88 protein-coding genes and 1 pseudogene are annotated in these 85140 nt (G+C 54.8%); 49 read left to right on the top strand and 40 right to left on the bottom strand.

The annotated features are described in order from the left end of the window. Positions 1–259, bottom strand: a pseudogene (locus LEPIL_RS20895) (IS256-like element ISLil1 family transposase); the annotation flags it as partial. Between the two features lie 100 nt (positions 260–359). Here LEPIL_RS20895 and LEPIL_RS22695 point away from each other — a divergent pair. The 5 genes from LEPIL_RS22695 (at position 360) to LEPIL_RS20870 (ending at position 3465) form a co-directional block, all read left to right on the top strand. Next, positions 360–1451, top strand: coding sequence for a M23 family metallopeptidase (locus tag LEPIL_RS22695; protein WP_002775835.1), 1092 nt, complete (start codon positions 360–362; stop codon positions 1449–1451). A 7-nt stretch (positions 1452–1458) separates the two neighbouring features. Next, on the top strand, positions 1459–1908 hold the full coding sequence (locus LEPIL_RS20885; RefSeq protein ID WP_040920846.1) for a hypothetical protein: 450 nt from the start codon (positions 1459–1461) through the stop codon (positions 1906–1908). Positions 1909–2360: 452 nt separating this feature from the next. Next, on the top strand, positions 2361–2609 hold the full coding sequence (locus tag LEPIL_RS20880; RefSeq protein WP_246811975.1) for an addiction module protein: 249 nt from the start codon (positions 2361–2363) through the stop codon (positions 2607–2609). 28 nt (positions 2610–2637) lie between these two features. Next, positions 2638–2892, top strand: a complete 255-nt coding sequence (locus tag LEPIL_RS23155; protein ID WP_245826797.1) for a type II toxin-antitoxin system RelE/ParE family toxin — start codon at positions 2638–2640, stop codon at positions 2890–2892. 90 nt (positions 2893–2982) lie between these two features. Beyond that, a complete protein-coding gene (locus LEPIL_RS20870) occupies positions 2983–3465 on the top strand; it encodes a hypothetical protein (RefSeq protein WP_002775828.1) in 483 nt (160 codons plus the stop codon). Between the two features lie 53 nt (positions 3466–3518). Here LEPIL_RS20870 and LEPIL_RS20865 read toward each other — a convergent pair whose 3' ends face one another. The 3 genes from LEPIL_RS20865 to ubiE all read right to left on the bottom strand — a co-directional run bounded on the left by LEPIL_RS20865 (position 3519) and on the right by ubiE (position 6348). Then, positions 3519–4535, bottom strand: coding sequence for a zinc dependent phospholipase C family protein (locus LEPIL_RS20865; protein WP_002775827.1), 1017 nt, complete (start codon positions 4533–4535; stop codon positions 3519–3521). A gap of 152 nt (positions 4536–4687) precedes the next feature. Beyond that, positions 4688–5593 carry an NAD(+)/NADH kinase gene (locus tag LEPIL_RS20860; RefSeq protein WP_143464609.1) on the bottom strand — a complete coding sequence of 302 codons (906 nt, stop codon included), beginning with the start codon at positions 5591–5593 and terminating at the stop codon, positions 4688–4690. Positions 5594–5610: 17 nt separating this feature from the next. Continuing rightward, on the bottom strand, positions 5611–6348 hold the full coding sequence (gene ubiE, locus LEPIL_RS20855) for a bifunctional demethylmenaquinone methyltransferase/2-methoxy-6-polyprenyl-1,4-benzoquinol methylase UbiE (protein ID WP_002775825.1): 738 nt from the start codon (positions 6346–6348) through the stop codon (positions 5611–5613). A 90-nt stretch (positions 6349–6438) separates the two neighbouring features. Here ubiE and LEPIL_RS20850 point away from each other — a divergent pair, with 90 nt between their 5' ends. Next, positions 6439–8334 (top strand): hypothetical protein, encoded by a 1896-nt coding sequence (locus LEPIL_RS20850; RefSeq protein WP_002775824.1) that lies wholly within the window; start codon positions 6439–6441, stop codon positions 8332–8334. Between the two features lie 52 nt (positions 8335–8386). After that, on the top strand, positions 8387–9850 hold the full coding sequence (pyk, locus tag LEPIL_RS20845; RefSeq protein ID WP_002775822.1) for a pyruvate kinase: 1464 nt from the start codon (positions 8387–8389) through the stop codon (positions 9848–9850). 95 nt (positions 9851–9945) lie between these two features. Here the strand turns inward: pyk and LEPIL_RS20840 are convergent, their stop codons facing one another. Genes LEPIL_RS20840 through LEPIL_RS20830 form a run of 3 tightly spaced genes read right to left on the bottom strand, consistent with a single transcriptional unit; the run spans position 9946 to position 13683 of the window. Beyond that, positions 9946–11052 carry a DUF1574 family protein gene (locus tag LEPIL_RS20840; RefSeq protein WP_002775821.1) on the bottom strand — a complete coding sequence of 369 codons (1107 nt, stop codon included), beginning with the start codon at positions 11050–11052 and terminating at the stop codon, positions 9946–9948. A 25-nt stretch (positions 11053–11077) separates the two neighbouring features. Beyond that, complete coding sequence (locus LEPIL_RS20835; RefSeq protein ID WP_002775819.1) at positions 11078–12514, bottom strand: MBOAT family O-acyltransferase; 1437 nt, start codon at positions 12512–12514, stop codon at positions 11078–11080. After that, positions 12511–13683, bottom strand: a complete 1173-nt coding sequence (locus tag LEPIL_RS20830; protein WP_002775813.1) for an SGNH/GDSL hydrolase family protein — start codon at positions 13681–13683, stop codon at positions 12511–12513. The genes LEPIL_RS20835 and LEPIL_RS20830 overlap by 4 nt, the downstream gene beginning before the upstream one ends. 104 nt (positions 13684–13787) lie before the next feature. Here LEPIL_RS20830 and LEPIL_RS20825 point away from each other — a divergent pair, with 104 nt between their 5' ends. The 3 genes from LEPIL_RS20825 (at position 13788) to LEPIL_RS20815 (ending at position 17639) form a co-directional block, all read left to right on the top strand. Next, a complete protein-coding gene (locus tag LEPIL_RS20825) occupies positions 13788–15800 on the top strand; it encodes a M3 family metallopeptidase (RefSeq protein ID WP_052608562.1) in 2013 nt (670 codons plus the stop codon). Next, positions 15800–16282 carry a MarR family winged helix-turn-helix transcriptional regulator gene (locus LEPIL_RS22690; RefSeq protein ID WP_002775809.1) on the top strand — a complete coding sequence of 161 codons (483 nt, stop codon included), beginning with the start codon at positions 15800–15802 and terminating at the stop codon, positions 16280–16282. The genes LEPIL_RS20825 and LEPIL_RS22690 overlap by 1 nt, the downstream gene beginning before the upstream one ends. A 223-nt stretch (positions 16283–16505) precedes the next feature. Continuing rightward, entirely contained in the window at positions 16506–17639 is a 1134-nt protein-coding gene (locus LEPIL_RS20815) for an alkene reductase (protein ID WP_002775807.1), read from the top strand. Positions 17640–17929: 290 nt separating this feature from the next. Here the strand turns inward: LEPIL_RS20815 and LEPIL_RS20810 are convergent, their stop codons facing one another. Together LEPIL_RS20810 and queA are read right to left on the bottom strand one after the other, a co-directional pair. Beyond that, complete coding sequence (locus LEPIL_RS20810; RefSeq protein ID WP_002775805.1) at positions 17930–18835, bottom strand: hypothetical protein; 906 nt, start codon at positions 18833–18835, stop codon at positions 17930–17932. A 67-nt stretch (positions 18836–18902) separates the two neighbouring features. Beyond that, positions 18903–19991: a tRNA preQ1(34) S-adenosylmethionine ribosyltransferase-isomerase QueA gene (gene queA / locus LEPIL_RS20805; RefSeq protein ID WP_002775803.1), complete on the bottom strand. Its 1089-nt coding sequence runs from the start codon at positions 19989–19991 to the stop codon at positions 18903–18905. A 79-nt stretch (positions 19992–20070) separates the two neighbouring features. Between queA and LEPIL_RS20800 the strand changes: the two genes are divergently transcribed. Further along, entirely contained in the window at positions 20071–21447 is a 1377-nt protein-coding gene (locus LEPIL_RS20800; protein WP_002775802.1) for a glycosyltransferase family 87 protein, read from the top strand. 15 nt (positions 21448–21462) lie between these two features. After that, entirely contained in the window at positions 21463–22593 is a 1131-nt protein-coding gene (locus LEPIL_RS20795) for a DUF1574 family protein (RefSeq protein WP_002775801.1), read from the top strand. A gap of 106 nt (positions 22594–22699) precedes the next feature. Here the strand turns inward: LEPIL_RS20795 and LEPIL_RS20790 are convergent, their stop codons facing one another. The 6 genes from LEPIL_RS20790 to LEPIL_RS20765 form a co-directional block, all read right to left on the bottom strand. After that, entirely contained in the window at positions 22700–25231 is a 2532-nt protein-coding gene (locus tag LEPIL_RS20790; protein WP_002775800.1) for a TonB-dependent receptor plug domain-containing protein, read from the bottom strand. Between the two features lie 12 nt (positions 25232–25243). After that, positions 25244–25549: a hypothetical protein gene (locus LEPIL_RS20785; RefSeq protein WP_002775799.1), complete on the bottom strand. Its 306-nt coding sequence runs from the start codon at positions 25547–25549 to the stop codon at positions 25244–25246. Continuing rightward, positions 25546–26046 (bottom strand): hypothetical protein, encoded by a 501-nt coding sequence (locus LEPIL_RS22685; RefSeq protein ID WP_002775798.1) that lies wholly within the window; start codon positions 26044–26046, stop codon positions 25546–25548. The genes LEPIL_RS20785 and LEPIL_RS22685 overlap by 4 nt, the downstream gene beginning before the upstream one ends. A gap of 7 nt (positions 26047–26053) precedes the next feature. Continuing rightward, positions 26054–26425, bottom strand: coding sequence for an LIC20211 family lipoprotein (locus tag LEPIL_RS20775; protein ID WP_040920893.1), 372 nt, complete (start codon positions 26423–26425; stop codon positions 26054–26056). Between the two features lie 112 nt (positions 26426–26537). Then, positions 26538–27206, bottom strand: a complete 669-nt coding sequence (gene radC / locus LEPIL_RS20770) for a RadC family protein (protein ID WP_002775791.1) — start codon at positions 27204–27206, stop codon at positions 26538–26540. Positions 27207–27238: 32 nt separating this feature from the next. Continuing rightward, positions 27239–28075, bottom strand: a complete 837-nt coding sequence (locus tag LEPIL_RS20765; RefSeq protein WP_143464608.1) for a hypothetical protein — start codon at positions 28073–28075, stop codon at positions 27239–27241. 143 nt (positions 28076–28218) lie between these two features. Here LEPIL_RS20765 and LEPIL_RS20760 point away from each other — a divergent pair, with 143 nt between their 5' ends. Then, positions 28219–28410, top strand: coding sequence for a DUF6132 family protein (locus LEPIL_RS20760; RefSeq protein WP_002775788.1), 192 nt, complete (start codon positions 28219–28221; stop codon positions 28408–28410). A 30-nt stretch (positions 28411–28440) separates the two neighbouring features. Here the strand turns inward: LEPIL_RS20760 and LEPIL_RS20755 are convergent, their stop codons facing one another. After that, positions 28441–28647 (bottom strand): hypothetical protein, encoded by a 207-nt coding sequence (locus LEPIL_RS20755; RefSeq protein WP_002775786.1) that lies wholly within the window; start codon positions 28645–28647, stop codon positions 28441–28443. Position 28648: 1 nt separating this feature from the next. Continuing rightward, positions 28649–29731, bottom strand: coding sequence for a 3-phosphoserine/phosphohydroxythreonine transaminase (serC, locus tag LEPIL_RS20750; protein WP_040920889.1), 1083 nt, complete (start codon positions 29729–29731; stop codon positions 28649–28651). Between the two features lie 54 nt (positions 29732–29785). On the opposite strand from serC, the gene LEPIL_RS20745 reads away from it, so the two are divergent. From LEPIL_RS20745 to LEPIL_RS20735, 3 genes are all read left to right on the top strand, one after another. After that, a complete protein-coding gene (locus tag LEPIL_RS20745; RefSeq protein ID WP_002775783.1) occupies positions 29786–30520 on the top strand; it encodes an arginyltransferase in 735 nt (244 codons plus the stop codon). A 168-nt stretch (positions 30521–30688) separates the two neighbouring features. Then, the gene (locus LEPIL_RS20740) at positions 30689–31318 is read left to right on the top strand and encodes a hypothetical protein (RefSeq protein ID WP_157135129.1); all 630 of its coding nucleotides are present in this window, start codon (positions 30689–30691) and stop codon (positions 31316–31318) included. 56 nt (positions 31319–31374) lie between these two features. Beyond that, positions 31375–32685, top strand: coding sequence for a pyridoxal phosphate-dependent aminotransferase (locus LEPIL_RS20735; protein WP_002775773.1), 1311 nt, complete (start codon positions 31375–31377; stop codon positions 32683–32685). A gap of 153 nt (positions 32686–32838) precedes the next feature. Here LEPIL_RS20735 and bfr read toward each other — a convergent pair whose 3' ends face one another. Together bfr and LEPIL_RS23150 are read right to left on the bottom strand one after the other, a co-directional pair. After that, a complete protein-coding gene (gene bfr / locus LEPIL_RS20730; protein WP_002775772.1) occupies positions 32839–33312 on the bottom strand; it encodes a bacterioferritin in 474 nt (157 codons plus the stop codon). A gap of 94 nt (positions 33313–33406) precedes the next feature. Then, positions 33407–33610, bottom strand: a complete 204-nt coding sequence (locus LEPIL_RS23150) for a (2Fe-2S)-binding protein (protein ID WP_002775771.1) — start codon at positions 33608–33610, stop codon at positions 33407–33409. A gap of 352 nt (positions 33611–33962) precedes the next feature. Here LEPIL_RS23150 and LEPIL_RS20720 point away from each other — a divergent pair, with 352 nt between their 5' ends. Next, a complete protein-coding gene (locus tag LEPIL_RS20720; RefSeq protein WP_040920836.1) occupies positions 33963–34628 on the top strand; it encodes a hypothetical protein in 666 nt (221 codons plus the stop codon). A gap of 66 nt (positions 34629–34694) precedes the next feature. Here the strand turns inward: LEPIL_RS20720 and LEPIL_RS20715 are convergent, their stop codons facing one another. After that, entirely contained in the window at positions 34695–35213 is a 519-nt protein-coding gene (locus tag LEPIL_RS20715) for a DUF2938 domain-containing protein (RefSeq protein WP_002775769.1), read from the bottom strand. A gap of 141 nt (positions 35214–35354) precedes the next feature. Between LEPIL_RS20715 and LEPIL_RS20710 the strand changes: the two genes are divergently transcribed. Next, the gene (locus tag LEPIL_RS20710) at positions 35355–35990 is read left to right on the top strand and encodes an ArsR/SmtB family transcription factor (RefSeq protein WP_002775767.1); all 636 of its coding nucleotides are present in this window, start codon (positions 35355–35357) and stop codon (positions 35988–35990) included. Positions 35991–36281: 291 nt separating this feature from the next. Here the strand turns inward: LEPIL_RS20710 and LEPIL_RS20705 are convergent, their stop codons facing one another. Genes LEPIL_RS20705 through LEPIL_RS20690 form a run of 4 tightly spaced genes read right to left on the bottom strand, consistent with a single transcriptional unit; the run spans position 36282 to position 40332 of the window. Then, positions 36282–36626: an Mpo1-like protein gene (locus LEPIL_RS20705; RefSeq protein ID WP_002775765.1), complete on the bottom strand. Its 345-nt coding sequence runs from the start codon at positions 36624–36626 to the stop codon at positions 36282–36284. Then, the gene (locus LEPIL_RS20700; RefSeq protein WP_002775763.1) at positions 36607–37566 is read right to left on the bottom strand and encodes an ATP-binding protein; all 960 of its coding nucleotides are present in this window, start codon (positions 37564–37566) and stop codon (positions 36607–36609) included. The genes LEPIL_RS20705 and LEPIL_RS20700 overlap by 20 nt, the downstream gene beginning before the upstream one ends. A gap of 20 nt (positions 37567–37586) precedes the next feature. After that, entirely contained in the window at positions 37587–39572 is a 1986-nt protein-coding gene (locus tag LEPIL_RS20695; RefSeq protein WP_002775760.1) for a hypothetical protein, read from the bottom strand. A gap of 7 nt (positions 39573–39579) precedes the next feature. Next, a complete protein-coding gene (locus LEPIL_RS20690) occupies positions 39580–40332 on the bottom strand; it encodes an LOG family protein (RefSeq protein ID WP_040920834.1) in 753 nt (250 codons plus the stop codon). Positions 40333–40462: 130 nt separating this feature from the next. Here LEPIL_RS20690 and LEPIL_RS20685 point away from each other — a divergent pair, with 130 nt between their 5' ends. Next, complete coding sequence (locus tag LEPIL_RS20685) at positions 40463–41575, top strand: glycosyltransferase family 4 protein (RefSeq protein WP_002775754.1); 1113 nt, start codon at positions 40463–40465, stop codon at positions 41573–41575. 80 nt (positions 41576–41655) lie between these two features. Here the strand turns inward: LEPIL_RS20685 and LEPIL_RS20680 are convergent, their stop codons facing one another. After that, positions 41656–41988, bottom strand: a complete 333-nt coding sequence (locus LEPIL_RS20680) for a hypothetical protein (RefSeq protein WP_143464606.1) — start codon at positions 41986–41988, stop codon at positions 41656–41658. Positions 41989–42067: 79 nt separating this feature from the next. Here LEPIL_RS20680 and LEPIL_RS20675 point away from each other — a divergent pair, with 79 nt between their 5' ends. The 4 genes from LEPIL_RS20675 (at position 42068) to LEPIL_RS20660 (ending at position 45675) form a co-directional block, all read left to right on the top strand. Then, positions 42068–43573 carry an MBOAT family O-acyltransferase gene (locus LEPIL_RS20675; protein WP_002775752.1) on the top strand — a complete coding sequence of 502 codons (1506 nt, stop codon included), beginning with the start codon at positions 42068–42070 and terminating at the stop codon, positions 43571–43573. A 162-nt stretch (positions 43574–43735) separates the two neighbouring features. Continuing rightward, positions 43736–44242, top strand: a complete 507-nt coding sequence (locus LEPIL_RS20670) for a DUF2505 family protein (RefSeq protein WP_002775750.1) — start codon at positions 43736–43738, stop codon at positions 44240–44242. After that, positions 44235–45128 carry an acetylglutamate kinase gene (gene argB / locus LEPIL_RS20665; RefSeq protein ID WP_002775748.1) on the top strand — a complete coding sequence of 298 codons (894 nt, stop codon included), beginning with the start codon at positions 44235–44237 and terminating at the stop codon, positions 45126–45128. The genes LEPIL_RS20670 and argB overlap by 8 nt, the downstream gene beginning before the upstream one ends. A gap of 1 nt (position 45129) precedes the next feature. Beyond that, the gene (locus LEPIL_RS20660; protein ID WP_002775746.1) at positions 45130–45675 is read left to right on the top strand and encodes an adenine phosphoribosyltransferase; all 546 of its coding nucleotides are present in this window, start codon (positions 45130–45132) and stop codon (positions 45673–45675) included. A 37-nt stretch (positions 45676–45712) separates the two neighbouring features. Here LEPIL_RS20660 and LEPIL_RS20655 read toward each other — a convergent pair whose 3' ends face one another. Further along, positions 45713–47287: a methyl-accepting chemotaxis protein gene (locus tag LEPIL_RS20655; protein ID WP_002775744.1), complete on the bottom strand. Its 1575-nt coding sequence runs from the start codon at positions 47285–47287 to the stop codon at positions 45713–45715. Positions 47288–47385: 98 nt separating this feature from the next. Here LEPIL_RS20655 and LEPIL_RS20650 point away from each other — a divergent pair, with 98 nt between their 5' ends. The 3 genes from LEPIL_RS20650 (at position 47386) to LEPIL_RS20640 (ending at position 49829) form a co-directional block, all read left to right on the top strand. After that, positions 47386–47778 (top strand): hypothetical protein, encoded by a 393-nt coding sequence (locus tag LEPIL_RS20650; protein ID WP_002775742.1) that lies wholly within the window; start codon positions 47386–47388, stop codon positions 47776–47778. 208 nt (positions 47779–47986) lie between these two features. After that, positions 47987–49459: an ammonium transporter gene (locus tag LEPIL_RS20645; RefSeq protein ID WP_002775741.1), complete on the top strand. Its 1473-nt coding sequence runs from the start codon at positions 47987–47989 to the stop codon at positions 49457–49459. 31 nt (positions 49460–49490) lie between these two features. Further along, positions 49491–49829: a P-II family nitrogen regulator gene (locus tag LEPIL_RS20640; RefSeq protein WP_002775740.1), complete on the top strand. Its 339-nt coding sequence runs from the start codon at positions 49491–49493 to the stop codon at positions 49827–49829. A gap of 124 nt (positions 49830–49953) precedes the next feature. Here the strand turns inward: LEPIL_RS20640 and LEPIL_RS20635 are convergent, their stop codons facing one another. Both LEPIL_RS20635 and LEPIL_RS20630 read right to left on the bottom strand, forming a co-directional pair. Continuing rightward, positions 49954–50472, bottom strand: coding sequence for a hypothetical protein (locus LEPIL_RS20635; RefSeq protein WP_002775739.1), 519 nt, complete (start codon positions 50470–50472; stop codon positions 49954–49956). Beyond that, complete coding sequence (locus tag LEPIL_RS20630) at positions 50472–51590, bottom strand: AAA family ATPase (RefSeq protein ID WP_002775738.1); 1119 nt, start codon at positions 51588–51590, stop codon at positions 50472–50474. Before LEPIL_RS20630 ends, LEPIL_RS20635 begins: the two co-directional genes overlap by 1 nt. Before the next feature lie 193 nt (positions 51591–51783). Between LEPIL_RS20630 and LEPIL_RS20625 the strand changes: the two genes are divergently transcribed. Both LEPIL_RS20625 and LEPIL_RS20620 read left to right on the top strand, forming a co-directional pair. Next, on the top strand, positions 51784–53016 hold the full coding sequence (locus LEPIL_RS20625) for a glutamyl-tRNA reductase (RefSeq protein WP_002775736.1): 1233 nt from the start codon (positions 51784–51786) through the stop codon (positions 53014–53016). Positions 53017–53079: 63 nt separating this feature from the next. Then, positions 53080–54474 (top strand): UTP--glucose-1-phosphate uridylyltransferase, encoded by a 1395-nt coding sequence (locus tag LEPIL_RS20620; protein ID WP_002775727.1) that lies wholly within the window; start codon positions 53080–53082, stop codon positions 54472–54474. An 80-nt stretch (positions 54475–54554) separates the two neighbouring features. Here LEPIL_RS20620 and LEPIL_RS20615 read toward each other — a convergent pair whose 3' ends face one another. Continuing rightward, the gene (locus LEPIL_RS20615) at positions 54555–55883 is read right to left on the bottom strand and encodes a TraB/GumN family protein (protein WP_002775725.1); all 1329 of its coding nucleotides are present in this window, start codon (positions 55881–55883) and stop codon (positions 54555–54557) included. Positions 55884–56068: 185 nt separating this feature from the next. Between LEPIL_RS20615 and LEPIL_RS20610 the strand changes: the two genes are divergently transcribed. From LEPIL_RS20610 to LEPIL_RS20600, 3 genes are read left to right on the top strand one after another with little or no spacing between them, the layout of a single operon-like run. After that, positions 56069–56530, top strand: a complete 462-nt coding sequence (locus LEPIL_RS20610) for a chemotaxis protein CheD (protein ID WP_143464605.1) — start codon at positions 56069–56071, stop codon at positions 56528–56530. A 15-nt stretch (positions 56531–56545) separates the two neighbouring features. Then, positions 56546–57409: an HDOD domain-containing protein gene (locus LEPIL_RS20605; RefSeq protein ID WP_002775714.1), complete on the top strand. Its 864-nt coding sequence runs from the start codon at positions 56546–56548 to the stop codon at positions 57407–57409. 60 nt (positions 57410–57469) lie between these two features. Further along, entirely contained in the window at positions 57470–58006 is a 537-nt protein-coding gene (locus LEPIL_RS20600; RefSeq protein ID WP_002775706.1) for a shikimate kinase, read from the top strand. Positions 58007–58047: 41 nt separating this feature from the next. Here LEPIL_RS20600 and LEPIL_RS20595 read toward each other — a convergent pair whose 3' ends face one another. Further along, complete coding sequence (locus LEPIL_RS20595; RefSeq protein ID WP_002775704.1) at positions 58048–58422, bottom strand: DUF4279 domain-containing protein; 375 nt, start codon at positions 58420–58422, stop codon at positions 58048–58050. Positions 58423–58659: 237 nt separating this feature from the next. Here LEPIL_RS20595 and LEPIL_RS20590 point away from each other — a divergent pair, with 237 nt between their 5' ends. Genes LEPIL_RS20590 through LEPIL_RS20580 form a run of 3 tightly spaced genes read left to right on the top strand, consistent with a single transcriptional unit; the run spans position 58660 to position 61863 of the window. Further along, entirely contained in the window at positions 58660–59934 is a 1275-nt protein-coding gene (locus LEPIL_RS20590) for an NAD(P)/FAD-dependent oxidoreductase (RefSeq protein WP_002775702.1), read from the top strand. Next, entirely contained in the window at positions 59895–61061 is a 1167-nt protein-coding gene (locus tag LEPIL_RS20585; RefSeq protein ID WP_143464604.1) for a 4Fe-4S binding protein, read from the top strand. The genes LEPIL_RS20590 and LEPIL_RS20585 overlap by 40 nt, the downstream gene beginning before the upstream one ends. 58 nt (positions 61062–61119) lie before the next feature. Continuing rightward, positions 61120–61863: a lysophospholipid acyltransferase family protein gene (locus LEPIL_RS20580; protein ID WP_002775697.1), complete on the top strand. Its 744-nt coding sequence runs from the start codon at positions 61120–61122 to the stop codon at positions 61861–61863. A 12-nt stretch (positions 61864–61875) separates the two neighbouring features. On the opposite strand, the gene alr is transcribed toward LEPIL_RS20580, so the two are convergent. Continuing rightward, positions 61876–63015, bottom strand: coding sequence for an alanine racemase (gene alr / locus LEPIL_RS20575; protein WP_002775695.1), 1140 nt, complete (start codon positions 63013–63015; stop codon positions 61876–61878). A gap of 69 nt (positions 63016–63084) precedes the next feature. Here alr and LEPIL_RS24080 point away from each other — a divergent pair, with 69 nt between their 5' ends. The 7 genes from LEPIL_RS24080 (at position 63085) to LEPIL_RS20545 (ending at position 68878) form a co-directional block, all read left to right on the top strand. Then, positions 63085–63219, top strand: a complete 135-nt coding sequence (locus LEPIL_RS24080; RefSeq protein WP_281251476.1) for a hypothetical protein — start codon at positions 63085–63087, stop codon at positions 63217–63219. Next, the gene (locus tag LEPIL_RS20570; protein ID WP_002775694.1) at positions 63219–63863 is read left to right on the top strand and encodes an alpha/beta hydrolase; all 645 of its coding nucleotides are present in this window, start codon (positions 63219–63221) and stop codon (positions 63861–63863) included. Before LEPIL_RS24080 ends, LEPIL_RS20570 begins: the two co-directional genes overlap by 1 nt. An 88-nt stretch (positions 63864–63951) precedes the next feature. Continuing rightward, positions 63952–64437 (top strand): MarR family winged helix-turn-helix transcriptional regulator, encoded by a 486-nt coding sequence (locus tag LEPIL_RS20565; RefSeq protein WP_002775693.1) that lies wholly within the window; start codon positions 63952–63954, stop codon positions 64435–64437. Positions 64438–64485: 48 nt separating this feature from the next. Then, positions 64486–65478: an aldo/keto reductase gene (locus LEPIL_RS20560; RefSeq protein WP_002775692.1), complete on the top strand. Its 993-nt coding sequence runs from the start codon at positions 64486–64488 to the stop codon at positions 65476–65478. 39 nt (positions 65479–65517) lie between these two features. Next, a complete protein-coding gene (locus LEPIL_RS20555; protein WP_002775690.1) occupies positions 65518–66768 on the top strand; it encodes a hypothetical protein in 1251 nt (416 codons plus the stop codon). 185 nt (positions 66769–66953) lie between these two features. After that, positions 66954–68102: a hypothetical protein gene (locus LEPIL_RS20550; protein WP_002775688.1), complete on the top strand. Its 1149-nt coding sequence runs from the start codon at positions 66954–66956 to the stop codon at positions 68100–68102. Further along, positions 68075–68878, top strand: a complete 804-nt coding sequence (locus LEPIL_RS20545) for an RMD1 family protein (RefSeq protein WP_002775686.1) — start codon at positions 68075–68077, stop codon at positions 68876–68878. Before LEPIL_RS20550 ends, LEPIL_RS20545 begins: the two co-directional genes overlap by 28 nt. 60 nt (positions 68879–68938) lie before the next feature. Here the strand turns inward: LEPIL_RS20545 and LEPIL_RS20540 are convergent, their stop codons facing one another. Next, the gene (locus tag LEPIL_RS20540) at positions 68939–69865 is read right to left on the bottom strand and encodes a patatin-like phospholipase family protein (protein ID WP_002775684.1); all 927 of its coding nucleotides are present in this window, start codon (positions 69863–69865) and stop codon (positions 68939–68941) included. Positions 69866–69867: 2 nt separating this feature from the next. Then, the gene (locus tag LEPIL_RS20535; protein ID WP_002775682.1) at positions 69868–70440 is read right to left on the bottom strand and encodes a hypothetical protein; all 573 of its coding nucleotides are present in this window, start codon (positions 70438–70440) and stop codon (positions 69868–69870) included. Positions 70441–70540: 100 nt separating this feature from the next. Here LEPIL_RS20535 and LEPIL_RS20530 point away from each other — a divergent pair, with 100 nt between their 5' ends. After that, positions 70541–71980 carry a flagellar assembly protein A gene (locus tag LEPIL_RS20530; protein WP_002775680.1) on the top strand — a complete coding sequence of 480 codons (1440 nt, stop codon included), beginning with the start codon at positions 70541–70543 and terminating at the stop codon, positions 71978–71980. Positions 71981–72057: 77 nt separating this feature from the next. On the opposite strand, the gene LEPIL_RS20525 is transcribed toward LEPIL_RS20530, so the two are convergent. Next, the gene (locus tag LEPIL_RS20525; RefSeq protein WP_002775678.1) at positions 72058–73413 is read right to left on the bottom strand and encodes an MORN variant repeat-containing protein; all 1356 of its coding nucleotides are present in this window, start codon (positions 73411–73413) and stop codon (positions 72058–72060) included. 57 nt (positions 73414–73470) lie between these two features. Further along, complete coding sequence (locus LEPIL_RS20520; protein WP_002775676.1) at positions 73471–73797, bottom strand: hypothetical protein; 327 nt, start codon at positions 73795–73797, stop codon at positions 73471–73473. A 143-nt stretch (positions 73798–73940) separates the two neighbouring features. On the opposite strand from LEPIL_RS20520, the gene LEPIL_RS20510 reads away from it, so the two are divergent. Further along, entirely contained in the window at positions 73941–74882 is a 942-nt protein-coding gene (locus LEPIL_RS20510) for a hypothetical protein (protein ID WP_143464602.1), read from the top strand. A 388-nt stretch (positions 74883–75270) separates the two neighbouring features. Here LEPIL_RS20510 and LEPIL_RS20505 read toward each other — a convergent pair whose 3' ends face one another. Beyond that, on the bottom strand, positions 75271–75831 hold the full coding sequence (locus LEPIL_RS20505; protein ID WP_002775674.1) for a PepSY-associated TM helix domain-containing protein: 561 nt from the start codon (positions 75829–75831) through the stop codon (positions 75271–75273). Beyond that, positions 75828–76814, bottom strand: a complete 987-nt coding sequence (locus LEPIL_RS20500) for a sirohydrochlorin chelatase (protein ID WP_002775673.1) — start codon at positions 76812–76814, stop codon at positions 75828–75830. Before LEPIL_RS20500 ends, LEPIL_RS20505 begins: the two co-directional genes overlap by 4 nt. A gap of 235 nt (positions 76815–77049) precedes the next feature. On the opposite strand from LEPIL_RS20500, the gene LEPIL_RS20495 reads away from it, so the two are divergent. Continuing rightward, entirely contained in the window at positions 77050–77898 is an 849-nt protein-coding gene (locus LEPIL_RS20495) for an HDOD domain-containing protein (RefSeq protein WP_002775672.1), read from the top strand. Between the two features lie 26 nt (positions 77899–77924). Here the strand turns inward: LEPIL_RS20495 and LEPIL_RS20490 are convergent, their stop codons facing one another. After that, positions 77925–79247 (bottom strand): adenylate/guanylate cyclase domain-containing response regulator, encoded by a 1323-nt coding sequence (locus LEPIL_RS20490; protein WP_002775671.1) that lies wholly within the window; start codon positions 79245–79247, stop codon positions 77925–77927. A gap of 164 nt (positions 79248–79411) precedes the next feature. Here LEPIL_RS20490 and LEPIL_RS20485 point away from each other — a divergent pair, with 164 nt between their 5' ends. Next, positions 79412–79903, top strand: a complete 492-nt coding sequence (locus LEPIL_RS20485) for a GbsR/MarR family transcriptional regulator (protein ID WP_040920872.1) — start codon at positions 79412–79414, stop codon at positions 79901–79903. Positions 79904–80007: 104 nt separating this feature from the next. On the opposite strand, the gene LEPIL_RS20480 is transcribed toward LEPIL_RS20485, so the two are convergent. Together LEPIL_RS20480 and htpG are read right to left on the bottom strand one after the other, a co-directional pair. Further along, positions 80008–80811: a M48 family metallopeptidase gene (locus LEPIL_RS20480; RefSeq protein WP_002775667.1), complete on the bottom strand. Its 804-nt coding sequence runs from the start codon at positions 80809–80811 to the stop codon at positions 80008–80010. 193 nt (positions 80812–81004) lie between these two features. Continuing rightward, positions 81005–82858, bottom strand: coding sequence for a molecular chaperone HtpG (htpG, locus tag LEPIL_RS20475; RefSeq protein WP_002775666.1), 1854 nt, complete (start codon positions 82856–82858; stop codon positions 81005–81007). A 332-nt stretch (positions 82859–83190) separates the two neighbouring features. Here htpG and LEPIL_RS23835 point away from each other — a divergent pair, with 332 nt between their 5' ends. The 4 genes from LEPIL_RS23835 to LEPIL_RS20460 all read left to right on the top strand — a co-directional run bounded on the left by LEPIL_RS23835 (position 83191) and on the right by LEPIL_RS20460 (position 84952). Beyond that, positions 83191–83331 (top strand): hypothetical protein, encoded by a 141-nt coding sequence (locus LEPIL_RS23835; RefSeq protein WP_211208707.1) that lies wholly within the window; start codon positions 83191–83193, stop codon positions 83329–83331. Between the two features lie 81 nt (positions 83332–83412). After that, the gene (locus LEPIL_RS20470; protein ID WP_343287602.1) at positions 83413–83889 is read left to right on the top strand and encodes an SRPBCC family protein; all 477 of its coding nucleotides are present in this window, start codon (positions 83413–83415) and stop codon (positions 83887–83889) included. Between the two features lie 12 nt (positions 83890–83901). Next, positions 83902–84357: an acyl-CoA thioesterase gene (locus LEPIL_RS20465; protein WP_211208706.1), complete on the top strand. Its 456-nt coding sequence runs from the start codon at positions 83902–83904 to the stop codon at positions 84355–84357. Positions 84358–84451: 94 nt separating this feature from the next. Further along, complete coding sequence (locus LEPIL_RS20460) at positions 84452–84952, top strand: DinB family protein (RefSeq protein WP_002775662.1); 501 nt, start codon at positions 84452–84454, stop codon at positions 84950–84952. Positions 84953–85140: the final 188 nt, after the last annotated feature.

Genomic DNA, 85140 nt, shown 5'->3' with positions numbered 1-85140 from the left:
GCTTCTGGATGGCCACCCTTTCTCCATCGAGCACAATGGAACCTCGCTGGCTGCCGCCTCGATGAGCAAATCCACGGCCTCTCTTATGCTCCCCTGTCTTGCCGCATAACGTTTCGATTTCTTCGAGAATCAAAGCTCCTACGTAGCCGAGTGCAAATTCGCGCACACGGGAATCGAGGCTGGTTCGAATATAATCCCGAAATTCATCGGCCGCCAGGCTTTGTGTTTGACTGCTTTCTGCCTGTTCGTTCTTCTTCATCTGGAACCCTCCGTAAGGGAATGTGGTGTTCGGCCCATTTTGGGCCAGGGTTCCGCCTTTTCAAACTCTAACTAAATTCGGGACATAATCGCGACCCGGCATGAAAAGCCCGACAGCAAAGGCAATCGCAGAACATAACGAGCGCATGGCCATGAGTGGCGGGTATAGACTGCCCGTGAAAATGGTATCGTTTACGAATGACAATACGGGCAACCGTGAGGCGAGTGTCTTGTTAGCTGAGGATCTTCCGGGTGCGATGACCATCGAAACGGTTGAGGTCTTGCCCGGCAAAGAGACGGTATATAACCTATCCGTAGAGGATGCACATAGTTATTTCGTCGGGGAAGACGGAGTGTTGGTGCATAATGAGCCATACGCTCTGAATTTCCATAAAGGAACAGCTGTGATGAGTAGCGTAGAGATACAAAAGGCAAGGAAGAGCGATACACTTGTATTTCAGGGGAGGACATATAAAAGATATGTCGATAAATCCGGTAATGTGTTTTTTGTTTACCAGAATGCTACCACGGGCGCATATTCCTTGGTGAAAATAACAGATTATGGGACTATCGTGGCGACAAATCCCTACGATGCCACCAAGGTTCAGGAGTATTGCGCTAATGGGGAACTCGTAGGGGTTAATAAGCTCAAGGAGGGGCAAGTAATGTTGGATTGGAGCGGTTCGCCGAAAACAGATTCAACGGGGAACGTGCAGGTTGCGGGACCGGGTGCCCGGCTACCGACTATGACCGCTGTAAATAGTCTTTTTGATCCGAACAGACCCAATGTCATTAAAGGCGTAACGTATCCGCCTGGACATGGGGGTATAGATCAATTCACTAAGGGTGGTGGTGATCTCGAAGGGAAGTATCCATCAGTTGCAGTTTCTCCCGGTGTCGTGAAGCAAGTAGGCAGTGATGGTCGCGGGAATTATGTTATTATAAGTCATGGCGACGGTGTTGAGACTACATATATGCACAATACGAATGTGCTCGTGAAGCCGGGGCAACCTGTAGCAGCAGGGCAGGTTGTCGCTATTTCCGGTAACACCGGTCTCTCTACCGGACCACATCTCCATTTTGAGCTTAATATTGGCTATGGAGCACGAGATAAGAAGATCAATCCGATTAAATTTAACTGGGATGAACATGAGAGACGTCAAAATGCGAAACCACAGATCAAGGCTAAGTAAGCAATCAATGATTGCTGCTTTATTCTTTTTAACGCCGATTATTTGCGCTTGTAAGGGAGAGCTGCCAGAGGAGGCGGTTTCGGTATCAAAGCAGCATAAGCAAAATCGAAATAGCGTATCATCAAGTGCAGAATTGCATGAATATCTTGGCGAATGGGGTTTCGTTAAAGATGGCCATAGAATGGATGACCAAGTTTTAGGCATCTATCATAGTGATGGTCAAGAAAAAGTTGCCTTCGACATTGCAGGTATGGGATTTACCGCTCCGATTAGAAGCTTCTCTTGTGAGGGGCGACTTTGCACGCTCGTCTTTGAATACGAGAATCCCGATTATCAAGAAACGATTTACAAGATTGTTTTTCGTAGTATCAGCAATACGGAAGTTGAAATCGTTGACGCACCAGAACTGCTTCACAGCATGATGCTGACGGGATACCGGTTTCGCCGTGGGCCATAGGTAAGCCCCAGATCGTAGCCAGTCCATGTGCGGATGAGCTGTGATCGTCTCTCCCGTTAACCTGCGTCGAGTAGGGTCGCCCCTTTCGCCTAACGATCAATTTCCCGAAGTGCCCGCCCGGCGGGCATTTGGCGAAGCCCAAGGGCCGTTCTCTAACAGGAGCGGCTTTTTTTATGCAAGGGCAAAGCGGCCCGCCGCGGGAAATTCGGTGTTAGGCGAAGGGGAAAACGCGTGGAGCCGGGCTCACCAGCTCTCACCTGCACGGGAGTAGCAACCTTGCGCCGGGAAAAGATTCGCGGTGAGAGCTGGACGCGAGCCCGGCGTGGTCTGCATACGTGGTCAGAAGGTGGCCAGCGCTTGCACAGCCGGCACTGTTCGGCTTCCAGAAAAGGAGTGGACGAAAAGCCGTGATGCGAAGAGCTTAGGAAGCGAGGTAGATGGCGATGGCTAAGATGACGCTGGACGAAGTGAGAGAGGCGGTAAAGGCGCTGACGCCAGAAGAGCAGGCAATTCTGGCGCATGACCTCCTGAAGCCAGGAACAGGTATGACTCTCGATATAGAAAAGGCGTGGGTTGCCGAATCGGCTCGACGTTATCAGGAAATCCTGAACGGTGAAGTTGAAACAATCCCAGCGGAGCAAGTCTTTGAAAGGATCGAGAGAGCCCGTGCAGAGGGTCGTCCGGTTTCATCCCTCATCTGAGAGAGAGCTTGCCGAAGCGGTAGACTTTTTGAATGATGAAGCTCCGGGTCTTGGTTTCAGGCTGTCAGGGGAAGTGAAAGAGACAATCAGCAAGATACTGCGATTCCCTGAAACCTATGCTATCATCGAGGAATCTGTCAGAGGAGCATCGCTGGATGTTTTCCGCTACACGATCTTTTACGAATTCGATAAAGAATCAGATCAGATTTTCGTTGTAGCAATCGCCCACCAGAGCCGCCATCCCAATTACTGGAAAGAGCGCCTCAGGGACATTCCTGAATGACGCCCCCAGGCCCGTCTCGCATGGCGAGCTTCCTCTTCCGATCTTGCAGCAGCGGAAAGCCAGTAGATTCACAGAACGGAAGGCACTGAGATGAAACACCGTCTGGCCTTGCTTGCCCTTCTTATTCTTTCTGGCCATACCCTTGAGGCTCACTCAATCACGGGCTCATGGTACGATGCAAGAACCTTGCAGAAAATCCAGGATAGCGATGATCCAGCGGGCAAATCACATCACGGCATTATTGAAGGTTTCAGTATATGGTACGACAGCAATCGTCGGCTCTGTTATGAAGCAAATCTCGGTATGTACGGGTTTATGTATGCAGAGAATGTTTACATTGTTCCCGTGAGTAATTCTATTGTTGAGATTCGCTTTAAGAGTAGCAAGAGGAAAAAGACAATCACACTGCTTCGCTTCGTCTTTTTATCAAAGGATACAGGCTACATCGCCAGCGTGGGTGGCCCGCCCTTGCCCGAACTGCGCAACTGGGTCTTCAAGAAGGCAACCCCTGACCCGTTTTCGTATCTCTGGCAATCTGCTGGAAAAGGCACAGGCTTGCCGCCTCTGGAGTAAGAGGTGCTTGCCGATGCAATCGCACCACCGGCCGATCTTCCCGTCCTCTTCGCCTAACGCAGAAGCAGTGCCGGCAGAACGCGAGAGTACTGCATCGCATCGGTGCGAACCTGTTCGAGGCCGTTGTTAAGAGAAAGCGGTCGTAGGACGCTTCGCAGATCGGCCAGCTCGATTCTGCCCTCTCTGTAATCGTAAGAGACGTCGACGAAGTGCATGGCGCGGGCGACGGCCTTTTCAATCAGATCACGCACGTCGCCGCCCGTCATCTGTTCGCCGGTGACGGGATGCGGCGTCGCCGGTAGCTTTTCAAAATCCAGATGGGCCCGCGCACGATGCGGTCCGTAGCCGGCGTTGGCGATCGTATCGAAGGCGCCGTTAAGGCGTCGGTTCAGCCAGACGACGAAGCGACTCAGCGGACGGTTCTGGAATAGCCCGATAATACGGTTCGCTTTTCTGTAGGCGCGCTGCACGATGCGCCGCACATGATCGGCATCGACATCAATGCGATGACCGGTGCGCAGGGCGTCGGCATAGGCGGGCAGGATGGCCTTCTTCTCTTCGCTGCTGAGGGCGATGCGCGCGCTGAGCCGGAATTCCTGAAGACTCTGGTTCCTGAGTCCGAGAATATGATAGTCCATGCAGGTTTCAAACAGACGATGGCGGCTCTCTGCATGCTTGCGTTCCAGCGGATCGGGCGCATAATAGTTACCCGTCGACGAGTACACATACGGATGAAAGATCGTGTCGGCGGCTATATGCGTGAGGAAGCCGCAGGCGAAGGCAAGCAGCTGCGACGATCGCACGGGGTCGCTCTCTCGTAGCGTGCGGCTCTGATCGAGCAGGGCCACGACATGCAGCATCGTATCTTCGGCGTCCCGACCGTGGATGATCTCACCCCAGGCGACCTTTGATTTCTCGCCGAAGACGGTTGAATCATAATAAAAAAGATCGGGCGCTACGGAGCCGAAGTTATACACCCTTTCATTCTTGAAAAGGTGCGGCCTCAGCTCGGGATGACATCGTTCTGCAACGATGCCGGCAATGTGAATATGTGAGATTTCTTTAGGCATGGTTTCGTCGGTTCTATGGTTCTATCGGTCGGTTTTAACAGGCTGCTGAAAAAGCAGCCTGATAAGGCAAAATCTTCTGTAAGTCAAAAGGACGGCCGTTACGGGAGGATGACGGCTGTATGACCGTGACGGACTTTCGCGACACGCCCGCTTTACGGCAGGGCAACAAGCAGATGGTCGTCGCTGAGACGGAACTCCGCCCTGGCTCCAGGGCCAAAGGCGAAGCTTGTTTCAGGCTGTGCATCGACGATAATCTCGCCGTCCATCTCAGAGATGATCTCAAGCGTATCTCCACGATTCAGGGTGCGGTACAGATATCTGTAGTAATGCTGTTTGTGAAAGCCCGGCTCCCTTGCCACAAAGCGAAAGATCTGCTCGTCTCGCGCAAACGTCGGATCTTCATAGATCTGCATCGTATGGGGCAGACAGTTGTGAAACCATCCCGTCGACCCCGCTCCCGTCGATAAAAGCAGGCCGGAGCTTTTCTGCTCCTCCCACGGTTCGTCGTTGATTCGAATATAATACCGGCTCATCGCATCGGCAAACGCGTTTCGAATACCCGTCTCTGAGATGCAGGGGCCGGTAGCGATCGTCTTTCCATCCGGATGGTGGATCTGACCCTCGATCATCGTCCATGTTTCAAAGTGATCGGGGAAGCGGGGATTTTGCGTGCATTCGAGAAACGATTGTGTCGTGAAATGCACAAGCGCCCCCGATGACGTGCGCGGATCGGAGTTGATGCCGATCAACGGTCGAATTCCCGCGAAACGAGCGACGTAGATGAAGTGATTGTCGCCGCCCAGGCTGACAAGGGCTCCGTACTTCATCACAAGATCGGGAGAAAGATCCTCTCTATAGATAAAATCGGCGCGGTCGCCGAGGCCTTTCTGTAAAAGCTCGATCGATTCGAGCTGTCGCAGATGCGACCCATATACACGGCGAAAGATATTATTCTGCAGTCTGTAGATGCGCCTGGCCTCGCGCGCCGAGCCAAAGCGCTCCACGTCGCGCTGCCATTTCGTGCGCTTCATGCAGATGAGAAAATCTTTCTGCTGCATCTGACTCATAACAGGCTTTATGGCTTCACGGCCACATAGAGGATAGAGGCGCCGAAGAACAGACGACGGAACGTGACGTTTTGAAATCCGACCTGTTTCAGTTCTTTGACGATCTCTTCAGGCTCGGGAAAGGCGAAGGCCGAATGCGGCAGGTATTCGTACATCTCGTGCTTGCCGCCCTGCAAGAGGTATCCAATGCGCGGGATGATATGCTTCATGAAGAAAAAGGCGAACGGCTCAAGAAACTTCGGGCGGATCGAGCCCACCTCAAGTATACCGTAGCGACCGCCGCGTTTGAGCACGCGGAAGATCTCTTCGAAGCAGCGATGCCGATCGGTCACATTGCGCACGCCGTAGCCTGTCGTGACGGCATCGAATCGATCGGTAAAGGCGGCGGGCAGGGCGGTCGCATCTTCCTGCCTGATCTCGATGCGATCTTTGAGATCGGTGGGGCGGATGCGTTTTTCAAGAACGGAGAGCATGCCGGCCGAGAAGTCGGCGGCGACGACCTCACAGAGCGGATTTGCCCTGGCCATGAGGATCGCCAGATCGCCGCTGCCGCAGCAGAGATCAAGCGCCGCCGCGGCCTGTTTTGCCTGGATGGCGCGCACGGTGCGTCTTTTCCACAGGCGATGCATGCCAAACGTGAAAAGGTCGTTGAAAAGGTCGTAGCGTTCGGCGATTTCGTCGAAGTTTTTCTGAATATAGCCGGCCTTTTCCTGTTTTTCAGGGAGGCGGAAGCTGGACGTCGTCATAGATGATTCCTGATCTCAAATAATTTTCTATTGATTTTCCCGACCGGAACGCGAAGTTCGCTCAATACATATACAGCGTTTCCTTAACCCATGGCAGAGCAAACAAAAATCGCAGATTCCATCCAGTCCGATGTCATGCCGTTGCGTGAAGCAACGGATAACGTGACGGCGCTTGAGGCGCGGGGCGACTTCAAATACAAGGGCATCTTCGGGCTCTACAACTACGTCCTTGAATCGACCAACCGCTTCTCGACCAATCGCATTCTGCCCGAGCTCGGCCAGCTCAAACGAGAGGTTCCGCTGCCCGAAAACAAGTTCGACGAATACATCACGGAGCTGACCGGTCGGGGAAGCATGAAGGTTCCGATGATGCTGATGTTCCCGTCCATCGATTTTATCTCGTCGTCGGGCAAGATGAGCGAAATGGCCATCCTCTGCCGCCCCACACAGTCCGACGGAACATCGGCCAAACGATATGTGGAATTTTACAGACAGAAATCCGTCGAAGCTCTGAATTCATGGCTGCGCTTCAATGAAAGCCACTGGCTTGATATGGATGTCGACAGCCTGTACAGATCGGTCTCGCAGGGAGCGATTCAGAACACGCATGCCGGTGCGGTGATTGCGAAGTTCTTTGTGCTTGCCTTTGATCGCAAACCCGAGCAGAAGACGGCCACCTACAAGACCTATGTACGCCCGATCATCCAGCAGCTTATAGACGAGAAGAAGCTCCTGTATCTTAAAGATGCGGCGTTGAACTTTCATACGATTCAGTTCGCCGATGAGCCGAGCCTGAAACATCGCGTCGAGCTGCTCTCTGCATGCTGCGCGACGGCGATTCCGGGCTTTCAGAATCCGGTGGAGCTTGATCCCGATCGCATCTCAGAGCAGGTGGAGCAGCACTATCGCGGCAACATATCGCCGGCGCAGAGACAGGTCGTCGCCGAGCTGCGCCTTGTTCTCGCCGAATTCCAGCGACTGCTGCGAAACCGTCGCGAGAAAGAGCAGAAGGATCAACTCGGTAATGCCCTTACCGACCTGACCAAGCTCGACCATGTCGTTCCGACGACGCACTTTCGCAACTGGGACGAGGAATTCGTGCGCAGGGTTCTGTCGTTACCCGACGTTCTCAACGTCGAGTTCCCGCTTCGCGGAAAGGTGTTTACGTTCTTGCTTGCAAAACCGAAGATTTATCCGGCCGTGATCGCCGCGCGCAAGAGCCTTGACGAGAAGGGCGACGAGACGGAGGTCCGCATTCTGAGTTCGATGGGCGTGGGTCGTCATCTGGAAGGCGATCAGCTGCATGCCTTTGAAGACCTTGAAGATCGCATCTTCTTTGATCGTCTGCCTTTCTTTACCAGGCTGTGGCGCGCTCTTTTCGGCCGTCGTCGCATCTCAAAAGAAGAGAGCGTGATGATTCGCGAGCGTATGCGCAAAGAGGAGCTTGAAGAGCAGATACAGATCAAGAAGAAAGACGCCGAGCGCACGACGCGTCGTATCGCCGAAGAGCAGATCGAAAAGAAAAAGAAAGGGCCGACCGACGACGATGTCGTACCCGCCAATACCTTCGAAGAGCAGACGGCAAAGACGAAGGAATCCATGCGTATCGACGAACGGGCCGAAGAGGTGCTGCGCAAGGTCATCGATCTGCTTGACGCCGCCTGGGATCGCAAAGAATTGCCAAACAGAACAAACGTTCTCGACGGCGTGCCCGAATTCGAAGGGAACGAAGATACGATGATCTTCTTCCTGAAAAAATACGGACGAAAGCAGATCTATTCGTTTCGCGTCATGCGCGAAGATCCTAAGTTCCTGTGGCCGATTCTGATCAGCCGGCGTTATATTCAGCGGCACGGTAAGCGTCTGCTTCGAGAATCCATGGACGAGGCCGATCGTCAACGCAAGGCGATGATGCCCGAGCAGGAGAAGTTCGACGTTGCAACGGCCATCGAGGATTTTCTCACGAAGCTCATGGCCCGTCGTTAAGCAGGGTTTTTTTCGTTGGACGAGCGCAGGGGCGTGGTTTTTTTGAGACACCATGTCTGCACGCCCGACGGAAACCGCTCCTGACGAAATCCCCGCCGACAGTCGCCGCGACTTCCGGCGTACCAAAATCATCTGTACGATCGGCCCGGCAACAAGCAGCTCCGAGATGATCGCCGAGCTGGCAAAAGCCGGCATGAACGTCGCCCGCATCAACATGTCGCACGGCAATCAGGAGAGCCACGGCAAAGTCATCCGACAGATCAAGAATCTGAACAAGAAACTGAATCATCCCATTTCTATATTGATGGATCTTCAGGGCCCTGAGATCCGCACCGGCGAGATTGAAAGCAATCTGCAGCTGAACGTAGGCGAGATCTTCACGTTCACCGTGCTGCCCGACGTGAATATCGAAGAGAAAAGCGTACACGTGAACTATCGCGACATGGTGAAGGATCTGAAGAAAGGCGATCGCATCACCGTCGATAATGGACTCATAAATCTGCAGGTGCTTGAAGTGAACGAGGGGCAGCTACGCTGCCGCGTTCTTGAGGGCGGTAAGCTCGGTTCGCGCAAACACATCAATCTGCCGGGTGTTCGCGTGAACATGCCGTCCATTACCGAAAAGGACAAGTTAGACATACGGTTTGCCGTCGAAAACGATCTGGACTTCATCGCCCTTTCGTTCGTACGTATGGCCAGCGATGTCGCAGAGGCCCGGCAACTTATCGCGGACCTGGACGGTCATGCGCAGATCATCGCCAAGATCGAGAATCAGGAAGGCATTGATAACTTCGACGCCATTCTTGCCGAAGCGGACGGCATCATGGTGGCCCGGGGCGACCTCGGTGTGGAGATTGATCTCGAAGACCTGCCCGTCGTGCAACGAGAGATGGTTCGCAAATGCATTGAAGCGGGTAAGCCCGTCATTGTCGCCACTCACATGCTTGAAAGCATGATCGAGAATCCGATGCCGACGCGCGCCGAGGTGACCGACGTGGCGAACGCCGTTCACGAGCAGGCCGATGCCATCATGCTGTCCGGTGAAACGGCCGCCGGCAAGTATCCTGTGAAATGTGTGCAGACCCTGGATCGGATCGCACGTCGTATCGAGAAAGAGAGCGGTCTGAATTTTCACCTGCGTCGTAAACCCGAAGATACTCGCGAGAACCTGGCGCGCAACGCCGTCCTGCTTGCCGACTCGATTCAGGCCCCGGCCATCCTCGTGATTACAAGACGCGGCATGCTGGCCCGTCAGGTGGCAACGTACAGGCCGAGGCATTCGATCATCTATGCCTTTACGAATATGACAAGTACGCGTCGCAAGCTGTGGCTTGTGCGTGGAGTCGTACCCTTCATCATGGATTTTTCAAAAGATCCCGAAAACACGATCCGTAAAGGATTCGAGCGTCTGCGCGAACGCAATCGGGTCAGACCGGGCGATTCGATCGTCGTCGTATCGGATGTCGCCGCCGGCGATCAGCGCGTGACGAGCATCCAGGTCCGCACGTTCGGATAACATGCGTAGCTGCGTTCTCTGGCCCTGAAACAGAGCCCGATCCTTCCCGGTCATTATCTTGATCCGTCGTTGATCTATCGGAGCAGGATCGGCAGTCAAGGACGATGACGGTTTTCAAGAACCGGGAGCAAAGGAGCGAAGACGCGACCGGTCAGCTCCTCATAGCAGATACCGCTCAGATGCAGTGCATCGACAAAGGCACGGCAGCGAAGCGGCTTTTCTGACTCCGGATCGGAATAGAGAAAGGTATCCGTACTGGCTAGAGCCTGGACGACCGTGTTCTGAAAGCTGCCATCTGTTTCCTGCACGATTTTTTCAAAGGCATGCGAAACGACGGGTTTATAGACGAGCAGAGGGATGCCTTCTCGCTTTGCATGAGCAAGCAACTTCTTGAAAAGCAGGAGCTGGGTGGCAGAGGGCCGTCCGTCACCGAGGACGCGATCACGGACCAGCATCGCATCGCGTGAAAGGGCTTCTTCATCGGCCTCGATCTTCAGAGGATTCGGTATTCCGCCCAGATGCTCTCTGTTTGAGAGCTCTATGAGCTTTTTATGCTGCCAGCGAAACTCAAGATGTCGCAGGCCGGTATCACTGACAGTCCGATAATTTTCGATGATGTTTTTTGGGTCCAGAGGATAGCGGTAGAGAGCGAACAGGTATTTCAGGAAGAAAGTATCGGCCTCGTCTGGCCGGAATCCGCCGCTCACAGGATCATCGGGATTCAGAAAGTCCGTATGTTCGAGAACGAAGCGCGGATCAAAGTCATACTGAAGAGCGAAAGCCAGCGACGGATTCCCGAAGTTAACCAGGTCGGCTTCAAGCATCATGAAAGCCGGCTTTATGCCGTTCTTCTTCAGAAGATCGGCATAATAATAGGCATGGGCGATACCGCCCATGGGCACGCTGAAGTTGTAAGTAGCGGTGCCGGGCAATACCTTTTCGATTTCCAGGGTATCAAATTCGGCAGATCGCGAGCTTCCGAGGATAACGCCGATGCGCCGCCCCTCATTGATATGCTCAGGATGCTCGGCGATCAGTTGATCGAGAAGATCGCGCCGCGAATCGTACATATCCGGCTCGACTTTTTTATAAAGCAGGACTCGGTCCCGAACCGCTCCGATGTAGAAGATCTTATCGAGCGCAAAGAGAAGGGCAAAAAGGAGAAGCGGAAGCAGAAGAATGCGGTGGCGCAATAGATCCATGTTTTTCTCCTCGTTCGGGGGAATTTCAGAATTGGAAGTAGATAAAACTCTGTCCGCCAGGCGCATAGAGTCCGAGAAGCCATATCACGACGAAGGCGGCGACAAAGAGTAAAGCCCATGCCGTTTGCGGTCGGATTTCAATCGACTTTGATCTGTATTGCAGATAGTTGAAGCCGAATACAAAAGCCGTCATGCTCAGAATCATGCCCGAATCGGTACGAAGGCCGGATGCTGCATCGAGTAACCGCTCAAACATCGTCAGTGTATGAGATACGCTCGGTGCATTGAAGAAGGCAGCTCCGAAGAGAAAGGCCGAAAAGCTGTAAACAACGCCGATCAGGCTGAGCACGAAAGCGGACGATCTGTTCTGCATCAGGCGATCGAGAATAACGGGTAATCTCGTCTTTGTTGAAAGGAAGCGCTCGATAACAAGCAGCACACCCGCCGTAAATCCCCATATAAAGAACGTATAGTTCGCTCCATGCCACAGGCCGCCGGCGACGAATGTAAGAAGCAGATTGAATTGACTGCGCATCTGAGATGTGCGCGAACCACCGAGCGGAATATAAATATAGTCCCTGAGCCATGTTGAGAGCGTGATGTGCCATCTGCGCCAGAACTCCGACACCGTTCGGCTTAAGAAGGGGCCCGAAAAGTTCTCGGGCAGTTCGAGGCCAAGAAGCAGACCCATGCCGCGGGCAAGATCCGTATAACCCGAGAAGTCGGCGTATACCTGTGCCGCATAACCGAGGATGGCAAACGCCGACGATACCCCATCATAGAGCTCTGGATTGCGGTAAACGGGGTGGACGACGGCGGCCAGGTTATCGGCGATCAGCACCTTCTTGATGAGTCCGATGAGCAGCAGGCTTACTCCGCGAACTATGTTCTTCTGGTCGGGCGTAATGCGATCCAGCTGGAAGAAGAAATCGCTGTGCCGCATGATCGGCCCGGCCACAAGCTGCGGAAAGAACAGGATAAACACGTAGAACTCGAGAAGAGAATCCCGCCGTTCGATGCGCCCTCTGTAAACGTCAACGACGTAGGCGACGATCTGAAACGTATAAAAGCTGATGGCAAGCGGCAAAAGAATCGAGGAGATGCCGAAGCTTTCGTTCAGAGTGCTATTGAGCTGTGCCGATGTGAATCCCGCCCAGCCCGTAACGTCAAATAGGATTTCGAGCAAAAAGTAGAAGTACTTAAAGAAAAAGAGATTGGCGAAATCGATGGTGAGAATAACGGCCAGGATTCGGCCACTCTTTCGCCGCTGAAGTAACCTGACAAAGGCAAAATTAAGAAGAACGATAGAGGCAAAATGCAGGAAAAACGGAATAGACCAGGCGGCGTAAAAAAGCGATGAGGCGAGGGCAAGAAAGGCAAGACGGCTCCGGCCACGTAGAGCCCAGTAGACGATATAAACGACAAGGAAGAAGGCAAGGAACCCGAAGGTCGTGAATCTCAACGCTCTGCTCCCGGTTCTTTTCGAAACAACTCCGGGTCTTCTTTACGTAGAAATTGTTCGACGGCCGTATAGAAGATGCCCGTGAAGCGTTCCGCCCCCTGGCGATTCAGGTGGATGGTATCGTAGAAAAGGTTAAGGTTATCCGGTCCGTCGAGGGTCGTGCGTAGATCGATAATGGACGGATAAAATCCCTCTTTTGCCAGCTCTTCCTGCCACACCCTGATGCGGTCCGGGTCGCGCGCCGGTGTTACCATTTCAGAATAAGGAGCGAATACGGTTACAAGCTTGAGGTTATGCTTTCGCGCCTCCGCATGCAGATTTTTCAGTCGCAGGAAGAAAAGTGTTCTCCATGTATTTTCGCCCGGTTTCGCTCGCGGATCATCAAGCGCCATTCTGCACGTGTCGAGCACGGCCGTGCGGTGCGGCTCGTCGGTAACCTGCTTCCCATCCGCATCGATAAATGGCACGCCGCTGATGGCGTTCTTTTCGCATTCCTCTGGATTGCGACCGTAAGCAGAGATGGCATAGAGGTTCTGATTCAGATAAACGACGTCGGGCACTTCTTTCTTTTTCTGTCGCGCGAGCGATTTGAGGCGGCGCGGCGGGTTGAGAAAAAAGTCGCGCATATCGCCCTGGTAGGTCAGCGTGCGCAGATAAAAGAAGGCATAGTCGCGCGGAGTCAACGTGAATTGATGCTCTCTTAGCAGTTGAAGAGTTTCTGCTCGCGGAAACTGAGCGAGCATGCTACGGTTGGCGGGCTCAAGCTCATGGCGTGACTGGTAGGGAAAGTTCACCTCTGCGACATGGATGATCCACCGCACTTCGGGCATGGCCGGAGCGAGATCTCGCAGAACGGCATGTTGCGTTTCCACCATCGCCGCCTGAGTAGCCGCGCTCTGAAAACGCAGTCCGCTATCGCCGGCGGCCTTATTCAGATCGGGAACAAGCAGACCCTGATAGGCAACGGACGTCCCCAGGATGAGGACGTTCGGCTTATACGATGTTCCTTTCACAACCGTGCGGATGCGATTGACGTTGAAGGCGAAGGATTCCGGTTTTAATACGGAGCGGTACAGACCGGTTTGTAAAAACAGCTCAAGGGCGAGAATAAAACCTGCCGGAATATAGCAAACCGGACTTTTGAGGAATTTCCACAATTCCGATGACACCGGGACACGCTGCTTTCGGCCTGCAGGCTGTCAAGCGATGAGACGTCATGCAGAGTATTGTAAGGGCTTGCTTTCTGCCCCTGTTCTGGTTTCTTTGGATACGTATGGCGAACCCTCTGATAGACGAACTCTTACCGTATGTACCGTTTCATAAGTTGAAGGCTGGCGATTTTCTGCCGGCGCTACAGCATTTTCGCAAGGTCGCAGAGGAGCGCCTCGCGGCCATCCGCGCGAATACAGGCGCTGCGGATTTCGAGAATACGATTCTCGCCATTGAGACCTCAGCGGAAGAGCTTGCCGAAGTGAGCTCTGCCTACTACGTTCTTTTCTCGGCTGAAGCGACCTCTGAGATCCAGGCTATCGCTGGCGAGGTATCGTCTTTTCTTGCAGACTTTTCGAGCGATCTCTTCCTTGACGCGAAACTGTTTGAACGAGTAAAGGCCGTTAAAGAGACGGAGGCCGGCGTCGATACGGCCGAGAAACATCGTCTGCTCGATCTCACATATCGTAACTACAGACGGAACGGGGCGCTGCTCTCTGAAGAAAAGAAAGAGAAGCTGCGCGGCATCGACCGTGAGCTTTCACAGCTCGCTCCGGTTTTCTCGGAGCATGTGCTTCGCGCGACCAACGCGTTTACACTGTATCTTGAGCGAGACGATCAGGTGGACGGTCTACCTGAAACGGTTCTCGAACAGGCAGCAGCGCGTGCAAATAAAGAGGGTAAGCAGGGCTGGGTGTTCACACTGCAGTATCCCGACTATATGCCGTTCATGACTTACTGCAAAGATCGTTCTTTGCGCGAAACGATGTACAGGGCCTTTCGGGGGCGCGGCCTTGATGCCGCTACGGATAATCGTCCCGTTATCAAAGACATTCTGCGATTGAGGCATGAGCGAGCGACGCTGCTCGGTTTTGAGACGCATGCCGATTACGTACTCGAGGAGCGGATGGCTGGTAACCGGCAGACGGTGACGGACTTCCTTGAAGATCTACTCGTAAAGGTGCATCCGGCGGCGCAGAAGGAGCTTGAAGAGTTGCGCCATTTTGCGGCGGCAAAGGGCTGTGATGACCTGCAACCCTGGGACCTGCGCTATTTTTCGGAGCAACTGAAAAAAGAGCGCTATGATTTCGATCAGGAGAGCCTTCGTGTCTACTTCCCTCTTGATAAAGTCCTGGACGGCCTCTTCGAGGTGGCCCGTCGACTGTACGGTCTCTCTCTGAAAGAGAGAACCGATGTTCCTGTATATCATGAAGAAGTGCGTGTGTTCGAAGTATCCGATGGCTCGGAACAGGTCGGCCTTTTTTACATGGATCTTTTTCCGCGCGAGACGAAGAAGAGCGGAGCATGGATGACTTCGATTCGTGAGCAGGGGTTGTGCCGCGGAAAGGTCGAGCGACCGCATGTTGGTATCGTTTGCAACTTCACGCGATCTTCTCAGTCAAAGCCCTCTCTGCTAACGCTGGATGAAGTGCGCACGCTCTATCATGAATTCGGGCATGCCCTTCATGGTCTGCTGTCAAATGTCATCTACAGAAGCCTTGCGGGCACGAATGTCTACTGGGATTTTGTGGAGCTGCCGTCACAGATCATGGAGAACTGGACGAGGGAGCGTGAGGCCCTTGACATCTTCGCGCGACATTATGAAACCGACGAGGCGATACCCTCCGATCTTCTCAAGCGCTTGAAAGCAGCGGAGACCTTCCAGGCCGGGATGCAGTTCCTCACACAGCTGAACTATGGGCTGCTCGATATGGCCTACCATACGACGCCACCGGGCATGGTATCGGACATCCAGTCCTTTGAAACGCAGGCAACGCAGCGTTCGACGATCCTGCCCGATCCCGAGGGCCTGTGCATCTCAACCGGTTTCAGTCATATCTTCGCCGGTGGTTATTCAGCCGGATATTATTCCTATAAGTGGGCCGAGGTGCTTGAAGCCGATGCCTTTGAGCTTTTTCGCGAGAAGGGCATCTTTGATGCCGGGACGGCCAGAGCCTTCCGGCAGAATATCCTGGAACGCGGCAACAGCGAGCATCCGATGGATTTGTATATTCGCTTCCGCGGAAGAGCTCCCGATCCTGACGCCCTGTTGCGCCGCGATGGACTGGTGGCCTGATGGGCGGGCAGTATGGAGAAAGCTCTCGCGAGCGGAATGTGCAGGAGTTCTGGTCGAGTTTTTCAAAGGCCTATGATGTCGTATCAAGGCATCTATCAAAGAATCTCGATGGACTCACACTGCCTCAGTTTGAGATCATGAGAATCATAAGCGAGCAGGGGCCGCTCTGTCAGACCGAGATTGCCCGTTGCGCCCTTCGAAGCGGGCCGGGTATGACGTCACTGCTGGATGCTCTGGAACGATCCGGCCTTATCGCCCGAACCAGACGCGAAGATGATCGGCGGTACATCGTTGTAGAGCTGACACAACAGGGGGTCGACCGCCTGGACCGGGCCCGACCGGGCTTTGCTCGTTCGCTTACGGCTCTTTTTGAGCACCTACCAGATGAGGATCTCAGAAAAGCGGCCGGTATCTGCCGTCGTATCGCTCCCTGGCATCCGCATGAAAGTGCCGTCGAGAGCGGGTCGCGGGAATCGGAGTAGCCCGGCCTTCCCAGCCGGCTTTGAGCGGCAGGGCTAATAACCTCGCAACCAGTGCAGTTTCTGACGATTCGTAGCTTCAAGGTTTGTCTTCGAATACTGAATGCCTGAATAGTTAAATGCCGAAAGGTTCGGCCCCGAATTACTCATAAATTAATGGTTAATATTTTAATTATTTGGAGATTAAATATTCGCCGCTTAATAGTTAATGTATTAACTATTAAGCATGAAAGCATTGGATATTGCAAGCCCAGAAGCCGTTGAGACGGGAACACTCTTCTCGTCCTACGCGCTTGGGAATATCGAACTCAAGAACCGCATCGTCATGGCGCCTATGACCCGCTCTCGTTCCCCTGAGAACATACCGGGCGACCTTGTTGCGACCTACTACGGGCAGAGGGCCGGCGCCGGACTCATCATCACTGAAGGGACGTCTCCCTCTGTAAACGGAGTGGGATACGCACGCATTCCTGGCATCTTCTCGACCGCGCAGGTCGAAGGCTGGAAGAAGGTAACGTCAGCCGTACACGCAAAAGGCGGGCGCATCTTTTTACAGATGATGCATACGGGGCGCATCGGTCATCCGGCAAACCTGCCTGAAGGCGGGCGTGTGCTCGCTCCGTCTGCGGTTCGCGCCGCCGGCGAGATCTGGACCGATACCGAAGGTATGCAGCCGCATCCCGAGCCTGTCGCTATGACGGATAACGATATAGCGGTCACTATCGAAGAGTTCGCCTCTGCGGCCGAGAATGCGATCGCCGCCGGCTTTGATGGCGTAGAGCTGCATGCAGCGAACGGCTATCTGCTGGAGCAGTTTCTCAATCCGGCAACGAATCAGCGATCCGACGACTACGGCGGGGATGCATTTCGCAGGAATCGCTTTGTGCTTGAGGTGGCCCGCCGTGTTGTCGAACGCATCGGAGGCGCAAGGACAGGCATCCGTCTTTCACCGGGAGGCGTTTTTAATGGTGTGCAGGGCATTTATGATGGCATGACCGAACAGTATAGCCGGCTTGCCTCTTCGCTGGCGGCCCTCGGGCTTGTGTATATCCATTTTGTCGATCATTCGGCCCAGGGAGCGCCCGTTCCTCCGAAAGAAACGGTGGATGCGATCCGCACGTCGTTCCGAGAGAACGGAGGCAGCACGCTCATTCTTTCCGGTGGTTATGATCGCTCACGTGCAGAAGAAGATCTGAGTGTCGGATCAGGCGAACTGGTGGCCTTCGGCCGTCCCTTTATCGCCAATCCCGATCTGCCGGTACGTCTGCTGAAAGCGGCCCCTCTTGCAGAGTTGAAGCCTGAGCTGCTTTATACGCCGGGGGCTGAGGGTTATACGGATTATTCTTCGCTGCAGGAATGACGGAGGAATAATCCTGATTCATATCGAAGTCATTGGCTTCTATAAGAACCGGTCCCAAAACCCCTCCTGGGTTTTAGGACCGGGGCGGTTTTTGGAGCAAAGCCCCAAAAACCTTTCGCATTTGCTCAATTTCTATCGAAATTTCGCATGCGGCAACACTTCCTGTGTTGCAGAACCCGTTTTGGGACGGGTTCTAAGTCATCTCAAGAATGGCGTCTGAGTTGAAAAAGAAAGGCCTCCGGGGTTTGATGCACGGAGGCCTTTCTGTCAATCGGAAAGCGCGATGAACGTCACAGATGGAAGCCGTTTACGGCATCAGTGATGCGGCCGTTTACCTTGATGATCAGATAGTTGATATAATTCTGAATGTCCTTCCGGAACTTCGTAACATAGCGGACGGCTCTTGCCAGATCGGTTTCAAACATCCGCGCTTCCATATCGCGGGTCGTCTCTTCCACTTCAATCAACATGTGCTTCAGCTCGCGAAACAGATGATTCACCTGAATGAGCGAATCCGGTTTGAGGCTTTTCGTTGTGATGTCGACGGGAAACTCCTCGACGATGCTGGCCGTCTCGTTTGAGAACTCGCCGACAATCTCCTCGATCTCGGTGATGTACTCGTCTTCAAGCTCGTTGTAGATCTCGTGCGGAGTATAATTCTTAACCCGCTCTTTCATACGATCGACCTGAGAGGAGAGACTGTTTCTAATCTGGCGAATGCCGAAGTGATCGCGCGTAAGACGCGAGATGTTTACAAAGTCGCGCCCGATATAGAGCTTATCCTTATAGTTCTCGGGGAGATCCTGCCGGCCGAGCGTATACAGCTTCAGCTCGTAGGCTCGATCATCATGATCGGATTGCACGAAGCGACAGATGAGCAGATGATCGTTGCTTGTGATATAATAAGAGTTCGTTTCAAGAAGCGCCGAGTAAAGGGCGAGGTTGTACAGTACGAATTTCTTCAGCTCATCAAGAACAGAACGTTCTTCGGCGAGAAGACGCTCTATGGTTTCCAGCTCTTCGGTGCGCGTCGGGCCCGTGGTCAGATACTGAAAATCCGGAGTGATGAGGACGCGACAGCTTTCAAGGAAAAACTCAAGGTAGAGATTCTTGAGCACGCTCTCCTGGAATTCATCCCTTCGGAAGACCGGTATCTTCAGATGATGGATCTCTTTCAGCCTCTCAAAATTGTGCATCGTCTTTGTACTGTTCTCTGAGCCGGAGCGCGGGTCAAGAACGAAATGCCCGGAGCGAGATCTCAGGTCAGGGCGCTTCAAGAAGCATCGCATCACCGTAGCTATAGAAGCGATACCGATTCTCAATGGCGATGGCATAGGCCTGACGCAGACGCTCCGTGCCTCCGAAGGCGCAGACAAGCAGAAAGAGCGATGAGGCGGGCAGATGGAAGTTGGTGATCAACGCCTGGCAGCTCTCAATGCGGTCGGGCGGATGCAGGAAGATGTCGGTTTCGTAGCTTCCGGCCTGGATCTGTCCTTTCTGACGCAGGGCGGACTCAAGGGCGCGCAGTGTTGTCGTGCCGACGGCCACGCATCTGCGTCTGGTGGCTTCGGCGGAATGCCGTCGATCGGAACGCTCTGTATCGCCGACTCCGATGCTGGACAGCAGCTTCGCCGTTTCGGGAGGGATAACAAATCTCTCAGTATGCAGTCTTTTCGCGGCGAAGTGTTCTTCCTGCAACGGAGCAAAGGTGCCGTAGCCGATCGTCAGATCGACATAGGCGATCTCGTAGCGCTGCTCAAGTCTGCGCATCAGCTCCGGAGTGAAGTGCAGGCCTGCAGTCGGGGCAGCGACGGAGCCGGTCTTCTGCGCAAAAATGGTCTGGTAGCGGTCGTAATCTATCTTCTCTGCCGGTCTGTTCAGATACGGGGGGATGGGCGGTTGCCCGCTGGTCTCGAAGAAGTGCTCGGCATCCTCATCCGTTTCCCAGGCGTATTGGTTCTCGCTCCGTGCGGCAAGAACGGTGAGCGGGCCTTCGCGGCCGACGACCTCGAAGGAGACGTCGCCCTGGACAAGGATCTCGCCTGTCTTCAGACGTCCGGCCTTCCTGGCCATGCAGCGCCATATCGACGGATGCTCTAACTGTTCGAGAAACAGCACCTCGATCTGTGCTCCGGATTCCCTCTTTAAGAAGAGGCGGCGTCGCGAGACCTTCGTTCGATTGAAGACGAGTACATCGCCGTCGCGAAGCAGGTCGGGCAGCTCGCGAAAGATATGATGGGAAGGGGCGCCGTGAGCGGTCAGGTGAAGAAGACGTGCGGAATCGGGCGGCGTGACCGGATAGCGGGCGATCAACTCATCGGGCAGCTCGAAGTGAAAGGGATGAAGATCCACAGGCCAATTCTTCGATTCAGGTGTTCCGGTCAAATGCAGCGCCGGTTGACACAGCGCGCCGATTCCTGATCCTGACTCGATGCAGATGGGATGGCAATGGCTGAATCGGCTGAAATCATTCATACAGACGAAGCGGGGGCAGCGCCTTCTTCTCGGCCTGATGCTTCTGATACTTGCCGTCGATAGCAGTAAGATTTTACGAGGCCCCTCGCCCTTTCGCAGTCGCAGCGATTTCGAGGACTACTTTGAGGCCTCACGACGGCTCAATGCAGACGAAGATCTCTACAAGACGGGGGCCATGCAGAGTATCTTCGAGCAGAGCGTCGATCTGCCGACCATGAAGCCCGAAGAGCTTCTGAAGCTTTTAATAGAGAGCAAAGGAGTCGGCGCCTATCTCTATCCGCCCTTCTTCGCCTTTCTGTTAACGCCGTTGCATACGCTCGATTATAAAACAGCGGCCATCATATTTCAGACGGTCTCACTGGCCCTTCTGGCCGCGCTTCTGTATCTGCTTCATAAGCAGACAGAAGGCTCAACTTACGAGTATGCCGTCGCTATTGCCACGCTTCTCTATTTCCCTTTCCTCGATGATAATGCGGCCAATGGAAACGTCGGGTTCCTGTTGCTCTTCCTGTGCGGAGCCGGCCTGCTCTGGTCTTTTCGCGAAGGCGTGATCTCTTTTCTCGGTGGCTTCTTAATCGGACTGGCGACCGTGATCAAGATCATTCCCGCCTTCCTGTCCGGTGTGCTCTTCGCCGGTCGTCGCTTCTTTGCCCTTGCCGGTTTTGTTGCCGGGATTCTTTTCGCCGTCCTTGTGCCGGCTATGACGGGTGGATGGCAGAAAAACCTGGACCGGCACCAGCAGTGGTACAGCTTTCTTATAGATACCTATCAGAAGAACCTTGTCGTACGTCCTTATGCGAATAATCAGACCGTCAGCGCCGCTCTGAGCAAGCTCATGATCGCCGGCTCCGATAGAAAACAGGAGATGTTTGCACTGCCTCTTGTTAATCTGACGGCGCCGCAGCTGCCTTATTTTGCCATGTCGGTGCGACTGATCAATCTGACTCTTGTCGGATCGCTCGGTCTGCTCTTATTGATGGCCGCCTGGCGCAGGCCACTCGATTTGAAGAGTGACGGAGCGTTCTTCACAGCAGTCCTTTCGTTGACCCTGCTCACGGCGCTTGTGTCGTCGGGCGTGAGCTGGTATCATACGTATTCGCTTCTACTGATACCTCTTGCTCTGCGCATGGGCTCCGGGCCGCTGCATTCTATGAACACAGAGGAGCGCATTGCCCACTACGGTCCGGCCGGGCTTGCGATTCTTCTCGCTATCCTACCGTTTCGCTGGTTTGAAGCTCTTTCTCTGTATTCGCTCTATACCTGGGTGGTGCTTCTGGCCATAGTTCTACATCACCGGATGGCCTGGAAAGGATTGATCGGCAGAAAGGCCTGATAAAGGTGGGATGACATGACCCGCGAGGCGAAACTTCTCATTCTACCCGGCCTTCTGCTTCTGGCCTTTTTTCTTGTCGATAAACTGTTCCTTCTGCGCACCGTGCGCATCCATACGCAGAAAGATCCGACCTCTCTCTACTATGAATACAAGTACGAGTTGCTTGAAAAGCTTGCCCTTGAATTCTCTCCTGAAAGCGCAAGAGAGAGGAAAGAAGCGGCTGAACGGGCGAAAGAAAGCGGGCAGATCGCCCGGCCGCACAGAGCCCTTGTCGTCATCGGCAGCTCTCGCTTGCTTTTTTTCGACTATGATACGTTCCGTCGCAATCATTCGGAATGGGAAGTGTATAACTTCAGCGTTCCGGTAAACTCCCCCGCATACTATGCCTACATCCTTGAGCGCATATACGAGAGCGGCGTGCGGCCCGATTATCTGATCCTGGAATCGGATCCATTTCAGTTCAACGAATTCTCACCGGGGTTCAGGCGATCGAATCTGCAGTACAGCTTCGATCTGCGATTCATCCTCTCAAATTTCGACAGATTCGATCGTGACGACGTCAGCGCCTTCCTCGGCCGCTGGCTTTTCGCTGGAATGAAGTATCCGCCGCACCCGGATCGGCTGTCGATGCTCATCAACGGAAACGACAGGCTTCTTCCGCTCTTCCTCGAGACGGATCGTTATACGCGCGAGACGAACGGATGTGGATTCTCGCCCATTCCCGTTCCGGGATGGTTTGAAAAGGATTTTGCCACGCTGGCCATCAGCTCAGAGGGAACAAAGGGCTGGCTTTACGGCAATTATACGGAATCAGAAACGCAGTGGAGCTTTTTCGAAAGCGCCCTTGCACTTGCTCGCGAGAATAAGACGCCTCTACTTGTCATTCGGCCGCAGGTGTCGCGTCCGATGCAGCGGCAACTTGAGGAAGACGAACGGATTGCTTTCTATACGGAGTCCTGGCGCAAAAGGCTTGATAAAGCTCGAGCGAGAGCCCCCTTCCTTGACCTGTCGGCAGGTGAGCCCTTCTATTGCAATGCCTTTGTCGACGGCGCCCATATGGCCATGGAATGCTATGACCCGGTGCTCGACGAGGCCATGAAGCGTTATACGGAGGCCAGAGATGGGGCCTCGGCGAATCACCGCTGAGATTTTCTCGTTTAACCTATCGTGAACAATCGCATCCGTTGCATTTTCCTGGAGCCGGTCCAGAACCGGCTCTTTCAGGTCAGGATGATCTCGCGCCCAAGACAGATCAGAACATTACTTCGACGCCGAAGTTAAAGAGCGGTACTCGGGTGCCTTCTTTATCGCCCACCGGAATGACGAGGTTGCCGAATTCGGCCGAAATCTGCGGGTTGGTGGCCGAGTAGGGACGTCGTTCATCCCATGATAGTCCGCCGGGGTTGTCTCGCAGGTAGATGTTCAGGGCCTCGAAGAAGACGTTGCCGTAACCCCATTCATAGTTGAAGAAACGGTCGATTCTGATATCAAGCCGGTGATAGGGTTTGAGTCGCAGTTCGTTCTCTCTATCGGAATAGACGGGCTGAAAGATCGGGCGTCCGTCGTTCTGCGTCTTGCCGCCATCGTCGCCGACGATGTTCGTGTACGGCGTGGATGTCGTGTAACGCCATTTACCGCCGATCTGCCATTCCCGGTTCACCTTGTAGCCGAGAATGATGTTGATGATATGTCGTCTGTCAAAGTCTGCGTATCGCATTTTTCCGTTGTCATACAGAGCGATAAGCTGGCGCTCCTCTTCGTTCGGCCAGATTACCGCCGGATCGTTCGCTCTCGGTTGATGATCGTTTCGCAGTGATCTCGACCAGGTGTATGAGATCCATCCGTACAGACCGTTTGCATCGGGCTTTTTGTCGCGTTTAATGAAGACTTCGAAACCGTCCGAATAACCCTCTCCGTCGTTTGAGAAATACAGGGGGGCGTTGGTCAGTACGGGCTGCGATAGTTTACCGACCGGATCAGGATTCTCTTTGTATGGAGTTCGGATAAGGGCGTCTTCGACGACCATATCGGTGTAGAACTGTCGGAATCCCTCGAGGCGAAAGGTCCAGGACTTCCAGCGATGCTCGATGCCGGCTGCCTGATGGACGGCCTTCTCCATCTTGAGATCGGGGTTACCCGAGGTGGCCGAATACTGATCGGGATCAGGCACGCGATGATAGACGCCCGCCCCGGCCGTCAGTGTCGTCGAATCGGTAATCTTGAAGGCCACCGTACCGCGCGGATCGCGAGCCGTCTGGCGGGTGAGCCCGAAATGGTCGATGCGTCCGCCGGGCTTGAGCTCAAGGCGCCAGAAGCGAAGCACAAGCATGGCGTAGCCGCTATGGTAGTCGGCGTACTGGAGATCGTCAGAAGTAACCGAAGAGAAGTTCGGCGACGTCTCATCAAAGAAGTCGTTGTTCAGAGATGTGGGATCGTTGTTGCGAAGCGTCGTACCCCGGTTCATGTAGCGAAAGCGTCGCGCCTCGACGCCCGTTTCGAGCGTGATATGGTCCTTTAAAAGTTCGAACGACGATTCGTTGCGGAAGCCCGCATAACCATCCTCTGTTCGAAACTTTGCGTTATAGATGCCGATCGTTCCGTCGAGATAGGTGATGTTATTATGATAGAGAAGCGTCGATTCAGAGTAGATACGTCCGGTCGGCTGCCATATATGTCGCAGGGCCTCGGTGTTGAAGGCTCTGTTGATGGCGATGCTTGCTCCGATAAGCTCGGGCGGCGGTTCTGATGTGGGGTCCCAGGAGGGCTTCCTTTCAATAGCGGCAATAAACGTATCCTGAGCGCCCAGGGCATAGAAATACAGCGTCTGCTTTTCGGTGAGATCGAAACGAATCTTGAACTGAGCGTCTCCATAGCGGGGAATCAGCTCCACTCCGGACGGAATATAGGGCTTCAGCGTCTGATCGAGATAGGAAAGACGGGCGCCGGCGATGATGTAGCCGTCCGCTCCGCTCTGAATCGGCCCTTTTAAAAGAACGCTGGAGGACCAGAGCGAGAACGTCGTATGCCCGCCCAGCTTCTTCACCTCGTCGATCGACTCGATGGCGATGATACCGCCTGTGGCGTCGCCGAAGCGAACAGGATAGGCGCCGTTATAGATATCGATAGATTTGATAATATCGTTCTGCACGACGGAGTTGAGCCCGAGCAGGTGGAAGGGATACCCGATCGGCAGATCGTCAAACAGATAAGTATTCGCGTTTTCGTTCGCTCCGCGAAGCACGATATCACCGTTCCCGAAAGGAGGAGCGTTCGTTCCGGGAAGGTTTTCGATTCCGCGCAGCGCTTCTCCGAACTGGCCGGGGATTCTTTTAATTTCGTCGAGCCTCACCGTATAACGCGAAAGATTCTGCTTCTCTTTGCGCCCGGTGATGCGTACTCCGTCGCCTCCCGTTACGGTCTGTGTTTGCTGTTCGACGACATCGCTTTCGCGCTGCGGAGGCGAAGCATAAACGGTCAGGCGCTGACCGGGGGCCTGCACCTGAAGGCGCGGTTGAAGCAACGTGCCGTCGGGCAGAATGGTGCGGAACGTATAAAAACCGGGGGCCGGAATCTCGACGACGGCCTCGCCAAGGTTATCCGTAAAGGCCTTCTGCTTCGTTTCGATGACGATGATCTGAGCGTCGGCGACCGGATTCTGTTTCGAGTCGAGAACGCGAAGGCGCAATTCGAAGGCGCTCAGCGCTCCGGGAAAAAGGGCGAACAGGACGAGGCATATAAAGGCGATGCGAAACGGTGATAGGATGCTTTTATTAATGCGTTTCATTCAAACTCCGAATCAGGGGTCGATGCCGGGAAGATCGAGGAACATCTCAGCGCAGAAAAGCGGATATTCGTTGAAAGGGCAGGGCTGGCGAAGAATAGAAAGCGAGCATAACCGTAGCCCGTATTCCTTTACCTTTTTTGGTGGTAGAAGCAGTACCGCCGGCTGCTGTCCGCATTCCTTGCTCTTATAATCAATGGCGGCATAGAGCTCTGAGAAGGCGTCTTCGAATTCGATGCTTGTATCGACGGGCAGGCAGCGGCCGAGAAGCAGCAGAGATAGCAGAACGGCGAGTCGTATAAGCAGGCGATATCGCATCATTTCTTCGCCTCCTCAAAACGGATCACATCGCCGCGCACGCGAAAGACGCGCACATGACCGAGAATCGAATAATAGTGCGTTTCATGCCAGGTACGAATGTTGATCATCGTATCGCCTTCGAGCTCCTGTACCGGTAAGCCCATTGCATAGGCCGGATCAAGCGTCGGCGTGACGGGCCACAGATGAAAGAGAAAGAAACGGGACGACTCTCCGTTCACCTCGCATCCGCCCTTATACTCTTCAGGCGCCACGTAAGTAACCGGAGGAGTGTTCGGCACGGGTTCTCCTTTCGCAACCAGCTCCTCTCTGCGTTTGACCTCATCTCTGTCGCGGCATACGATTCGGTAGCTGGCGTTTCGAACGGAGGTCGCTTCGGGCAGAATTCCGGCACCGTCGACGAAACCGCCGCGATCAACGATGCCGCCCGGAAAGCAGCCTACCGTGCTGAGTAAGAGCGCCGCCGTTAGAAGTGCGCTGCTTCGTTTCCTTCGTTGCATAAGGGCCTTACCTACGCCGTGCAGGCTCGGGTTTCAGCTTCACAACATCGGCCTTGAGATGAAAGCGATGTCGCGTCATAAAGAGGAATATGGAACGGTCTGTGGAGTAGCGCAGGTTGACGAGAGCGTCGCCGCCTTTTTCGCTGAGCAGCTTCTGAACGGCAGCATCGACAGGAGGCGCATCAAGCGGCAACCCGATAATCCCCAGATCGACCGACCACCAGGATGTGGACGTCTCAGCGGTGCCGAGAATCTCGTACTCTCGATTCCCGAGCGGCACGTTTGATGTGGCGATTCCGGCCGATGCACTGGCACAGCCGATGATGAGAAGCAGGGGCAGGGCTGCAAGAGCCGGCCTGAATCGGTTAAAAATTCGCATCCGTTCCATAAAAAAAAACCTTTCTCTTGTGGCAATCCGTTCAGCGATTACTGAACGAATTAAACCTGTTATTGAAGGGAAGAGCCGGTTTGGCTACGTGTTCTAAGACGGATCAGAGCAGCCGATGTTCTTCAAAACTGAAATAACGATCCAGGCTGAAGACGATATGATCGAGGATGGCAATCCCGAGCAGCCGGCCCGCCTCCTGAAGGCGTCGGGTCGTTTCAATATCGTCACTGCCGGGCTCGACGTTGCCCGAGGGATGGTTATGAGCGATGATGACGGCTCCGGCTCTGTCTTTCAGAGGATCTGAAAACACCTCTCGAGGATGCACCTGCGTGCGATTGAGAAGGCCGATCGACACGACTCTTGTGCAAATAACTTCGTTTGCGCCGTTTAACGATATACATAAGAAGTGTTCCTGCTGTCGGTCGGCATAGTGCTTGATCAGATGAAAGGCGTCTTCGGCCGTTTTGATGCGATGCCCTCCAGGACGGATGCGGCGTCTTGCGAATTCCAGAGCGCCGAGCACCATCGCCGCCCTGGCATGGCCGATTCCATGAATGGATTGAATGGCATCGGCATCGGGTAAAACGTCTTTTGAGCGATCGAGACAGCGGAGCAGCTCTTCGGCCATCTGCAAAACATGCATATTGCGGTGTCCTCGCCCGAGCACAAGGGCGAGCAGCTCGCGGTCAGAGAGCGATTCGACTCCGTTTTTGCGCGCCTTCTCGCGCGGGCGCTGCTCGGGTGAAAGGGTCGACAGACGCAGATTCTTCATGCACCTTCAGGTGCAGAAAGAGGCGAATCGAACTATCTTTTTCTCGTTTTCGTGTTACTTTTCTTCGCCGCTTTTTTCGCAGCGGGGCGAGTCTTGCGGTCGGCGGGAGCGGCGGCCTGTTTCTTCGACTGCGCCGCCAGCTTTGCCTCACGCGACATATCGATCTGCGCCTTCTCAACAGCCGTAGTCGGATGGCTATGGCCGAGGAACTCCACGACGGCCTGAACGTTCTCGCCAGAAAGTACGAGGTTCAAGCGTCCGGGAAAATCGACGATCAGATCGCGGCCCTGGCCGAAACGACTGAGGCTGCCGGGAACGATCCATTCATCCGACCATGCCGAAAAGGGCGAGAAGTCGTCAAAAAGCAGGGCGTTCATGCGATGCACGAGAAGAAAATCGCTGCGAGACGTCACATCGCGGAACGAAGGAATAAAGCTCAGGTGACGGACGAGGGTGGTTCCATGAAACGGAGTGCCCAGGCCCAGCAGATGGTAGACGCGCTTGCGACCTTCATCGGGCAGAGCCAGCGGCAGAAGTCCGCCGACGCCGTGACCGAGCAGCACGCATCGGCTCAGACCCTCTTTTTCAATATGTCGTGAGAGGCGACGCGCCGATTCCTTGAGCGACCGAAACGGGCTGAAGTTATAGTAGAAATAAACCGAGTATCCCTGTTTGATCAGGGCCGATCTGAGAAAGACATAAAAGAGCGGAGAGGTGAGAAGATCGGTGACGATCAGGATGCGGCCGCGCCGGCCTGTGCGATGCGCCGGAAGCGGGATAAACAGGATCATACCGACGATCTGTAAAAGGATCCAGAGTGCCTCAAGCAGCCATCCCTGTAGAATTCGATTCCGTTGCGGTTCGCTCATACGGAGGACAGGATTGGTCTGCTCCATGCAGAAGCAAAGAAAAAACGGATCTGCCCGGGAAGTAGCAACGGGAACGAGGGCCGCATACCCGGCGGGGGTATTGTACTTGACGGATGTGTTGCCTGCCCTTCAAACGGTTTCTTATGGAAGTCTTGTTGGAATCCTTATTCTCGCCCGCTCTTTTGCGATGGCTTGTTCTGCCCGCCGGTGCCCTTGTCGGGTACCTCTACTACCGGCTGATCGGCTGTAAAAGTGGGGCATGCCCGCTGACGTCGTCGCCCTGGTCCAGCTCCCTAATCGGCCTGGCCCTTGCGTATCTTTTCTTTTTCAAGTAGGGATAGAAAGCAGGGATAAAAAAGGGCCGCTCATTCGAGAGCGACCCTCATCTTGATCAGATTGCCGACCAGTTTCTGGAAGATCTCGTTGCGCTGCTCGTCGCCGGCGAAAGGCAGAACCCGGCGGCCCGACACCGGATCCATGTAGATCTCAATCGTCGAGTTCGGGCCTTTTTTGATCGATCGGGCATGAGCCAGGTTGATCAGTTCTCCGTCGCCAAGTCTGAGCCAGAGCATATTATCCGTTCTTCTTGAGGAAGTCCTTCATATAATCGGCAAGGGCCTGGCAGCCCTCCAGCGGCATGGCGTTATAAATCGAGGCGCGCAGACCGCCGACCGAGCGGTGTCCTTTCAGCCCGTCCATCGATGCTGCCTTCGTTCCTTTCAGGAAATCGTCGGTCAGCTCCTGTTTTGCAAGGTTCCAGGTCACGTTCATCAGCGAGCGATCTTCTTTGCGCGCATGGCCGAGATAGAAATCCGGATGAGCGTCGATGACGTCATAGATCAGCTTTGCCTTTTTCTCGTTGGCTGCGTCGACGGCAGTCAGGCCGCCCTGCTTCTCGATCCACTTCAGCACAAGGCCGAACATATAGATCTGGAAGGTCGGAGGCGTGTTATACAGCGATTGCTCTTTAGCGAAGGTGCTGTAACGGAACATGCTCGGCGTTTCTTCTTTTTCGCGCTCGTAGTACTCGCGATCGATGATAACGACGGTCAGCCCCGACGGCCCGGCGTTCTTCTGCAATCCGGCATAGGCCATACCGATATGCGACCAGTCGATGGGACGGGAAAGAAAATCAGAGCTCATGTCGACGACAAGCTTCGAATCGCCCGGATTCGGCAGCGTACGGAACTGCGTGCCATAGATCGTATTGTTCGACGTCATGTGCACGTAATCCAGGCCGGCCGGAACGTTGATCGGCGAGGGGATGTAGTTGTGGTTCTGATCTTTCGAGCTGGCCACCTCGACAAAATCGACGCCGAGGATCTTTGCCTGCTCGATCGCCTTCTTCGACCATACGCCGGTATTGATATAACCGGCCTTACCGCCTTTACGGGCGAGGTTCATGGGAATGAGAGCGAATTGCGTCGACGCACCGCCCGTCATGTAAAGAATATCAAATCGTTCGGGAATGGCGGCGACGGCGCGCAGTCGGGCCATCGATTCGTCGTGAACTTTTTGAAAAATGCCACCGCGGTGGGACATCTCGATGATAGACATCCCCGAACCCTGAAAGTCCAGGAACTCATCGCGGGCCTCGGTAAGCACTTCAAGGGGAAGAGTGGCCGGACCGGCGGAAAAATTAAAAATTCGCTTCATAAAAACTTGTTTTTTTTTATAAGGGTGCAGGTAAAGCCAATTTGAGAACATCTCATGAAACTCAGCCCTGAACGTAGATACGAGATCGAGAATGCCTTATATCTGGGCCATCATAATCATCGGTGCAGTTATCTGCCCGATCGCATGGCTTCTCTGCTCTATCTGGACGGCAGTCTGGATGCCGCAACCTACAGGGAACTGCTGGACGAGGGATATCGACGCACGGGTAGCGGGCTCTATCGACCGGATTGCGCGGGATGTCAGGAGTGCAGGGTGTTGCGCATACCGCTTGCTTCGTTTTCGATGACCGATTCACAGAGACGCGTCTGGAAAAAAGGCCAGCGAGTCTTCACATATTCTTTGCAGAAGCCTGAGTTTGATCCGAAAAAGCTGCGGTTGTACCGGCGTTATCTTCTGTATCAGCATCGCACGTACGAGTCTGATCTCGACGAGCAGGGCTACCGTGAGTTCTTTGTTTCTTCGTTTCTCGGTGCAAACACAAAAGAGCTTGTGCTGCTTCATAATGGCCGTCCGGTCGGTCTGAGCATCATCGATATCGTAGAGGATGTTCTTTCGTCGGTGTATTTCTTCTTTGACCCCGACGTGGCCCGCTACAGCCCCGGCGTCTATTCGATGCTTCTTGAGATGCATCTGGCCCGTGAGATGGGCCTTGCCTATCATTATCCAGGTTATTACATCGAAGGATGCCCGGCGATGAACTATAAGGCGCGTTTTGGCCCGGCCGAGATACTCAGCGGCGAGGCCTTTACTCCCGTTCCGGGCCGGTAGAAAAAAAGCCTTTTGTAGTAATGGGCCTGTTAATAGGCTGTCCTCAAAATCCGATGATTGGAGCAGTGATTGATAATCTCTGAGAAAGAAAACGGGCGCCTATTCGGTCTTTTCCGTCGGGCGCCCGTAACTCCCTGCACTCGACGCATACCCGGTATTTCGTCACCGGTGTATGCTATCCTTTTTTCTGCCCTGTGCTTCTTCTCTGTCGCTCAGCCACAGGCGTCGCTGCGTGCTGAGTCGCCGTATCGACTGTCGTTCACAGGCGGGTACGCCTGGCGCGCCGCCGGTTCCATCGTCGAAGACTCCGGCGCCGGCCTCGATCTGATCGAAGGCGGTATTAACAGCGGCATCCTGTATTCGCCGGGCTATTCCGAGATCACGCAGACTGTCGGCTACTTTGATCCGTCGCTACAGGGGCTCTATCTTCCCGTAACGTCGCGAAGCAGCACGAGCGTTTTTGCCACCGATCTGTCAATCGAAGGCTTTGCTCTGTATCATCTGAATCCCGATGACGGATTCGACCTTTTCGGAGGGGCAGGGCTCGGTGCCGGTCGCGGCTGGCTGGCGGGCTTCGGATCCGGTCCGTATCTGACCGAGGCGCATGCAAGCCTGCATATCGGGCTCGGGTATCGCACAGGAGGCATCCTCTACTATGTAAGAGGCACGGAGACCTGGTTTGCCATTAAGAGCGCTCCGACGTCGTTTCTCGACCGACGCGAGGTGCTCGTTAATCCACGCAGCGGTAATATACGCATCGGTCGGGCAGAGGTAGGTATTTCTATTCCGGTGTTCTGAGGCGCCGGTCGAAACGTTTGACCGGTGTCGTTCGCAAAAAAAACCGGGATAAGGCCATGCGTACAAATATCGTCCACATCGGTGCAACCGAGCTCAACTATGAAATCCGTAAGATCGTCGAGGTGGCGAACCGGATTGCGGCGTTGAGCGGCAAGCCCATCCTCTGGGAAAACATCGGTGATCCGGTGCAGAAGGGGCAGCATCTGCCCGACTGGATGAAGGATTGCATCGCACGCGCCGTGCGCGACGACAGTACCTACGCCTACAGCCCGACGCGAGGGCTGCTGCGTACGCGCGAATTCCTGGCCGAACGCCTGAACCGTCGCGGTGGGGCACAGATCCAGGCGGACGACATCCTCTTCTTTAACGGGCTGGGCGACGCCGTGAGCAAGATCTACGGATTCCTGCGCCGCGAGGCTCGCGTCATCGGCCCGTCGCCGGCGTACCCGACGCATTCATCGGCCGAGGCCGCTCATTCGGGTTATGCACCGATCACCTACAGGCTCGTTCCCGAGAACGGCTGGATGCCCGACATGCAGGAGCTTTACAACAAGGTAAAGTATAACGAGGCCATCGCCGGCATCATGATCATCAATCCGGATAACCCTACGGGAGCCGTATTCCCCGAGGGCGTCATCCGCGAGATCATCGACATCGCACGCAAGTTCAGGCTCTTTATCATCGCCGACGAAATCTATATCAACATGACCTACGGCGGGGCGACGGCCACCCACGTCTCGGATGTCATCGGCGACGTGCCCGCCATCTCGCTGAAAGGTATTTCAAAAGAATTCCCCTGGCCCGGATCGCGCTGCGGCTGGATCGAGGTGTATAACCATCACAGCGAGCCGATGTTCGAGAAATACGTGCAGAGTATTCTGAACGCGAAGATGCTCGAGGTTTCAAGCACCACGCTTCCGCAGGCCGTCATCCCCGAGATCATGGGCGATCCGCGCTATGACGCCTGGGTTGCAGAACGCAATTCCTTCTATGAGAGAAGAAGCCGCAAGCTTGCCGAGATCTTCGCCGGTATTCCCGAGGTCATCCTCAATCCTCCGCGCGGAGCCTTTTATGCAAGCTTCGTCTTTCAGGTGCCGCTGAACAATCGCATGAATCTGCGCATCCCGAACGGAGAGATCGAGAAGTATGTGGCGGGCATCACCGCCGAACCGATCGAGCCCGACCGCAAGTTCGTCTATCAGCTGCTTGCCGCGCATAACATATGCGTCGTTCCGCTTACGGGCTTCGTATGCGGCGAGTTACAGGGATTCCGCTGTACGCTGCTGGAACAGGACGATGAGAAGTTCGAGCAGACCTACACGTCGATAGCGAAGGCCATCCAGGAATTCGTTCACAGCGTCGATTGAGAAATCGCCTGGCGACCTGAAGCCTGAGTCGAGCTGGATGCTCTGGTCGTAAGGTCTGCGAAACGGGAAGACAGGTCGCTCCTGGAGCTTGGCGGCCGCCTCGCCCTTAAAGCGAAAGCAGCGGCCTTTGTGGAACCATTCTTGCCGAAGATCTCAGCTGATATCTGACATGGACTGGATGTAGTTCTGCAATCCCATTTTTTCGATCAGATCAAGCTGGGTTTCGAGAAAATCGACGTGCTCTTCTTCGTCTTCGAGGATGTCTTCAAAAAGCTCGCGGCTGACGAAATCGCGCACCTGCTCGCAGTGCTGAATGGCGTCTCGCAGAACGGGGATGGCCAGGTTTTCAAGGGCCAGATCGGATTTGAGAATCTCCTGCGTGTTCTCACCGATACGCAGACGGCCGAGATCCTGCAGATTGGGCAGCCCTTCGAGAAAGAGGATGCGCTCGATGACACGATCGCCATGCTTCATCTCATCGATGGATTCTTTATGGGTGATCGAGGCCAGCTTATTGATGCCCCAGTTCTTCAGCATTTTAGCATGAAGGAAATACTGGTTGATAGCCGTGAGTTCGTTTTTGAGAACGTGGTTCAGGAATTCGAGAACCTTTGTGTCGCCTTTCATATCGGCAGAAGAAAACACAGAGGCGCCATCCGAAAAGCCTTTTCGGCATTTCTTCGCATTCTGATCAAGAAAAAGTCAGATCGACAGACGGCGATCAATGCAGTTGCAGGTTCGCTTCCTGCTGCTCCGCCCGAGGAGGCAGCGAATCAAGGATCATCTGCAGCATATCTTCCTGGCAGCTTCCGCAGCAGTCTCCGGCTCCGGTATCTTCCATGATAGCATGCAGATTATCATTCCCGGAATCGATGGACGCCTTGATCTGGCGGTCAGTCACGGCCCGGCAGCTACAGATGAACATAGCTACAACATAATGAGACTCAGTATCATTGCAAGCAAAAAATGGGCCGATCGACGGGCAGGCGTCTCGCCTTTTGGTGACATAATAATGATTATCGGAAGCTGTGCGTGGGTTAGATGCTCTGCCCGGAATCTAGCATCCCTGCTTGTTACGGTGATTTTGACTGGGAATGGTTTAACCGCGGAGGGCACCGAGGACGCTGAGAAGACAGGGAGAGAGATGAACTGCAGAGATTACCGAGGAACGACAGCGGAAAGTAATAGAGTTTTCGACCCCAAAGGCCATGACCTCTCGGATTGATTTAGGGGCATAAACCGGATCGCTTTCGCGTTTTGCGCGGTCAAAAGAATCCTTGTCCACGAAAAGCACGAAAAACGCGAAAGAAGACAGAATCATACCTCAGCGGCTTTCTCTGCGCCCTCCGCGACCTCAGCGGTTTCCCTCGCCCATTGCCAGCTCGATCATTATTTTTGGTAAACCCTCTTTCGGGAATGTAGATAATGAAAATATATCCGGGGGCTTGTTGGATGATAATTATGAGCAGCTCCCGGGGGGGTACCGGCGGATGGATGAATTAAAGCGTATGATGTATGCTACACAGAAAGGGAATATCCTCTTAGCGTTTAGAGGCACTGAAACAGCGAAGTGTTTCAGTGATGGCTATGCTTTTGCCTGGAAAAATGATGTTTATCCGATTCTGGACGATGATCATGAAAGGAGTCTTCACGCTGCCTTTGATTCGGTTTTCCGAGTAAACCGAGACCAGATGAATTGGCTCTACCATCATATCCATGATGAAACAGAAAGAGGACACGTGCCGACATTCTATGATTTGGAAAGAAAAATGCGGTCGCCGAAGTTCGGGCGTTGGGAATTGATGATTGCTCTCAAGTACTTCTGGCTGAAGAATGCAATAGGTTCAGCCATCTGGGAAGGCTTGCTCAAGCCACTTCAATTTCCTGTCGAGGCGCAGTGGATAATTACACCATTCAATAACGATTTGTGCGATTCTCCATAGATTCCTGAACCTCACTCGGTTGTTGGGACGGCATGCTATCGGGCTTTCTCTATGCACTCAGCGACCTCAGAGGTTAAATCGGATCGAGGCGATAAGCCAGTTCAACGCCAGTGCTGAAACGTAGAGACCAAGCCCGTAAACAAGGTGGATTGCCAGATTGCGCAGACGTACTGCATTCGGCGACGGTGCGTTTGCCGCTGTAACGCCGAGGCCCATTGCGGGTTGCATGATGAACCATGGAGCCAGGACCGTGGCAAGACCAACTGTGAGAGCTGGTAAAAGCACTGGAGATGCAAACCATGCAGCTCCCCAGAAAAGGGAGAGCATCATCGCAAATCCGATACCGATGCCATAGTGTGTGATCCAGCCCAGAAGCAGTTCTCCTTTGATTCTTTCGCTGCCGGCGATCTTTGCATGGAAGAACCGACCGTGTGGTAGATGTCCGACCCACCGACCGAGCAGACTTAAATCAAGCGAGTTTATTCCAAATACCTTCAGTAAAAGGAAACGCCAGATATCCATGGTGAGGGTAGCCCCTGCTCCAACGGCAAGGATTTGCACCATCACTGCTGTTGTGATATTCATAGAACCTCCGTGATATCGTTCTGTCATTCAATATATTAATTGAATGACAGAACGTCGATCTTTTTTTGTGAGCCCGGTCTCCGGCGGAGGTCAGGCTAAAAAGTATTCGCCACAGAATGCCCTGCAGCACTGCATAGACCGGTGAAGGATATTGATACGATTTCGCGTATGAGCGGTATTGCCGGCACGCTGGGAAACGATTCCCGGATCATCCTCATGTTGCTCATTGCGGCGGGGGAGAAATCTGTTGAAACACTCTCTGAGCTATCGGGAATACCCACAGCCAGCACTTCACAACACCTGCAAATCCTGAAAAAATCAAATATGGTAGCGACGCGTCGTGACGGAAAGCATGTCCTTTACAGCCTGCAGAATGGTCCGATCCGTGAACTGCTTGAAGCACTGGAACGGTTTGCTGTATTCCGCGGGCTTAAGTCAGACCTCCCCGACGGAGCTGCTGCCGGCGATAGCATCAGCGAAAAGGAATGTCAGAAGAAAATCAGAATGGAGGATCCGCTTCTTATAGATGTGCGCTCTGCGGAGGAGTACAATAAAGGGCATATTGCCGGAGCCATTAATATACCTTTTGAAGATCTCAAGAAACAGGCCGTAAAATTGCCGAAGGATCGTGAATTGATCGTATACTGCCGCGGCCCCTACTGCCTGCTGTCAGTGAATGCCCAGGCGCTGCTACGTTCGCGAGGCATTCCAGTACTGCGGCTGGCCTCTGGATTTTCAGATTGGTCAGGTGTACGCGTTTCACGTTCGAGCAGATAACTCGCTGCCACCTCAGCGCCCTCCGTGGTGCACCGGCTTTTGCCTGGTCAGAGGAATTGTTAACCACGGAGAGCACGGAGGACTCAGAGAAAAGAGATAGGATTTTCGATCTCAGAAGACTGATTCTATCTTGTTTGCATGTGACCGGATCTTTTTCGCGTATTTCGCGCCTTTCGCGGTAAAAAGAATTCTTGTCCACGAAAAACGCGAAAGAAGACAGAATCATACCTCAGTGGCTTCCTCTGCGCCCTCCGCGACCTCAGCGGTAAAAAACGGGTCGTTTGATCTGTATCAGATAGGCTCAATCTTATGCCGCTCGAACTCGCGACGCAGCCTACCTGTAAGAAAGCACCATAGCATCTTCCAGTCCGCAAGAAACGAATAGATCGGCTGACTGAAGGCAGCCGGGCGGTTCTTCTCAAAGCCGAAATGTCCGATCCAGGCGCAGCCGTAGCCGACGACGGGGGCAAGCAGGGCCAGCCTGAGATCGATCAGGCCGGCGAGAACGAGAACGACGATAGCGGAAAGCGAGCCCGTATAGTGAAATCCACGCGTCACCGATTTACGATGTGCGTAGAGATATACGGGCCAGAAGGCCTCAAAGGTCGCAGCTCGCTCAGGATGCGGCACGGTCATCAAGCTCCTGATGCACGATCTGTCTGACTTTTGCAAAAAGGCCGAGCAGCTTTTCTTTATCCATGGCGGCGTCGGCGACGGGTCTGTAGGTGGCGAAGACGGTGCGATAGTAGTTCTCTTCGTCTACGGGCTGGAATCCGTTTTCTTTCATGATCTCAGAGACGCGGCGGGCCGATGATCGCAGCGTGGCGATGGTGACGGCGGTGGGTTCTTCGCTCAGATGATGGACGTGGAAGTAGCAGACGACGTCGTCGATGTCGAGCCTGTCGATCTCGCGCTTGAGCTCCGAGAAGGTTACCTTTTCGTGCGGTCCCTGCGGATTCGAATACTTGATGAGGATGCGCTTGAAATACCGTATCTTCTGCCCGTCGGGGTTGATCTCGATTCCGTTGATGATGCGGCGTTCGTCTGTCAGTTCTTTCATGATGAATTCGCCGCGGCCGCGGCTGCTTTCGAAATCGAAATGCTCCGAGGTGACGTCTCCTTTGAGAGCGTTGCGGTTGATGTCGCTCAGCGTATACACCTCGCCGGGCGGCAGCTCATGCTTGAAGCTGCATACCATATAGGGATTTACGGCATTGTTATGCACATCCAGTGATACGTGCACGAATTTTCCGTAGCCGTGTTCGATGATGTTTTGCACGGCCTCCGTAACCATCATGCGGATGCCGTCGGCATCAAGCCCGAGAAGCTGCGCCAGGCGGCGGGACTGCGTTTTGATCTCATACATGGTTCCGTGCTTTTCGTTGATACGATGCCCGAACTCTTTCGACATGACCTCGTCACGGTTAATCACGACTTCATAGTGCAGATGCAGAATAGAGCTCTGTAAATATGGCGACTCTTTCGCGTAGTTCATTTCGTCGAGAAGGTTGCGATTCTCGCGTTCCAGTCGTTCGATCTTGTTTTTTAACTCTTCCAGCAAATCTTTCGTTTCCATCTGTTTCCTCTTTAACAACGTCAGATGTCAAGGTCCGCATCTGGCGCTTGTTCTTTGTGCTTCTTCAATTCCTGGCTGAATTTCTCGTAAGGGTCCTCTTCGTCTTTTTTCTTCTGTCCGGCGACGCCGCGATCAAGAAGCAGTCGTCGGATGCGCGGCAGACTCTGATAGAAGAGCCCGCGATCCGGATCGGCATCATCGGATTGCTTTTCTTTCCAGGAGTCAAGCAGGCGGATCAGCCTGGCGCTGCGCACCCTCCAGTTCTGATCAAGCGGATAAAGGACGATGGAGTCATCGCCGCCCTCAAGGGGCAGCATCTGAAACGAGTTGCGTTTAAGAAAATCAAGCAGAGCCGCCGGTTCCATGCCCGAGCTTTCTTTTGCAAGCCTTGACGCCGTCGGCAGCTCGCCGTTTCGAAAACAGGCGTCTATCTTCTCGTTGATGCGCATAACGGCGCCGAGATCTTTCGCCTTCGCCAGGCGCTCACGTCGCTCTACAAGCCGCTTCTGCATCTGTGTTTCTTTGCGTTGTTTGTTACGAACGGCAAGATGGCTCTGCTCTTCCATGATGCGATCTTTGGCCGTCTGAAAGGCGCCGTCCTGAAAGATGCGGATGCCGAGATAGATGAGGATTCTATGATAGAAGGGTATATAACGCAGATAGACCTTACGAAGCAGCCTTCCGTACATCGAACGGAATCCCTCGTCCTGAAAGAGATTGGGGAAGTCGGATTCATACTTCTCGATCATGAACTTCAAGGCGAGAACGTGCCAGTTCTCGACGCCTTCGGAGGCTGCCATGCCGTTCACAAGTCCTTCGAAGATCTGCCGATCCTTTCGCGCGAGGATGAGCAGAGTGCCCTTCCCCGTTTCCCAGCTTGAGTTCATCACGTCTCTGGCTGAGAGCAGCTGTTTGAAGACGTCGGGATGTATCTCGTCGACCTCGTCTTCGTCAAGATACAGGGCCATATCCTGCCAGTTCTGCGAATCGATAGAACGCAGCCGGGTCATGATATCGTTCAGGCCTTCCTGGATGTCGCGCTTATCCTGGTCTCGGTTAAGCTCTTCGATAAAAGGGGCTAACTGTAGAATCTGTTCGATGGCAAGAAGACCAGGGAAACGGATGCGCTCGCCCTGGCTCTGGCCGATCAGATTCTTCTTCATGGCCGTCGCCTTGCGCACGATAAAGTCGGCGTTACGAGGCGCAAACGGATCAAGATAATAGGCGGATTCCTCGACGTAGATGGCCTCAAGTTCGGCCTTCAGATTCTGCCGGTCTCGATAATGGGGGATCAGTCGGTTTGTGAGAAAGTCGCCGGCGACCTCGAAGCGCGGAGATATCTCTTCTTTCTTGAGAGGCATCATGCCGTACTCAAAAAGCTCGGCGAAAAGCTGCCGCCTTATTAGCTCTTCTTTCAGATCGGCCTTTCCGAAACGCATGAGATCGGCGTCGGGAACGAAATCAAAGATGCCGGGAACGATGATACGCACCGGATCAAGGATGGTACGATTCAGTTTATCAAACGGAGGCGCTCCGCGCGCCGCGAAATCGGCTTCAAGATCCTTCTTGATGTCTTCGTGTTTGTAAACGGGTAACTGTTTGATAACCTCTTCGATATTCGCCACGCTTTTGAGTATCATCTCATAATAGAGCTGATTGGGCGATACGAGATCGTCGGTGGGCAGAGCGATGTAGCACGATACGGCTTCGAGGACGGCGTTTTTGCCAGGCCTGATGATGAAAAGCTGTGTGATGAGCCGGTCGTCGATGAGGTTCTTGAGGATGGACGAGAGCGCCTTGCGCGTCAGATTCGCTGCCGTGAGTTCGGCGATCGGCGTTTCAAGCGTATAGATCTGGCCGCTGCGAATCAGGTCTATGCTCGAAAGCCGACGTATCAGGCGATAGAGGGCATGATGATTCTTCTCGCCGACCTGTGAACCGCGCGTGATGGCATCCGATTCGCGGACGAGATCAAGGAATTTGTATTTTGACGCCTGTATCGCCATATCAGGATCAGAGCTGCCCCTTCAGAACAGGTAATATGTGCTCCATCGCTTCGTCCACTCCGTCCACGATCGTGAACAGCTTAAGATCGCCCGCCGCGATGAGGCCCGACTCGACAAGATATTCGAAATCGACGACACGATTCCAGAACTCGCGTCCGTATAGAAGTACCGGGACGTCGTTCTTCAAGTTTTTCGTCTGCATGAGCGTCAGCGTTTCAAATAGCTCGTCAAGGGTACCAAATCCACCAGGAAAAGAGATGAGCAGCCGCGCATAATACAGGAACCAGTACTTGCGTGTGAAGAAGTAGTGAAAGTCGAAGTTCAGATGCGGCGAGATATACGGGTTGGGCAGCTGCTCTCTCGGTAGCTCGATATTCAGGCCTATAGAGTCGCCGCCGGCATCCTTCGCTCCTCTGTTCGACGCTTCCATGATGCCCGGGCCGCCGCCGGTGCAGACCAGGACGCGGTGACCGTGAGGCTCCGCATTCCGCATCGACCATTCCGTGATCCGATGGGCAAGCTCGCGGGCGTCGTCATAGAAACGACGCAGTTTCAGGATGCCCTTTCCATCGGGCAGCTTTCCCGCATGCTCCGGCGAAGGGATGCGCGCCGAACCGAAGAAGACGACGGTATCGGTGACCTTCTGTTCGGCGAAAATCTTTCGCGGATAAAGGTATTCCGAGAGAATCCGCAGAGGGCGGGCATCTCTCGTATGGAGGAAGTCCGTGTTTTCAAAGGCAAGAGAAGGGCGATCAGACATTGGGCTTTTTTTCCTGCTGCCCGTTCTGCAAGCAAGTCCTTTCAGGTAAGCGCACATCTCAAACCCCCTGCATGGGATTTGAGACGTGGGAGTTGACGCAAGATCTACCGTAAAGATCCTGCCCCCTGACATGAAGATTCTGGTTGATGCCCGTCCGCTCATCACATTCGGGAACGGGAACGCACGATATCTGTCGGGCATGCTTGATGCCGCCGTGAAGCATCGCCCCGACTGGCACTGGCAGCTGATCTCTCCAAAAGGGCTCCATTCCGGCTACGCGGGGATCTTCGCCCGACCGAATGTTGAGATTACGATCGATCGCTCTCTTTTTGCTAAATCCGGCCCGACCTGGCTGCACGGCAGAGTGCCGACCCTTGTTAACGAGATCCGCCCCGATCTTTTCTGGTCCACTCTCTTTCTTCTGCCGCATAACTATCGAAAGCGAACCGACGTGCCCGTCATTATGAACGTGCATGACGTGAATCCGTTTGTCGCCCCCGAAACGATGAAAGGATGGAATCGCGTCTATTCGCGTATGTTTCTTAAAGAGAGTATCCTTGCGGCCGACAGAGTTCTCTGCCTCTCGTCGACGACGCGAAACGATATTATGCGAACCGTGCCGGGCGTCGATGCGCGCAGGTTAAGCGTTCTTTATCCGGGTATGAGCATTCCCCCGGAAAACCGTATGCCTCCACAGTCGCTGCCGGGCGACGTGAAAGAATTCTTTCTCGCCGTCGGCACGCTTGAGGCGCGAAAGAACTTTGATACGCTGATTCACGCGTATCGAAAGGCCCGGCTTTCGAATTCGTATCTGCCCGCCCTTGTGATCGCCGGCAGCCCGGGATGGAAGGTCAGCCCGCTTCTTGAAGAGCTGCAGGCAAATCGCCTGACCGAAGGCGGAATCTTCTACGTGCCCTCGCCGTCCGATGCAGAACTCTTCTGGCTGTATGAGAATGCAAAGGCTCTTTTCTTCTCAAGCCTGCATGAAGGATTCGGTCTTCCCGCCCTTGAGGCCCTTTATTTCAAGAAGCCCGTGTACCTTTCGGACATTCCGATCTTTCGCGAGATCCTGCCCGAAGCCGATTTTACGCCGCCGCTTGACGTGGACGGATGGGCCTTCTGGTTTCAGTTCCAGCATAAGAATGATGGCAAGGTGCTGACTCTGAATAGAGAGGAATGGACGTATGACTTCAGGGCAACGCAGCTCTGTGAAGAGCTTTCGGCAACGGCCCGCCTCTCCTGACGGTACTCTGCGGTCGATCCGTTCGTTCGATGAAGACGACCGGACATAGCCGGATGTAAACCGGCTATGTCCTAAAAGGCTTATTGCTGGGGAAGTCCAGGGATCATGCCCTGTAGATTCTGGGCCATTCCCTCGGAGCATTTTGCGAAGCTCAGCTCTTCGCAAGGCGTGTTGTTGATGCATTCAACGGCCGGGGAAACGGCAGCGGGCAGCTTCTGCTCGAGGGAAACGAACATCTTCACGCAATGTTTGTCGATTTCGGGGAAGGCGGCCATCTGTTTGTCGCATTTCGCGACCTTGGCGCATACGGCTTCATATTGAGAGCCGTCGGGCTTTTTCTTTCCGCAAGAGACCAGGGCAATCAGAGCTGTCATCATAAGAGACAGGACGAGAATTTTCTTCATGGTTTTCACTCCTCCATGCACCAGATGCTGTCAAATTGTTTTTGACCCGGCATGAGGCCGGAGTTTTCTGCTACTGTCCGCAGCAGATATGAATTTTACATCGTTTCATTTCTTCTTTTTCTTTCTGATCACGATCACCGTCGGTCACTTCTTACGGAAGAAAACGCGTCCGCTGCGAATCTTTTTGCTCCTATCCTCTCTGTACTTCTACGGCGTTTTTGAGCCCCTGTACCTCGTTCTCGTCTTTGTTTCGACGGCCTACGATTACATCGCCGCTCTTGGCATCGAGGCCCGGCGCGAATTTGAAAGAACGGGGCACCATCCAGGGCGTGGTATCATGTCTTCGCTTTCAGGGGGGATGTGGCTTGCCGTTTCGATGACGCTGAACCTGTCGCTGCTCGCTTTTTTTAAATATACAAACTTCGGCATCGAGATCGTAAACGATACGCTGCCCACAGGCGATACGATCTTCGCCTTCCCCGCCCTTGACATTCTCCTGCCTGTGGGTATCTCGTTCTATACGTTCCAGTCCATGTCGTATACGATCGACGTTTATCGCGGGCAGCTCGAGGCCCGGCGCAGCGTCGTCGACTTTGCTCTTTATGTGACGTTTTTCCCGCAGCTTGTGGCCGGGCCGATCGTTCGGGCGACGACGTTTTTCAAGCAGATGGATGATCCGCTGCCGGTCACGTATGACGATATCGTCGTCGGTGTGACGCGTATCGTCTCGGGCTTCTTTCGCAAGCTTGTGCTTGCCGACAATCTTTCTCCTCTTGTGAACGGCGTCTTTTCAGGCCAGGCCGATCTGAATCCGCTTGATATATGGATCGGTTCGCTGGCCTTCGGATGGCAGATCTACTTCGACTTCGCCGGTTACACCGATATCGCCCGCGGAGTGGCCCGTCTCTTCGGCTACGAATTCGAGATCAACTTCCTGTATCCTTTTTCGGCGGGTAATATTACCGATCACTGGTCGCGCTGGCATATCTCGCTGACCACATGGCTTCGCGATTATCTTTATATTCCGCTCGGCGGATCGCGCGTCGGCCCGTTCCGTCTTTATGCAAACATCTTTGTCGTCTGGTTCGCAACGGGCATCTGGCATGGAGCTTCCTATCATTTCGTCGCCTGGGGGGTATGGCAGTTCGTCATGGTCGTCGTGCATCGTCTGTTTTCGATGACGAAGCTTCGCGAGATTCTGAACACGCGCTATAAGATTTCGTGGGGGATCGCCGCTCGCGTTATCCTCTTCTTCTTCCTGAATTTCGGCTTCATCTGGTTTCGTGCCCCCGATATGGCGCTGGCCACGCAGATGCAAGGCCGGCTTTTCGGCATCGAGAACCTGAACGACATCGTGCACGGGCTCGCGGCCGTTACCATGATCAAGGATATGCCGGCGTCGCTCTATGCCGACTATATCTGGTTCCTCGTCTTTCTCTGGGCTTACGAACTGTACTTTAACCATCGCAAGCTCGACTACTTCTGGAAGCCCGAGAATCGCGGTAAGCTTGTGTTCTTGCTTACGGCGATGGTCGTCCTGGTGCTTGTGCTTGCAACGCCCGATACTCCGAACTTTCTCTATTTTCAGTTCTGAGAGCGCCCCGCTGATTCGATTTTCCATGCAGCCGGCGGATGTGCGCGTGGCAGCGCAAGGTAGGAAACCCCGTATTAAAAAAAGGATGACCGTAGAGGCGGCCCGTGTACAACACGTCCGGCGCTTGAAATTCGGCCATCCGGCGATCTGACAGGAGAATGTATGAAAACGCTCAACGTAAACCAGGAATTCTCGGTGGACCTGCCCGCTCTGCTTCGCGCCCGCGAAGAACGCTACAAGCATCTTGATAAATTCCCCGAGTTGAAAAACGTGACGATCGTCGAAGAGCACCGTGAGGGCGATAAGCTGCATCAGGTGCGCCATATCTCCATCGCCGAATCCATGCCGGCCGTTCTCGCCACGATACTTCCGTCAGGCGCCGATACTCTCATTGAAACGTCTGACTTTCATCTCGATACGAACCGGCATACGTTTCGCGTTATCCCCGGTGGGCAGGGACAGCCTCTTTTCGTGATCGAGGGAGAGTCCGAGTACCGCGCTAAAGGCGACGGCGCCTCAGAGCGCACCTACGCTATCAAGATTTCGAGCAGCGCCTTTCTCGTATCGGGAGTCGTCGAGGCGGCCATTGCAGAGATCTACTCGCACAGCCTCGAAAAGGACTATAATTCCATCCAGAACTTTATAAAGATGCTTGAAAACAATGGTTGAAGATCTTTCGAAACGGGCCGAGCTTCTGCTTGAGGCCCTGCCCTATATTCAGCGTTTCGCCGGCCGCATCCTTGTCGTAAAATACGGTGGCGCCGCTCAGACCGATCAGACCTTACGGGCCGGCTTTGCGCGCGACGTCGTTCTTCTGAAGTTTGTCGGCATCCATCCCGTCATCGTGCATGGCGGAGGTCCTCAAATTACAAAGATGCTCGATACGCTGAAGATCCCGACGCAGTTTATCGACGGGCATCGCGTTACCGACAGCGCCTCGATGGATGTCGTCGAGATGATGCTTTCGGGCCTGATCAATAAAGAGATCGTCTCACTGATCCAGCAGGCCGGCGGTCGCGCCGTCGGCATCTCGGGCAAAGACGGCGGACTCGCTCTTGCGAGACCGCACCATCTGAGCCGCATGAAAGAAGACGGCTCTATCGAGCAGGTTTCGCTCGGTCAGGTCGGCACCATCGACCGCATTGAACCCGGTATCCTGCATTCCATGATCGAAGGCGGTTATATTCCCGTCATCGCTCCCGTCTCACCCGACGCCGACGGACGCAGTATGAACATCAACGCCGATACGATGGCCGGCGAGATCGCTGCCGCCCTGAAGGCCGATAAGCTTATACTGCTCACCGATACGAAAGGCGTGCTGCATGAAAACGAGGTGCTGACGGGGTTAACGCCGGTTCGCGTAAGGGAGCTCATCCGCGAAGGCGTGATCAGCGGCGGAATGATTCCCAAAGTGGAGTGTTGTTTGAACGCCATCGAAAGCGGCGTCGCACGCACGCACATCATCGACGGACGTGTGCCGCACGCCCTGCTTCTTGAAATCTTCACCGACCGCGGCGTGGGTACGCTCATCGCCGGCCAGATAGAACGAGGTTAATATGCATTCGATCGATAAAGACTATATTCGTAACGCCATCCGCACGGTGCCCGACTGGCCGCAGAAGGGCGTCATGTTTCGCGACATCACGACGATCTTTCAGGATGCGAAGGCCCTTCGCGGATTCCTGGACGCCCTGATCCAGCGTTATATGGGGCGCGATCTGAAGTTCGTCGCCGGCCTGGATGCGCGCGGCTTCTTGATCGGCGTTACCATCGCCTATGGCCTCAATCTGCCCTTCGTGCCGATTCGCAAAAAAGGCAAGCTTCCGTATAAAACGATCAGCCGATCGTATGAGCTTGAATACGGACAGGAAACGATCGAGATTCATATCGATGCCTGCAAGCCAGGAGATCGCTGCATCGTCGTCGACGACCTGATTGCCACCGGAGGCACGATGCTCGCCGCCTGTGATCTCTTAAAAGAGCTCCAGGCCGAGATTGTCGAGGTGGCCGCCATCGTCGATCTTCCCGATCTGGGCGGCTCGAAAAAGATCAGGGATAAGGGTTATCCCGTATTCGCCATCTGCGAATTCGAAGGCGAATAAAAAGCGGCCCCTAACAGGCAGCTGAAAAAGCAGCCTGCTAAGGCCCTTCATGATCGGTGGCCACTTCAGAGAGCTCATGGGCCGCTTTTGAGAGCTGCTTTGAAGAATCGCTGATCTCCTGCGCTCCGCGGGCGATCTCCTGTGTGACGTTATTGATCACCGAAACGCTTTTTACCATCTCATTCAGGGCGCCTTTCTGCTCCTGGCTGGCCGTGAGTACCTTGCGGGAGCTTTCCAGCATATCGGTGGCCACCTCGCCCGCCTGCTCGTTCAGATTCAGGTCCTGATCCGTTAACCGGACGACCGTATCGATGCGTTCGCTGAATCCGCCGATGCTCTGCATCATCTGTGCAAGTAGCTCGTGAAAAGCCTGGATCTGACGGTGCGCTCGATCAATCTCTGAGCTACCTCGTTCAAAGATGCCGCTGACTGATTTCAGATTCGTCGATGTGCTGTCGGCGAGCTTACCGACCTCCTGGGCGACGACGGCGAACCCCCGACCGTGTTCTCCAGCTCGTGCCGCCTCGATGGAGGCGTTCAGCGAAAGCAGGTTGATGCGATCCGAGATTTCATCGATGACCGATACCGTTCCCTTCGCCTCCTGAAAGCGTTCCTGTGTGCGTCGCATGCTCTGCAGCGCTTCGTCGATCTCGGCCTTTGACTTATCGGCAAGTCCCGTTAACTCGTCGCGCAGTTTCAGCGCTTCGGTCATCTCGCCTGCGGTGTGTCGCACGATGGCCTCAAGCTGTCGCATCAGTTGCTGGATGCGCTGTGAGAGCGAGTACTGCGATCGTGAAAGTCCGAGCACCTCCTCTCCGCTTGCCGCAACCTCTTCGATCGTCGCCGTGATCTCTTCAACACTGGCCGCCTGCGTCTGAGCGCCCGATGAAAAGCGGTCTGACGTGACCGAGAGCTGCTCTGTGGTCGCCGCGAGGCGAGACGCCATATCAGAGGAATGCGCAAGCAGCGCCTCGATGCGATTCTGTCGGCTCATGCTTTCTGCATGGCGCTGGTCGACGATCTGCCGTGCGCGCAGCTCGATACCGAGGAAGGCCGCCGTGATGCCGCTGAAAACAAGCGCCGATATAATGCCATCCAATCCGAAGTTGATGGCGAGATCGCGGTCGATCCTGCCCAGCGAAAAGAGCGAATAGGTGAGAAGAACGATGAGCGCCGCCTGGAATACTGCATAGAGAAAGACCGACCTCCGGTCGGTTAACAATCCGGCGAAGGCCAGGATCGGAAAGATATAGACATAGGTGAAGAAGATGTCGCCGGGATTCTGACCTCTCAGATCAGAAAAGGCGACCGCCCAGATCGCCGTCGCCGTCGAGATAACGATCAGGTGCGCCGATCCTTTACGAAAGCCTTTCTTTAATGCAAAAAGCGAAAGCAACGTCAGCAGTAGCATCGTCGCCGAGGCGATAACGGCCGGATGTGTGACGGGACGACCTCTGAGCAGAAGCGATGAGGCGGCGAGAAGAAAAGCGGCCAGCATAATAATAAGCGCCGTCCAGACGATGGTGCGGGCTCGTTGCTGTTCAGCGTAGTCGGCATCGACGTATGGCTTCAAGAAAGATCTGAATAAACCGCCGTCTGCTCTGTTGCTCATCGTCTTCTCCCTGCCTTCTCAAGCGCCCAGCCTGCCCTTTCAGAGTATCGGTCAAGAAAATCTCTTCTCCCGGCTACTGAGGCTGAAAAATAGGACTGGTGAAAAGGAAAATCCTCATTCTTCTGAGCCTGGCCTTCTTTGTTCCAGGCATGCTTCAGGCCGAGGCCTTTCCATCGTATCAGGAGGCTCTGACCCTTGCAAAGAAGTCCTGGAAAGAGCGTTTCCCTGCCGAGGCTTTGAGTGTCAGTGAGGTTCCGCCCGGCCGGCGCTTGCTATACGCCCGTGTTCAGGGCATCCCCGTCTATTATTATCGGTTCTCGGCCGAGCTGCCGCGGCTCTACCGTGCTGCCGATGAAAGCATTCAGCAAGAAGAGATACCGGCGCGCACCGTAGAGGTCTGGTTTCGCTACCAACCGCAATTGAAACACGGGGATTTTGCCTTTGTGCGCGACGATCTGCTTCCGGGAACGGACCGGCGCTGGGTCGAATGAAAGGAATGCCCGCGTTTTGCCGTGACCGACAACATCCGCTCTGATCGCCTGTTCTGCACACAAAACAGCGGGTGCAGTTTGCTATAAAAAACGGCACATTGCTCTGATTGGTCCGTACTGAGCGACAGAAGGCCTCCGCTCGATTGGTACGCTCTTTGCAATCATTCTCCTGGAGCATATGCTCCCCCAAAGGAGAAATCTAAAGTCTATGAAACGCTGGATCAAATCGACGGGAAGACCGGCCCTTTCAGCCGTCCTCTTCTTCTGTCTTGCTGTCCCCGGACTCTTACTGGCTGACGAACCGCCTGCAACGGTCGATGTTACCAAAGTGCTGGATGATCTCACCGGAGGAGCCTCGGCTCTTCGCATCGGCCTTGACACCGTATGGGTGCTCATTGCCGGTATTCTTGTGTTCTGGATGAACGCCGGCTTCGCCCTCGTTGAGTCCGGATTTAACCGCTCTAAAAACACGGTCAACATCCTTGCCAAGAACTTCGTCGTCTTCGGCATCGCCACGCTGTCGTTCTGGATCATCGGCTGGGGCCTGATGTTCGGCGACGGAAACGCCTTCTTCGGAACGCAGGGTCTGTTCTTCGTCTCGGGCGCGGATAACTCGCCGGCTCTCGGCGCGGGCTACGAGGCCATGAATCCGTTCTCCACCGCCGTTTACGAGGGTGTGTATAATTCGATCAACTGGACTCCGATTCCGCTGTGGGCGAAGTTCTTCTTTCAGCTTGTTTTCGCAGGAACGGCCGCAACGATCGTTTCGGGTGCCGTTGCCGAGCGTATCAAGTTCACCTCTTTCCTGATCTTCAGCTTCATCCTTGTCGCCGTGATTTATCCGATCAGCGGTCACTGGATCTGGGGCGGTGGATTCCTCGGCTCGAACAACTTTCGCGACTTCGCCGGTTCTACTGTCGTTCACTCAGTCGGTGGATGGGCCGCACTTGCCGGTATTCTCTTTCTCGGACCGCGTCTCGGAAAATACATCGATGGCAAGGTCTTCCCGATCCAGGGCCATAACATGACCTCTGCCTCTCTGGGCGCCATCATTCTATGGATGGGCTGGTTCGGATTCAACCCCGGCTCGACGATGTCGGCTGGCGACGGCTCGGCTATCGCTTATGTGATGGTCATCACCAACATCGCCGCCATGACAGGTGCCATCACTGCTATGATCACCGCCTGGATCCTTGTCGGTAAGCCTGATATCGGTATGTTGATCAACGGCCTGCTTGCCGGTCTTGTGGCCATCACCGCACCGTGCGCCTTTGTTACTATGACGTCCGGCGCCATTATCGGAGCGATCGGCGGCGTGCTTGTCGTCTTCCTGACGCTGCTTCTGGATAAACTGAAGATCGATGATCCGGTCGGTGCGATTCCCGTTCACCTCGGCAACGGTATCTGGGGAACGCTTGCTCTGGGACTGTTCTATAACAACGACATCGCCACGACGGTTGCCGCCCTTCCCACCGGCCTCGGCATGCTTGATCAGACTCTGGTCCAGCTGAAAGGCATCGCTGTCGTCGCTGTTTATGTCTTCGCCGCTTCGGCCATCGTCTGGGCTATCCTCAAGTTCACCCTCGGTATTCGTGTTTCGAAAGAGGAAGAGATTGAAGGCCTTGACATCGGCGAGCACGGCAACGAGGCTTATCCTGACTTCCAGGCCCGGGCTCGATAAGCTCGCCTGCGATTATTAAGAGGTATACAGTATGAAAATGGTAATTGCCATCATCCCGCACCACAAACTTGACGAGGTGCAGGTAGAACTTGAGAAGGTCGACGTTACCCGTATGACGCTGATGGACGTGCGCGGCTTCGGACGCCAGAAAGGACATAAAGAGATCTTCCGCGGTCAGGAAGTACAGGTGAAGTTCGTCAATAAACTGATGATCATGATCGCCTGCAACGATGACTTCGTGAAGCCGACGACCGATACGATTCAAAAGGTTTGCTTCTCGGGCAAACCCGGCGACGGTAAGGTCTTCGTCCTTCCTCTCGAAGAAGTGTTCCGCATCTCCACACGTGAGATGGGCGGCGCAGCGATCTGAGGATTTGCTCCAGAGGTTGTTCTGGAGGCTTCTACAAGCGTAGAAGGCACATTTGATATTGCGGGGGCGGGAGTGATCTCGCCCTTTGCATTTTTGGAAGTGTGCAGCGGGAATCGGGCGGCGATCAGATCAGAAGATGTGCGTAGCGTTGGCGGAACTCCTCTTCCGTAACAATATTCACTCGAATGCCCAGAAATTTCGAGAGATTCTCCAGTTTTGTCTTTAAATTGATACGTATTCCTCGCACCCGCTTTCCGGATTCGGGCCGATCTACGTCTTCTGCAAGCAATAGAATTCCTTCGACTCGGAGACTTCGGTTTGAGAACAGTGTATCATTGCCGATGATGTTGTCGGTCCGCCATGCCCCCCACAGGGCAGCAATCGTATCCCGAAACTTCTGTGCCACTTCTTCGGCCAGCGCCCCGTTTGTTATCCTGGCTTTGTTCTCAATTCGATGTCCGCGGAAATCCTTTAATTCGACAAGGTAGTATCCATTCGGTGCTCCAGGAACGACGATATCGACGCCTTTTGTTTCGGGAAGTTTCCTCACCGATTTCTGGTAAAACGGATCCTCGTCATATTTAAAGGCCCCGGTTTCATCGCGAAATTTTAGGGTGATCTGGCCTTCCTGGATTGGGATCATCAAACCGTCTCGTAGAATAATGCCTGATCTCTGTCATCCTGGGATAGGATTTCGTCCAGTGCTGCTATGTGATCCAGATCAGAAAGTGCAGCACCAGATTCTTGATAAACGTGATCGTCCTCTCCAAAGAAAAGATTGATAAAGCGGATGTCCTTGCCGGCTTTTTGCCGAGACCTCTGAATTTCTACCTCTTTCATGAAAAAATGACTGTGTGTTGCTGCAATGATCTGAATGCCATGTTCGCTCAAAGCCACAAGGCTCCGGGCGACTTCTTTCAGGAGCTTTGGATTCAGGTTCGTCTCTGGTTCATCCCAGAAAATGGTTGAACGACTTCCGAGACTGCCATTAAGAAGCAGGTATGCAATCATGGCAAGCTTGCGAACGCCTTCGGCAACAAGGGGCATTTCCATTCGTCCCTTCCCCTCCGAAACAAGGTAGAAGCGTGATCCTTCGACCCGTATCTTTCCCTTCATCGCTTCTTCGAGAGGCCCGACGAATTCGGCTACTTCCTTCAGCCTGGGGCCCTTACTCAAGGGACCGGCCAGGTCTACCGCCAGGTCAAAATAGGTCTCGTCAATCTGGATGGTACTCCTCTTTATAAGGCTGATGATTTCAGGATAGAGAGTCAGTACTTCTCTTGTTGGAATGAAGACCGGCCCACTGGATTCCATCTCTTCTGGTATAGTGCTCAAGCCGACACTGGATTTGCTATTGGTGGCGAAACTGAATGTAACCGGAGTTGCGCTTTTTTTGAAGAAGACGCTCACTGTGCTGGACTGGCGGCCCCGCCCTTTTCCACAGAGTCGTCCGATTGACTCCGGTTTAAAAACGCCGTCCAGTTTTTCAGCCAGCGCCTTCTGCAATGCTTCTCTGGAGGGAGAAACGGAATAAGCTGTTGAAGCTTCGTCTCCGGCCTTACTGATTGCCGTACTCGCCGTATTAAGCAGAGAGGCCTGACGATATGTTCTCCAGGTCGCTTCAAAAGCGGCATAAGCGACTTTGAGCAGATGACTCTTACCGGTACCGTTTTCGCCAGCGATCAGATTCATCCCATCTGAGAATTCGATCGTTTCTGAACCGAAAACGGTGAAGTTATCCAGTTTAATGCTGGCTATCATGTATTCAATAAATCGAGCCCATGCTTCCAGTCGTCCAGAGTTTTCCTGATCGAGCGGAACAAATAATCGTAGGAGAGGTAAAGCATGGAGCATCCCAGAACTTTTTGAGACTGAGTCTCAAAAATAACCGGTAATGATAACTTCTGACAACTCTCTGACAACTCCGATTCTATGTACGCTACGCTGAGAATTGATGAATCGCCTTGGCCTCATCCGCATCAGTCACGACATGACCGAAAACCTCGGCGATCTCAGCTGCTGGAAGGGCTTCGACCTTCTGCAACTGCTTGATCTGATGCAGGGCCTTGAAGAAAAGGTCGACGGCGTTCTGCTGCTCTCCACCTGCAATCGCGTCGAGATCCTCTATACGATCGCAGATCCGGCGAAACATCTGCATTTCTATGATACTCTGATTGAAAAACTGCCGCCCACACACGGCATTACGCCTGCTCATCTGACGGGACGTCCCGTCGTCACGCATCTGCTGCGTCTGGCCTCTGGCCTTGAGTCGATGGTTCTCGGTGAGACCGAGATCCGCCATCAGTTGAAAGAGGCCGTGCGTCAGGCCGTTGAGACCGGCTCGCTGGATACGCATCTGCATCAGCTTGTTCAGGGTGTCTTTCGCGAGTCGCGAGAGATCCGCAGCCATATTCCGGCCAACCTTCCGCTTTCGATTTCTTCACTGGCCGTCCGGCATATGGAAGAGGCTCTGGGCGGCTTTGCTTCGTCTGAAGGCGTCATCGTCGTCATCGGTTCGGGCCCTATGAGCAAGGCCGGCGCCGAGTATATCTATAAATGGGGCGGACGTCAGCTTGTGATGGTGAACCGCACCGTGTCAAAGATCGCCGATACGGCCGCCTCGCTTCATGCGCAGACGCTTTCCTTCGACGAGTTCGTCGCCAATCCGGGCGCCGTCGGTCCGGTACGTGCGATTCTTACGGCCACCTCATCAAACGAGCCTGTGCTTACGGCCTCCCTGCTCTCATCTCTGAACACTCTTCACGGGCAGAAGCCCGTCATCGTCGACCTTGCCCTGCCCGCCGATACGGCAGAGGATGCAAAGCCGCTCTGCCGCTTTATCGGCCTGGAAACGATCAAGCGTCGGCTTGAAGAGAATCGTGCCCGGCGCGAAGAGGCGGCGGCAAAGGCGTCGTCGTATGTGGAAGAGGCAAAGTACAGACTTGAGGCGGAGTGGATCGCCCAGGTCTCGGCGCCGGTGCTTCGCGAATTCCAGAAAGACGTTCTCGATCGCTCGCGCGAAAAGCTTGAGCTTCTACTGAACGGACACCTCGCGCATCTGAGCAGCCGCGATCGTCGCATCCTGCATGATTGGGCCATCCGCTTTAACCGTGATATGAATCGCATCCACCGCGTCGGCGTGGAGCGCGTGCTCAAGTTCTACTACGATAAAAACGGCCAGAACTGATCCGCTTTTCTAACACGACGAAATTCCTTTTGACACGCAGGATTGGCCTGCCAGTCTCTCTTTATGAGTTTCGCACATCTTTCCTTTGCACATCTTCCCTTCGAAGAGATCGAGAAGAGCATCTCTGCGCGCATGAAGGCCGCCGGATTGCATGCCATCGTACTCGATGATTTTCTCGCGAAGGTCAGGCGCGTGCATGCGGGCGAAACGGGCCTCATCGACTTTGCAGAGATCAAGGATCTGAAGCGCGAAGAGATCTTCGACCTGCATACGATTCCCTCCGTGGATATAAACGATGCCGACATGAAGGGGATGCTTGAGAAGACCGTCATCATTAAACTGAACGGAGGCCTGGGAACGTCGATGGGCCTGGCCGGTCCGAAAACGCTTCTGCCCGTTCGAGATGGGATGAACTTTCTCGATATCATTCTGAAGCAGCTGCAGATTCTTCGCAAGAAAAGCGGAGCGAATATTCCCCTGCTTTTCATGAACTCATTTAATACCGATGAGGCGACGCGAAAGCATAAAGGCATCGCTAAGCTGAACGGCGATGTGCCTTCCACCTTTGTGCAGAACAGGGTGCCCAGGCTTGATGCGACGACCCTGCTCCCGATCGGAGACGGCACGGACGGCGAGGACTGGTGCCCGCCCGGACACGGCGATATCTTCCCGGCTCTTCAGGTGTCGGGCCTGCTCGATCAGCTGCTTTCGCGCGGCATCCGATATGCCTTTTTATCAAACGGCGACAACCTCGGGGCGACCTTTCATCCGGGCATTCTCGCCGAATTCGTACGTCGTGATCTGCAGTTCCTGAGCGAGGTGACGCCGAAGACGGCGGCCGATATTAAAGGCGGCGTGCTTTTCAGGCATGCGAAGACGGGACGCATTCAGCTTCTTGAAACGGCGCAGGTGCCGCCGGCCAATAAGATGGATTTCGAGAATACGCAACGCTTCGCCGATTTCAACATTAATAACCTGTGGATCGATCTGATCGCCCTGAAAGAGCGTATGAGCGAAGGGCCTCTTGATCTCTCGCTGATCGTGAACCCGAAAGAGACGCGCGGAACGAAGGTGCTTCAGCTTGAATGCGCTATGGGAGCGGGCATCGGTCAGTTTGCGCGCACGGGCGTGGTGCGCGTTCCGCGAAGCCGGTTCGCTCCGGTAAAGAACTGCTCCGATCTGCTTGTGCGTCGCAGCGACGCCTGCATGATCGACGACGATGGGGCGCTTGTGCTGCATCCCGACCGAAAGGGAGAAGAGCCCGTCGTCGTGCTCGATGATAACTACAAGAAGATCGACGACTTCGAGCATCTTGTTCCCGTCGTGCCGTCTCTTCTCAAGTGTCGTCGGCTCAGCGTGAAGGGTGCGGTGATCTTTGATGTGCCGGCCGATATCGAGGGTGATGTGGCGCTTGAGAATCCGCTTCCGACCGCCGTTTCGATCACGCGACTCGGCTAAACGCCATCTCAAATATGGCTTCTACGGGAAGATAGGGCCCCGGGCGGCTTCGTCGGGCGGCCTCATCTGACCGCCCCTCTCTACATCCAGCCGATCTGTGTAAAAAGCCCGGTCAGGATGCGGCGCAGGATCTCCAGGTTACCGATCGTTAACCCCATTGAAACAAGAAACGTGACCCAGAACAGATGCACGACGCGATTCTTGTAGAGGGAGCGGAACAGTCCCGATGCCGTTTCGGTATCGTCGGCGATATTCTCAAAGTCTTCGACGCGCGGCTTGCGACGCCAGACCTCGACCAGGGCCGAGAACATCCAGAGCCTGGAACCGGGTATGAGCGGAACGATAGGTGCCATAACGACTGTAGCGAGGATCGTCAGCGGATGCGCCCCGGAAAGAACGGCTCCGATGCCGGCGCCGGCGCTTCGCGCGACGACCCAGGCAAGCAGCGCCTGCTCGGCCGCTTCCTGACCGCCTAACGTAATATAGAGGCCGACAAGAAACAGAAAGATCGAGGCGCCAATCCAGATAAAGAGATTCCGCCAGGGCCGCGGCTTCGGAATCGTGCGCAGCTCGACTAAATCGACCGGGCGGTTCTCTTTCAGAGTACGCAGGATGCCCGGCAGGTGCCCGGCCCCGACGACAGAGAGGATGCGACGCTTTTTCTTAGAAGAGGATTTCGTCTCATGATCGTGTCGCTCGACCTCTGCATGGCTCAGGGCGACGCGACGTGTATTCTCGGCCAGGTAGGCGTCGCGTTCGTCGAGGATCACCTCTTTAACGCTCTGATACTGACGCGGCAGATTCGAGAAGAGATCTTCAAGCACGTCCTTCTGCTTCATCTCTTCGACCTCTTCGGCGCTGACCTCCTCTTTTACAAGAAGGGACGTGAGCAGATAGCTGCTCAGCCACATCTTTGAAAAGAAGCCTACCTTCGCCCAGGCCCGCGAAAGCGTCGTGCGTATCTCGCGATCGATAAAGACAAGCTCCAGGCCCTTTTCGCGCGCAAGCTCTGAGGCGCGCCGCATCTCTTCGCCGGGACGCACGCCCGTCTGGTCGCCTATCTTCTTCTGAAAAGAAGAGAGGATGAGATTACTTGCAAGCAGCGCAAGTTTCTTCTCGCGAATGACCTTCGTCAGATCCATCTTCTTCCAGCGATCGGGATCAAGCAGGGCTTCATGTCGCGGCCTGCAGAGTTCGACGCAGACCACGTCGGGCTTCCATTTAGCGATGGCCTGCTCTACATCTTCGACCGACGATCGCGAAATATGCGCGGTACCGAGCACGAAGACCTCGTCGGTGCCGACGGTGAGGATTTCATAAGGGCCTTTCACTCCGGTGACGGAGCTTTTTCGGGGCGGTGTTGCCTTTTTCTTTGCTGGAGTTGTCTTTTTCTTTGCAATGGAAGCCATAGATCTCTCTGAATTGCACCGGTTTCTCGGGCGTGCGTTCTTTTTCCACAAGTTTCAATCACCGATGATTTCTTTTTGACAGGAGTTGTCGTCGCCTGATACGGTGAAGATCGGAGCTTGCTCCCATCCCCAATCTCAGGAGATCGGCCCTGAAAACGGAAAACAGCAGTGTCATTCATGTCGGCGTGTCTGAGTGGAAGACGGCAAAGCATCCCGATGCTCTGCGTACCACGCTCGGTTCCTGTGTCGGCATCGTACTCTATTCGAAAAAAGATCGCGCAGGCGGAATGTGCCATGCCCTGCTCGATGAACCTCCGGCGGGAAAGATCGCGCAAAAAGGCAAGTATGCACGCACGGCTATCGAAGAGCTGCTTCGCGAGCTGCAACGCCAGGGCATCGATAAAGCGAATCTGACGGCCCGTCTTTTCGGCGGAGCCTCGATGTTTGATGCCGATAAATCAAAGTTCTTTCATAACATAGGCGAGAGCAACGTCGCCGTGAGCAGGGCGACCCTTGAAAAAGAAGGCATCGCCATCATAGAAGAAGATGTGGGGGGAAGCAGCGGTCGCACGATCACCTTCTTTCTCGACGACGGCCGCATTCTGCTGCGCAGCGGAACGCAGGAACGCTACATCTACAAAGCTTGAAATACAGGGTGCATCATGTCTCAACTCAAACAGGAAATCGATCAGCTACTCGGCGATCTGGAGCGTTTACCTTCTTTTCCCGATATCGTACATAAAGTGCTGCAGATGGTGCGTGATCCCGACGCCGATTTTCAGGCCGTCGCAAAAGAGATCTCGAAGGATCTCGGGCTCACGTCCGATATTCTGCGCATCTCGAACTCGGCCTACTATCATCCGTCACGGGAGATACGATCCGTTCACGAGGCCATCGTGATCCTCGGTCTGAAAACGGTGAAAGATATCGTCATGGTCTCGGCGGCGCGCGGCATTCTCAAGCAACCCGTCACCGGTTACAGGCTTGAAGAGCGCGACATGTGGGATCACTGCATCGTCGTCGCCTCTCTTGCTTCGAAAATCGCCGAGGATCGCAAGACGAAAACGCCGGCCGATGTCGCTTTCACGGCCGGGCTTCTGCACGACGTCGGCAAGGTCGTGCTCTCGCAGGTCTTTCGCAAGGCATACGTGCAGATCTCGATGGAGACGAAGCAGAATCCGAATCAGCGCTTCACCGAGCTTGAAAAGAAATACATGGGCTACAATCATAGCGAGGTCGGAGCCATCCTACTCAAAAAATGGAACTTCCCGTCGGAGCTTGTCGAGGCGGCGCTGTATAACTACACGCCCGAGAAGGCGAAGATGAATCCCGAGCTCACCAACCTGATTCATGTGGCGAACTGGATCACCCTGTCGGCCGGTATCGGCGTCGATGCGGGAGGGTTATCCGAACATCTGAGCACCGATGCCGTCGCCGCCCTTGGCCTGACGGACGCAAATATCAGGGCCTACTATGAAGATCTGCCCGAGCTGCTTGAATCGTTAAAAGAGCTGCGCGACATTTAGGTTTCAAAAAACGGCACGGATGCTTTTGCAGAGATCACTTGTGATATGCGGGACGACGGGATGACATTGCGTAACTTTGCCTTTATCGGTCCGCGCGGAGCGGGAAAATCGCGCCTTTCGCGCAAATTCGCCAAGCGACTGGACCGGCTTCTGCTCTCTACCGATACGCTGATATCGTACGAGGCGGGCGGATTACCCATACGCGATATCGTCGCCGCCGAAGGCTGGGCCGGCTTTCGCGAACGCGAGTACAGGCTTCTTGAAAAAGTGGCCGGCATGCCGGCAGTCGTTATCGATTGCGGCGGCGGAATCCTTGTCGATGTAGACGCCGACGGCTCCGAGTATTTCTCTGAACGCAAGGCCGCTCTTCTTCGCGAGAAATGCACGACGATCTATCTGAAGCGCAGCGTGCAGTGGCTGCTTTCGCGCGAGCTTGACTCAAGCCACAGACCGACACTGGCCGCCGATTACGAGGCCGTGCTGCGCCGACGCCTGCCCTGGTATGAGAAGGCCGCCGACTACGTGCTCGATCTTTCGGGGCGTGACGTCAACGAAGGCATCGAAGAGCTGCTCTTTCATTTTCGCGATAAGAGCTGAGGCCACGAACTCTCACGACCGGCTCCTGCATCTGTCCGGCCTCAATCTTCCGTTACGTCGAAATGGACTTCGAGCACACACTGTAAAGAACCGATGAGCAGAAGCAGATTGCCAGGAAGCTCGAAAGATCCGCGGCTGATGTTGCGAGTGATGACCGAGCAGATAAACCGCGCCTCAAGACCGGCCGGCAACGAGCGCACGGCCTTGCGTACGGGCAACAGGCGCTTGAGCAGATCCTCGACATGCTCGTTTATCGAGTGCCTTCCCGAAAGCCTGCTGTTCAGCTGCCAGTGTCGCATGCCGTCGCGACCTTCGCGCAGAAAATCGGGCTTCATGTGAAGGGCGCTCTCCAGCTGTTCGGTGGAAAGATTGCGACCCTGAATCAAAAAAACGGCCCATCCCGTCGATTCGCTCATGCAATTGCAGCTCAGCCGCTGCCGTCCCGGGCACAAGGATTTTTCCGGTCCGAGAGAAAGGGATCAGGCAAGTATTTCGCAAGAGAAAAGAGTATAACCACAGAGGTTGGGAGGACACAGAGGAAGAGAGGTATGATCTTCCTCCAGTATTTCGGTGGCAGGGAAATGGAAACGGGGTCCTACGGCTTCCGGTTTTTCCCTTGCCACAGATGCATGTCTACTCTCGAATAACGAACGATGCATACTCTCATTCTTGGAAACGGCATTGCCGGCTCAACCGTCGCCCGTCTGCTCCGACAGGACCCTGATATGCAGATCACGATGATCTCTGAAGAAGCGCGGTATCCCTTTTCCAGGCCGGCTCTAATGTATGCCTTTATGGGGCATCTGACCGACCGTCAGACCGAGCTTCATGAACGTAAGAGCTATAAAGGAATCGATCTGATTCAGGGATCGGTGCGGCATGTAGATACGACAGAGAAAGTCGTAAAGTATGCAGCTGACAATGGGCAGCCGACAGATCTTACTTACGATCGCCTGGTAATTGCCACGGGCTCTGTGCCCCATCGCCTGAACGTGCCCGGCGAATCACTTGAGGGCGTCCAGGGCCTGTATCATCGAGGCGACCTGATCCGCCTCGAAAGTCGCCTTGCTTCGACAGACGGCCCGGCCTGTATTATCGGCGGAGGCCTGATCGGCGTCGAACTGGCCGAGATGCTTCACTCTCGTAAGAAGCCGGTCACGATGCTTGTGCGCGAAGCCTCTTACTGGAACTCGGTGCTTTTGCCTGAAGAGTCGGCCGTCGTTTCAAAAGAGATCGAGCGGCATGTAAAGGTTCTGTATAACAGGCAGGTGCTCTCTTTTAATGAATCGGAGTCCGGCGACTCAGAAGCCGGGACAGGGTCTGCTGACGGCGGCCTTCGTTCCGTAACCACAGATCATGATCACCTGCCGGCTAACCTCGCCGGCGTGACCATCGGCGTGCAGCCCAATCTTTCCGCCCTGCAGTCGTCGGGCATTACGCTTGATCGCGGAGTCATCGTGGACGGCTTCTTTCGCACGTCGGCCCCGGATGTTTATGCGATCGGAGACTGTGCACAGATCGACGGTCGGATCGAACAGCTCTGGTATACGGCACGTCACCAGGCAGAGACGCTCGTCGCTCAGTGGACGGACGGCGCCGGCACGTACGCGCCCGAGCCTTTTTATAATTCGGCGAAGTTCTTTTCGCTGGAGTATATCGTGGCCGGTCAGGTGACGGGCGGGCGATCTTTTCTCTATCAGGATGAACGGCAGGGCAAACGGCATCTTCTTCGCCTGTGCTTCGACGGCGACCATCTGATCGGCATCAATACGCTCGGCCTGCGTCTGCGTCAGGACTGTGCCGAACGTCTGATCGCAGAGGGAGCGCGGGTGCAGATGGTCATGCAATCGTTATCCGAGCTCTGCTTTGATCCGGAGTTTTCGGGCGGATGGCGACGCCTGAACGGCCGTATCAGGGAGGTCGCATGATCCCCGACAACAACGGCGTGATGTTTCGCTCCCTGACCTCTCGCGGTGTAGCGGCCTACGGGCTTGCCGCCGCTCTTACCCTTCTCTATGTCGTCATCTATTTCGGCGATCGCATCGCCGGAGGAGCCGTGCAGCTGTGGATGCAGGCTAACGTCTACGGGCACCTTGAATCCCTGTCACAGACGCTGCGCGGACGCCCTGCCGATCAGTGGTTCTTTTATGGCACGCTTTACACGGTTGCCGTTCTTGTATTCGGTGCTCGCATGTTGCATCGTTACCGAACCGTACCGTATCAGATCGTGCGAACGCTATCGGTCATGCTTTTTCAACTGGGCTTCGCCTATCTGCTGCCCAACCTGCTTGTGCTCTTCAAGCAGCCTGAATTCTATTTCAGCTACTTCTGGCCTTTAAAGCCCGAATATCTGTATCCGTATACCTGGACCCATTACGGCGGCACCGGCGTGTATTTTCTCATCGTCGCCGCTTTTTTAAGCTTTGTGGCCACGCCCGTCCTCACGTATTATTTCGGGAAGCGCTGGTACTGCTCGTGGGTCTGCGGATGCGGAGGGTTAGCCAATACCGCAGGCGATTCGTTCCGGCATCTTTCAAATAAAAGCAGCGCCGCCTGGAGGCTGGAGCGTATGACGATTTATCCGATTCTGGGCCTCATCGTCATCGTCACGGCCCTGCTCTGGATCAACTCATTGACATCGGGGAGCGTGTTCGGTCGATTCTCGCAGTCTCTGGCCGAATGGTATGGTTTTTATATCGGAGCCATCTTCAGCGGGGTGATCGGCGTCGGCTTTTATCCGCTACTCGGAACGCGCATCTGGTGCCGGTTCGGCTGTCCGATGGCGGCCATCCTGGGCATGCTTCAGGTGAAGCTATCTCGCTTTCGCATAACGACAAACGGCGGGCATTGCATCAGCTGCGGCAACTGCTCCACTTACTGCGAGATGGGCATCGACGTGCGCGCCTACGCACAGAACCGGGAGGATATCATCCGGGCGTCCTGCGTAGGATGCGGCATCTGCTCTGCCGTCTGCCCGCGCGGAGTGCTGCGCCTCGAATCGGGCAGGTTACAGATCGTCGAGAGCAAGCATGAGATCGTAACGACCCGACGATGACCGGGCCGTTTTCTCTTTTTGCTTGGCACGGCCGGGCCTTTATTGAATCTGCATTCCGATGAACGAAACAGCGAAAGACGGTCAGACGACGGTAGAAATGAGCGATGCCGACATAGAGGAGCAAAAGCCTCTGCGAAAGCGCATCCTCGAAGTGGTCGGCATCTTTCTGATCACGATGTTTCAGCGCTTCACGTTGCTGACCTCGCGCAAGGTCTATCTTGGTAAAGACGTCGTAACCTCGCTCATCAAAGAGAATAAGCCGTTCATCTTCGGCATCTGGCATTGTAACGTCTACATGAGCCCCATCCTCTACAGAGGTATGGACGTTTACGTTCTTATCTCGAAGTCAAAGGACGGCGATCTCATCGACAGGGTGGTGAAGTCGTTCGGGAATCGTTCGATTCGCGGCAGCACGTCGCGCGGAGGCACGTCCGCTCTCAAGGCCATGATTCGTGTGGCGCGGCAGAACAGCCGTCTTGCCTTCACGCCCGACGGCCCGCGCGGACCGGCCTTCAAAGTACAGCAGGGCATCATCGCCGCCGCCTCTGCCTGCGGCATTCCCATCGTTCCCGCTCACTATGAATCGACGCGACAGAAGGTAGCCAGGTCCTGGGATTCGCATCGCGTGCCCATGCCCTTTGGAACGCTGATTAATTCGTTTGGCGAGCCCATCCATATTCCGCGAGAGCTCGATGAAGATCAGTTTGAAGAGTACCGGGCCCTTGTCGAAGTGAAGCTGCTTGAGAACCAGAAGCGATGCGAAGAGGCCCGGGATCGCCTGCTTCGCGGCGAAAAGATCTGAGAACTGCGGCCGTCAATCGACGACGACGCGCTTCAGGTCGGGATGGATACGCGTCGTCGTCTCGTAGTTGATCGTACCGGAGAGCTCGGCCATCGCATCGGCCGTCATCTCATCGGAATGCCCGTCCAATTCCTGGCGGCCGATCAAGACGGCATCCATCCCCGCATGCACATCGGGAATATGCGTGACGTCGACCATGATCATGTTCATGCAGACGCGACCGACGACGGGCGCTCGCCGACCGCCGATTACGACATAGGCCCGGTTCGATAGACGCCGATCATAGCCCTCGTTGTAACCGACGGGCAGAACGGCGATACGAGAAGCCTGCTGTGTCTGATACGTACATCCGTAGCCGACCTTTGAAGCGGCAGGCAGGTCGTTGATCTGCACGATCTTCGTTATCCAGCGCAGCGCCGGACGCAGCTGCAGATGAGGTCCGCCTAACGATAGATGCGAGAGCTTTGTCGCCTGTGACGCCCAGAGCCCGTAAAGGGAGATACCCACCCTGACAAGATCAAGCCTGGACTGCGGCAGAATCATCGCCGCCGCCGATGCCGCCGCATGGCGAATCAGAGGCCTGCCCTTCGCGGCGACCTGCGCTCTCTGCCAGGCCTCTTCAAATAAACGCAGCTGCTCTTCTGCAAAGGACTGGTCGGTGACGTCTTCGACGTTTGCAAAGTGCGTCATGATGCCCGTCCAGCGCAGATCTGGATGTTCTTCAAGATACGAGAAGACACGATCGAGCAATGATCCGCGGCGCCCCAGCCGACCCATGCCCGTATCGATCTTCAGATGAAAAGGCAGATCGGGGCGCAGCTCAGAGAGCTGTCGGATCTCATCGATATCGGAGAGCACGACGGTAATACGTGAGGCATCGAGATCAAGCAGCTGCCGGGCTTCATCGGCGTCAAAACGGCCCATAACGAGAAACGGGCGATCGGTGAGATCGTAGGCTTGGACGGCCTCAGAGATATGGTTCACTCCAAACCCGTCGACGGCCGGGGAAAGGATCTGCACGCAGTGGCGCAGGCCGTGCCCGTAGGCGTTGGATTTTACGATGGCGTAGAATTGCGAGCGGCCGATGACGGAGCGGTATTGTTCAACGCTCTGAAGCAGAGCGGAGCGACTGATTTCGACGCGATGAAGCATCGAAGACAGAAATTCGGCTTGCTCTGTAGCGGCCAGCGGAATTTCTGTACCGACCCGAGGGAAACGACCGTGAAAAAGCTCCGTACTTCAAGAAAAACCCGCATCAACCTCCAGAAAAAGCGAGAAAAGCGGGCTCTGCGCAGCAAAGCGAAGGCTGCTCATCGCCGCAGCACCGGATTTAAAGAGATCACCGAAACGACCTGATGGTCCGATCGCTTGATCTCCCTCTGCGCAACCTCTTTTTCGAATCCGCTGAATCCAACGCTCCGCTTCTGATCGTCATGCATGGCCTTGGTGATCGGATGGAGTCGTTTCGCGACTTCCCCGACCTTCTGCTTGGCGATCGCATACACACCCTGCTCTTGAATGCGCCGGACCCCTACGTCGTCGGCACAAAGTGGTACGACCTCGACGGCAGACAGGAGCCTGGACTCAAGAACTCAAGACGCCTGCTTGAAGAGATCGCCGAACGACTGCGCTCCGATAACGAAGACATGCCGCACGTACCGAAAAACCGCATCGTGCTTTCGGGCTTCAGTCAGGGAGCGGTCGTTTCGCTTTATACCGCTCTTCGCGCACAGAGTGAGTTCGCCGGCGTCGGAGCGCTGTCGGGCTATTTCTTCGGTTCCACCGATGAGATCAGCGATGCCGGACGCCGAACCCCCGTCTTTATGGCCCATGGCCTCTTTGATCCGGTACTTCCCTTTGAAACATCAAAGGATCATGCATTCATGCTACAGAGCGCGGGCGTTACGTTGAGCTTTCACGAATACCCAATCGATCATTCGCTCTGCCTCGAAGAGATGCAGGCATTCAAGTCATTCCTCGAAACACTATTCTTCAACTGAGCCGAAAAAAGAATCGCCCTGCGCTTTCTGGCGACTATATTTAGCATGCTAAACGTTTCAAGCATCAACTGGAGAATGGCAGCGAGATATGATCGAGTTAAAGGACTTCCCGGATCGGCAGACCATTGAGAGCTTTCGAAAGAGATTCAAAGAGATGGATCAGAGCGCCCTTGAGGCCTGGCTTGCTCTTTTGCAGATCTCGGCCGGCCTCGAAGAGGACCTCAATCGCTTTCTGCTTGAACGAGAGTTGCAGCAGAGTCGTTTCTTTATTCTGATCCTGCTCATGCGCCATCCGGCGGGCATGACGCTTTCTCAGTTGGCCAGAGGCATCGGGGTCTCGAATCCTACGATGACGGGCCTGGTCTCAAGAATGGAGCGCGACGGATATGTGCATCGAAGGGATTCGCCGCATTCACGAAGGGAGGCGCTTGTTTCGATCACGCAAGAAGGCAATCTGCTTATGGAGAAAACCCTTCCCGCACACTATAAAAGGATCAGCGCGATATTCTCTGAGATGAGCAAAGCCGAACGCACACAACTGCAGGGCCTCTTAAAGAAGATCGCCGTCGCTTGAAAAACGAGTCATGCGTTTTCTCGGATGACCGCAATAAATGGAGTAACAATGAAAACACGATACCTCTCAAAAAAAGGCCCTTCCGTCTCGGCTATCGGGCTCGGATGCATGGGCATGAGCGAATTCTATGGCGAAACGAACGATGCCGAATCGACGCAAACGCTTCACCACGCCCTGGATAAAGGCATCAACTTCCTTGATACCGCCGATATGTACGGTTCGGGACACAATGAAGAATTGATCGGCAAAGCCCTTGCCTCGTATTCGGGGGATCGCAGCGGAATTCGTCTCGCCACAAAATTCGGAATTCAGAGAAAGCCGGGAAGCTATGAACGCACCATTAACGGTCGCCCCGAATACGTAAAAAGCGCCTGCGAGGCCAGTCTGAAACGTCTGCAACGGGATCATATCGATCTCTACTACCAGCATCGCGTCGATACCTCCGTGCCCATCGAAGAGACGGTTGGCGCCATGGCAGAGCTTGTTCAGGAGGGTAAGGTGCGATGGCTGGGGTTATCCGAAGCATCAGAGCAGACCATCCGTCGCGCTCATGCCGTACATCCCATCACGGCTCTGCAGACGGAGTACTCGCTGTGGACAAGAGAGGTGGAAGCCCTCCTCCCAGTTCTTGAAGAGCTTGATATTGCCCTTGTCGCCTACAGCCCGCTCGGCCGCGGATTCCTGACCGGAACGATCGCGAAGACGGATGAGCTGGCAGCGGACGATTTTCGCAGGGTCTCTCCGCGATTCAACGGCGAGAATATGGCCCGGAACCAGGCCTTGCTGGAAGGTATGCAGAGCATGGCGACGACAAGAGGCGTCACACCGGCTCAGCTTGCCCTTGCCTGGGTGCTTGCTCAATCCGACCGTATCGTTCCCATCCCCGGCACACGGAGAGTCGGCAGAATCGACGAGAATCTACAGTCTATTGAAATCGTGCTGAAACCGGAAGAGAAACGCAAGCTGGACGAGCTCTTTGATCCGCAGAAAGTGGCAGGTAATCGCTACCCGGAAGCGGGCATGAAAGGGATTAACGGGTAGCGAGCGACTTCGTCGATAGCCTGATATTTGCAAAAGCTCATGAAACCGTTCCATATCCTCTCAGCGTTTTTTCTTACCGCTCTGCTCTTCTTCACCTACTCCAGGGCGGCCGTTCCACCCGTATATAACCACGGCGATAACTTCTGGTACATCCCGGTAGCGCGAAGCCTTATGGAAAGAGGGTCCTTCAACCTGGCGCCGGATTATTCCGAAGAGATAGCGGCGGAGCGCCGGAAAGGGAACTGGATGGTCGTCGGACAAGACGGACAGTGGCACAACTACTTCCCTCCGGGGCCCTCTCTGCTTGCCGTTCCTTTCGTCTATCTCTTCGACCTGATCCGTCCCTTTTCCGAACGGTCGCTGGAGAATGACTTCATCACAGCGGCACGGGTCTCCCGGGCCATCGCAGCCCTGTCCGCTCTGTTGTTCTATCTGTTGGCCTTTCAGCTAACCGGTCGAATCGCTTTCAGTCTTTTATTGACCGGGATCTTTGCTCTTGCGACACCTCAGCTTTCCCTGCACGCGGGGGGCCTCTGGTCTCACAACGCTTCGCAGTTTTTCATTCTACTTACTTTCCTGCTGCTCCTGAGCTTTCGTCCGGCGGCGCCTGCGGCGTTGCTCCTGGCAGTCCTCTCGCGCCCGACCGCCGGTCTGTTCTTCCCTGTACTGGCGATCTATCTATGGCGCAAGCGAGATCGATCCGCTCTTATCTCGCTTGCGCTCGCCTTCCTACTTACGATATCGGTGCCCTTCTTCCTGCCCGTATCAGGTTATTTTTCGGGTGACACGTTCACTCATAACCTCGGGCGTTTCGGGCTCAAACCATGGGAGGCCCTTTCGGGCAACCTGGTCAGTCCCAACCGCGGACTCGTTGCTTTGATGCCGTTTACCATATTCAGCCTGCATGGAGCCTTCCTCTCTTTTACACGGCGGGCGGACGCCGGGAATCGAGCCTTCTATCAGATGCTTGCCATGGCTCTTTTCCTGAACTGGATTATCGTTTCTATGAATCCGAACTGGTGGTTCGGCTATTCCTTTGGTCCCCGAGCCTTTGCGGAACAGAGTGCAGGTCTCGTCCTGCTCCTCATCCCTTCGATTGGCGTCGAAGTCGTCGATACCCGTCCCTCTGGAAGACGAATCCTGCTGGGGATTGCAGTCGTCTTCTCCTGCTTTGTTCACTATCGAGGGGCCGTTTCTATCGGCACAAGCCAGTGGAATGCGCTGCCGGTCAGCGTGGACAGACAACCCGAGAGAGTCTGGCACTGGCATGACTTGCAATTCTTACGGTGAGCATTCGTTTCAAGCTATCTCAACAGGGACATCCGTGTTTTCTTTTGAGGGGTACTTCTGATGCCAGCAGCCGAAATTCTCGGTAGGCTGCTACGGTCCGAGAGCGAGCGGGTTCACTTTTTTCTGAAAAAGGCGGAAAAACCTCGCTACAGCCTTGTTGACTCAGTGTGAGAGCATGCTGCACGATGCTTCTGCCCGATCCCGATGAGCTGTGGCATGGCCGACTGGCCGGTATGCTGGCCGCCTCGTTCCTCTATCGTGACGACGACCGGCAGCGTTTTCTCAATCTGAAGCCCGATGGCGCCGGCTCCCTTATTGATCGCTTCTCCTCTCTGATGGGATGGGCTCCTCCTGCCGGCGCCGCCGAGTGGGAGGAGCTGCGCATGGCGGCGAGCGTTCTTCCGGTCTCAAGGCCCTGGACGGACTTTACGCCGGCAGATTCCGGAATCAAATCCTGCGCCTCTCTGCCCTCCTCTTTCTATGAAACAGATGGCGATGCTTCGAGATTTCTCGATCGCCTTCTTCAGACGGAGTCGGGCGTCGAGTTCCTCTGCACCGGTCTGTACTCTCCGGGCGCCGCTCCGTTTGACGAAGAAGGATGCCGCATCAGCCTGCTGCCGCACAGGAATCAGGCCCTTGAAGTTCTTGTCGTGAATCCGGTTTCGACCGATGTCGAAGAGCGTTATCCATCCCTGCTGCACTTCTTCATGCGCCGCTGGAATCTCTATGAGATTTCAGAGTGGTTTCGCGAATTCAAGGGCAGACCGGTCGACTTTGCCCTTGATCCCGACCACCTTGAAGGCCGTCTGAAGGCATTCGAGTATCTTGCGCGAGAGGAGTTGATGGAGCGTCCCTGGTATCTTGACCCGGCCGTCCTGCGCCGGCGCTCCTACTGGCTTTACGGACATACGTCGCTGAATCCCATTCCCGGTTTCACGCGGGAGCTGAGGCTTGCGCCGTCGATGATGGACTGGGAGCTGGAATTGCCGATGATGTCGAGGATGCCGGTTCTGGCCTGCTACTGGATGCTTGCCCATCTGTTTCTGGGAAACGCACAGGCGGCCAGACTGACGGCCGAGCGAGCTTTACAGATGGGCGGAGAGCTCGTGCAGGCCCTCGCTGCAAAGATACTGCTTATCCTGGAAAGTCCCGAAAGAGCCGGCATAAGCGCCGCCGCTCTTCGCGATATCCAGGAAACGACGATGATGTGTGCCCGTCCTCATCATCTGGAAAAAGGCGCTCAGCAGAGTCGCGAACTTCTGCTTGCATCGCTTGCCAGCAAGGACTCTGACGCTAATACGGCTTTATGTCCGGATTTCCTCTGGAAGATCTGAGTTCCTTTCGCGCCCGCGCCATCTATATAGCCGAGCGCATCGAAACACGCTCGCTTGAAACGGCGTCGGTTCTGGGTATCACGCCTCTGACCTTTACGGCCGGCGAATCGGGCTGCGCCGTCGTCTTCCGTTACGGTGTCGTCGTGCTGTTTAACCTCTCTGCTCTGGAAGAGGTGTCGTTTCTGCGACAGCTTGAGGGCCTTCTCTCCCAGCGCTTTGAACACGCGGACGCCGAAGAGCTTGAGATTCGCGTTCAGGCCGACGGTCGTGAAGGCATGAAGGGCAGTCGTTGTTACCTGAAAGAAGTCGATCTGGAACGTATCCAGGTCATCGCCGAGATCCTGGCAAGAAACGCCGTCCTGACGCATTATGAACCGCGCGTCGCCGAGGCCTTCGATTCCATCGAACCTCTCGCCGTCGAGATTAAAGGACGCGGGCGCTATCATAAACGAGCGAAGGAACTGCTGAGTCACATCGGCGAGTCTCTACTTATCGAACAGAAGATGGTGGGCCGCGTCGAGGTCGGCGAGAAACCCGAGGTGCTCTGGGATTCGCCGGCCCTCGAAGGGTTATACGGGCGCCTGGAAGACGAGTATGAGCTGCGCGAAAGACAGATCGCTCTCGAACGCAAGCTTGCCCTTATCTCGCGCACGGCCGAAACCGTGCTTGATCTGCTTCAGACCTGGAGAGCTCTGCGCGTCGAGTGGTACATCGTCATCCTGATCGTTTTCGAGATTATACTGACGCTGTATGAGATGTTCGTGAAAGGCCATTGACCTTTCACGAACGTAAACTACTGAGAGGTTGCGGTTTCACACCTCACTTTTTCGCCCCGCTCAGGCGTCAGTTCGGTTAAAGAAAAGAGAGAGCTGCGTGCGGGCGTCGTTATATCCGGCGCGAAGAAGCACGTCTACCTGACGGGCCGAAAAATTCAGAAGCGACTGAAATCCGAGCATGCGATCCGGGGCGATGGTGGCGATACGTACGTCACCCATCGTCAGCGTGCGCCGGGCCAGACGTTCGAAGAATCCCGTCTCTCCTTTCAGCTTCTGCTCCCACGATAGATGCGCCATAAAGGCCTGATACGAACCGATCAGCGATTGCTCGAAGACGCGCTCGATGGCCTGGCGCCTTGTTGACGGAAGGTCGAGGCGAGCGCCGCCGACGGGCGAGAGCAGGACGACGATGATCTCCTTCACGCCGCGCTCAAGGGCGGGCAGGATGGGCGTGTTCGCCATGACGCCTCCATCCCAGTACGGCTCGCCGTCGATATACTGCCACGGGAAGAGCACCGGAATGGCGCTTGATGCCATCACATGCTCGATGTCGATAACGGCGTTGTTGAAGAACTTCAGCCGGCTTTTGAGGATGTTGACGGCCGTAATGACGATCTCCTTCTCTGCCCTGCGCAGCCGCCGGAGATCCATGCGTTCGAGGATGAGCTGCTGTAACGGCTCCGTTTCCATAAGCGGCACAAAGCCGCGGCGGGTAAAATAATACTGCAACTGCTTCCAGAAAGAGACGTTGTAAACGCGTCCCCGCTCGATGGACTTCCAGAGATTGATGATCTCATAGATATCAAGGCCGCAGCCGATGGCCGTAGCGTTGATGGCGCCGACCGAGGTGCCGCAGACAAGGTCGGGCTCCCATTCGATCTCTTTAAGGTATTTCAGGACGCCGGCCTGGTAGGCTCCGCGCGCCCCGCCTCCGGATAGGATAAGGGCACGGCGCGGCTTTTTGCGAAAGGCAACTTCTCTCGACATACTTATTGTGCCTGATTTTTCTGATGATCCTCTGTCGACTGCTCCTTTTCGCCGTCAGATGCGGGCTTTTTCTTGATCAGCATATAGTTCGGAGTCTCGTCGACGCGAAACTTCATCGGATCAGCCCGGTAACAGAGGAAGGCCATATAAGATCCGAATCGTACGATGTACATGAACTCCTCTTCTTTAAGATGAGGAAGCTCTTTCAAGATGCCGCGCACAAAGGGATCGGTGCGCTGCACCCGGGCAAAGGCCAGATCAGAGACCTGGAGACCGTCGGCGACCTGTCTGCCATCAAAAGGGTCTTCTTTGGGCAATATGCGCTTCAGACTTTTAAGCAGGTTCTGCTCGAGCAGCGCCCTTTGCTGCTTGCGCGGATCGGGAAGCGAATCAAGATAGCCATTATAGAAATCACGGGCCAGTTGCGATGGGTCGGGCTCTTCAGATGTCTGTGCTGCAAGTGACGTTGCCGTCAGCAGGCAGAGAACAGCATACAGCCCGCGAATTTTGCGCGCAGGCAACAATGCACCCGTGATTTTGCAAGCGCGCCAGAGAATGAGAATAAAATGACTCATCAGACCTGTATCGGACGGAATATAAGAAAAGAGATCAAAAAATCTCTTGTTTCAGCCGATGGTTTGCACAGTACAGGAATCAGGGAAGCTGTCCAGCACTATGACAACGGAGAATCAGGAATCGTCTCGCTCTACACCCGTCAGATTGTCGTTAGAGAACGGCAACCTGCAGGCCGTAGCCACCTATCAGGGAGGCCCCGATCCGTCGTTCAGTGAGGCGACCATTCTACAGCTTCTCGCCGACCAGGGCGTTAAATACGGCATCATCAACGAGGCCATCGACCGGCTTACCGCTCAGATCCGCACGATGAAGGACAGGCAGAAGCTCCAGGCCGTCGTCGCCCAGGGCATGTTTCCCGGCGAATCGATCGACGGACGGGCTGAGTTCTTTATCACTGACGAGCCCGAGATCAAGGTACGCGAAGATGGCCGCACGGACTTTCGAAACATCCGCCGCTACAAGACTGTGGCAAAGGGCCAGCTCATAGCACGCGTTCATCCGCCTGTGCGCGGCAAGGACGGCATCAACGTCTTCGGAGAGGTCGTCGATGCCCGCGAGCCTACCCCTGCTCCGGTAAGGCCTGGCGATCATCTGCAGTCACAACAGGGCGAGGCCGGCTCCATCGAATATCTTGCCGCTATTGAGGGCATCTTCAAACATGAAGGCGAGACCTTCTTTGTTTCGCCCGAGCTGATCATTGAAGGTAGCGCCGGCCTCGAAACGGGCAACCTCTCTTATAATCTGTCCATCATCATTCGCGGCAACGTCGATCGCGGAACGGAGATCCTTGCCGGCAAGGATCTGACCGTCGAAGGCCTTGTAGAAACGGGCTTTCTACGCGTCGCCGGGAACATCACTGTAGCCGGTGGCATCAACTCCGGCGGTAAAGGACATATACTCTGCGGCGGCGATCTGTCAGCCGACTTCATCGAGAACAGCCACGTTATCTGCGACGGCTCTATTCATCTGCGGCGCTCGATTCTGGCAAGCACCGTCATCTCTCACGGTACCATTGACCTGAGCGAACCCGATTCATCGGTCATTGCCGGAGGTGAGATCCTGCATTTTTCTGATCTGAAAGTCTCGCGCATCGGCAATCAGAACGAGATTCGAACGATCTTTTATCCGGGATTGCACTATCACAATCAGCAGATCTATCATACGCTACGAGACGAGATACAGGAGCTTGAGAAGACTATCGTCGCCCTGGCCGAATATCTGCGCAAGTTCAAAGAGAAGCTGACACGGCTAACGGCCGCGCGCATCAGCGACGATCTGAAGAGAGAGGCGAAAGAACGCGTGCAGCAGTATCATAAGGTACGCGAGGCCATCGAGAAGAAGAAGGCTCTTTTTTCAACGGTGCAGAATTCGCGTCGCAACAGCGCTCCTGTGAAGATCTTCGTCAAAGACGCCATCCTTCCCGGAACGGAGTTTCACTTCAAAGGCGGCATCGAGAAGATCCAGGCCCCCGTGCATCATGTCGTACTGACCTTCTTTCCCGACCGCACCGCTCCGAAGTACGAACCGTATCCGAGTTAGGCGTTTCCGGGTCGACTGCTGACGAAAAAGGCCCGAAATCCGGGCCTTTTCTCCTGTCAGTGCGCTTTCGACTTACTTTACTTCTTGGGTCTACCGAAGTCGTCGTATTCGATCTGCACCATACGGCCGTTCTGCATCTCCTTCCAGGGACCGACCTTCTTGTTCATGCGAAACTCTCCCTGACCGATCAGAGCGCCGCCTTCATTGAAGAACTTCCAGATGCCGGTCTTCTGTCCGGTAACGTAGGTGCCCTCCCAGGCCTTTGCTCCGCCCGGATGATACCCCTTCCACAGATCGGACTGCATCATACGCCCTGCGAGCTTGAGTTCGTCTTTCTCGGCCTCGTACTTGATCAGCGCTCCCATGCAGGGGCCTTCTTCCTTTTTAACGCCCTTCTCATAGATAACGCAATAGCTGATCATCGCATCGTTACCCTTGAAGCCGTACTGACCCATGATCTCGCCGCCTTTTTTATAGAAGGTCCAGATCCCTTCGCGCGTATGATTGCGCTGGCCCATCGCCATCTTATCGCCCGATGCATAGTATTCGGTCCATGTACCGCGACGCTTGCCCGTCGCTCCGTCATATTCGCCCTCGGCGGCAAGCTTTCCGGACGGATGATAGAGCACCCAGCGTCCCGTTCTGCGTCCGCATGCATCGACGCCTTCAGGCGGCGGACTTGCCTTACAGGCAAGGTCGGCTCTGTAAGATCCTTTGCCAAGCAGTTCGCCGTTTGAATGAAAGACCTCGACCGGACCGTCGCGCAACCCCTGTGCGTAGCTTCCGCGAAAGCTGACGTACCATGTGTCGTTCTTGTCGTCCTGCGAGCATTCTTCCCAGGGACCGGTCTTCTCGTCTTTCGCGTAGTTGCCCTTTGTGACGCAGTCAGACTTATCAGACGCCTTCTCTTCCCAGAATCCTGTCTTCATGTCCTCACTGTTCTGGCCCTTGTAGCGGATGGCTCCCGAACCGAAGTATCCTTCTTCCGGGCCTTCTTTTGATCCGCCGACATAGGTAACGATCTTCGACTTGTTTCCTTTTGTATCGAAGTAGGTGAGCACGCCTTCACGCTTGTTCTTCTTGAAAAGGCCCTTCCAGAGCGGATTCGTCGTGCCTTTATAAAAGCCCGTCCATTCGCCATCGCGCTGTAATTTGAGCATCTCCTTCTCGTCGAGATCCTCGGCATTACCACAGCTCATGCCTTTTGCAAGAAGCACCGGTCCGCGCTCCGTCAGTTCACCCGAATCAGGAGAGTAATGATGCCGGATCGCCTTTCCATCGGAGCAGCTGATCTGAAACTTCACGCCCGGCTTCACCTTATCGTAAGAAGTCGCAGAGGCGCAGGAAAGAACGTACAGGGCGACGGCCGATAGCAGGATCGGCCCCATAACCCGGCGTCCGGAGAAGGAGAAAGGGATTTGTTTTCTTGTCATCAAGGTTTCCTCGGTCTGGAGATACTGGAGATACTGGAGATATCAGGGAAAAGTTCGTTATTCGCAGTCATACTGTATATAACCGCCGCCATCGATGCGGTTCTTCTCGCGACCGGTCGCGTCACAAACGCATTCTTTTTCGCGCTGAAATCCGGCCATGAAGAAAAGATCCTCGCATTCCGTTACGGGCATATCTTTAATGCAGACATGCCGACGACGCGCCGGCCAGTAGTAGTTGCAGTCGACGAGGTCGGCCTCGGGCGCTTCTTTCGTAACGGACGCCTTCGGGTCGGGCGAAGCGGGGCCGTTCGGTCGAGCCGGCTCAGGAGCGACACAGCTCAGAAGCATCACTGGGAAAAGAAGGCAAAGGGTAGATAGCTGCATCTTCCTGCATGCTATCCCTGCCCGGAATACAGGCAAGGATTTTTAGCAGGCAACACTTTTTTCTGAGCCGCGCTCCGGCGCCCGTTTTTTGTTGCCCCATCTCAGGAATCGCGAAAGCTCGCCCTCTCAGCGTGCTCGCAATGATGTCATCCGCCTTATTAGCCTCACTATCTGCAAGAGACTCCGGAGCCGTCGCAGGCCCGATGCACGGGAACGGCATGGCGACAAAGCTGGCCGCTCTTCTCTTTGCGTTCGCTCTTGCTGCCTGCAGCGTACCCGGCCCCGTTCTAAAGCCAGAGGCAGAGAGCCCCTTTATACTTCCAGGCGTCGGAACAGGAGTGGGCATCTCTACTTTTTCGTTTCAGGCAGGCAACGGCGGCTGGCGCGATCTGCGACTCGGCGAGCTGGTGCTCATGCGCAAATCGCCTCTGCGTCATAGAGTCACCTTTTCTCTGCGCATCGTCGCTCGTAACAGAGTTGGCTCGCTTCGCCTCAAGCAGTACGAAGGCATCGTCAGACGCACGGGCGACGTCCTGCGACTCTACACCGAGCGCTGTCGCATCTACGGCAAAAAGGACTTCATCGATCGTATGGTGCCCCTGGACGGCTGGACGTGCGATCATCTTCTGTTTCAGCTGCGTATCTCAGCAGATGGAACGCTTGAAAAGATTCCCGAAATCACCGCCGAGACCGAAGACTCGGACTGGCTGTATCTGCATCGCTTTAAGCCTCTTGCCTCACATCCTGTCGTTGCCGGCAAGCTCGTCTGGGCCGGCCAGCGCCTCGCCGCCCCCGACGTCGCGCACGGTGATCTGCCGGTTGAAACTCCGCAGGCAAAGTACGGCGACGAAACGCATCCCGGTGGCATACTCACCTCAGACGACGGAGCCGTTTATTTCGGCTACGATGCAGGGCGGCATCTGCGACCCGGCGACACCATTACGCTCTTCGCCGACGACAGAAGCACCACACAGGCCCGCGTTTTACACGTCGTCGACGACTTCGTCCTTGTGCAGAACGCAGCCAAGAAGGCACCCGTTGCCGGAACCATGACGACAAGAGTACCGATAGGGCTTTTCGACTAAGTCCGACCCGCACCGCACCTTCAGCCGTGCGGGTGGTGCTTTGTTGATGTGGTGAGCACCAGGCCCGGCATTCAGGTGGGTGCGGGTCGGACGGGAAGGGTTTGCACGGTTGAGTGCCAGGCGGGGTTCGGATGGATGCGTGCGGGACGGGAATGATATACAGGACTGAGCATCAGGCCTGGTTCGAGCGCGCCCCGACGGAACGGAATTGCTGAAACGGGCAGATCCAGCCGGCTTTGGTAGGATAAGATTCCCTCTGTCTTGCCGGTATTCCATTGGCTTTCATTCCAGCCCGCTCACTCCCCGTGTGTAGCGTAGCAGGAGTGCGAAGCGGCGCCGATTGACGCACGGAGGCGTCAATCGGCGCACACAGGGGGAGTGAGCGGGCCTAGGTTAACGCATGATAGATCAGCGCTCCGGCGGGACCGACGGCGCCGGCGGCGATGAGCCACTTGCCGCGACCTGTGAGGCCGTAGCGTCCGCGGAGGACGAGAAGGCCGGTGACGTTGATGATGATCAACGCGATGGCGAAGATGTCGGCCGCCCATTTCCATCCGGGAACGCTGTTACGGTGAAGCACGTTCGATTCATAGAAGATGGGCCGGCGGCGCAGCTTTTCATAAAGGCCCACTCCGCTTGCCAGATTCAGATGCAGCGATCCGTTCTCGTAGTAGATCTTCACCTGATCGGCGGTCGGATAATCAAAGGCCCGATGCCGGGCCTCGCCGATGCGCTCGTCAAGCGCAAGTACCTCGTCCTGCGTCAGGCGAAAGGCTTCGGCCGGGCGAGGCTCGACCCGGATCTCTTCTTTATGCACGATGAAATCCGGATTCCATTCGTTGATATGGTTAAGCGCCAGTCCCGACAGACAGTAGACGATCGTCAGCGACGAGAAGAAGTACCCCAGGTCGCGATGGATTGCAAGGTTATACGAACGCCAGCCTTTCACCGTCCACCATTCTCCTTTTCCGTCGATGCGATCTCAGAGTCGGCGGCTGCCAGGGCCTTTTTCGTATATTCGGCCGTGATGTCGACGACCCACTTCTCAAGGCCTGGATCTGGCAGGATGGCGTCGGCGCGATAGACGACGCGGGATCCGTTATCCTTTACTTTCTTGATACCGTCGCCGATGATCTTCACCTGAAACATCTCGTCATGGGCGACAAGGACGGGAAGCACAAGGGATTTCTTCTTTTTCGCGAGGACCTCTTCGATGGCCGTCGTCGTCTTCTGCGGATCATAGTGAACGAGATGCCCGCACCATCCATAAGAATAGGTGTCAATTCCCGTATTCTTTTTCACATGATCGGCGACGTTTTTCATCAGCTCGCCCCATTCCTTCTCGTAGGTTTCGTCGCCGTAGGCGATGAGCGTCAGTCCTTCTTCGGACGGATTCGACGACATCGACTTCACGCGACGCAGCATGTTCTCCTGCAAGATATTGCGGAAGTCAAGAAGCGGCGTGATCTGGACGCGCGCCTTCGGCGTATAACGCTCCATCTTTTCAAGACGCATGTGCTCGCGCGAATGCGGATCATCCTTCTGTCCGATGATGGTCGGAATATCGTCGAAGGAGTGCGAGCTCACGGTAAGAAACACCGGAACCAGGACGACGTCGGTGATGCCCTGTGCGTCAAACTCTTTGAGGCGTGTGGCGATAGAAGGCTCCGTGTACTCCATGAAGGCCGTCGTCAGAGCGACAACGCCGGATTGCGCCATAATCTGGGGGCGCACGTTCTCTTCGAGGCGCAGAAGCTCATTACGCCAGGTGGCCGAGCGCGAGCCGTGGTTTACAAGCAAAACGCCGATGCGACGCTCCCCTGCATCCGTTTTACCGGCTTCGGTGGGCTTGCATTCGGCCAGCGCAACCATGAGCAAAAGAAGCAGCGGGGTTGCGATCCCGGCCCATGAAGGTCTTTTTCTCTCGTTCATATCTCCTCCCGTTCGCACCTATTGGCGATATTGAGACTCAGAATCATTTATACCATACTCCTTCGATTCAGCAAATTGTCCAGAGAAAAACCGGGAACCTCTTGCCTGCCTGAGACGGTCGCGAAAATCAATAGAAAACGCGGCGGTCTTCCGTCACAAAAAAAGATAATGACCGGAGCCCCTGTTTAGGAATAAACGAAGGGCTGCCAGAAACTGCAACGCACAGAGAGAGACTATGCCTGTATCACGAGAGAAGCTTCAGGAATACCTGGATCAGATCAAGGATCTGACTATCATCCCGCCCGTACTGATCCAGGTCGTATCGTTGCCCGACGACAACGAGATGTCGTTTAAAGAGATGGCGAACATGGTGCAGTCCGATCAGATCCTTACGACGCGCCTTCTCAAGCTGGCTAACTCCCCGTTTTATAACCGCGGCAATCGCATCACCTCTCTGCGCGACGTCATCGTACGGCTCGGCTTTCGCATCGTGCGCTCGATGATCTTTGTCGCCATGAGCGATTCGATCTTTCAGCAGGGTAACTATCGCAAGTTCCGCGACGAGGTCTGGTTTCATTCTATTGCGACGGGCGTATTCGGAGCCAACGAATGCGAGAAGGTGACGGGGCTGAAAGAACCCGACATGGCCCTTGTCGGCGGCCTTCTGCAAGACCTGGGCAAGATCATTCTCAATACGATTGATCGCAAGAAATACATCGAAGTGCTGAACGAGTTTCTGGAATCGGGCGGCGATATTCGCGAGATCGAGGTCAAACACTTCTCCGTCGACCACGCGGCGATGGGCGTCGCCGCGGCACGCATGTGGAAGCTGCCCGACGTCGTCGTGCGTATCATCGCCGACCGTCATCTCGACGCCGAGAAGCGCACTCCGATGGGAACCTATCTGACCTTTGCCGATCTCGCCGTGCGCAAGGTCGGCTTCGGATCTTTTACGCCGAAGCATGAATCCGATATGCTGGCCGTGATGGCCGATATGGATTTCAAGGCCGACGACGCCTTCTTCGCGAAGATCAAGCAGGTTATCGAGAACGACGAGCTTTTCAAGTTCTCGCTCACTCTGTAAAAAGCGAAACGAGCAGCCCGGATTTCTCAGCTCTGCTCTTTCACCTTCCAGACGCGGACGGGCACGCTTTTTCCTTTCAGCGTAACCGGCGGCTGCTCTTCAAAAACAAACTTATCGCGCACGGCCGGATCAAGGCCTTCGTACAGATTGTGATTCACGGCCACCTCTCCAGGCCCGGCCACGGACTCCAGACGGGCGGCCGTATTCACCGTATCGCCGATGGCCGTGTACGATAGCTTCTGGAATGATCCGAAGTTGCCGAGAGTGGCCGGCCCCGAGGCGATGCCGATACCGATATGGGGCGAGATGCCGTAGTTCTTTTCCCAGTTGCCGCGCCAGAGTTCGAAAACGCTCTGCATCTCCATCGCCGCCTGCATGGCATTATCGCGATGATCGGGTCGACCGATCGGAGCGCCGAACACGGCCATGATGGCGTCGCCGATGTATTTGTCGATCAGGGCTTCGTAACCGAGAAGAACCTCGGTCATCGACGTAAAGTATTCGTTCAGGAACGAAACGATGGACTGCGGATCCATGCTCTCGGCCATCGTCGTATAACCCCGGATGTCAGAAAAAAGCACGCTGACGTCCTGTTCGACTCCTTTCAGTTCGAGGGAGATGTCGCCGCTCATGACGCCGTTGATGATAGTCGGATCGACATAAAGACCGAAGACGTTCTGGATCTTCTTCTTTTCTTCTTCGAGCCGCGTTTTATTCTGATACTCGCGATCGAGCTCGTCTTTCATCACCTGAACGAGTTCGCGAAGATCCTTGATCTCTTCTTCAGAAAGGCCGCGGTTCTTCTGATAGCGATGCAGCGATTCGTCGATCTGCCTGTAGAGGATCTTGTTATGGAACTGCATGCGAAAGAGGTTTCGCAGGCGAAACTCAACCTGAAAGAGGTCGGGCCTTGTTTTAGGGAAGTAGTCCATCACGCCCGAGCGGAAGGCGTAGACGCGAAACATCTCGTCATCCATTTCAGAGAATACGACGACGGGAATCTCTGAGATGCCGGGCTGCGCCATCAGCTCGTCGACAAAAAGCGAGGAGTCTTTCTCGGGCCATTCGACCTCGGTGACGATGGCGTCGATGTTCAACTGTTTCAGGCGATCGGTGAGGCCGACGACGGTGTTTACCCTCGACACGCTGATGAACTCACCGAACCATCGCCGCAGCAGATTCTCAAGTCGGCGACCCCAGGAGTCTTCAGGATCGGCGACGAGAACGTTAAGGGCATCCTGCTCATAGACCTGAACGAGCTCCGACGGCGTCTCACCCGTCTTTGTAGAGGGGCCGGAGCTGAAATCCTCGTTTAAGAGATCTTCAAGGTCCAGGTTATCTGAGGCCATGCTCGCTCCTTCTCTGCATGCACGAATTCTCGAAACAGGTCGCCGACCCGTCAATCGGATTCTTCTTGACGTGGAATTTTCCCGTGATTCTGCTTCTTAAATATGGGAAATGCCGCCAGGTATCATTCTCAACTCAAACGACGGTTTGTTCATGGAGAACAGGATTGAAGCAGGCTAAAAAATCGAAGCGGAATGCGGAGAGCGAATACGATCGTCGTGAGTTTATTGAAGAGATCGGCATCCTCTTTGAGGATACAGGTCATCCACGAATGGCAGGCCGCATCTTCGGGCTGCTCCTTGTCGCCGAACAGCCGATGCTTTCTTCGGCCGAGATCACCGAAGAGCTACAGGCGAGCAAGGCCTCGGTGAGCACCATGACCCGCCTGCTTCTGCAATCAGGCCTGATCGAAAGGGTGGCCCGGCCGGGCGATCGCAAAGATTACTTCCGCATGAAATCCTGGTCCTTCGATCTCGTTATGGAACGCCAGCTTGCTCTCATCCCCGTATTTCGTAAACTGCTTGAAAAAGGACGCCCGATGGTTCCGCCCGCAAACAGGCCGGGACGCGAAAGCCTCGAACAGATGATCGATTTTTACAACTGGCTGGAACAGGAAATCCCCGCTTTAAAAGAACGCTGGAATCGCCGCAAGGTTTAAGCACATACCGAGATGCTACGAGCGTCGGCCGGCTCTCCCTCAAACGCAGAAGGGCCGCCCCTGAGGCGACCCTTCCACTGATCTTCAGCCCTGTCGCTGGCGAATTACTTGCAGGTCGGCGCTCTTCCCGACTGACGGACAGCCATATAAGTAGCCGTTGCATTGACCATCTTTGCATTCAGATCTTTAATGCGCGTATCGCTTGACGGATGCGTTGAGAGAAGCTCAGGGCCTTTTGAGCCGCCGGCCTTGCTCATGTTCTGCCAGAGCTGCACGGCCCCCTGCGGGTTAAAGCCGGCACGGGCCATCATATCAAGACCGACCAGATCGGCCTCGGACTCATGGGCACGCGAGAACGGAAGAAGCACGCCGTACTGCGTACCCGCTCCGATGGCGCTCATCAGTGTCGGATTATCGCCTATGATGCCTTCAAGAACCTGCAATCCACCGGTGGCAACAACCTGCTGCTGCACGCGCTGCTTTCCGTGACGCTTTGCCACGTGAGCGATCTCATGCCCCATAACGGCGGCAAGCTGATCCTGCGTGGTGGCGACGGCAAGCAGTCCCGTATAAACGCCGATCTTACCGCCTGGAAGTGCAAAGGCATTGATCTCGTTGGAGCGGAAAACGACAACCTCCCACGCACCGACGCCCGTATCATCTTTATGAACGGCCAGCAGAGCATTGGCCACGCATTTCACGTATTTGTTCGTTGCAGCATTCGTCTCGATGGGGGTTTCGGATTTAATCTTATTGAAGGCATCGGCACCCATCTCGTTCATTTTAGAGTCGTCCAGACCATAAAGCATCTGAGCGGATTCACAACCCGTGAGAGAAAAGGCCAGGAGAAGCGAGAGAACAAATCCGCTTCGCGCAACTTTCTTTGTAAAACGTGTATCGAAAAACATGCAGACCTCCAGGTCACTTTTATCTTAGAACATGTCTCAAACACGAACAGAGGCGCCGTGCTTGAGGGGGACTTCTGAAGCCGAGCCTCTGAAGTCCCGCGCCAGGGTTCGATACTATCAGCTTCGGCTGATAGGGCAAGCGAAAACTGAGAGCGTTGCAAAGACTGACAGGCGCCTGCCAGCCCCACTCTATTTAAAGAACCTTCTCGAAGAATCGAAAGAGATCCAGAGCGGCTGCCTGCATCTCTTCAGGGCTCAAGGCGCCCTGCGACAGGCGCGCCGTGCGATAGATCTGCGAGGCCAGCTCGATCTTCTTCGCATCACCGTCGCCGCCGACAAGAGAGGGCGTTGCCATCTTCTGAATCAGCGGATTCTTCAGATTCACAAGAAGCGTATGATGCTCGGGAAACTTGCCGCCTTCCTGCCCCCACAGCACGGCCATCTCGCTCATGCGACGCATCGTCTCGGGCAGAAGGATCATAGCGGGGATCTCATCGCTTTTCAGATTCTCGACGCGCAGCGTGATCTTCGTATCGGGCAGGGCCTTGCGAAAGAGCTCTTCGACGCGTTCGCGCACGCTCTTCGCATCGCCATCGACGATCTCTGAAGAGGACTCGACCGCATGCTCCGATAGCTCCGCGTCGACGCGCACAAAGCGAACCTCGCCTGCCTTCATCTCAAGCTGCGAGCTGAAATGCGAGTCGATCATCGTATCGAAAAGTACGACATCAATGCCCTGCTTCTGTAAAAGGCGGATGGCCGGCCCCTGCGTTTTCGCGTCGGAGGCGTAGAAGACGCGCTCCCCTGCTCTGTCTTTATTGCGATCCTTGTATTCGTCGATCGTCAAGAACGACGGGCCTTCATGGTCGGCATCGACTACGCGACGCAGAAGAAGAGCGCCCTGTGCCTGCTCGTAGAATTTCTCGTCAGAGAGCATGCCGTATTTCACAAAGGGAGCGATCTCGGGCCAGATCTTCTCGTATTCTTCGCGGTTCTTCTTGAACTCTTCGACAAGACGATCGGCGACCTTCTTCACGATATGCGAGGCGATCTTCTTCACCTCGGGATCGTTCTGAATATAGGAACGCGAAACGTTAAGCGGAAGCTCGGGCAGGTCGATCACGCCCTGAAGCACCGTGAGGAACTTCGGTATAACCTCGGATGCCTCGTCGGTTACGAAGACCTGCTTGCAGAAAAGCTTCACCTCGGATCGGTTCAGATCCATCTCATGCGCCAGCTTCGGGAAATACAGAATGCCCTGCAGGCGGAACGGATAATCGACGTTCAGATGGATATAGAAGAGCGGATCTTCCTGAAAGGGGAACATATACTTGTAGAAGTCGTTATAATCCTCTTTCTTGAGAGAAGACGGCATCTTCGTCCACAGCGGCTGCTGACGGTTGACCTGCTCGCCGTTTACGTTGATCTTAACAGGCAGGAAGTCGCAGAAGCGACGCACAAGGCCCTGAACCTTTGCAAGATCGAGATACTCCGCCTTGAACTCTTCTTGCAGATACAGCCGGATGATCGTGCCGCGGTGCTCTTTTGCGCCCGGTCCGATCTCGAACTCTTCTCCTCCGTCCGATGACCAGAAGACGGGCTCGGCATCCATCTTATACGAGCGGCTCTCGATTTCGACTTTGGAGGCCACCATGAAACTTGAATAGAAGCCCAGGCCGAAGTGGCCGATGATGTCGGATTTGGCCTGATCGCCCTGTAAATATTGCTTCGCAAACTCTTCAGCGCCCGAGAAGGCGATCTGCGTGATATATTTGCGCACCTCATCGGCCGTCATGCCGATGCCGTTATCCTCGAATTCCAGTACGCCCTTCTCGGTATCGACGCGCACATCGACGGCAAAGTCCATCATCTCGGGCTCGAAGACGTCTTCGCTCATCGAGACCTTGCGCAGCTTCTCGATCGCATCCTGTGCGTTTGAGATCAGCTCGCGCACGAAGATCTCGTTCTCAGAGTAGAGCCACTTTTTGATGACGGGAAGGATGTTCTCGGTATGAATCGACAGTTTGCCCTTTTCAAGTGTTGCCATGCTTTCCTCCGGATATAGCGTTTCGCAGACGGAAACAGCTGTGTACGATATGCAGAGACGCTGGCCGTGCTGTCAAGCCGGATTGGTGTGGCGGATGTGAGGGCGGAGAAAACCGGTACACCACGGAGGCACGGAGGAAGTCAGAGAAGAGGAGGGTTGTGAAGCCGGACGTTAGGCGGGGAGGGGTGGCCGGTGAATGGAGGGCGAAGGTACTCGGGGTGGAGGATTTGGTGTCCGTGGCGGCGGCGCGAAAGTTTTTATTGACATGATAAGCGATAGGGACAGGATGAACGGGGCCTGTATGGTCTCTTGAGTTACCCATGAGCCATATAATGGTTGATATTGAGGCCGACGGCCCTATTCCAGGAGACTATTCAATGATCGAGCTGGGCGCTGTCGACGACGCACTTGGAAACGCCGAAGCGATGATTGCCATGAAGACCACGCTCGGCCTGCGCATCGGGCTGGATTGACGTTCGCACAGAATTTCTCTTGACCTTTTTGATTCGAAGGCCTTATTAAGGCCACCAGCCCGCGTTCTTTATGCTTGATCAATGGACATGCCGATGCATCTACTCGCAGAATCAAAGGTCGATATCTCGTGCTCCGTATCCAGAGCGTTCGCCTTTGCCACGAATATGGAAAGATTCGCGGAGTGGTTTCCCGCTGTGCTCTCTATCGAATCCATCGATCAGTTGAATCATGGGCAGGTGGGCAAGCAATACCTGGAAACTGTTTCCGTTCCCGTTCGCCGTATCCGAAAAATCACGCTGACGGTCGTAGAATCCCGGCAGGATCAACTCTTTGTCACCGAAGGCGCATTCCCTCCTCTTCTGCCACGTATGGAGATCCTCTTTAACAGCACGGGCCCCGATGCCTGTCAGGTTACCTGGCGCATGCTCAGTCGTAACAGAAGCCCTATCGCAAAGTTCACCATCCTTCCACTGGCTAAAAGCGTCATGACAAAAAGAGCACGGGCCGGACTGTCAAAACTGAAGGAGAAGCTTGAGGGAAGAGGCAGCCGATCCTGAACTGAAAATACCATGACGAGAGAACAATCCATGCCTCAAGCAATCATCACATACCGTGGCACAATCTATCCGTGGCATTGCGATCATATCGGACACATGAACGTAATGTGGTATGTGGGGAAATTTGACGAATCAACATGGCAGCTATTCAGCGCAATCGGACTAACGCCTTCGTTTCTTAGAGACAACAAGCGCGGCATGGCCGCTGTTGATCAGCATATTTCATACTTACAGGAGCTTCAATCGGGCGATGTGGTGACCGTTAAATCCAGGATCATCGAGGTTAACGAAAAAAGTATAAGGTTCATCCACGAAATGTGGAATGACGGAACTGAAGAGCTTGCCGCCAGAACAACGATTAAAGGTGTGCATATCGACACAATGTTGAGGAAATCCTGCGCCTTCCCGTCGGAAATTGCGAGAAAGGCCGCTTCATTCGTTGCACCGGAAACTGCGGTTCAGTCGTGATGGCTGGCATGCCGGCTACGAAGGTCAAGCTCAACCTGCGCTTCGAGCAGAACTGAACGCATTTCTGGACTCTGAGAATCGAGGAACCATTATCATGACAGCAAACGCCGCCGATGCCTTTTTACATGAATCCGTCGTCAATATCGAAGGGGCCAGGGATCATATCCTTCACTGCCTCTCGCAACTGCGCGACGAACAGGCCTGGTGGCGTCCCTTCGACGAGGCGAACAGCATCGCCAACATCCTGCTGCATCTCTGCGGCAATATGACGCAGTGGATCATCGCACCGTTAACAGGCCAGCCCGACATGCGCCGGCGAGCAGAGGAATTCGCCCGGCGTGATGCAACGTCGCTTACCGAACTGCGAGATCGTTTTGTATCCGTCACCGAGGAAGCCGTAGCCATCCTCAGGGCCTTTGATTCCGGCCGCCTGCTCGACGCCCTTCGCGTCCAGGGCTATGAAGTCTCGGTAATGGGGGCCCTCTATAACAGCATCTCGCATCTGCGCGGCCATGAGCAGGAGATCGTCTATGTTACGCGACTTCAGCTGCAAGGGGCCTATCGTGACTATGTCCCAGTGATAGTTAGACTTTGAGGCGGGACCCACTGAATGCATCCTATGCCGAGATCCGCTCGTCAATCTTTTTATCCAGGAAGGTGTTTAAGAACTCATGGATATGAGTGTATGACCGCACCTTACGGAATTGTTCCTCCTGTGATAGCAGGAGACTACCGACCCATCGGAGCACCTGGTCTGTCTGCGGCCTTGACCGTTTAACCCGG

The sequence above is a fragment of the Leptonema illini DSM 21528 genome (genome assembly GCF_000243335.1).
Taxonomy (GTDB): Bacteria; Spirochaetota; Leptospiria; order Leptospirales; family Leptonemataceae; genus Leptonema; species Leptonema illini.
The sequence above is the reverse complement of the archived record's forward strand: the minus strand, read 5'-3'. Positions and strand labels throughout refer to the sequence as shown.

What these genes read in the sequence shown, in the direction of transcription:
- pyk (WP_002775822.1), top strand. Translation starts at nt 8,387, where the DNA reads ATGTCTGCACGCCCGACGGAAACCGCTCCTGACGAAATCCCCGCCGAC.
- LEPIL_RS20540 (WP_002775684.1), bottom strand. Translation starts at nt 69,865, where the DNA reads ATGTCGAGAGAAGTTGCCTTTCGCAAAAAGCCGCGCCGTGCCCTTATC.
- LEPIL_RS20660 (WP_002775746.1), top strand. Translation starts at nt 45,130, where the DNA reads ATGCATTCGATCGATAAAGACTATATTCGTAACGCCATCCGCACGGTG.
- LEPIL_RS20580 (WP_002775697.1), top strand. Translation starts at nt 61,120, where the DNA reads ATGAACGAAACAGCGAAAGACGGTCAGACGACGGTAGAAATGAGCGAT.
- LEPIL_RS20825 (WP_052608562.1), top strand. Translation starts at nt 13,788, where the DNA reads ATGGCGAACCCTCTGATAGACGAACTCTTACCGTATGTACCGTTTCAT.
- serC (WP_040920889.1), bottom strand. Translation starts at nt 29,731, where the DNA reads ATGAAGCGAATTTTTAATTTTTCCGCCGGTCCGGCCACTCTTCCCCTT.
- LEPIL_RS23150 (WP_002775771.1), bottom strand. Translation starts at nt 33,610, where the DNA reads ATGTTCATCTGTAGCTGCCGGGCCGTGACTGACCGCCAGATCAAGGCG.
- LEPIL_RS20460 (WP_002775662.1), top strand. Translation starts at nt 84,452, where the DNA reads ATGACAGCAAACGCCGCCGATGCCTTTTTACATGAATCCGTCGTCAAT.
- LEPIL_RS20765 (WP_143464608.1), bottom strand. Translation starts at nt 28,075, where the DNA reads ATGAGCGAACCGCAACGGAATCGAATTCTACAGGGATGGCTGCTTGAG.
- LEPIL_RS20785 (WP_002775799.1), bottom strand. Translation starts at nt 25,549, where the DNA reads ATGATGCGATATCGCCTGCTTATACGACTCGCCGTTCTGCTATCTCTG.
- LEPIL_RS20510 (WP_143464602.1), top strand. Translation starts at nt 73,941, where the DNA reads ATGTCATCCGCCTTATTAGCCTCACTATCTGCAAGAGACTCCGGAGCC.
- LEPIL_RS22695 (WP_002775835.1), top strand. Translation starts at nt 360, where the DNA reads ATGAAAAGCCCGACAGCAAAGGCAATCGCAGAACATAACGAGCGCATG.
- LEPIL_RS20800 (WP_002775802.1), top strand. Translation starts at nt 20,071, where the DNA reads ATGCAGATGGGATGGCAATGGCTGAATCGGCTGAAATCATTCATACAG.
- LEPIL_RS20865 (WP_002775827.1), bottom strand. Translation starts at nt 4,535, where the DNA reads ATGCCTAAAGAAATCTCACATATTCACATTGCCGGCATCGTTGCAGAA.
- LEPIL_RS20465 (WP_211208706.1), top strand. Translation starts at nt 83,902, where the DNA reads ATGACGAGAGAACAATCCATGCCTCAAGCAATCATCACATACCGTGGC.
- LEPIL_RS20695 (WP_002775760.1), bottom strand. Translation starts at nt 39,572, where the DNA reads ATGGCGATACAGGCGTCAAAATACAAATTCCTTGATCTCGTCCGCGAA.
- radC (WP_002775791.1), bottom strand. Translation starts at nt 27,206, where the DNA reads ATGAAGAATCTGCGTCTGTCGACCCTTTCACCCGAGCAGCGCCCGCGC.
- LEPIL_RS20885 (WP_040920846.1), top strand. Translation starts at nt 1,459, where the DNA reads ATGATTGCTGCTTTATTCTTTTTAACGCCGATTATTTGCGCTTGTAAG.
- LEPIL_RS20530 (WP_002775680.1), top strand. Translation starts at nt 70,541, where the DNA reads ATGACAACGGAGAATCAGGAATCGTCTCGCTCTACACCCGTCAGATTG.
- LEPIL_RS20605 (WP_002775714.1), top strand. Translation starts at nt 56,546, where the DNA reads ATGTCTCAACTCAAACAGGAAATCGATCAGCTACTCGGCGATCTGGAG.
- LEPIL_RS20715 (WP_002775769.1), bottom strand. Translation starts at nt 35,213, where the DNA reads ATGAATATCACAACAGCAGTGATGGTGCAAATCCTTGCCGTTGGAGCA.
- LEPIL_RS20520 (WP_002775676.1), bottom strand. Translation starts at nt 73,797, where the DNA reads ATGCAGCTATCTACCCTTTGCCTTCTTTTCCCAGTGATGCTTCTGAGC.
- alr (WP_002775695.1), bottom strand. Translation starts at nt 63,015, where the DNA reads ATGCTTCATCGCGTCGAAATCAGTCGCTCCGCTCTGCTTCAGAGCGTT.
- LEPIL_RS20670 (WP_002775750.1), top strand. Translation starts at nt 43,736, where the DNA reads ATGAAAACGCTCAACGTAAACCAGGAATTCTCGGTGGACCTGCCCGCT.
- LEPIL_RS22685 (WP_002775798.1), bottom strand. Translation starts at nt 26,046, where the DNA reads ATGCAACGAAGGAAACGAAGCAGCGCACTTCTAACGGCGGCGCTCTTA.
- LEPIL_RS20490 (WP_002775671.1), bottom strand. Translation starts at nt 79,247, where the DNA reads ATGGCCTCAGATAACCTGGACCTTGAAGATCTCTTAAACGAGGATTTC.
- LEPIL_RS20635 (WP_002775739.1), bottom strand. Translation starts at nt 50,472, where the DNA reads ATGATCCCAATCCAGGAAGGCCAGATCACCCTAAAATTTCGCGATGAA.
- LEPIL_RS20560 (WP_002775692.1), top strand. Translation starts at nt 64,486, where the DNA reads ATGAAAACACGATACCTCTCAAAAAAAGGCCCTTCCGTCTCGGCTATC.
- LEPIL_RS20550 (WP_002775688.1), top strand. Translation starts at nt 66,954, where the DNA reads ATGCTTCTGCCCGATCCCGATGAGCTGTGGCATGGCCGACTGGCCGGT.
- LEPIL_RS20685 (WP_002775754.1), top strand. Translation starts at nt 40,463, where the DNA reads ATGAAGATTCTGGTTGATGCCCGTCCGCTCATCACATTCGGGAACGGG.
- LEPIL_RS20690 (WP_040920834.1), bottom strand. Translation starts at nt 40,332, where the DNA reads ATGTCTGATCGCCCTTCTCTTGCCTTTGAAAACACGGACTTCCTCCAT.
- LEPIL_RS20745 (WP_002775783.1), top strand. Translation starts at nt 29,786, where the DNA reads ATGAAACTCAGCCCTGAACGTAGATACGAGATCGAGAATGCCTTATAT.
- LEPIL_RS20625 (WP_002775736.1), top strand. Translation starts at nt 51,784, where the DNA reads ATGAATCGCCTTGGCCTCATCCGCATCAGTCACGACATGACCGAAAAC.
- LEPIL_RS20700 (WP_002775763.1), bottom strand. Translation starts at nt 37,566, where the DNA reads ATGGAAACGAAAGATTTGCTGGAAGAGTTAAAAAACAAGATCGAACGA.
- LEPIL_RS20795 (WP_002775801.1), top strand. Translation starts at nt 21,463, where the DNA reads ATGACCCGCGAGGCGAAACTTCTCATTCTACCCGGCCTTCTGCTTCTG.
- LEPIL_RS23835 (WP_211208707.1), top strand. Translation starts at nt 83,191, where the DNA reads ATGGTTGATATTGAGGCCGACGGCCCTATTCCAGGAGACTATTCAATG.
- LEPIL_RS20565 (WP_002775693.1), top strand. Translation starts at nt 63,952, where the DNA reads ATGATCGAGTTAAAGGACTTCCCGGATCGGCAGACCATTGAGAGCTTT.
- LEPIL_RS20545 (WP_002775686.1), top strand. Translation starts at nt 68,075, where the DNA reads ATGTCCGGATTTCCTCTGGAAGATCTGAGTTCCTTTCGCGCCCGCGCC.
- LEPIL_RS20850 (WP_002775824.1), top strand. Translation starts at nt 6,439, where the DNA reads ATGGCAGAGCAAACAAAAATCGCAGATTCCATCCAGTCCGATGTCATG.
- LEPIL_RS20870 (WP_002775828.1), top strand. Translation starts at nt 2,983, where the DNA reads ATGAAACACCGTCTGGCCTTGCTTGCCCTTCTTATTCTTTCTGGCCAT.
- LEPIL_RS20760 (WP_002775788.1), top strand. Translation starts at nt 28,219, where the DNA reads ATGGAAGTCTTGTTGGAATCCTTATTCTCGCCCGCTCTTTTGCGATGG.
- LEPIL_RS22690 (WP_002775809.1), top strand. Translation starts at nt 15,800, where the DNA reads ATGGGCGGGCAGTATGGAGAAAGCTCTCGCGAGCGGAATGTGCAGGAG.
- argB (WP_002775748.1), top strand. Translation starts at nt 44,235, where the DNA reads ATGGTTGAAGATCTTTCGAAACGGGCCGAGCTTCTGCTTGAGGCCCTG.
- LEPIL_RS20630 (WP_002775738.1), bottom strand. Translation starts at nt 51,590, where the DNA reads ATGATAGCCAGCATTAAACTGGATAACTTCACCGTTTTCGGTTCAGAA.
- LEPIL_RS20755 (WP_002775786.1), bottom strand. Translation starts at nt 28,647, where the DNA reads ATGCTCTGGCTCAGACTTGGCGACGGAGAACTGATCAACCTGGCTCAT.
- LEPIL_RS20590 (WP_002775702.1), top strand. Translation starts at nt 58,660, where the DNA reads ATGCATACTCTCATTCTTGGAAACGGCATTGCCGGCTCAACCGTCGCC.
- LEPIL_RS20535 (WP_002775682.1), bottom strand. Translation starts at nt 70,440, where the DNA reads ATGAGTCATTTTATTCTCATTCTCTGGCGCGCTTGCAAAATCACGGGT.
- htpG (WP_002775666.1), bottom strand. Translation starts at nt 82,858, where the DNA reads ATGGCAACACTTGAAAAGGGCAAACTGTCGATTCATACCGAGAACATC.
- LEPIL_RS20675 (WP_002775752.1), top strand. Translation starts at nt 42,068, where the DNA reads ATGAATTTTACATCGTTTCATTTCTTCTTTTTCTTTCTGATCACGATC.
- LEPIL_RS20570 (WP_002775694.1), top strand. Translation starts at nt 63,219, where the DNA reads ATGGTCCGATCGCTTGATCTCCCTCTGCGCAACCTCTTTTTCGAATCC.
- LEPIL_RS20815 (WP_002775807.1), top strand. Translation starts at nt 16,506, where the DNA reads ATGAAAGCATTGGATATTGCAAGCCCAGAAGCCGTTGAGACGGGAACA.
- LEPIL_RS20735 (WP_002775773.1), top strand. Translation starts at nt 31,375, where the DNA reads ATGCGTACAAATATCGTCCACATCGGTGCAACCGAGCTCAACTATGAA.
- LEPIL_RS20640 (WP_002775740.1), top strand. Translation starts at nt 49,491, where the DNA reads ATGAAAATGGTAATTGCCATCATCCCGCACCACAAACTTGACGAGGTG.
- LEPIL_RS20880 (WP_246811975.1), top strand. Translation starts at nt 2,361, where the DNA reads ATGACGCTGGACGAAGTGAGAGAGGCGGTAAAGGCGCTGACGCCAGAA.
- LEPIL_RS20615 (WP_002775725.1), bottom strand. Translation starts at nt 55,883, where the DNA reads ATGGCTTCCATTGCAAAGAAAAAGACAACTCCAGCAAAGAAAAAGGCA.
- LEPIL_RS20595 (WP_002775704.1), bottom strand. Translation starts at nt 58,422, where the DNA reads ATGAGCGAATCGACGGGATGGGCCGTTTTTTTGATTCAGGGTCGCAAT.
- LEPIL_RS20775 (WP_040920893.1), bottom strand. Translation starts at nt 26,425, where the DNA reads ATGCGAATTTTTAACCGATTCAGGCCGGCTCTTGCAGCCCTGCCCCTG.
- LEPIL_RS20810 (WP_002775805.1), bottom strand. Translation starts at nt 18,835, where the DNA reads ATGCACAATTTTGAGAGGCTGAAAGAGATCCATCATCTGAAGATACCG.
- LEPIL_RS20705 (WP_002775765.1), bottom strand. Translation starts at nt 36,626, where the DNA reads ATGACCGTGCCGCATCCTGAGCGAGCTGCGACCTTTGAGGCCTTCTGG.
- LEPIL_RS20500 (WP_002775673.1), bottom strand. Translation starts at nt 76,814, where the DNA reads ATGAACGAGAGAAAAAGACCTTCATGGGCCGGGATCGCAACCCCGCTG.
- LEPIL_RS20525 (WP_002775678.1), bottom strand. Translation starts at nt 73,413, where the DNA reads ATGACAAGAAAACAAATCCCTTTCTCCTTCTCCGGACGCCGGGTTATG.
- ubiE (WP_002775825.1), bottom strand. Translation starts at nt 6,348, where the DNA reads ATGACGACGTCCAGCTTCCGCCTCCCTGAAAAACAGGAAAAGGCCGGC.
- LEPIL_RS20495 (WP_002775672.1), top strand. Translation starts at nt 77,050, where the DNA reads ATGCCTGTATCACGAGAGAAGCTTCAGGAATACCTGGATCAGATCAAG.
- LEPIL_RS20840 (WP_002775821.1), bottom strand. Translation starts at nt 11,052, where the DNA reads ATGGATCTATTGCGCCACCGCATTCTTCTGCTTCCGCTTCTCCTTTTT.
- LEPIL_RS20555 (WP_002775690.1), top strand. Translation starts at nt 65,518, where the DNA reads ATGAAACCGTTCCATATCCTCTCAGCGTTTTTTCTTACCGCTCTGCTC.
- bfr (WP_002775772.1), bottom strand. Translation starts at nt 33,312, where the DNA reads ATGAAAGGCGACACAAAGGTTCTCGAATTCCTGAACCACGTTCTCAAA.
- LEPIL_RS20655 (WP_002775744.1), bottom strand. Translation starts at nt 47,287, where the DNA reads ATGAGCAACAGAGCAGACGGCGGTTTATTCAGATCTTTCTTGAAGCCA.
- LEPIL_RS20790 (WP_002775800.1), bottom strand. Translation starts at nt 25,231, where the DNA reads ATGAAACGCATTAATAAAAGCATCCTATCACCGTTTCGCATCGCCTTT.
- LEPIL_RS20470 (WP_343287602.1), top strand. Translation starts at nt 83,413, where the DNA reads ATGGACATGCCGATGCATCTACTCGCAGAATCAAAGGTCGATATCTCG.
- LEPIL_RS20860 (WP_143464609.1), bottom strand. Translation starts at nt 5,593, where the DNA reads ATGCAGCAGAAAGATTTTCTCATCTGCATGAAGCGCACGAAATGGCAG.
- LEPIL_RS20600 (WP_002775706.1), top strand. Translation starts at nt 57,470, where the DNA reads ATGACATTGCGTAACTTTGCCTTTATCGGTCCGCGCGGAGCGGGAAAA.
- LEPIL_RS20585 (WP_143464604.1), top strand. Translation starts at nt 59,895, where the DNA reads ATGGCGACGCCTGAACGGCCGTATCAGGGAGGTCGCATGATCCCCGAC.
- LEPIL_RS20645 (WP_002775741.1), top strand. Translation starts at nt 47,987, where the DNA reads ATGAAACGCTGGATCAAATCGACGGGAAGACCGGCCCTTTCAGCCGTC.
- LEPIL_RS20620 (WP_002775727.1), top strand. Translation starts at nt 53,080, where the DNA reads ATGAGTTTCGCACATCTTTCCTTTGCACATCTTCCCTTCGAAGAGATC.
- LEPIL_RS20480 (WP_002775667.1), bottom strand. Translation starts at nt 80,811, where the DNA reads ATGTTTTTCGATACACGTTTTACAAAGAAAGTTGCGCGAAGCGGATTT.